The sequence below is a fragment of the Sphaerisporangium rufum genome (genome assembly GCF_016863395.1).
Lineage (GTDB): Bacteria > Actinomycetota > Actinomycetes > Streptosporangiales > Streptosporangiaceae > Sphaerisporangium > Sphaerisporangium rufum.
The window spans coordinates 55927-170673 of sequence record NZ_BOOU01000013.1 but is presented as its reverse complement, the minus strand read 5'-3'; the positions used below and the strand labels follow the sequence as shown (position 1 = coordinate 170673).

Here is a 114747-nt window from a genome sequence, read left to right as displayed (position 1 = left end):
GCCGGTCTCCCGGCCCGGTGAAGACCACCACCGAGCACAGCAGGGCCGGGCCGAAACCGGCGCCCTCCAGCGAGGAGTTGACCGCGTGCAGGTCGGTCACCAGCGCGCCGAGGTCGCCCGCGGGGCGGCGGGCCAGCAGCCAGGTGTAGCCGTAGGAGTCGTCGCTCCGCTCGACGGCGGCGTCGGCGAGCAGCGCCTCGATGTCGCCGCGCAGCCGGGCGAAGGCGCCGCCCTCCGGGGAGCGGAAGCAGACCGAGCCGAGGCCGGCCGGCGCGAACCCGGTGGCCGCCTCCAGGGTGACCGCGGCGGAGGGCAGGGCGAACAGGGCGTCCAGGTCGGGCCGCGCCGGCCTGCTGCGGCCGAGCAGCGCGTCCAGCCAGCGCATCCCGCTCAGCCCTCCCGGCCGAGCCGGCCGGCGATGGCGTCGAGCTGGGCCAGCCGGCGCTCGAGCGGCGGGTGGGTGGCGAACAGGGTGGCCAGGCCGGCCCCCCGCCCGCCGGCCAGGGCCGGGGCGAAGTAGAAGGCGTTGAACGGCCGGGCCTCGCGCAGGTCCCGGGTGGGGATGCGCGACATCTCCCCGGAGACCTTGACCAGGGCACTGGCCAGCGCCGAGGGCCGCTGGGTGAGCAGCGCGCCGGCCCGGTCGGCCGACAGCTCGCGGTACCGGGACAGGGCGCGGGTGAGCAGGAAGCTGACCGCGTACACCAGCACCGAGACCAGCATGATGATCAGCCCGATCGGCGGCCCGTTGTTGTTGCCCCGGTCACGGCCGAGTCCGGAGTACAGCGCGAACCGGGTCATCAGGCCGGCCACGACGCCGAGGAAGGAGGCGATCGTCATGACCGCGACGTCGCGGTGCGCGACGTGGGACAGCTCGTGCGCGAGGACGCCCTCGAGCTCGCGCGGATCGAGCCGCCGCAGCAGCCCGGTCGTCACGCACACCACGGCGTGCCGCTGGTCGCGGCCGGTGGCGAAGGCGTTCGGGACGTCGCTGTCGGCGATGGCGACCCGGGGCTTGGGGGCGTCCGCCATCGCGCACAGCCGGTCGATCAGGCCGTGCAGCTCGGGCGCCTCCTGCGGGGAGACCTCCCGGCCGTGCATCGCGAACAGCGCGATCCGGTCGGACAGGAAGTACTGCACCAGCAGGAGGCCGCCGGCGAGCACGAGCACCGTGATCGCCCGGGCGCCCAGGGCGATCAGCACGGCGACGAAGACGACGTACAGCAGGCCGAGCAGGAACAGGGTGACGACCATGCGCACGGTGAGCCCCCGGTCGGGTGCGTACCGTGTGCGCGTCATGGTGCCACGCTACCCCGGGATGAGACCCTGGTCGCCGAGCATCCCCCGCACCTCGTCGATCGAGGCGTCGGCGGGCGGCAGGATCAGCTCGGACGGCTCCAGCGCGTCGTCGGGCAGCGGCTTGCCGATCTGGCGCACCTTGTCCAGCAGCGCGTGCAGCTTGGTGCGGAAGTGCGGCTCGTCGCCCGCCTCGATGGCGGCCTCGAGCTCGCCGTCCAGCACGTTGAGCACGTCGATGTCGCCCTCGGCGATCTCGACCTGCCCCTCCCCCATGATGCGGACGATCACAGCCCCTCCCCCGGACGCGGGTACTGCTGGGTCTGGGGGGACTGCTGCGGCGCCTGCTGCGGCGCCTGCTGGGGGGCCTGCTGGGGGTGCGGTGCCTGCTGCTGGCCGGGGCGGCCGGCCTCGATGGCGTCCTGCGGCGCGGGGCCCTGCCCGAGCTCGGCCTTCATCCGGGCCAGCTCCAGCTCCACGTCCCGGCCGCCGCCCATCCGGTCGAGCTCGGCCTGGATGTCGTCGCCGCGCTGGCCGCTGAAGTCGTCCAGCGCGCCGCTGGCCAGCAGCTCGTCGATCGCGCCGGCGCGGGCCTGCATCTGCGCGGTCTTGTCCTCGGCCCGCTGGATCGCCAGGCCCACGTCGCCCATCTCCTCGGAGATGCCGGAGAAGGCCTCGTTGATCCGGGTCTGCGCCTCGGCCGCGGTGTAGGTGGCCTTGATCGTCTCCTTCTTGTGCCGGAAGGAGTCGACCTTGGTCTGCAGGCGCTGGCTGGCGAGCGTGAGCTTCTCCTCCTCGCCCTGCAGGTTGTTGTGCTGCACCTGCAGGTCGGCGATCTGGCCCTGCAGGCCGGAACGGCGGGACAGCGCCTCACGGGCCAGGTCCTCGCGGCCCACGCTCAGCGCCTTGCGGCCCTGGTCCTCCAGCTTGCTGCTCTGCTGCTGGAGCTGGTTGATCTGCAGTTCCACGCGCTTGCGCGAGGTCGCCACGTCGGCCACGCCCCGGCGGACCTTCTGCAGGAGCTCAAGCTGCCGCTGATAGGAGTAATCGAGGGTCTCGCGCGGATCCTCCATCTTGTCCAAGGCCTTGTTGGCCTTGGACTTGAAGATCATCGAAAGTCTCTTCATCACGCTCATGCGCGTCGGCCGTCCCCTTCTTAAGTAGTGCTCTGCCTATGCTCCCGCACGCCGCGACGCCCGCCGGCCATCGCGCGCGCCGCCTTCGCGTCTTCGCCTGCCACGATCCATTCGCGACCTCCCTGGCCGCCCCACCATCGCCCGCCCCCGATTATCGCGGCGGCGTCGCCTAAGTCCACCCTACGCATAACGTGCGAGGGCGTCATTAAGTTGCACCCCCGGTAGGCTGACGTCGTGTTCCGACGCCGCAACCAGGCCCCCGCCGAGGCCGCCGCCCCCGCCGCCGCCCCGGACAAGAGCGCGGGAAAGGGCCGCCCGACCCCCAAGCGCCGTGACGCCGAAGGGCGCCGCCGCCAACCCGTCACCGCACCCACCAACCGCAAGGACGCCTACCGCCAGGCGCGCGAGCGGCAGGTGGCCGAGCGCGCCCGCGCCCGCGAGGGCATGATGCGGGGCGAGGAGCGCTACCTCCCGGCCCGCGACCGCGGACCGGCCCGCCGGCTGGCCCGCGAGTGGGTCGACTCCCGCCGCACCCCGGGGCAGTTCTTCCTGCCCGTCTCGCTGCTCCTGCTGGTCGTGCTGTGGACGATCCCGGTGGTCGGCGGGCAGACCGGCATGCTCGTCTACTCCTACGCCGTCACCGTCATGTGGCCGCTGATGATCGTGCTCGTGGTCGGCAGCTCGGTGTGGGTGGCCCAGCGGGTCAAGAAGGAGGCCGCCCGCCGGCTGCCCGGCGAGAGCCTCAAGGGGGTCGGGTTCTACGCCGCCATGCGGTCCATGCAGATCCGCCGCCTGCGGTTCCCGCCGCCCACCGTGCTGCCCGGCGGCGACCCCGTCCCGCCCAAGAGGTGACCGGGGCGGGCGCGCCACCGCCCGCCGCGGCGCGGGCGGCCCGATCGGGGGCATCACCCGGCGGCGGCTAGGGTCGGGAGCATGGACTTCCGTCATCTCGGTCGTAGCGGTCTCATGGTCAGCGAGATCAGCTATGGCAACTGGATCACGCACGGCTCGCAGGTCGAGGAGGACGCCGCCCGCGAGTGCGTGAAGGCGGCCCTCGACGAGGGCATCACCACGTTCGACACCGCGGACGTCTACGCCGGCACCCGGGCCGAGGAGGTGCTCGGCCGGGCGCTGAAGGGCGTGCGCCGCGAGTCGCTGGAGATCTTCACCAAGGTCTACTGGCCCACCGGCCCCGGTCGCAATGACCGCGGGCTGTCGCGCAAGCACATCACCGAGAGCATCCACGGCTCGCTGCGCCGGCTGGGCACCGACTACGTCGACCTCTACCAGGCGCACCGCTTCGACCACGAGACCCCGCTCGAAGAGACGCTCAAGACGTTCGACGACCTGGTGCGCCAGGGCAAGGTGCTGTACGTCGGGGTGAGCGAGTGGACGGCGGGGCAGATCGCCGACGCGCTCAAGATCGCCGACCAGCTGGGCCTGGACCGCCTGGTGTCCAACCAGCCGCAGTACTCGATGCTGTGGCGGGTCATCGAGTCGGAGGTGGTCCCGCTCTGCGAGAAGGAAGGGCTGGGGCAGATCGTCTGGTCCCCCATCGCGCAGGGCGTGCTCACCGGCAAGTACCTGCCGGGGCAGCCGCCGCCGGCCGGGTCGCGGGCCACCGACCCGCAGGGCTCGGGCTTCATCCAGCGCATGCTGGAGGACGACGTGCTCACCCGGGTGCAGGAGCTGAAGCCGGTCGCCGCCGACCTCGGCCTGTCGATGGCGCAGCTCGCGGTGGCCTGGGTGCTGCAGAACCCGAACGTCTCCTCGGCCATCGTCGGCGCCACGCGTCCTGAGCAGGTACGCGACAACGTCAAGGCCGCGGGCGTCAAGCTGGACGCCGACGTGCTGTCCAGGATCGACGACGTGCTCGGCCCGGTGGTGCAGCGCGACCCGTCGCTCACGGTGAGCCCGCCTTCGCGCCCGTGACACCGGCGCGTTGACACCGGAACCGTGACACCGGAACCGCGACACCGCACCGTGACACCGGCGTCGTGACACCGGCGCGGGGCCGCCCGCCCGCGTACCGGCCGCCGCCCGGCGGCCGGGTCCACGGCGGCCCGGGCGTCCCCGCCCGCACCGGCCCGGTCACCGGGCGCCGCCCGGACGCGGTGGGCGCGGCGGGCGTCATTCCACCCGCAGCGACATCCCCGCGTACTCGGTGCGCTCGTCCTCCAGCAGGGCCACCTGCTCCACCCCGGCCCCGAGCAGCGTCCGCCAGTTCTCGCCGAGCCAGGACTCGGCGTCGGACTGGCTGGGAAAGACTTCGCGCGGCAACGACCCGCCGGTGACCTCACCGCCATTAGCGTTCTCGTAACGCCAGCGCCACGTCATGCCATACGCTCCTTTTCGCGGGGTTCTGCCCTATGTCCTCGACAGGCTGTGCAGACCCTACCTCCTGGAGTGTGCCGCAGATCTTGCCGTGGGGGCGCTGGGACAGGCCAGGAGCCCGGCCCGGCGGGCCGGACCACCCACATCGACGGTGCTCGACGGACGATCGACGACGGAGGCCTCCTCATGCCGCCCACCTCCGGCCGGCCGGCCATGGCCGCCGCGGCGACCCGCCGCCCGCGGGCCGGGCGCCGGTGAAGGTACTGCTCTCCGGCACGGCCGGCCCGTACGGCTGGCCCGAACCCGGCTGCGCCTGTGCCTCGTGCGGGCGGCTGCCGGCCGGACACCGGGCGCCGACCGCCGTGGTGCTGGACGACATGGTGCGGCTGGCCCCGCCGGCCGGCCTGCCCCTGTCCCCGCCCGCCGACCTGCCCCCGGGGTACCGGATGACGGTCACTCCGGACGGCCACGCCGTCGCCGGCCCGGACCGGGCCCGCGTCCTGCACGCCGTCCCGGCCGGCGGGCAGCACCACCACCCCTCGCCGAGCTGGGCCGAGGACTGTTACGACCTGGTGCTCATCGACCTGCTGGACCGGCCGCACCGCCTGGGCGACCTGCGCCGGCGCGGCCTGGTCACCGCGCGCACCCAGGTGGTGGCCATCCACCTGGACCATCGGGTGCCCTCGGAGGCCGAGCTCGCCCGGCGCCTGTCGTTCTGGGACGCGCGGTCCGTCGAGGACGGCACGATCCTGGACACCCGGCAGCCCGCGCCGCCCCGGGACCCCGCGCCGCGCCGGACGCTCATCCTGGGCGGCGCCCGCTCGGGGAAGTCGGCGGAGGCGGAGCTGCGGCTGCTGGCCGAACCGGACGTCACCTACGTCGCCACCGGGCCGGCCGGCCGGCGGGACGCGGAATGGCAGGCCCGGGTACGCGCCCACCAGCGCCGCCGCCCGCCGCACTGGGCGACGCTGGAGACCACCGAACTGGAGGCGCTGCTGCGCTCGGAGACCGGCACGCTGCTGGTCGACGGGGTGGGCGCCTGGCTGGCGGCGGTCTTCGACGGCTGCGGCGCCTGGGACGACCCGGCGCACGACCGGCCGCGCGGCCGCCGGCCCGGCCGGTTCGGCACCGCGCTGGACCAGGTCGCCGCCCGGTGCGACGACCTGGTCGAGGCGTGGCGGCGGACGCGGGCGCGAGTGGTGGCGGTCTCCGACGAGGTCGGTCTCAGCGTCGTCCCGGCGACGGCGAGCGGCCGGGTGTTCCGCGACGCGCTCGGCCGGCTGAACCAGCGCCTGGCCGCCGAGTCCGAAGAGGCCGCGCTGGTCGTCGCCGGCCGCCCCCTGCCGCTCCCCCTGTGACCCCGATGGACCCCGATGAACCGCCCGGTGACCCCCTGATGCCGCCGGCGGCCGGCCGCGGCGACGCCCGGCCCTCCAACGCCCGGCCCTCCAACGCCCGGCCCCCCGACGCCCGGCCCTCCGGCGGGCGGCCCTCCGCCGAGGGGGCCTTCGGCGAGCGGCCGAACCCCGGGGCGGCGGCCGCCGGGCCGGAGGACGGGACCGGCGGGAGCGGAGCGCCCGCCGGGCGATGGGCGCGCCTGGCCGGCGGGCTGCGGCTGGCGGCCGGGCTGCTGAGCGTGTGGCCGGCCGGGGCGCCGCACGCCGACCGGGCCACCGCGGGGCGGGCGATGCTGCTGGCGCCGCTGGTGGGGCTGCTGCTCGGCGGTGCCGCGGCGGCGGTCCAGTTCGCGGCCGGGCTGCTGCTGTCCCCGCCGCTCGCCGCGGCGCTGGCCATCGGGTCGCTCGCCCTGCTCACCCGGGCCCTGCACCTGGACGGGCTGGCCGACCTGGCCGACGGGCTGGGCAGCGGCCGGCCGGCGGCCGGCGCGCTGGAGATCATGAAGCGGTCGGACATCGGGCCGTTCGGCGTCGTCACGCTGGTGTTCACCCTGCTGATCCAGGTCGCCGCGGCGGCGGAGGCCGGACCGCCGGCGCTGGTGGCCGCGTGCGTGACCGGGCGGCTCGCGGTGACCTGGGCCTGCACGCCCGGCGTGCCCGCCGCCCGGCCCGGCGGCCTCGGAGCCCTGGTCACCGGCACCGTCCGGCCCGGCGCCGCCGGCGTCGCCACCGCGTCGGCGCTGGCCGGCGCGGTGCTGCTCGGCCTGGCGGCCGGCGGCCCGCTACGGTTCCCGCTGGCGGTGGCGGGCGGCCTGGCCGCGGCGTGGGCATTGCGCGGGCACGCCGTCCGCCGGCTCGGCGGGGTCACCGGCGATGTCCTCGGCGCCCTGGTGGAGGCCGCGACCGCAGCCGCCCTGCTCGTCTGCGCCGCCTGAGGCGCGCCCCGGCCGGGCGCACCTTGTGTCGGTCGCGCGTCAGGCGGCCGAGGCGGCGGGTACGCCGGCGCGGCACTCGCGGGAACGCCGCGCGAGGACCAGTGCCACCACGGCGAGCAGTGCCCAGCCGGGCAGGCCGGTGATGCCGGCGATCACCGGTGACGGGGGGTGAGCCGCGTCCCCGACCAGCAGCATCCACCCGCCGACGGCGTTGAGGGTGGCGTGCCCGGCCACCGCGGGCCACACGCTGCCCGACGCCAGGCGGGTCCAGCCCAGGAAGGCGCCGAACAGCACGCAGAAGCCGGTGAACATCAGCGCGGCCCACGGGCCGAGTTCGGGGTAGTTGTAGCCGCGCAGGGTCAGCGGCGCGTGCCAGGCACCCCAGATCAGGCCGGAGACGGCGATCGCCCGCACCGGGCCCAGGGGCAGCAGCCGGGGCAGCAGCCACCCCCGCCAGCCGTACTCCTCGCCGAGCGCCGGGATCGCGTTGACCAGCGGCGCGACCAGGCCGAGCGCCACCTGGACGGCGAGGATCACCCCCGGTTCGACCGGCGGCGCGCCACCGGTCGCCTGCGCCAGTTGCCGGCGCAGCAGGCCGAGGTTCGCCAGGTCCAGGCTGAGTAGCCCGGTGGCGGCGCTCACCGCGATGGCGAGCACGGTGAGCAGCGCGGTGCCGGCCCAGGCCAGCACCACCAGGCGCAGGCCCCGGCGCCCGCCGAGCGCCAGGCCGGTGTCGCGGGCCCACCGGCGGAACGGCACCTGCCGGTGGCAGACCCGCCATACGGCCAGGACGCCGGCGGCCGGGGTGAACATCATCGCCAGCGCGACCGGAGTGATGGGCGCCGGCCGGGACGGCAGCCACAGCGGCAGCGCGACCAGCCAGGACAGCCCGAAGGCAACGAGCAGGAAGACCGTGAGGTCACGGTGGCGAGAGATCATTCGGATATCTCCAGGAGAGAGGACTCGCCTCGCGGGCGGGCGCATCCGGGCAGGCCGGCCGCGCGGGCGCGGCGGCGGGCGGAGCGAGGGCGGAGCGGCGGGCGGGTAGCGGGTGGCGGGTCGGGCCGGGCCGGGTGGGGGACGGGGTCAGGGCGCCTGGACGCGCTCGGCCAGCAGGGCGTTGATGAGGGCCGCGCCGTGCCGGGCGTCGTCGACGGTGATGGCGAGCCGGCCGCCGGAGGCGTACCGCAGGACCAGGGTCTCGCCGCCGCGGATCATGATCGTGGACCGGCCGGGCAGCCCGCGCAGCCCCCAGCCGCCGGTCTGGTACGGCTGCCGGTCCTCCACCGTGGCGCCGCGCAGGTTGTCGAGCGGGATGGTGCGGGCCGGTGCCCGGAACGGCCCGAACGAGATCACGACGCGGTCGTCGCCCACCCGGACGCCCACCCGGTGGACGATCGCCCCCACCAGGCCGATGATGACGAGCGGCGGCAGGGCGGTGCCGAGCCCGGCGAACGGGAAGAGCCAGGCCAGCAGGCCGACGACCGCGGCGCCCGCCACCCCGGCCAGGGCGGCGGCGCCGGCCCAGGGGTTGACCGCCGAGGACACCCACACGGTGCGCCGACCGGCGGCCAGGCGCATGCTCGGCCCGGCCGGCGTCTCCCGCGGCGGCGGCACCGGCCCGTGCGCGGCGGCGGCCCAGCCGAGCGCGCCCGCCGCGACCACGGCCAGCAGGATGAACAGCACCGGCATCAGGGGCAGCTCGGCTGCGCGCCAGTCCGGCCGGTCCAGGTTGGCGGCCAGGGTGGCGGCGCGCACGGCGAGCACCAGCGTGACGGCGCCGGCCAGCAGCGCGGCGACCGGCCGGCGCCGGTCGGGGTGGTCGGCGGCGTCGCGGTGCAGCACGGCGTAGAGCAGGAACGCGACGATCAGGCCGAGCATCGCCAGGTCGAGGGCCATCGCGGTGCCGAAGGACCCTGTCCGGTCGGCCTGCCCGGACGGGCCCCAGTGCACCGCGAGCGGCTCGGGCAGCCGGGGCCGCAGCCACAGCGGAACGGCGACCAGCAGGGCGCCGGCGGTGACGGCGCCCGCTCCGCACACCGCGAGGAACCGGGAGCGGTAGCTCATGACAACTCCTTGATCATCTCGATCACGTCCTCCGGGCGGTAGCCGTACCGCCCGGCCTCCTCCAGCAGCTCCCGCGACCTGCGCAGCAGCACCTGGCGTCCGTCCGGTGGGCGCAGCACCGAGACGCCGCGCCCGCGGCGGAACTCCAGCACGCCCTCGTCGCGAAGGTCGCGTAAGGCACGCAGCACCGTGTTGGCGTTGACGCCGAGCGCCGCGGCCAGCTCGCGGGCGGACGGCAGCCGCTGGCCGGGGGTGGCGACTCCGGAGGCCACCGCCTGCCGGACCGCCGCGGCCACCTGCTCGTGCAGCGGCCGGGGGTCGTTGAGATCCAAGGTGAGCAACATGGTGCTATTTACATTAGCACCATCGATGGCCATTTGCGACATGGTGCTAGCGCGAGTAGCACCATGCTGCTGCGAAGCGCTGACCGATTCGTGGGACGAACCCTCGTTTATGCAGACGGGAGAACCCCGGCTAGCATCGGCCAACGTGACGACTGTGCGACTGAACGCCGCCGAAGCCGGCGCGGTTGAGACCGACGCCCTCGTGGCAGGCATCCACACCACTCCGGACGGCCCCCGGCCGGCCCCCGGCGCCGACGCGCTCGCGTCCGCGTTCAGCGGCGGCCTGGCCGCGACGCTGGAGGCGCTCGGGTTCGCCGGCGCGCCCGGCGAGGTGGTGAAGATCCCCACCTTCGGCGCGCTCCCGGCGCCCCTGGTCGTCGCGGTCGGCCTCGGCGACGCCCCGGAGCGGCCCGACGGCCACGACCTGGAGGTGCTGCGGCGCGCCGCCGGCGTCGCCGCCCGCGCGCTGCGCGGCACCGCCCGCGCCGCCTTCGCGCTGCCCGCCGCCACGTCCGCACAGGCCGAGGCGGTCGCCGTGGGCGCGCTGCTCGGCGCCTACGACTTCGCCCGGTACCGCACCGGAGGCGACTCCAGGTCCCCGCTCGCCGAGGCGGAGGTGCTCAGCGACGCGCCCGGCGCCGAGGAGGCCGTCGCCCGGGCCGCCACGCTGGCCGAGGCGGTGACGCTCGTCCGCGACCTGGTGAACACCCCGCCCTCCGACCTGCCGCCGGCCCGGTTCGCCGAGATCGCCGAGGAGGCCGGCACCAAGGCCGGCCTGTCGGTGGAGGTGCTCGACGAGGCCGCGCTGCGCGAGGGCGGCTACGGCGGCATCACCGGCGTCGGGCAGGGCTCGGCCAACCCGCCGCGGCTGGTGCGCCTCGCCTACTCCCACCCCGAGGCCGCCGCGACGATCGCCTTCGTCGGCAAGGGCATCACCTTCGACTCCGGCGGCCTGTCGCTGAAGCCGTCGGCGTCCATGGCATGGATGAAATCGGACATGGGCGGCGCCGGCGCGGTGTTCGGCGCCCTGCTCGCCATCGCCCGGCTCGGCGTCCGGGTGAACGCGGTCGGCTACCTGTGCCTGGCGGAGAACATGCCGAGCGGCACCGCGCAACGACCCTCCGACGTGCTCACCACCTACTCCGGCAAGACCGTCGAGGTGCTCGACACCGACGCCGAGGGCCGCCTGGTGCTGGTGGACGGCATCGCCCGGGCCGGCGAGGACGACCCGGACCTGATCGTCGACGTGGCCACCCTGACCGGCGGGCAGATCGTGGCGCTCGGCTGGCGCACCTGCGGCGTGATGGCCTCCGACGACGAGCTGCGCGAGGAGCTGGTCGAGGTCGCCGTCGGCCAGGGCGAGGCGGCGTGGGGCATGCCGCTGCCCGAGGACCTGCGCAAGGGCCTCGACTCCCCCATCGCCGACATCGCCAACATCAACCCCGAGCGCTCCGGCAGCATGCTCGCCGCCGGCATCTTCCTGCGCGAGTTCGTGCCCGAGGGCGTGCGCTGGGCGCACGTGGACATCGCGGGGCCCGCGTTCAACAAGGAAGGGCCGCACGGCTACATCCCCAAAGGCGGCACCGGCATGCTGACGCGCACCCTGGTCGCGCTGGCCGAGCGCTACCAGCCGGACCAGGAGGCATGATGGGCCGGGCCGGTCGCGCGGTGCGCGCCGCCCGGTGCGTCACACCCGAGCCGGACAAGTGAAAAGATGCAGTTGGGCAGGCCGGCCGCTCCGCTTGATCGCACGCGCCCCGGCCCGCAGGGCCCACCGACCCGACAAGGAGCTTTCCAGTGGCTGATGGCAGCGGCCCCTACGACATCGTCGTCCTGGGCGGCGGCAGCGGCGGCTACGCCTGCGCGCTACGGGCGGCCGAGCTCGGCCTTTCCGTCGCACTGATCGAGAAGGACCGGATCGGCGGCACGTGCCTGCACCGGGGGTGCATCCCGACCAAGGCGCTGCTGCACGCGGCGGAGGTCGCCGACGAGACCCGCGAGGCCGCGAGCGTGGGCGTGCGGGCCACCTTCGAGGGCGTGGACATGCCCGGCGTACACGCCTTCAAGGACAAGATCGTAAACCGGGCCTGGAAGGGCGTCCAGGGCCTGCTGAAGAGCCGCGGCGTCACGATCATCGAAGGTGAGGGCCGGCTGGCCGGCCCGGGCCGGGTCGTGGTCGGCGACCAGGCCGTCGAGGGGCGCAACGTCGTGCTCGCCACCGGTTCGGTGCCCCGGTCGCTGCCCGGCCTGGAGGTCGACGGCGACCGGGTGATCACCAGTGACCACGCCCTGCGGCTGGACCGGGTGCCGTCCTCGGTGGTCGTGCTCGGCGGCGGTGTCATCGGCGTCGAGTTCGCGTCGGTCTGGCGGTCGTTCGGCGCCGAGGTGACCATCGTGGAGGCGCTGCCGCACCTGCTCCCGCTGGAGGAGGAGTCCAGCTCCAAACTGCTGGAGCGCGCCTTCCGCCGCCGCGGCATCAAGTACGAGCTGGGCGTCCGCTTCGAGGGCGTCAAGACGACAGGCACCGGCGTGGTGGTCACGCTTCAGGGCGGCAAGACGCTCGAGGCCGAGCTGCTGCTGGTGGCGGTGGGCCGCGGCGCCGTCGTCTCGGGCATGGGCTTCGAGGAGGCCGGCGTCACCGTCGAGCGCGGCACCGTGGTCGTCGACGAGTTCTGCCGCACCACCGTCCCGGGCGTCTACGCCGTCGGCGACCTGATCCCCACCCTGCAGCTGGCGCACGCCGGCTTCGCCGAAGGCATCCTGGTCGCCGAGCACATCGGCGGCCTGGACCCGGCGCCGATCGACTACGCCGGGGTGCCCCGCATCACCTACTCCGACCCCGAGGTGGCCTCGGTCGGCATCACCTCGGCCACCGCGCGCGAGCGCGGCCTGGAGATCACCGAGCTGGTCTACGACCTCGGCGGCAACCCCAAGAGCCAGATCATCGGCACCCAGGGCGCCGTGAAGGTGATCGCCCAGAAGGACGGTCCGGTGCTCGGGGTGCACATGGTGGGCCGGCGGATGGGTGAGCTCGTCACCGAGGGGCAGCTCATCTACAACTGGGAGGCCCTGCCCGCCGAGGTGGCCCAGCTGATCCACGCGCACCCGACACAGTCCGAGGCCGTCGGCGAGGCGATGCTCGCCCTTGCCGGCAAGCCCCTGCACGTCCATAACTAAGCCCTCACAGGAAACGCGAGAGAAGACACCATGCCGGTTTCCGTAACCATGCCCCAGCTCGGCGAGAGCGTGACCGAGGGCACCGTCACCCGCTGGCTCAAGAAGGAAGGCGACCAGGTCCAGGCCGACGAGCCGTTGCTCGAGGTCTCCACCGACAAGGTCGACACCGAGATCCCCTCGCCGTCGGCGGGCGTGCTCACCAAGATCGTGGTGGCCGAGGACGAGACCGTCGAGGTGGGCGCCGAACTCGCCGTCATCGACGGGGACGGCTCGGCCGCGCCCGCGCAGGCCGAGCCCCAGGAGCAGGAGCAGGCCGAGGCGGAGCCCGAGCCGGAGCCCGAGCCCGAGCCCGAACCGGCCAAGGCGGCCGAGCCGCAGCAGCAGGCTCCGGCGTCCTCGATCCCGCAGCCGCCGCAGCCGCGACAGCAGCCGGCGCAGCAGCAGCCGCAGCAGCAGCAGGTTCCGCAGCAGCGCCCGCCGGCGCAGCAGCCCGAGCCGCAGCAGGCCGAGGCCGCGCCGGCCTCGCCGATCTCGCCCGCGGCGCCCGCCGGCGGCGAGAGCCCGTACGTCACGCCGCTGGTGCGCAAGCTCGCCACCGAGCACGGCGTCGACCTGTCCGCGCTGACCGGCACCGGCGTCGGCGGCCGCATCCGCAAGCAGGACGTGCTGGAGGCGGCCCGGGCCCAGCGCGAGCAGGCCGCCCAGGCCCAGGAGCGGCCGGCCCCGGCCGCGCAGCCCGAACCGCAGCCGGCCGCCGCCGCACCGGCCGCGGCCCCCGAGCCGGTGCAGGCCGACACCACGCTGCGCGGACGCACCGAGAAGATGTCGCGGATGCGGCAGACCATCGCCAAGCGCACGATGGAGTCGCTGCAGACCTCCGCGCAGCTCACCTCGGTGGTCGAGGTGGACGTCACGAAGATCGCCCGGCTGCGCGAGCGGGCCAAGGCCGAGTTCCAGCGGCGCGAGGGCGTCAAGCTCAGCTTCATGCCGTTCTTCGCGCTGGCCGCGGTCGAGGCGCTCAAGCAGCACCCGAAGCTCAACGCGGTGATCAACAGCGAGACCAACGAGGTCACCTACTTCGACCACGAGCACCTCGCCTTCGCGGTCGACGCCGAGCGCGGCCTGGCCTCGGCGGTCATCAAGGACGCCGGTGACCTGAACCTGGCCGGGCTGGCCCGCAAGATCGCCGACCTGGCCGAGCGCACCCGCACCAACAAGGTGAGCCCGGACGAGCTGTCCGGGGGCACGTTCACCCTGACCAACACCGGCAGCCGCGGCGCGCTGTTCGACACGCCGATCATCAACCAGCCGCAGGTCGCCATCCTCGGCACCGGTGCGGTCGTCAAGCGGCCGGTCGTGGTGGACACCCCCGAGGGCGAGGTCATCGCGGTCCGTTCCATGGTGTACCTGGCGCTGACCTACGACCACCGCCTGGTGGACGGGGCGGACGCCGCCCGGTTCCTCACCACGGTCAAGCGCCGGCTGGAGGAGGGCCGCTTCGAGGCCCAGCTCGGCCTGGCCTGAGCCACCACGCTGACGGGGCGCTCCGGCGGACACGCCGGGGCGCCCCGCCCGCTTCCCGGCCGGACGCCGCCGGCCCGGCGGCATAGGGTGACGGCATGACAGTCGTCGTCACCGGCTCGTCCGGGCTCATCGGGTCGGCTCTGGTCCGCGCGCTGCGCGAGGAGGGCACCCCCGTCGTCCGGCTGGTTCGCCGCCGCCCGGAGGCCGCGGACGAGGCCTTCTGGGATCCGGCCGGCGGGGTGGTGGACCCGGGCGTGCTGGACGGCGCCGAGGCGGTGGTGCACCTGGCCGGCGCGGGCATCGCCGACCGGCGCTGGACCGACGACTACCGCCGCGAGCTGGTGGACAGCCGGGTGTCGGGCACGCGCACCATCGCCACCGCGATCGCCGCCCTGGAGCGTCCGCCGCAGGTGCTGCTGTCGGGGTCGGCGATGGGCGTCTACGGCGACACCGGCGACCGCGAGGTCGACGAGTCCGCCGACGTCACGTCGCCGGGCGGCGCCGGCGACCGGCGGCCCGGCCAGTGGCTCGCCGGCCTGGTGCGCGCCTGGGAGGCGGAGACCGCGCCCGCCGAGCGGGCGGGCGTTCGGGTGGTGCACCTGCGCACCGGGCACGTGCTCACCGCCGCGGGCGGTTTCCTGGGAAAGATGCTGCCGGTGTTCCGGGCGGGCCTCGGCGCGCCGCTCGGCTCCGGCCGCCAGTACACCTCGTGGATCTCCCTGGACGACTGGCTCGGCGCGATCGCGCACCTGCGGCGGCGGCCCGAGGTGTCGGGCCCGGTGAACCTCACCGCCCCCGGGCCGGTCACCAACGCCGAGTTCACCAAGGCCCTGGGCCGCGCGCTGCACCGCCCGACGCTGCCGGTGCCGGTGCCGGCGTTCGCGCTGCGGGCCGCGCTCGGCGGGCTGGCCGACGAGGGCGTCCTGATCGGCCAGCGGGTGCTCCCGCGCCGCCTGCTGGACAGCGGATACCGGTTCCGGCATCCCGGGGTCGAGGAAGCACTGGCCGCCATACTCTAGGTGCCGTCCGGCGAACGGGGAGTAAGCCGCGGCTCGATCCGCCGGTCCATGAGCATGCCTCACCTCGACGACGCACAGGAGAGAGATCATGAACAGGCTCGGCCAGTCGCACATCCTGGCGATCGGCGGCGGTTCGTTCCGCCCCGGTGCCCGGCAGGGGACCATGGAGCCGTCCGGCCTGCTGCGATACGCGCTGGACCTGACCGGGCAGGACCGCCCGCGGCTCGGCCTGCTGGCCACCGCGCTCGGCGACGACCAGCCGTGGCTGCTGAAGATGTACGCCGCGTTCCAGGCCTTCGACGCCGAGGTGAGCCACCTGGCGCTGTTCCCGCAGCCGAACGTCCCCGACCCGCGCGAGTGGATCCTCTCCCAGGACGTCATCTACGTCAGCGGCGGCAGCGTGGCCAACCTGGCGGTGCTGTGGCGGCTGCACGGCCTGGCCGAGGCGTTCGAGCAGGCGTGGCGGGCCGGTGTGGTGCTCAGCGGGCAGAGCGCGGGCGCGCTGTGCTGGCACGTGGGCGGCAACACCGACTCCTTCGGGCCGGCGCTGCGCCCGTGGGCCGAGGGCCTCGCCCTGGTGCCCTACTCGTGCGGCGTCCACTACAACTCCGACCCGCAGCGCCGCACGCTGCTGCACGAGTCGGTCGCCTCCGGCGAGCTGCCCGACGGATACGCCGCCGACGAGGGGGTCGCGCTGCACTACGTGGGCGGCGAGTTCATCCAGGCGGTCTCGGTCGACCCCGGCGGGTTCGCCTACCGGATCGAGCGGGACGGCGACGCGGGCGTGAAGGAATTCCGCGTCGAACCTCGCCTGCTGACGGCGTGACCGGGCGTTAGGCTGATCCCCGTGAGCGAGCGCGCCGACCAGGCTGACCAGCAGACGACCACGGGCGGCCGGGCCGGCGGGCTGGCCCTCGTCCGGCTCGGCGTCGACGTCCCCTACGAGCAGGCGTGGGAGCTGCAGCACCAGGTGCACGCGCGGCGCGTCGCGGGCGCCCTGCCCGACACCTGCCTGCTGCTGGAGCACGCGCCGGTCTACACCGCCGGCCGGCGCACCCGCCCCGAGGAGCGGCCGGCGGACGGCACGCCGGTCATCGACGTCGACCGCGGCGGGAAGATCACTTGGCACGGTCCCGGGCAGCTGGTCGGCTACCCGATCGTCCGGCTGACCGAGACGATCGACGTGATCGCCTACCTCCGGCTGCTGGAGGAGGCCCTGATCCAGGTGTGCGCCGACTTCGGGGTGCCGGCCGGCCGGGTGGCCGGGCACAGCGGGGTGTGGGCGCGCGGCGACGCGGCCAGCGGCCTGCCGGACCGCATGCTCGGCGCGATCGGCATCCGGGTCGCCCGGGGCGTGACGATGCACGGGTACGCCCTCAACTGCGCCAACGACCCGAGCTGGTTCAACCGCATCGTCCCGTGCGGCATCCGCGACGCCGGCGTGACCTCGCTGTCGGCCGAGACCGGGCGGCGCATCACCGTCGACGAGGTGCTGCCGTTCGCCGAGAAGCGCCTGGCCGAGGCGCTCGGCGCGCAGCCGCTGGAGGTGCAGGAGGAGGACCTGCTCTCCGGCCGGCTGTGAGCCGCGCCACCACCGCCGGGCCGGTGTCCGGTCCGGCCGCGGCGGCGACGTAAGCTGGAACGCGTGACCGTTGCTCCTGAAGGCCGAAAGCTCCTCCGCCTGGAGGTGCGCAACAGCCAGACCCCCATCGAGCGCAAGCCTCCGTGGATCAAGACCCGGCTGCGGAACGGGCCGAACTTCACCGAGATCAAATCCCTGGTGAAGGACCAAGGCCTGCACACGGTCTGCCAGGAGGCCGGCTGTCCCAACATCTCCGAGTGCTGGGAGGACCGGGAGGCGACCTTCCTCATCGGCGGCGACCAGTGCACGCGGCGTTGTGACTTCTGCCAGATCGACACCGGCAGGCCGGCCGAGTACGACCGGGACGAGCCGCGCCGGGTGGCCGAGTCGGTGGTGCAGATGGGGCTGCGGTACGCCACCGTCACCGGCGTCGCCCGCGACGACCTGCCCGACGGCGGCGCCTGGCTGTACGCCGAGACCGCGCGGCGCATCCACCAGGAGGTGCCCGGCTGCGGGGTCGAGCTGCTGGTCCCCGACTTCAACGGGCGCCCCGACCAGCTGGCCGAGGTCTTCTCCAGCCGGCCGGAGGTGTTCGCGCACAACATCGAGACCGTGCCGCGCATCTTCAAGCGCATCCGCCCGGCGTTCCGGTACGACCGCTCGCTGCGGGTGATCTCGATGGCCCGCGAGGCCGGGCTGGTCACCAAGTCCAACCTCATCCTCGGAATGGGCGAGGAGCGCGAGGAGATCGTCCAGGCGATGCGCGACCTGCGCGAGGCGGGCTGCGACCTGCTCACCATCACCCAGTACCTGCGCCCGACGCCGCGCCACCACCCGGTGGACCGCTGGGTCAAGCCGGAGGAGTTCGGCGAGCTGCAGCGGGAGGCCGAGGAGATCGGTTTCGCCGGGGTCATGTCCGGGCCGCTGGTGCGCTCGTCCTACCGCGCCGGCCGGCTCTACCGGCAGGCCGTCGAGGCCCGGCAGACCACCTGACCGCGCCGGCCGGACCGGGTCACGGTCCGGTCCCCCATCAGGTCACGTTTTCCTCACTCGCGCTAGGGATTTGTATCCTTTAACCATGGCGAACAAGCCCGCAGACCCAGAGCGCCCGGGGCGCGTCAAGCAGCTCCGCATGATCGCTCAGATCATCCAGAAGGCCAACCCCAAGGGGATGCCGATCGTCGTCGCGTCGGCCGTGGCCACGCTGGCGGTGTTCGTCGTGCTCGGGCTGGTGACCGGCCTCGTCTGGCAGTTGATCATCCTCGGGGTGATGGTCTCCCTCACCGTCGGCATGGTCGTGTTCGGCCAGCTGGCGCAGCGCGCGCAGTACTCCCTGCTGGCCGGGCAGCCCGGCGCGGCGGCGGCCATCCTGCAGAGCATGCGCGGCAACTGGCAGGTGACCCCGCACGTGGCGGTCACCCGCGACCAGGACGTGGTGCACCGGGCGGTGGGCTACCCGGGCATCGTGCTGGTGTCGGAGGGCCCGGGCGCCCGGGTGCAGCGGATGCTGGTGGCGGAGAAGAAGCGCGTGCAGCGGGTGGCGATCGACGTACCGGTGTACGACGTGCAGTGCGGCGACGGCGAGGGACAGGTGCCGCTGGCCAAACTGCAGCGCCACCTGATGAAGCTGCCGCGCAATCTGAAGAAGACGGCGGTCTCGGAGGTCAACTACCGGCTCCGCGCCCTGCCGCAGACGCTGCCGATGCCGAAGGGCCCGATGCCGCGGGGGGCGCGCATGCCCCGCGGCAAGATCAGGTGATGGCCGGCGCCTCCGGTGTCGCCCGGCGGCGGGTCACCGCCGGCTCCTCGGCGCGGGCGAACCGCCGCTGGTGGGACGCCGCCGCCGACGACTACCAGGCCGAGCACGGCGACTTCCTGGGCGACGCGCGGTTCGTGTGGTGCCCGGAGGGCCTGGACGAGGCCGACGCCCGGCTGCTCGGCGAGGTGCGCGACCGGCGGGTGCTGGAGATCGGCTGCGGGGCCGGCCAGTGCGGCCGCTGGCTGGTCGCCCAGGGCGCCGAGGTGGCGGCGTTCGACCTGTCGTTGCGGCAGCTGCGGCACTCGCGGCGGATCGACGAGCACACCGCCCTGCGGCTGCCGGTGGTCCAGGCCGACGCCGGGCGCATCCCGTTCGCGGATCAGAGCTTCGACCTGGCCTGCTCGGCGTTCGGCGCGCTGCCTTTCGTCGCCGACGCGCGCGCCGTGCTGGCCGAGGTGCGCCGGGTGCTGCGGCCCGGCGGGCGGCTGGTGTTCTCGGTCAGCCACCCGGTGCGCTGGGCGTTCCCCGACGATCCGGGCCCGCGCGGGCTGACCGCCGACCGGTCCTACTTCGACCGGTCTCCCTACGTCGAGGTGGACCAGGACGGCGAGCCGGCGTACGTGGAACATCACCGCACGATGGGCGACTGGGTGGGCGCCATCGTCGCCGCCGGGCTAGCGGTGACCGGGCTGGCCGAGCCGGAGTGGCCGGCCGGGCACGACCGGGCGTGGGGCGGGTGGAGCCCGCTGCGCGGCCGCCACCTGCCCGGCACCGCCATCTTCTCCTGCGCGCGGGCCTGACCGGCCGGCTCAGCGGCGCAGCACGATGGTGCGGGCGGCGCGATCGTGCAGGCCCCGCTGGTCGCGGTCGTAGATCAGCGCCGGCACCGCCAGGCAGAGCAGCAGGGTACGGATCACCACCGAGACCAGCGGCGGGCGGCCGCCGGACACGCCGGCCACCCGGATGCCGAACACCATCATGCCCAGGGTGGAGCCGATGGTTCCGACGAGCACGATGTACTCGACGGCGAACACCCCCATGCCGACCCAGGAGGCGGTGCGGGGATCGGCGCCCAGCAGGCCGCGGGCGATGGCCCAGGTGCACAGCAGCCAGTCGACCAGCAGCGCGCCGATCCGGCGGCCGAACCGGCCCACCGAGCCGGGGCCGGTCTCGGGGAGGCCGAGCCGCTGCCCCGGATAGCCGAGATCGACACCGGCGGCGGCCCGGGGCCCGCCGAGCCACGTCTGCGTCCATCGGGGCTGCTTGCTCATAGCGGGTAACATATCGGGAGGTCCACTCGGCCCTCGACCGGGCTCACCCTCCCCCCATTAACATCCGTGAAACAAACGGGACATGGGGCAGAAACGGCACAGGCCTACGGTCAATCTGCAAATTCGTGCCCTTGGGAGGTTGGATGTTCAGCTCCGCCGACGACGTCCTGAAGTACATCAGGGACGAGGGAGTGCAGTTCGTCGATGTCAGGTTCACCGACCTGCCGGGCACGACGCACCACTTCACCTTCCCGGTGGAGAACTTCGGCGCCGGTGTCTTCTCCGACGGCCTGATGTTCGACGGCTCGTCGATCCGGGGGTTCCAGGCGATCCACGAGTCGGACATGCTGCTGTTGCCCGATCCGTCGACCGCCGTGCTGGACCCGTTCCGGCAGCACAAGACCCTCAACATCAACTTCTTCGTCCACGACCCGCTGACCGGCGAGGCGTACAGCCGCGACCCGCGCAACGTGGCCCGCAAGGCCGAGGAGTACCTCAAGGGCACCGGCATCGCCGACACGTGCTACTTCGGCCCGGAGGCCGAGTTCTACATCTTCGACGACGTGCGGTTCTCCAGCAGCGCCAGCGAGAGCTACTACCACATCGACTCGATCGAGGGCGCCTGGAACACCGGCAAGGCCCAGGACGGCGGCAACCTGGGCTACAAGCCGCGCTACAAGGGCGGCTACTTCCCGGTGCCGCCGATGGACCACTTCACCGACCTGCGGTCGGAGATGGTGCGCCGCCTGATCGAGGCCGGCATCGACACCGAGATGCAGCACCACGAGGTCGGCACCGCCGGCCAGGCCGAGATCGACTTCAAGTTCGGCACGCTGCTCAAGACCGCCGACAACCTGATGCTGTACAAGTACATCATCAAGAACACCGCGCTGGAGTACGGCCACACGGTCACCTTCATGCCCAAGCCGATCTTCGGTGACAACGGCTCGGGCATGCACTGCCACCAGTCGCTGTGGAAGGACGGCGAGCCGCTGTTCTACGACGAGGTCGGCTACGCCGGGCTGTCGGACATGGCGCGGCACTACATCGGCGGCCTGCTCAAGCACGCGCCGGCCCTGCTGGCGTTCACCAACCCGACGGTGAACTCCTACCACCGCCTGGTGCCGGGCTACGAGGCCCCGGTGAACCTGGTCTACTCCCAGCGCAACCGCTCGGCCTGCATCCGGATCCCGATCACCGGGTCCAACCCGAAGGCCAAGCGCATCGAGTTCCGGGTGCCCGACCCGTCCTGCAACCCGTACTTCGCGTTCGCCGCGCAGCTGATGGCCGGCCTGGACGGCATCCGCAACAAGATCGAGCCGCCGCAGCCGGTGGACAAGGACCTCTACGAGCTGCCGCCGGAGGAGGCCGGCCAGGTGCCGCAGGTGCCCGGCACGCTCGCCGAGGTGCTCACCGCCCTGGAGGCCGACCACGAGTTCCTGCTCGAGGGCGGCGTGTTCACCCCGGACCTGATCGAGACCTGGATCGCCTACAAGCGCACCCAGGAGATCGACCCGATCCGGCTGCGCCCGCACCCTCACGAGTTCGAGCTCTACTACGACGTGTGACCCCTGCCTGATCCGCCGCCCTCCGGGTGGTGGGCCCGGCGACGCACCCGTCCCACCAGAGAGGCCATCGGCCGGCGCCCCGGGCACCGCCGGTGGCCTTTCGCGTGCGCCTCTCCCCGGATGGCGCGCGAACAACCGTGCCGCGCGTGTCTGATCGAGCCGTGGATCGATCGAGAGCCGGGCACGAGAATCGACAACCGAGAGTAAAGAGTCACCTACTCTTGGTAATGTACTTGTCGTGCCCGGACTCACTCACGAGATGCCGATCCAGCTCATCCACAACCGTCCGATGACCGCGGTGGAGCTGTTACGCCAGGCGACCGACATCGAGCTCCCCTCGTTCAGCTCCGCGACCGTGGAAGCAGCGGACTGCACGCAGCCGATCCCGGTGGAGTATCGCGCCGACTCGACAGTGGTGCTCCGCGACGCGGCGGGTGACCCCCAGCTGGCACTGATCGTGGAAGTTCAGAACCGGCACGACGCACGCAAACGGTTCACCTGGCCCGTCTACCTCGCGGCGATTCGAGCCCGATGGGAGTGCCCGGCCGCACTCATGGTCATCTGCCCGGATCCGGCGCTCGCCCGCTGGTGCGAGCAGGCCATCCACCTCGGGCCGCGCGGGGTCGTGACCCCGCTGGCCGTGCATCCCGGCTCGATCCCGCTGATCACGGATCCGACTCGTGCACGCGCCTGCCCCGAACTGGCGGTGCTCTCGGCCACCGCGCACGCCGAGCACGCCGAGGCCGGCCCCGCCCTGGAGGCGTTGCTGGCCGGGCTGGACACCCTTGACGAGGATCGCGCCAAGCTATATTTGAATTACGTGTTCGCCGTGCTACCGACGGTAGCGCGCAAGCACCTGGAGGAGATCTTGACCGCGACAGGCCAGGAATACGAGAGCATCGCCCGGCACTACCTGTCCCACTGGGTGGAGCAGGGCCTCGAACAGGGCCTCGAACAGGGCCTCAAGCAGGGCCTCAAGCAGGGCCTCAAGCAGGGCTTGGAGCAGGGGCGTGCTCGGGGGGAGGCCGCGGCGATCCTGGCGGTGCTCGACACCCGCGGGCTGGAGATCTCCCCGGAGACGCGCGGGCGCATCGACGGCTGCACCGACCTGGCCCTGCTGGAGACCTGGATCCGTCGGGCGGTCACGGTCGAGTCGGCCGACGACATCTTCGACTGACCTCGTCCAGCGTAGAAGGCCACCGGCCGGCTCTCGGGCCCTCGGGTGGCCTTTCTACCGCTATCAGATGGTTTGGGCCCGTCGCCGTCAACCGGCGGCCAGGGCGGCGCCGAGCGGGGTGTGCTCGTAGCGGACGGACCGGCCGGCGCGGGTGCGGGTGACCAGGCCGGCCTCGCGCAGCACCGCCAGGTGGCCGCCTATGGTGCCCAGGCTCAGGCCGAGCCGGGCCGCGAGCTGCGTCGTCGTCGCGGGCACGTCCAGGGCGCGCAGCACGTCCGCGCGGCGCGGGCCGACCAGCCGGCTCAGCGCCCCGCCGCCCGGTGCGCGCGCCGCCGGGGCGAGCAGGTCCGCGATGCCCCGGGCGGGATAGACCAGGGCGTAGGGCCACGGCGGCTCGACGTAGTTGATCAGCGTGCCGAACACCGTCGGCATCAGCAGCAGGCCCTGGCCGGCCGGCCGGTGCCGCTCCCACTCGGTGCGCGAGCCGGTGCGCACCTCGATGGTCCCGGCCTGCCCCTCGGAGCGCCAGCGCACCCGCGGATCGAGATCGGACAGCGCGGCCGCCCAGCCGTACATCGCCAGGTGCCCGGCGCGGCGGACCAGGTCACGCTCCAGCACCGCCCGCAGCCGGGGCCAGTCCGGCTCGACCAGCTCCCGCCAGCTCGCCTCGATCGCGTCGGCGAGGCGGTTCACCACGTCCGGCGCGTCGAGAATGCGCCGCACCTGGCGCGGCGGTGTCCGCAGCCCCGCCAGATTGCGGGCCAGCTCCAGTCGCGCCCGCCGCAGCGGCGTGGCGCGCACCGCGGCCAGTTCGGCGGCGAAGTCACCGCCGGCGCCCGCCGGCGGCGGATGGATGAAGTCGGCGTTGTAGGCGCCGCGGCGGAAGAGCGCGGTCAGCGCGTCGACCGCGGGCGCCTGCCGGCGCAACCGCTGGTACCGGGGGGTGATGCGCTCGGCCCACGGCCGGAGCGGGCCGGCGGCCTGCACGCCGGCCGCGACGCGCAGCGCCTGCATCGCCTCGCCCAGCGGCGAGATCGCGTAGCGGGTGCGCGCCACGTCGACCGGTCCCACCTCGATGGCCAGCACGTTTCGCCTCCACCCGAAAGCATAGTCAGCGTGGCCGGGCCGCCGTGATGCTGTCGGCCATGACCCCTGCGCCCGTCGCGGCACGCCCGGCCACCTACCGCGAGGTGTTCGCCGTCGGCCAGTTCCGCGTGCTGTTCGGCGGCTACACGCTCTTCCTGGCCGGTGAGACGGTGCGGATGCTCGCCCTGTCGGTGACCGTCTACGCGGTGACCGGGTCGCCGCTGATGTCGGCGCTCGCCTACGCGGCGGGCTTCCTGCCCTATGCCCTGGGCGGCACGTTGCTGCTGGCCTTCGCCGACCGCTGGCCGCCGCGCGCAGTCATGATCGGCTACGAGATGCTGCGCGCCGTGGTGAGCGCCGTGCTGGCCGCCGGCCTGCTGCCGGTACCGGCCATGCTGGTGCTGGTGTTCGTCACGGGGCTGCCCAGCGCCGTCGCGGCCGCGTCGCGCACCGCCCTACTGCCCGACCTGCTGGACGGCGACCGCTACGTGCTCGGCCGGGCGGTGTTCTCCATGGCGGCCGGCGGCACGCAGGTGCTCGGCTTCGCCGCCGGCGGCGTACTGATCGCCGCGGTCGGCGCGCCGGGCGCGCTGTGGATCACCGCCGCGACCTGCCTCGGCTCGGCGGCCCTGCTGCGGCTGCGCCTTTCCCCCTACCCGCCCCGCCGCACCGGGGGTTCGGCCGGCGTCACCGAGACCTGGCGGGTCAACCGGGCGCTGCTGCGCCGGCCCGCGATCCGGGCGTTGCTGGTGGCGCACTGGCCGGCACCGGCGCTGATGGTCGGCGCCGAGGGCGTGCTGGTCCCCTACGCCGCGCGGGCCGGCGCGCCGGACGCGGCCGGTCCGCTGTTCGCCGCGGTCGCCGCCGGGATGTTCGCCGGCAACCTGATCGTCGGCCGGCTGGTGAGCCCGGCGGGCCGGGAGCGGCTGGCCGGCCCGCTCGCGCTCGCGCTCGGACTGCCGTTGCTGTGGTTCGTGCTGCGTCCCGCGCCGGGATACGCGGCCGTCCTGATGGCGGTGTCCGGTTTCGGGGTCGCCTACCAGCTCGGGCTGGCTCGCAGATTCCTCGCCGCGGTGCCGGAGACCTGGCGCGGCCAGGCGTTCGGCCTGCTGGTGACCGGGACGATGACGTTGCAGGGCCTGACCGCCGCGGCCGGGGGCGCGCTGGGCGAGATCCTGGCCCCGGAACTGGTGATCACGCTGGCGGGCGCGGCCTCGGCCACCGCCGTCCTGATGTCCTGGCGGACGCTGTCGCCCGCCCGGCCACGCCGGGCGCGGCGCGACCTCGGGTCATGAGATCACGCCGGCGGGCCCGTCCGATGGCGGGACGTCGCCGATCCGGTGCCCCTGCGCGGACGCCCGTCCCGGTGAGCGCCACCCCGCCTCAGCGGGGGCGGCGGGGACGGTTGACGGGATGCGGGTGCCGCTCGGGGTCGACGACCGGGCCGGGGCTGGTGGGCCGGCCGACGATCTCCGAGGAGAGCTTGCTCACCACGTTGATGAGCTCGTGCAGGAGGCTGCGCTTGGCGGCCATGGTGTCCTCCAGGTAGGGGTAGGGGGCCGGTGGGCGACCCGCCGGGGACCGGCCGGCCGGCCACTGCGAATCCGGCCATGACCTCAACATCACGATATATCGTGTTGATGAGTTCGTCCACCGCAGCGGCCGTCGAGCCCCCCTTTACCCGTTATAAGGTCGAATCGCACCACCGATCGCGGAAGCGCCGGCCCGCCGCGGGTGTTCGGGTCTATTCGGGCGGCCCGCCGGAGCCGCCCGGGCGAGGTCAGGAGATCACATGTTCGGTCGCAAGCCGATCGAGGAGAGGCTCGCCGAGCGGCGGGCGCAGCTTCCGCCGCTGAAGGAGGGACAGCACTTCGAGCACGGACCGGCGAAGTTCATCTTCGTGTTCCTGATCGCTTTCGTCGTGCTGGCGCACTTCATCGGGCTGTTCATCCTGATGGCGCTCAACCTGCACTGAACTCCGCCAGGCCCCGCTGCCGCGCGGCCGGGCGGTGGCGGTCAGTAGGGCAGGCGGTAGCGCTCGAAGCGCGGCGCCACGTACGGCGCCTTGAACTTGGGGAAGGCGACGGTCCGGACGTCTCCGTCGGAGGTGTAGCGCTCCTCGGGGTGGGCCTTCAGCCAGTCCAGCCAGGCGGTGGAGCAGAACCGCGCGCAGTCCCCGACCTTGTCCATGGCCCGGATGCGCGGGATGCCGAGCGGGTCGAAGTCCTTGCTGAACGGGGACGGCGCGGGCGTGTACCCGGCGAGGAACACGCCGGAGAAGTCGTAGCGCCCATCGCCGGTGCCGCCGCGCAGCGCCCAGGACTTGGTGCTGGGCTGGTTGCCGTAGGGCAGCGCGATGGTGGCCGGCGTCTCCTTGATCAGGGAGCGGACCAGCTTCTGGTCGCCGGCGATCTGCTGGGACACCTGATCCTGGGACTTGCCGCGCAGGTTGTGGTGGTCCAGGGTGTGGTTGCCGATGTCGAACCCGTTGTCGCGCAGCCAGCCGAGCACCTGTGCCTGCGCCTCGGCACCGAAGGTGCCGAACATGTCCTTGATGACGAAGAACGTGGCGACCGGCCGGAACCCGGGATGGCGGCGGGCGACGTCCTGCAGGATGCCGACCGCGGTGTCGGGCTTGGGAACGCCCGACCCGTCCAGGGTGAGCTGGGAGGGCGAGGAGTCGTCGAAGGTGAGGACCACCGGGTGCCGCCCGGCCGGGATCGCGATCCGGCCGGTGGTGTACTCCTTGGCGGTGATCGGGACGTAGCCGTCCCTGGCCAGCCGCTCCAGTTCGGTGCGGAACTGCTGCGGGGTGCGGTCGTCCGGCCCGGCCGGCTTCGCCATCACCCGGTGGTACATGATCACCGGGATCTGGCCGAGCTCGTTGGCCTTGACCCGTGCGGCGCGCGCCGCGGCGGCCGCGTGCTGTTGCCGCGCGTCGCCGGCGTGCTGCTTGGCGGGCTGCGCGACGATCTTCTTCTCGTCCTGCCCGCAACCGGCGGCGCCGATCACGCACAGCGACAGTGCTCCGGCGACCGCCCCGAGGCGGCGTACCCCAGACATCCCCATGGTCCCCCCAACCAACCCGAGGAATGAGATACGTTCCTCCTACCCGGCTGACCTGGGGGTTCTCTCCCGCCTTGGGGAACGGATACCAAAGAGCCGCACCTTAATTCGCATTTCTCGGCATCTCCGATCAACTCGCCATATATGGCGAGTTGTCAGTATCTAGGCGCCGGGGCGGCTCACTTGGCCTCGCCGGCCCGCGACCGGATGCCGGTGAGCCGGCGCAACACGTCCCACCAGAACGGCCCGCCGAACAGCAGCGCGAAGAACGTGACCAGGAAGCCCGGCCAGTGGCCCGGGGTGACCAGCCGGTGCAGCCACTCCCCGCCGTTCCACGACCACCGCGGGCGGCCGTCGTCCGGGATGCGCACCGACACCGGCGCGTTGCCGACGATCGTGACGAAGGCCGGCGCCGACAGCACCTCGGTGAGGCAGCCGTAGGGGTCGGCGGGGTGCTCGGGGCACTTGTCCCGCAGGCTCGCCAGCGCCCCCGCTCCCCCGTCGGTGCTCGCGGTGATCTGCGCCCGCAGCGCGTTGTCGGTCAGGATGGCCCGGCCGTACTCCAGCGAGTCCATGCTGAACAGCAGGGTCAGCGCCAGCCCGATCGCGGCGATGACCCAGCGGACGTACCGGCGGTAGAGCAGGGTGAGGCGCTGCATCTCGCCGTCGAACCACTCCTCCACGCCCTTGCGGAAGGTCGCGAGGTCACCGCGCGCGGTCTCCCACACGCCCTTCAGCGGCCCGTACAGCGGGCTGTGGTCCTGCTCCAGCCGGCCGAGCAGCGCCGGCACCCCGCCCTCGCCGGTGACGATCTCCATCACCGCGACGCCGAACCGGGCGGGCGGGATCGCCGCGATGCTCGTCCGGCCGTCGGTGCGGTGGTCGATCTCGCGCAGCCGCTCGTACAGCCGGTCCGACCAGCTGCCCGCCGTGCTCGCCACCGGCGCGGGCAGCGGGCTGAACGCCGGCCGGGCGTCCCGGCCGAACGGCAGCCGGGCGAAGACCTCCGACAGCGAGCTCGGGATGCGGGACCGCTTGCCGTCCGGGCCGTCGAAGGTGTCCCGCAGGTAGGACCACAGGAACTTGCTGCGGATGCCGAGCAGCCGCACCAGCCCTTCGTTGATCCCGCTGACCAGCAGCGAGAAGAGCAGGAACGCGAGGACCAGCCCGATGGCGAGGTCAAGGTAAACAGAAGTCAAAAGAGATCACCCGAGATGTACATACACCCCGGCACGAACACCCCGCAACGCGTTCACCCACCTCGGAATGACGATGATTCCCCGGATATGGGGGGAATCCGCCGGCGGCCGCGGTCAGGCGCCGTAGAACACCCGCTCGGCCACCGCGCGCGCCCGGCGGGTGGCCCGCAGGTAGTCCTCCAGGAAGTCCTCCGAGCCGTCCGGGGGGTAGCCGAGCGCTCGGGCGATCATGCCGCGCTCGCGCAGGTCGGCCGGGATGCTGTCGCCGGCCCGGCCGCGGACCAGCATGATCGCGTCCCGGATCTGCGAGGCGAACCGCCACGCCTCGGCCAGCACCTCCTCGTCGGCGGCCGGGAGCAGGCCGGCGCCGACCGCGGCGCGCAGGGCCGCCAGGGTCCGGGTGGTGCGCAGTTCGGGCACCTCGCCGGCGTGCCGGAGCTGGATGAGCTGGGCCGGCCACTCCACGTCGGACAGCCCGCCCCGGCCGAGCTTGGTGTGCAGCAGTGGGTCGGCGCCGCGCGGCAGCCGTTCGGCCTCCATCCGCGCCTTCAGCCGGCGGATCTCGCGCACGGCGGCCTCGTCGATGCCGCCCGGCGGGTAGCGCAGCGGCTCGATCATCTCGACGAACTCGGCGCCGAGCCCGGCGTCGCCAGCGGAGAACCGGGCGCGCAGCAGCGCCTGCGACTCCCAGGGCGACGACCACCGCCGGTAGTAGGCGGCGTAGGAGGACAGCGTGCGCACCAGCGGGCCCTGGCGGCCCTCGGGACGCAGGTCGGGGTCGACCAGCAGCGGCGGGTCGGTCGCGGGCAGCGCCAGCAGCCGGCGCAGCTCGTTGGCCACCGCGTGCGCCGCGTCGGCCGCCTCCCGGTCGGCGGCCCCCGGCAGCGGCGCGTGTACGAACATGACGTCGGCGTCGCTGCCGTAGGAGCACTCGTAGCCGCCGAGCCGGCCCATCGCGATGACCGCGAACCTGGTGGGCAGCTCGCCGCGGCGCTCGCAGGAGATCTTGTGGATCGCCGCGTCCAGCGCGGCCTGGACGGTGACGTCGTTGAGCTCCGACAGCGCCTGGCCGACGTCCTCGATGTCCAGCCGGCCGACCAGCCCGGCGACCGCGGTGCGGAACAGCTCGCGGCGGCGCAGGCCGCGGACGGACGCGACCGCCTTCTCGGCGTCCTGGGCGTGCCGGCGCACCGAGGCGTCGGCCTCGGCGGCCAGGGTGGCCTTGGCGCGGGGGACCAGCTCGGCGTCCGCGCCGAGCATCGCCACCGCCTCCGGCGCGTTCAGCAGCAGGCCGGTGGCGTAGCGGCTGGTGCCGAGGATGCGGGCCATCCGCTCGGCGGCGGCGGTCTCGTCGCGCAGCAGGCGCAGGTACCAGGGGCTGGTGCCGAGCTTGTCGCTGACCTGGCGGAAGCCGAGCAGCCCGGCGTCGGGGTCGGGGGCGTCGGCGAACCAGCCGAGCATCACCGGCAGCAGCGTGCGCTGGATCGCCGCCCGGCGGGAGACGCCGCTGGTGAGCGCGGCGATGTGCCGCAGCGCGCCGGCCGGGTCGGCGTACCCGAGCGCGGACAGCCGGGCGGAGGCGGCCGCGGTGGACAGCCGGGCCTCCTCTCCGGGCAGCCGGGCGACGGCCTGCAGCAGCGGGCGGTAGAACAGCTTCTCGTGCAGCCGCCGGGCCTCCATGGCGTGCCGGCGCCACCGGGTGGTGAACTCGCCGACCGGATCGGCGGTCATGCCGAAGGCCCGGCCGAGGCGCCGCAGCTCGGTGACCTCGTCGGGGACCACGTGGGTGCGGCGCAGCCGGTGCAACTGGAGCAGGTGCTCGACCTGGCGCAGGAAGGTGTACGCCTCGGCCAGCGCCTTGGCGTCGTCCCGGCCGACGTAGCCGCCCCGCGACAGCGCGGCCAGCGCCGGCAGGGTGGCCCGGCGGCGCAGCAGCCCGTCGGCCCGCCCGTGCACCAGCTGGAGCAGCTGGACGGCGAACTCGATGTCGCGCAGGCCGCCGGGGCCGAGCTTGATCTGCCGGTCGGCCTGGTCGGCCCGCACGTTGGCCTCCACCTTGCGCCGCATCGCCTGCACGTCCTCGACGAAGTTCTCCCGGGCGGCGGCCTGCCACACCATCTCGTCGACCGCCGAGACGTACTCGCCGCCGAGGGTGAGGTCGCCGGCGATCGGGCGGGCCTTGAGCAGCGCCTGGAACTCCCAGGTCTTGGCCCAGCGCCGGTAGTAGGTGACATGGCTGGCCAGCGTGCGCACCAGCGGGCCGGCCTTGCCCTCCGGGCGCAGCGCGGCGTCCACCTCCCACAGCGCCCCTTCGGGGGTACTGGCCGAGCAGGCGCGCATCATGCCCTGGGCCAGCCGGGTCGCCGCGCGCAGCGCCTTGGTCTCGTCCACGCCCTCGCGCGGCTCGGCGACGAAGACGACGTCCACGTCGCTGATGTAGTTGAGCTCCCGGGCACCGCACTTGCCCATGCCGATCACGGCCAGCCGGGCGTCGGCGGCCTCGGGGACGTCGCGCCGGGCGATGGCGAGCCCGGCCTCCAGCGCGGCGGCGGCCAGGTCGGACAGCTCGGAGGTGACCTCGGGCAGGCCGGTGACCCCGGTGACGTCGCGGGCGGCCAGGTGCAGCAGCCGCGCCCGATAGGCCGCGCGCAGCCCGTCCATGGCCGCCGCGGCGTCCGGGCCGGCGACGGGCTCGGCGTCGGCGGGGTCGGCGCCGACGGCGGCGATCAGGCCGGCGCGCAGCTCGTCGCCGGTGGGGCGCCGGACGGCCTGCTCGCCGGACAGCGCCCGCCAGTCGTCGGGATGGCGGAACAGGTGCTCGCCGAGCGCGGCGGACAGGCCGAGCACGCCGAGCAGCCGGGCCCGCAGCCCCTCCTCGGCGCGCATCGCGCCGAGGACGCTCGGGTCCTGCTCGGTGAGCCGGGCCAGCGAGAGCAGCGCCAGGTCGGGCTCGGCCGCGCCGACCAGCGCGCCGAGCAGGTCCAGGTCGCCCACCGCCTCGGGGCCGAGGTCGTCCAGGAGCCGCTCGGCCCGGGCTCCGTCGGCGAAGCCGGCCCGGGCCAGCCGCCCGGCCGTGGTCTGCATGCGGGACTCGGCACTCACCCGCTCAACGTAGCCGTTCCCTCACCGGTTCGTCGTTAGCGGTTTCGCACCGTGATCGGCCGGTCACCGAGAAATAGTGGGGAATCCGGGAAACGCCGGCGCGACGTCGTTCCGCCGGCGGCGCCGGTCGGCCCGTGGCGGGTAGCCACCATGTCACGACTTATCGCCAAAGCGGGAACTGTACCTCCCGCCAATCGTTGACTAGATGTACGGTTATTTCCGGTTCGGGGGAACCGGTAAATAGGGGGACATTGCAGGCTCATGGGGGAATTCGTCCGGACAGCGCTCACCTTTCCCGCCGTCATCTTCGGCTTCCTGCTGGTCGTCGTGGTCGGGTACTGGGTGCTCGTACTGGTCAGCGGCGCGGGCCTGGACGGGCTCGGCGCCGACGGCGACCCGGGGCTCGGCGCCGGGCTGCTCGGCGGGCTCGGCCTCGGCGGCATGCCGGTGACGGTGAGCGTCTCGCTGCTGGTGGCGTTCTCCTGGTTCATCGGGCTGGCCGGCACCGCGCTGGTGGACGGCCCGGCGGCGCGGGTGGCCGTGCTGGCCGCCGCCCCGGCGGGCGCCTGGCTCGCCGTCCGCGCGCTGGCGGCGCCGCTGCGCCGGATGGGCGCCGCGGCGCCGGCGCCGTCCCGGGCCGACTTCGTCGGCCGCACCTGCGTGATCCGCACCGGCCGGGTCGGCGCCGACTTCGGCCAGGCCGAGGTGCGGGCGTCCGACGGCTCCTCCGCCGTCATCCAGGTCAGGCAGCTGCAGTGGCCGGGTCACCCGCCGCGGGACGAGCCCGGCGGGCTCCCCGCCCGCGGCGGTCACGGGCCCGTGCCGTCCACCGCACCTGACCGCATCCGCGACGGGCGCCACGCACCGGCGGCCGGCGGCCATCATGAAGAACCGCTCCGCGCGGGCGACCTCGCCCTGATCTTCGAGTACGACGCGGAACGCGAGTTCTTCTGGGTCACGCCGTGCCCCGCGGGCCTCGGCCCCGGCGCCCCCACCACGTAAGGGGACCTCTCTCCGTTGGACGTCATCTCCACGGGCTTCGGCGTGCTGCTCGCCGTCGTCCTGATCATCGCGCTGGCCGTACTGCTGGTGGTCACCCGGCTCTTCCGCAAGGTGGAGCAGGGCAAGGCCCTGATCATCTCCAAGGTCCGGGCGGTGGACGTCACCTTCACCGGTGCCGTCGTGCTGCCCGTCCTGCACAAGGCCGAGATCATGGACATCTCGGTGAAGACCATCGAGATCGAGCGGACCGGCCACGAAGGCCTCATCTGCCAGGACAACATCCGGGCCGACATCCGCATCACGTTCTTCGTCCGGGTCAACAAGACCGCCGAGGACGTGGTGAAGGTGGCCCAGGCCATCGGCACCGCGCGGGCCAGCGACGAGACCACCTTGCAGGCGCTGTTCAACGCGAAGTTCTCCGAGGCGCTGAAGACGGTCGGCAAGCAGCTCGACTTCGTCGACCTCTACACCCAGCGCGACGAGTTCCGCGACCAGATCATCCGGGTCATCGGCACCGACCTCAACGGCTACAGCCTGGAGGACGCCGCCATCGACTTCCTGGAGCAGACGCCGATGTCCCAGCTGGACCCGGCCAACATCCTGGACGCGCAGGGCATCCGCAAGATCACCGAGCTGACCGCGATCGAGCACGTGCGCACCAACGAGTTCCAGCGGCACGAGGAGAAGGAGATCACCCGGCAGGACGTCGACGCGCGCGAGGCGATCCTGGAGCTGGAGCGGCGGCGGGCGGACGCCGAGATCAAGCAGAAGCGGGAGATCGAGACGATGCGGGCCCGCGAGGAGGCGGAGATCAGCCGGGTGCGGGCCGAGGAGCGGCTGCGCGCGCAGGCGGCGCAGGTGCGCACCGACGAGCAGCTCGGCATCCAGGAGGAGAACAAGGCCCGCGAGATCGCGGTCGCCGAGAAGAACCGCGAGCGGGTCATCGCGATCGAGAGCGAGCGCATCGAGAAGGACCGCCTGCTGGAGGTGATCGCCCGCGAGCGGGAGACCGAGCTGCGGACGATCGCCAAGGACAAGGAGGTGGAGACCGAGCGGCGCGCCATGGCCGAGGTCGTGCGCGAGCGGGTCGCGGTGGAGAAGACCGTCGCCGAGCAGGAGGAGAGCATCAAGCGGCTCCGCGCGGTGGAGGAGGCCGAGCGGATGCGCCAGGCCCTGGTCATCCAGGCCGAGGCCGAGGCGCAGGAGGGCCTGGTCAAGGACATCAAGGCCGCCGAGGCGGCCGAGGCGGCCGCCGCGCACAAGGCCCGCGAGGAGCTGGTGCTCGCCGAGGCGCGCCGCAAGGCCGCCGAGTTCGACGCCGAGGCCAAGACCCGGCTGGCCGAGGGCGTGCGCGCCGAGGCCGCCGCCACCGGGCTGGCCGCCGCGCAGGTGCGCGAGCGGGAGGCCGACGCCATCGAGAAGGTCGGCCGCGCCGAGGCCGTCGTGGAGCGGGAGAAGGCCCTGGTGGCCGCCGCCGCGGTCGGCGAGCGGCTGAAGTCCGAGGCCGAGGGCCTGAAGGAGAAGGCCGCCGCGATGGCCGCGCTGGACGACGCCACCCGCGCCCACGAGGAGTACCGCCTGCGGCTAGAGGCGGAGAAGGAACTGCGGATGGCCGGGCTGGACGCCCAGCGCGCGGTCGCCGCGGCGCAGGCCGAAGTGGTGGCGGCCGGCCTCGCCAAGGCCGACATCGACATCGTCGGCGGCGACGGGGCGTTCTTCGACCGGCTGGTCGGCGCGATCTCGCTCGGCAAGAGCGTGGACGGCTTCATGGAGCACTCGCAGGTCGCCTCGCGGCTGGCCGGGCCGTGGCTGGACGGCACGGCGAGCCTGCCGGAGGACCTGGTCCGGGTGCTCGGCCCGGTCGGCACCGCCGATCTGCAGAACCTGACCGTCTCGGCCCTGCTGCTGAAGCTGATCGGCTCCGGCGGCCCGCAGACGGCCGGGCTGAGCGCGCTGCTGGAGGAGGCCCGCCGGCTCGGCGTGGCCGAGGCCCCGCTGGGCGGGCCGGCCGCGGGCAACGGCACGGCCCTGACCACCGGCGGCGCCGCCGGGGCGGGACGCTGAGCCGCCGATGACCTCAGCCGACCTCACCGGCGCGGCGGGGGCCGGACCGGCCCCCGCCGCCGCCACCACACCGTCCACCGCGGGCACCGCGCCCGCTCCGGCCGGCACCGCACCGTCGACCGCGGGCGCCGCGAACGGCGCCGCCGGCGGCGGCGCGCCCGACACCGGGACCGCGTCCCCACAGACGTCCCCACAGACGTCCCCACAGACGTCCCCACAGGCGTCCCCGCCGCCCGGGACCGCGTCCCCGGCCGGGCTCCGGGAGCCCGGGACCGGCGCCGGGCCGGACGCGGGCCTTCCCGCGGGCAGCTACGACGTGCTGCGGGCCCGGCTGGCCGGCCAGGCCGCCGAGCTCGCCGCCCGCGCCGAGGCGCTCAACGCCGAGCGGATCGCGGTCTTCGGCGGCACCGAGCTGCGCCTGCTCGGCACCGACCGGATCCGCACCGCCAACAACTGCGTCCCGCGCGACATCGTCCAGGCCGGCGGGCTGATGCTCTTCGGCTACAACGTGTTCGTCGGCATGCGGCCGCAGACCACCGTCGAGGACGTCTTCGCGCTGCACCGCTTCACCCGCGACGGCGAGGCGTTCCGCTTCGAGGACGCCGCGCCGGACACCGTCCCCGGCCTGCTGGCCGACGAGGCGTTCCGCCGGGACTTCGCGGACATGTACCGCTACTACCGGGAGGCGCGGCTGCTCCAGCTGCGCCGGCTGGACGGCCGGCTGCTCGCGGTGTTCCAGACCGGCCCGCGCACCGAGGACGTCCGGGTGCTGCGCTGGACCGTCGCCGCCGACGGCACGGTCGCCTACACCGACGACCGCGGCGAGCGGGACCACGTCTTCCCGCCGTCGCACGACTTCGAATGGGTGGAGACCACCCGCGACGACCACGTGCCCGGCCGGCACCCGCACATCTCGATCGGCGGCGAGGTGTTCGTCGAGACCGTCGGCGGCGACCTCACCATCAAGGTGGAGGACAACACCGAGACCGGCGAGGGCGTCTACCGGGAGCCGGTGGACGAGCCGCTGCAGAGCCTGGGCGACGCCGACGTGCACCATGCCCGGGTCGGCCCGCTGATCCTGCTGCGGGTGCGGCCGTACAAGGAGACCGCCTGGCGGCACCTGGTGTTCAACACCCGCACCCGGGAGGTCGCCCGGCTGGACGGCATCGGGCAGGCGTGCCGCCGGCTGCCGGAGGACCAGGGCGTCATCTTCCCCGGCGGCTACCACCTGGCCACCGGCCTGACCAAGACGTTCGACACCGACGTGGCCGGGCTGGAGTACGAGCGCGTCATCCGCTCGCCCAACGGCGAGGACGCGCTGTACGTCTTCCACGCGCGCGCCGAGGGCCGCACGCTGCTGCTGCCGTACAACGTGATCCGCCGCGAGGTGGCCACCCCGATCACCTGCCACGGGTACTCGCTGTTCGACGACGGCACCCTGGTGGTGTTCCGGGAGACCTCCGCCGAGCCGGCCCGGGTGCACCCGATGCAGGTGTGGCGGACGCCGTTCGTCTCCGACGCGCACGCCGCCCGGCAGCCGGCCGGCGCCGGGCCGCTGGCCCGGGTGGGGAACGCCGACCTGGTCCGCGGCATCTCCGACGCGCTGTCCATCGCCCGGCTGGTCGAGGAGACCGTCCCGGCGGCGGCGGTGTTCGAGGCGCTGGTCGCCGCCTGCGACCGGATGGCCGACCACTACCACTGGCTCGGCGAGCCGGACCTCGGCGGGCTGGACGCCCCGCTGGCCGGGGTGCGCGCGGCGGCCGAGCAGGTGCTGGACGAGTTCGAGCGGGTCCAGGAGCTGACCGCGCGGGCCGCCGCCGCGGTCGAGGAGGCGGCCGGGCGGATCGCCTCGATGGTCCGCCGCCTGCACGGCGAGGCCCCCGGTACCGCCGCCGAGTGGGTGGCCCGGCTGGCCGGGCTGCGGCAGGCCCAGGGCGGGCTGGTCACGCTGCGGGAGACGCGCTTCGCCGACCTGGCCCGGGTGGACGAGCTGGCCACGACGCTGGAGGCGGAGATCGCCGGCGCGGCCGGCCGGGCCGTGGAGTTCCTGAGCCGGCCCGACGCCTTCGCCGGCCACCACGCCGAGGCCGAGGAGCTGGCCGGCCGTGCCCAGGCCATCGCCACCGCGGCCGACGCCGAGCCGGTCACCGCGCAGATCGCCGAGCTGGCCGGGTCGCTGGAGATCGTCGCCGAGCTGGTCGGCGGGCTGGAGAGCGGCGAGGCGACCGCCCGTACCGGCATCCTGGCCCGGATCGGCGAGGTGCTGGCCGCGGCGAACCGGGCCCGGGCCCTGCTGGCCGCCCGGCGCGGCGAGCTGCTCGCCGTAGAGGGCCGCGCCCGGTTCGCGGCCGAGTTCTCGCTGTTCGAGCAGAGCGTCGGCGCCGCGCTGGCGCTGGCCGACACCCCCGAGCGGTGCGAGGAGCAGCTCGGCCGGCTGCTGCTGCGGCTGGAGGACCTGGAGTCCCGGTTCGGCGGGCTGGACGACTTCCTGGACCGGCTCACCGCCCGCCGGGAGGAGGTGTACGAGGCGTTCTCCGCGCGCCGGCAGGCGCTGCTGGACGAGCGGTCCCGCCGGGCCGGCCGGCTCGCCGAGTCCGCCGCGCGCATCATCGCCGGAGTGCGGCGGCGCTCGGCCGCACTCGGCTCGCTGGACGAGGTCAACGCCTACTTCGCCGCCGACCCGATGGTGGCCAGGCTGCGCGGCGTCGCCGACGAGCTGCGCGAGCTCGGCGACCAGGTGCGCGCCGAGGAGCTCGCCGGGCAGCTCAAGGAGGCCCGGCAGGCCGCCGGGCGGGCGCTGCGCGACCGGCTCGACCTGTACGGGGAGGGCGGCGACACCGTCCGGCTGGGCGGGCATCGGTTCGCGGTCAGCACCGCGCCGTTCGATCTCACCCTCGTCCCGCACCAGGACGGCCTGGCCTTCACGGTCACCGGCACCGACTACCGCGCCCCGGTGCGCGACCCCGACCTCGCCGCGACCCGGGACCTGTGGACGCAGACCGTGGTCTCGGAGAGCCCGGAGGTCTACCGGGCCGAGCACCTGGCCGCGTCCATCCTGGCGGCCGCCGAAGAGGGCGGCGAGGACGGCGCCGAAGGCGGCGGCAGGCCGTCGATGGCGGAGCTGCGGGCCGCGGCCGCCGAGGGCCGGCTGGCGGACCTGGTCCGCCAGGTGGCCGAGAGCCGCTACGACGAGGGGTACGAGCGCGGGGTGCACGACCACGACGCCGCGGCCGTGCTGGCCGCGCTGCTGCCGGCGGCGGCCGCCGCCGGCCCGCTGCGCCACCCGCCGGCCGACCGGGCCGCCGCCCAGCTGTTCTGGGCGTTCGGCGCCGGCGAACCGGCCCGCGCCGCCTGGTCGGTGCGCGCCGCCTCGCTGTCCCGCGCCGCCCGCCGCTCTGGCGGCGACGTCCACCCCGCCTCCGCCGAACCGGCCGCCGGTTCCACCGGCCCGGCGGACCCCGTGCCGGGCGAGATCGCGGGGCCGCGCCGGGCGGACCCCGGCCCGGGCGAGATCACGGGGTCGCGCCCGGCGGACCCCGGCCTGGACGAGATCACGGGGCCGCGCCCGGCGGACCCCGACCGGGGCGCGATGACCGGGGCACGGGCGGTGGGGCGCGGACCTGCCGGGTTCGAGGATGTGGCCGCGGCCGCGACGCGGCGGCTGCGCGACGAGCTGGCCGCCGCGATCGGCGGCTTCCTGGCCGGGATCGAACCGGCCGCCGCCGGCGCCGACCCCGCCCTGGCCGCCGCCTACCTGGTCGACGAGCTGTCGGCCGGGCCGCCGTCCTTCGTCACCGGGCCCGGCGCCCGGGCCCTGCTGGACGCCTTCGAGCGGGCGCTCGGCGGGCCGGGGTCGGCGGCGGCCAAGGCGCTGGCGGACGACCTGCGGGCGCTCGGCGACGACCTGGCCGCCCGCCACCAGCTGGCCACCGCCTGGATCGCCTCGCACGTCCGCCCGCCGGCCCCCGGCACGCCGCAGGACGTCCCCTTCGACGCCGCCGACCTGCCCGAGGCGGCCGCCGTCCTGCTGTGCGGGCCGGACGTGCCCCGGCACGACTCCCCCGCCCGGCTGGACGCCACGGTGGCGGGCCTGCTCGGCACCCATCCGCGGATCACCGGCGGCCGGCTGCCGCTGCGCCTGGACGAGTTCCTGGCCCGCACCCGGCGCTTCCGCGCCGAGCGGGTGCCGGCGTTCCGCGCCTACCAGCGGCACCGGGACCGGCTGGTGACGGCCGAGCGGCGGCGGCTGCGCCTTTCGGAGTACCGGCCGAAGGTGATGAGCGCGTTCGTGCGCAACCGGCTGGTCGACGAGGTGTACCTGCCGCTGGTCGGCGCGAACCTGGCCAAGCAGCTGGGCACGGCCGGCGAGGACCGGCGGACCGACCAGATGGGGCTGCTGATGCTGCTGTCCCCGCCCGGGTACGGCAAGACGACGCTGATGGAGTACGTCGCGAGCCGGCTCGGCCTGGTGTTCGTCCGGATCGACGGCCCGGCGCTCGGGCACGGCGTCACCTCGCTGGACCCGGCCGAAGCCCCGGACGCCACCGCCCGGCGCGAGGTGGAGAAGATCTCGTTCGCGCTGGAGATGGGGAACAACGTCCTGCTCTACCTGGACGACATCCAGCACACCTCGCCGGAGCTGCTGCAGCGGTTCATCCCGCTGTGCGACGCCCAGCGGCGCATCGAGGGCGTCTGGGACGGCGAGACCCGCGCCTACGACCTGCGCGGCAAGCGGTTCGCGGTGTGCATGGCCGGCAACCCGTTCACCGAGTCCGGCAAGCGGTTCCGGGTGCCGGACATGCTCGCCAACCGGGCCGACGTGTGGAACCTCGGTGACGTGCTGGCCGGCCGGGAGGAGCTGTTCGCGCTCAGCTACCTGGAGAACGCGCTCACCTCCAACCCGGTGCTCGCGCCGCTGTCCGGCCGGGACCCCCGCGACGTGGAGCTGCTGGCCCGGATGGCCGGCGGCGACGCCGCGGTGACCCCCGACCGGCTGTCGCACCCGTATCCGGCGGCCGAGCTGTCGCAGGTGCTGGCGGTGCTGCGCGGCCTGCTCGGCGTGCGCGAGGTGCTGCTGGCGGTGAACCGGGCCTACATCGCCTCGGCCACCCAGGCGGACGCCTCGCGTACCGAACCGCCGTTCCTGCTGCAGGGCTCCTACCGCAACATGAACAAGCTGGCCGAGCGGGTCGTGCCCGCGATGAACGACGCCGAGCTGGCCGCGCTGGTGGACGACCACTACCTGGGCGAGGCCCAGGCCCTGGCCGGCGGCGGCGAGGCGGCGCTGCTCAAGCTGGCCGAGCTGCGCGGCACGCTGTCGGGCGGCCGGGCGGACCGCTGGGCCGAGGTCAAGGCCGGCTACCTGCGCGAACGCACCCTGGGCGGCGCCGGCGACGACCCGGTCACCCGGGCGGTGGCCGCCATCACCCACCTGGCCGACCAGGTCGCCGCCATCCAGAAGACCCTCACCACCCGCCCCGCCCCACCGGACCGGCCGGGCTGACCGGACCGGCCGGCCCGGCCGGACGGATGGCGCACCGTCCCGGCGGCCGGGGCCGCCGGGCCCCCGGTGGCCGGGCATCCACGTCCGGCGGGTCCCCGGCCGGCGCGGCACCAGGCCGGACGTCGGCGGTGCCGGGCGACGTGGTGCGGCCCGTCAGCCGGCGCGGGCGAGCTCCCGCAGGCTCGTCACCGTGGCCGGTTCGACCCGCAGCCCCTGCTCGCGGCCGGCGCGCTGGGCCTGAGCCCAGCGCAGGCCGGGCGGCCGGCCGCCGGCCCGGTCGAGCACCCCGGCGAGTTCCCCCAGGTCGGGGACCGGTGCCGCCGGGTCGAGGGCACGCGGGTCGACGGCGAAGATGACCATCGCGCAGCCGGCCAGGCCGCCGGGCACCGCCGGCCCGCCGGCCATCATCGCCAGAGCCTGCACCGCGACCGCCAGCCCGAACCCCCGGTGGCCGGCCCAGGGGAGCATCGCGCCGCCGTCGAGAACGGCGGCGGCGTCGGTGGTCGGCTCGCCGGTGCGGTCCAGCCCGCACCCGGCGGGGATGGGCTCGCCGGCCGCCGCCCGCCGGGCCAGCTCGCTGTAGGTCAGGGACGTGACCCCGGTGTCGAAGACCAGCGGGACCGGATGTCCGGGCACGAAGACGGCGAACGGGTTGGTCCCCAGCACCCGCCGGCCCCCTGGCCCGGGCGCGACGACGGCCGGCGCGGCCGAACTGGTGATGATCCCGGCGAGTCCCTGCCGCGCGAGGCGGTCCCCGTACACCCGCAGGCTTCCGGTGAGGAACACGTCGCGCACCGCGGCCACCGCGACGCCGCCGGCGCGGGCCGATTCCGCCGCCGCCGCCACGGCCCGGTCGGCGGCCAGGTAGCCGATCCCGCCGTGCCCGTCGACCAGGACGCAGCCGCCGCGCGCCGGCACCACCTCGCTCGGGTCGCCGGGCGGCGCCCCCGCGGCGATGATCTCGGCGATCCAGGAGATCCGGCGCAGCCCGAGCGCGGTGATGCCCGCCGCCTCGGCGGCCAGCAGATGGTCGGTGATCGCCGACGCCTCGGGCTCGGAGTAGCCGAGGGAGGTCAGCGCGCCCACCGCCAGCCGGTGCGCCTGCTCCCAGGCCAGCCGGCCCGTCACGGCGTGGGCACCCCGTCGAGCACCGGGACCGGCCGCCGGCCCAGCGGCCGGCGGGCCAGGTACCGGCCGCCGGTGAGATCGTCGGCCAGGACGCCGTCGTCGAGCAGGACCCGCCCGCCCTTGATGGTGTGGCGCACCCGGCCCGGCACCTCGCGTCCCTCGTACAGGCAGTAGTCGCTCGCCCCGGCGTGGTCGGCCGCGGTGCACGCCGTGCGCCCGTCCGGGTCGAGGATCACCAGGTCGGCGTCCTTGCCCTCCTCGATGCGGCCCTTGGCCGGCAGGTCGAACAGATCGGCGGGGTTCTCCGCCAGCACCGCGACCATGCGGCGCAGGCTCAGCCGCCCGCCGGCCACGCCCTCGCCGTACATGAGCGGCAGCAGGTGCTCGATGCCCTCCGCGCCGAAGGGGGCCTGCAGGATGTTGGCGCCCTCCGCCTTGCTCGCCAGGGTGCGGCCGGCGTGGTCGGTGCCGACCACCTGGATCATGCCGTCCGCGACGGCGGCCCACAGCCGCTCGTTGTCGCCGGTCTCGCGCAGCGGCGGGGCGATCTTGCTGAGCGCGCCGCGGCGCAGCACCTCGTCGTTGGTGAGCACCAGGTAGTGCGGGCAGGTCTCGATCCAGACCGGCACCCGGGCGGTGCGCCGGGCCAGGCCGACGACCTCGATGCCGTCCCCGGCGGCCAGGTGCGGGATGTAGAGCGGGCAGCCGACCGCCTCGGCCAGCGAGATCACCCGCAGCACCGCCTCGGTCTCGAACAGGTGCGTGTGGCACTGCAGGAACGTCTCGTTCGGCAGGTCGGGGGTGTCCCACAGCCGGGACTCCAGGAAGTCGATGCCGTGGCCGTTCTCGGCGTGCACCGCGGCGATGCCGCCGGCCTTGCCGACCACCTCCAGCCCGGCGATGAGGCTGCGGTCGTCGACCATCATGCCCCGGCGCGGGTAGGCGGTGAAGAACTTGAACGAGGTGATGCCGCGCCGGATCAGCTCCGGCACCTCGACGGCGGGGTCGTCGTGGCTGTCGAAGGCGACGTGCAGCGCGAAGTCGCCGGCCGGCCGGCCGTCCCACTCGGCGATGTAGGCGTCGGCCACCTCGGCCGGGCCGGTCTTGGGGAAGCCCCAGGAGGGGAAGGCGGCGATGAAGGCGATGGTGGTGGTCACGCCGCCGGCGATCCCGGCGCGGGCCGTGCTCGCCAGGTCGTCGGCGTAGACCGGGTGCGTGTGCGCGTCGATGATGCCCGGCAGGACGTGGCATCCCGCCGCGTCGATCACCCGGGTCGCGCGCAGGTCGTCCACCGGGCCGACGCGCACGATGCGGCCCTGGTGGATCGCGACGTCGGCGCGGACCTCGCGGGTGGCGGAGACGACGGTGCCGCCCTGGACGATCAGATCGACGGTGGTCATGGGCGGGCCCCCCAGATCGCGGTGACGGTGTCGACGGTGAGGATGTCGTGGCGGCCGCGCAGCAGCTCGATCGCCGCGTCGTGCAGCCGCGGCGAGGTGGAGGCGCACGCGTCGCCGACGACGACGCTGTAGTAGTCGAGGAACGCGGCGTGCCGGACGGTGGACTCCACGCAGCCGTTGGTCACGATCCCGGCGGTGGCGACCGACCGCACGCCGTTGGAGCGCAGCACCAGGTCGAGGTCGGTGCCGACGAACCCGTCCGAGCGGTGCTTGCGGATCACCACGTCGCCATCGCCCGGGGCGAGCTCGGGGACGATCTCGTGGCCCCAGGTGCCGTCCAGGGTGTACTGGCCGGCCAGTTCCGGCCGGGAGTAGTGCTTGAAGTACGTCCAGGCGGGCGAGTCGCTGCGCCCGCCGGGCAGCGTGGTGTTCTGGGTGTACACCACCAGCACCCCGGCGTCCCGGGCCGCGCGGACCAGCCGGGCCACCGGTTCGATCGCGGCGCGCACCAGGCGCGCGTCCTCGCCGCGCCGGGCGTAGGCGCCCTCGTCGCTGAGCAGGTCGTTCTGCATGTCGATGACGAGCAGCGCCGTGTGCGCGGGCGCCAGCACCTCCTCCGGGGTCTCGAACACCGACATGCCGTTGATCCGGCGCATCAGCGACCCTCCCCCGGGCCGTCCAGCACCCGGGCGGCCCGGGCGCTGACCTGGCCGTCGATCGCCAGCCACTCGTCCAGGTCGACCGCGGCCTGCCGCTCCTGCCAGCCGGCCATCTCCGCCACCAGGTCCAGGGTGTCGCCCCGCTCGTGCAGCGTCTCCAGCGCCCGCCGGGCCGCCGCCATGGTCATCCGCAGCACCGTGTTGGCGTAGAGGATGACCTTGTACCCCATCTCGGCGAGCTCGGCGGCCGGCAGCACCGGCGTCTTGCCGCCCTCGACCATGTTGATGACCATGGGCTTCTTCACCTCGGCGGCGATGGCCTCGATCTCCTCCCGGCTGGTCGGCGCCTCCACGAAGATCATGTCCGCGCCGGCCTCGGCGAACCGCTGCGCCCGGTCGATCGCGGCGGCCAGGCCGTCGGTGGCCAGGGCGTCGGTGCGGGCGATCACCACCAGGTCCGGGTCCCGGCGGGCCTCGGTGGCCGCGACGATCCGCTCGACCATCTCGTCCAGCGCGGTGACCGCCTTGTCGTTGAAGTGCCCGCACCGCTTGGGGTTGATCTGGTCCTCGATCTGCACCGCGGCCACCCCCGCCCGTTCGAACTCCCGCACCGTGCGGGTCACGTTGAGGGCGTTGCCGTAGCCGGTGTCGATGTCGGCGATGACCGGCACCGAGACCGCGTCGGTGATGCGGGCGGTGACGCCGAGCAACTCGGTCATGCCCATCAGCCCCACGTCGGGCAGGCCGAGCCAGGTGTTGCTGATCCCCGCCCCGGTCGCGTAGACGGCGGAGAAGCCCGCGCGCTCGGCGATGCGGGCGAAGAGCGGGCTCACCGCGCCAGGGCAGATGACCGGCCCCTCCAGCGCGAGCAGGTCCCTCAGCCTTCGTCCCGGGCTTGCTGTCACGTCGTGCTCCTCCCGTGGGCGTCGCCGCCCGTCACGTCGGTCACCGCGGGGCCGCGCGCGGCCGGGGGCTCGGCCCCGGGCGCCGGCATCGCGGCGGTGAACAGGCCTTGCACGCCCGGGTCCGGGGACCCGGGCGCCGTGGCCGCCATCCAGCCGATCAGTTCGTCACCGGTGCCCAGGCGCCGGATCTTGTCGCGCACCGCGCCGGGATACTCCGCGCCGGCCGGCCCGGCGGGGTCCTCGACGCGCTCGCGGACGGTGGTCCCGTCCCGCAGGGCGATGTGCACCGCGGCGGGCATCCGCGCCGGCCACTCGCGGTCCATCTCCGGGTCGTGCCGCACGGTGATCCGGCCGGCCAGCGCGAGGACCGCGGAGTCCACCCGGGCCCGGTCGATGACCCCGTTGAGCTCGCCGTGCACGACGAGGGTGGCCAGCACGACCGGGATCGAGAAGCGGGCCGCCAGCGGGGTGCGGGTGTGCACCCCGCCGACCAGCAGGCCGGCGGCCGGCACCCGGACCACGATGTGGCCGACCTCGGCCGCGGTGAACGGCGACCGCGCCCGCGCGCCGGCCAGCGCGTCCAGGGCGCTGTGGGTGTACGCGCAGGCCGACCAGAGCTTGAGATAGCCCTGGGTGACGGCCCAGCCGCCGCCGCGGCGCAGCCGTGGCGGGCCGCCGTCGCCGCGCACGATCCCGTAGGCGACGTCCAGCGAGCCGGCGGGCGCGGTGAACCCGGCCCGGGCGAGATAGGCCGCCCGCACCCCGGTCTGGGCGCCCTGCCCGGCGAACAGGTGCCGCACGGTGTGCCCGCCGGTGCAGGCCGACCAGTCGCCGGCCGGCGCCAGGTTGGCCGCGATCAGCACCGCCTGCGCGACCCGGGCCGCGTCCAGCCGCAGGACGCGGGCCGCGGCCAGCGCGGCGGCGGGCGCGCCCAGCGCGCCGTGCGCGTGAACCTCCGGCCGCAGGGTGACCGCCCGGCCGAGGTCGGCCTGGAGCTGGTATCCCAGCGCGACGGCATGCAGCACCTCCGACGCCGGCGCCCCTTCGGCCTCGGCCACCGCGACGGCGGCCGGCACCACGTGCGCCCCCGGATGCCCGGCGCCGCGCAGCCCCTCGTCCAGCTCGTGGTAGACCGCCGCCGTCGCGTTGACGCCCGCGGCGATCTCCGGCGCCGCCGGCCGGCCGGGGACCACCGTGGACGACGGCCCGGGCGCGGCGGCGTCGAGCATGCCCGCGATGTCGGGATTCCCGGCGGCGAGCCGGGCCACCGCGACGGTGTCGGCGACGACGGCCGCGGTCCGGGCCCGTACCCGCTCGGGCGGCGTGGTGGCGGCGAGCAGCCCGGCGACGTACTCCTCCGCCGCGGTGGCCGCCCCCGGCCGGTCGGTCGCCGTCATGGCCGGAGCACCAGCTTTCCGGCGACGGTCCGGTCGGCGAGCGCCTGGTGGGCCCGCGCCGCCTGGTCCAGCGGCAGGCTCTGCTGGATCGGGACGGTGATGCGGCCGCGGGCGGCGGCCTCGATGACCCGGTCCACGTCCTCCAGCAGCCAGCCCCGGGAGGCGACCACCGAGGTGTACGACCGGAACACCTGGATCAGGTCGACATCGACCCGCTCCCCGCCGTGCGCGCCGTAGAGCACGTACCGGCCGCCGGGGCGCAGGCAGTCCAGGCCGGTGGCCAGGAACGGCCCGCCGCCGGCGTCGACCACCAGATCGGCGCCGTCACCGGTCAGGTCACCGACCCAGGCCGGCAGGTCGTCCCCCGGTGCGGCGGTGTGCGCGGCGCCGAGGCCGGCGGCGAGTGCGCGCCGCTCCGGGCTGCCGGCCACCGCGAGCACCTGGGCGCCGGCCAGCGCGGCCAGCCGGACGGCCGCCGAGCCCACCCCGCCGCCGGCGCCGGTCACCAGCACGGTCTGCCCGGCCCGGAGATCCCCGCGCCGGAACAGCGCGTGCCAGGCGGTGCCGAAGCCCAGTTGCAGGCAGGCGCCCACCTCGAAGGGAACGGTGTCGGGCAGGTGGAACAGGCCGGTGACCGGGGCGGCGACGATCTCGGCGTAGGTGCCGGGCACGTCGATGCCGGGCCGGGCGGGCCGGTGGCAGACGTTGATGAGCCCCCGCCGGCAGGCGGGGCATCGCCCGCAGGGCGGGTAGGCGCTGACGATGACCCGGGCGCCGAGCCAGCCCGGGTCGGCGTCCGGCCCGGTCTCGACGACCGTGCCCGCGCCTTCGCGGCCGAGCTGGTGCTCGGCGTTGATCGTGAAACCCGAGGTGCCGGCCCGCTCGTCCAGGTCGAGATGGTTGACGCCGGCCGCCGCGACGCGGACCAGGACGCCGCCGGGCGGGCAGGCCGGTGCCGGTACATCCCGCACCTCCAGCACCTCGGGCGGGCCGAAGTCGGCGAACCGGACGGCCTTCACGAAGCGGCCCCGGCGGGTCCGGCCGGGGCGTCGTCCAGGTACGCCTGCCGGACCTGGTCGAGGATCCCCGGGTCGCCCGAGTGCCCGCTGAAGATCAGCCGCCCGGTGCTCATGATGATCACCCGGCCGGAGAGTCCCAGCACCCGGGTGTTCTGCTCGACCACCAGCGCCGCCACCCCGAGCTCGGAGATGCGTTCCACCGCGGCGAGCACCTCGTCGACGACCACCGGGGCCAGCCCCTGTGACGCCTCGTCGAGCAGCAGCACCTTCGGGTCGAGCATCAGGCCGCGGGCGATCAGCAGCATCTGGCGTTCGCCACCCGACAGCGTCCCGGCCGCCTGCCGGTACCGCTCGCGCAGCCGCGGGAACAGGTCCATCGCCTGGTCGTGCAGTTCGGCGCGGCGGTGCCGGGCGATCCAGCCGCCGCCGCTGAACAGGTTGTCGCGCACCGACATGGTCGGGAAGACGCGCCGTCCCTCGCACACGTGGGCCAGGCCGCCGCGCACGATGGCGTGGGCCGGCCGGCCCAGCAGCGGCTCGCCCGCGAAGGTCACCGTGCCGCGGGCCGCCGGGACGATCCCGGACAGCACGTTGAGCAGGGTGGTCTTGCCGGCGCCGTTCCGGCCGAGCATGATCACCCGCTCGCCCGGGCCGAGGCTCAGGCCGACCCCGTCCAGCGCGGTGGCCTGGCCGTAGCGGACGCCGAGATCGGTCGCCTCAAGCAATGGCTTGGCCAAGGTATGCCTCCACAACGGTCGGATCGGACAGGACCTCCGCGGGTTCTCCCGAGGCGAGCACCCGGCCCCGGTCGAGCACGATGATGCGGTGGCTGAGCCGGCTGACCACCCAGACCAGGTGTTCCACCAGCAGGATCGCCATCCCGTCGGCGACCAGCGACTCGATCAGCGGGATCAGCTCTTCGATCTCCTGCTCGGCCAGGCCCGCCATCACCTCGTCCAGCAGGACGACCCGGGCCCCGGTGGCCAGCACCCGGGCCACCTCCAGCCGGCGGCGCTCCGACAGCGACAGCTCCCGCACCAGGTGGTCCAGCCGGTGGTCGAGCCCGCTGCCGGCCGCCGCGGCCGCCACCCGCTCGGCCATCTGCTGGCGCGGGGCCGCGGCGGCGAGGTTCTCCCGGACGGTCATGGTGGCGAAGCCGCGGGGGTGCTGGAAGGTGCGGGCCAGCCCGGCGCGGACGAACCGGTAGGCCCGCCGGCCGGCCATCTCCTTGCCTTCGAGCCGGACCGATCCCTCGTCCGGGCGGAGGATGCCGGACAGGCAGTTGACCAGCGTGCTCTTGCCCGCGCCGTTCGGGCCGATCAGTCCGACGATCTCGCCGGGGCTCAGTTCGAAGCTCACGTCGCCGACCGCCGGGACGGCGCCGAACGACTTGGTCAGACCGGTGACGGTCAGGATGGCGGCCATGTCACTCCCGCTTTCCGGCGTCGCGCCGTACCAGGCCGAAGAGCCGGCGGCCGATGCCGACCAGACCCTTGGGCGCCACCATGATGAAGACGAAGACGACGGTCGAGTAGAACAGCACCGAATAGACGCCGTCGCCGTCGGAGATGGTCATGCCGACCTCGCGCAGCAGCACGAAGACGGCGGCGCCGAGCACCGGGCCGAACAGGCTGCCCATGCCGCCGATGATCGCGGTGAAGATGGCGTTCACCGACTGGGTCAGGCCGAACGCGCTTTCGGGGTCGATGAACAGCAGGGATTGGGCGTAGATGGCGCCGATCAGACCGGCCATCGCGGCGCTCAGGCACAGCGCCCCCAGGCGCACCCCGCGGATGTTCACCCCGGAGGCGTCGGCGGCGACCGGGTCGTCGCGGACCGACCGGAACAGCAGGCCGAGCCGGGAGCGCAGCAGCGCCCAGGTCAGCAGCAGGTATCCGGCGACGATGACCAGCGTGATCTCGTACAGCGGCACCTGGGTGTCGAACTGCATCATGCCGGCGTCACCGAGGTGCAGCGGCAGGGACAGCCCGGCCGCGCCGCCGGTCAGGCCGACCAGCTGGTTGGCCGCGACCCCGAGCATCAGCGCCGTGCCGAACGTGATGAGCCCGAAGAACAGCCCCGAGACGCGCAGCGCGATCAGGCCGACCAGCAGCCCGACCACCGCGGCGCCGATCGCGGCCAGCCCCAGCCCCAGCCAGGGCGACAGCCCGGTGTGGTAGCTGAAGATGGCCATCACGTAGGCGCCGGCGCCGAAGAAGGCGGCGTGGCCGAACGCGTACTGGCCGGTGTAGCCGGCGAGCAGGTGCCAGGACAGGCCGTACCCGGCGTAGATCGCGATCTGCATGAGGATGCCGACGCTGTAGTCGTCGGGGAACGCCCACAGCGGAAGGGAGGCGCAGATGAGCAGGACCAGCACCGCGCCGGCCGCTTTCGCCGGCGTTCGTCGCGACCGCGCGGCCGGGGACGGCGGCGTCACCGGCGCCGTGCCCGCGTCGCGGGAGATGTCAGTCGACACGGGCCAACCTCCCGAAGAGCCCGGCCGGCTTCACGACCAGAATGAACAGGAACAGCAGGAAGACGTAGGCGTTCTGCAGGGCCGGCGACTGGTAGGTGGCGGTGACCTGCTGGACCACGGCCAGGATGAGGCCGCCCAGGAACGCTCCAGGCAGCGAGCCGGCCCCGCCGACCAGCACGGCGGCGAACGCCAGGACCAGCAGGTTGGCCCCCACCGACGGGGTCACCGGGTAGAAGGTGATCAGCGTGGCGCCGGCCGCGCCGGCCAGCAGCGCGCCGAGCGAGAAGGCCACCAGGTAGGCGCGCCGGGTGTTGATCCCCTGCAGCCGGGCCGCCACCGCGTCGTCCACCGAGGCGCGGATGTCACGCCCGATGCCGGAGCGGGTGAGCAGCAGCCACAGGCCGCCGGCCAGCAGCAGGCTGATGCCCAGCCCGATCACCTTCCAGACCCCCAGGTGGACGCCGCCCAGCTGGAAGATCTCGGTGATGGTGTCCAGGCTCCGCGCGTCCTGGCCGAACAGGCCCTGGGTCCCGGCGGTGATGATCGCCGAGAGGGTGATGGTGGCGATCAGCTGGATCTCGTGCGGCTCCTCCTTGAGCCGGTTGAAGACGGTGGTGAAGAACACCGCGCCCACCAGCCCGAAGAGCACCATCGCCACCGGGATGACCGCGAACGGGTTCCAGCCGTACTGGGAGACGGCGAAGAAGCCGAGGAACATCGCGAGCATCACGAAGTCACCGTGGGTGAAGTTGATGATCCGTAGCGTCCCGAACTGCAGGGCGAACCCGACGCTGAAGATGCCGTAGACGCCGCCGATGAGCAGGCCGTTGAGCAGCGTCTCGAGGAGCAGGTTCATCGCACCTCCTTTCCGTTGTGTCCGGCCTGGCCGGGGGCTGCGCGGGACCGGCGGGCCGGCCGGCCCGGCCGGCGCCGTCTCCCAGGGGTGATCACGTGATCAGAGCTTCGGCTTGGCCTTGGCGTCCTTCTCCGGCCAGACCGTGACCGGCTTGCCGCCCTGGTACTGGATCATCAGCGGGTAGGCGGACTCGTTGAGCCCGGTGGCGTTGAAGCGCACCGCGCCCCCCGGGTACAGCTCGGCCGGCCCGTCGGAGATGTTCAGCGTGCGCAGCGCGTCGGCGACCTTCTTGGCGTCGGCCGAGCCGGCCTTGTCGATGGCCTTGGCGATCAGCCAGGCCCCGACGTACGCCGTGCCCGACTCGGCCGGCATGAACGTCCCGGAGTGCTGGGCGTTGTAGCGCTTGGCCACGTCCGCGGCCCTCGGCGTGATGTCGCCGTTGAACGGGACGGTCGCCAGCACGCCGTCGACGCCCGCGCCGAGCGAGTCGACGAACGCCTGGGTGGTCACCCCGGCCCCGCCGAGGCCGACCACCGGGACGTCGATGCCGCGCGCCCGGATCGCCTTGACGATCTGGATCTCCGCCAGGTCAGGGCCGTTGAGCAGCAGGATCTCCGGCTTGGCCGCCGCGATCCGGTTGACCAGCGCGTTGGTGTCGGTGATGTTGGCCGGGTACTGCACCTTCAGCACGACGTCGAAGTTCGCCTTCGGCGCCGCCTCCACCGCCGCCGCGTACTGCTGCTGGCCGGAGGCGTCGTCGGAGGCGAGGATCGCCGCGCTCGGCGGCTTCTTCCCGGCCGCCTCGTACATCCCGACCAGGTAGTCGAAGACCGAGGTGGAGAACGCCTTCGCGGTGGGGGTGGTCTTGAAGGTGTTCTTGTAGCCGCGGGTGACCAGCTCGTCGGAGAACGACTGGGTGACGTCGGCGACGCCCGCCCGCTCGGCCACCGTCGACACGGTGAGCGTGTAGCTGCTGAGGTAGGCGCCGAGCAGGCCGGCCACCTTGTCGCGCTGCAGCAGCTGGCGGGCGGCCGAGGCGGCGGTCTGCGGGTCGTTGCCCGCGTCGGCCACCTTCGCCACCAGCTTGCGGCCGCCGAGGACCCCGCCGGCCGCGTTGATGTCGTTGATCGCCAGCTGGGCGCCGCGCAGGGAGTTCTCCCCCTGGGTCTTCCACACCCCGGACGTGGGATAGACGAGGGCGATCGGAATGTCGGAGTCGCCGCTCGCGTCGGCGGAGTCGCTCCGGCCGCCGCACGCCGCGGTCAGGGCGACGGCGGCGGTCGTGGCGACCGCGAGCATCGCTTTCATTGCCGTTCGGGGGACGCGCATGAGGGGTCCTTTCGCTGCCCGGCCTTCAGCGGGCCGGTTGTTCATCGCAGCGGTCGGCCGCCGGCGGGGGACCGCCGTCAGTCCGGTTCGCTGAGCTCGAAGAGTTGTCGGACGTGGGCCAGACCGGTACGCAGATGCGCGCGCATCGCGCGGTCGGCGGCATCGGGATCGCGGGTCTCCAGGGCCTGGAGGATCGCCCGATGCTCGTCGTACGCCTGGTGGGCGCGCTCGGTCCGGAACCCCGAACGCGACCGGGCCACGTGCAGCAGCTGGTGCACCTCGCGGCAGCGTGCCTGTAACTGCCGGTTGCCGGCGATGGCCACGATGCGGTCGTGGAAGTCGAGGTCGCGGGGGTAGTGCGCCTCGTCGCTGGAGTGCAGCACCTCACCGGTGGCGTCGAGGAACCGGCGAAGTTCGGCGAGGTCCTCCGGGGTGGCCCGCTCGGCGGCCAGCCGGGCCGCCATGACCTCGATCGCCTCGCGCAGCTCGTACAGCTCGACGGTCTCGGTGGCGCCGAACTCCGGGATGAAGGTGCCGCGGTGCGGGATGCGGTGCACGAGCCCTTCGCTGGTGAGCTGCTGGAGCGCCTCCCGCAGCGGTCCCCGGCTGACGCCCAGGGCCTCGGCCAGCTCGGCCTCGTTGACGCGGTCGCCCGGGCGGAAGTGCCCGCTGAGGATCAGGTCGCGGACCGCGCGAAGCGTCCGTTGCGTGAACGAATCCGGTCGATCGAGGGGACGAGGGACCGGAATGTCCGTTGATGCCATCCGAAACCTCCGTTTGGGGGATGAATGCCGACAGTAAACAGCGAGGTGTCAACTGTCAACAGTTTGCAAACCCTTATTTCAGCAGGTCAGCGTGCCGGCTCCTGGCGATCACCCCGAGACGGCGACGGATGACCGAAAATCGAGCCCGTTCTGTCGGTGGTGGCTGGCACGATCGGCGCCATGAACCAACCCAAGATCGTCTCGGCCGAGGAGTGGCAGCGCGAGCGCGACGCGCTGCTGGCCGCCGAGAAGGAGGCGACCCGGACTCTCGACGCGCTGGCCGCCCGGCGCCGCCGGCTGCCGATGACCGAGGTGACCGGCGCCTACACGTTCGACACCCCCGACGGCCCGCGCGGCCTGCTCGACCTGTTCGAGGGGCGCCGCCAGCTGGTGACCTACCAGTTCATGGACCGCGGGCCGGACGCCTACTGTTCCGGCTGCACCAGCTTCGTCGACAACGTCCCGGTGACCGCGCTCCCGGAGCTCGCCGCGACGGACATCAGCTGGACGATCGTGTCCAACATGCCGCTGGCCCAGATCGAGGCCTACAAGGCACGGCGCGGGTGGACCCTGCCGTTCGTGTCGTCGCACGGCACCTCGTTCGCCGACGACTGCGGGGCCTTCGGCGGCTTCATGCTGTCGGTGTTCCTCCGCGACGGCGACCGGGTCTACCGCACCTACTCCACCACCAACCGCGGGGTGGACCGCATCCTCTTCCTGCGCGACATCCAGGACCTGACCCCTTACGGCCGCCAGGAGGACTGGGAGGACTCCCCGCCCGGCTGGCCCCAGCATCCCACCTACGGCTGATGCCGCTCCGCTCCGGCCGCGGTCCCGCCTTGTCGGACCGCGGCCGGAGCGGCGCACGCCCTCCCGCCCCCTCCGACAGCTCGCGGGAGGGACGCTCATGTGCGCCCTGTCCGGCCCGGCGGACGCTGATCCGTCCGGTCGTCGCCGACCGGTGGCGGGCTCCTCCCCGAGCCCTGACAGATCAGCATCGTGCGGTCCGCCGGCCGCGGCCGGACCGGACAGGACGCGGTCATCGGGACCGCGACCCGCGATGATCGGCCGGTCGGTCCCACGTACGGTTCACCGCGAAGCCACCACTCGGATGACCTCCACGGGTCGTGGTGCGCGAACCGGGTGGCCGGCACGCCGCCCGTCGGGGAGCTCCATATGGATGGACGGGACCGGCCATCCGGCTCGCGCTTCACCCAGTGAGCCGGATGGCCGGTCCGGCTGACAGGGCGGATGACGTTAGGAGACAGGTTTCCGCTGGTAGAAGACCTGTGAGAAAAGTTCGGACCGGTCCGGTCCGAACCGGCATCTGAGGAGCCGACCGGTCAGGCTTCATCCCCGGCGCAGCAGCGGCACCCGCGAGCGGCGGTAAAGCATTTGCTACACTAGAGCGCGTGAAGGAGTGGGAGATCCGCGTCACAAATGATCTGCTCGCCTGGATCAAGGCCTTGGACGAGCGCTCACAGGCGCAGGTGGTCGACGCGATCGACCGCCTGGCAGATGCTGGTCCAGCCCTGGGCCGTCCACTTGTGGACAGAATCGAAGGGTCACGATTGCACAATTTGAAGGAGCTACGTCCCGGATCGGCAGGCCGATCCGAGATTCGCATCCTTTTTGCGTTCGATCCGTGGCGATCAGCGATTTTGCTCTTAGGTGGCGATAAATCAGGAGATTGGTCGGGCTGGTACAGAAAGGCAATACCTCACGCCGAGGATCTGTACGAGGCCTACCTCAAAGAACGCCAGGCCGAGGAGGAACAGTGATGACATCCTTTCCGAAGTGGCGTGATGTCCGAGCCGACATCGTGGCCGCAGCGGGCGGCGAGGAGGGGATCGCCGAAGCCAAGAAGCGCAATCAGGCATACATCGACGGTCACCGACTCGCCGATCGCCGCAAAGCGCTAGGACTATCACAATCCGAGGTGGCCGATCGAATGGGCGTGACTAAAAGCCGCATATCGCAGATCGAGCGTGGAGAGGTTTCCACTGTCGAGGCCATCGCGCGCTATGTTCAGGCTCTTGGTGGCCACATCCAGATCTCGGCCGTATTCGGCGATGATCTATACATCCTTCGCGGTACCGATACTCATGCCGCGTGATGATTCGAACGGCCGATAGAAGGAAAGCAGCAGCAGTCAAGCTTGCCTCGTAATCGTTCACAGGCCATCACCTGGCCCGGCCATAGGACTTGCCCATCGGAAGGGCACTCACCATCTGCCGGTTCAAGCCGGGTCCGGGACCGCGTGCCACGAGCGCGTGGCGGCCCCGGCATCAGTTAGCCGCCTACCGTGACGGTCCTCAGCGCGCCGTGCCCACGACTTGGTCGATGCACCGCGACCGCCCCGCCGCATCGGCGTGCGCCGAGGCGGTTCCTACCCCTTGTCCTATTCCATAGAATTCGTAACGCCGCCTGATTCGCTTGCTGATCAGTCAGCCGAGGGATTCCATGAAAAGCGTGGGGCGGAGCGCGGGCCGGCTTCGTTCAGTCCAGTCGGACTTCGCTCCAGACGATTTTTCCGCCTTCGGCCGGCCAGCGGGTGCCCCAGGTCAGGGAGAGTACGTCGACTATGTGAAGTCCGCGGCCGTTCTCCGCGTCGTTCCGGGCGTGCGTCACGAGAGGACGGCCTGGGCTGCCGTCCCATACTTCGATGGTGATCCGAGTGGCCTGCCGGGACAGGCGCAGGGCGAGGTGGGCCGGGTCGGAAAGGTCGGCGGTGGAGGCGCGCGCGGCGTTGGCGACCAGCTCGGAGACGACGAGCAGGACGTCGTCGGCCTTGCCGTCCAGACCCCACTCCCCCAGCTGCTGCCGCGCGTATCGCCGGGCGAGCGCCGCCGCGGTCGACGAAGCGGGCAATTTCCACCATATTCCCGCGATAACGACTCCCACCGCATTCTCCTTCGCCTGTCTTTTCCGTTGGCTCCCGCCAAGGGAATCAAGCGTCGTAGAATTTCGAGTAAGGCATCGACCGCACTCGCATTTGTGAGCGCGGCAGGAAATCCGTGAACGGCTGTGAGGGATCGTGAACGGTAACACCATGACGCCACTGGAATTCTTCGCCCGGGAGCTCCGGCAGGCCCGGGAGGCGGCGGGCATGAGCCAGGCGCAACTCGCCACGGCGATGGCGGGCTATTCGCCGTCGTTCGTCGCCATGGTCGAGACCGCCCGGCGGACGCCCAGGCCCGACTTCGCGCGCAGGTGCGACGACCTGCTCACCACCGGCGGCCTGCTCACCCGGCTGACCGAAGACCTGGTCTGCCGCACCATGCCCCCGGAGTGGGTCGGCCGCTGGCTGACGATCGAGGCCCAGGCGACCAGTCTCCTGTCTTACGAGCCGCTGCTCGTTCCTGGCTTGCTGCAGACAGACGAGTACGCCCGCGAGGTGATCGCGGCGTCGGGAAGAGATCTCGACGAGGATGAGCAGGTCCAAGCCCGGCGGGAGCGACGCCGGGTGCTGGACCGGCCGGATCCGCCGATGCTGGTCGCGGTGCTGGACGAAGGGTTGCTACATCGCCCGGTCGGCGGGCCGGAGGTGATGCGTGAGCAGATCGGCCACCTGCTGGCACTTACCCGGCGGCCACGGATCGTCATCCAGATTGTGCCGGCCGCCGTCGGTACCTACGCTGGAATGGCCGGGCCATTCGTCGTCGCCACCATCGGCAACCGTGAGGTCGCGTACGTGGACGGCGCGCTCTGCGGATCCGTCGTCGAGCGCGCGGAGGACGTCGCCACCATGCGGCGGCTCTGGGAGGCGGTGCGGGCCGAGGCGTTGCCAGGTAAGCAGTCGATCGAGCTGATGACCGAGGTGACCGAGACATGGACCTGACCAACGCACACTGGCGGACCTCCTCCTACAGCAGCGGTAACGGCGGTGACTGCGTGCAGGTCGCCACGCTGCCCGATGCCATCGCCGTCCGCGACAGCAAGCGCCCCACCGGCGGCCACCTGCGCATTTCCCGAACCGAATGGCACGACTTCCTCATCACCATCAAGGAGCAGGCATGGACCTGACCCAGGCGCACTGGCGTACTTCCAGTTACACCAGCGGCAATGGCGGCAACTGCGTAGAAGTCGCCGAATTCCCCGACAGCATCGCCGTGCGGGACAGCAAGCGCCGCACCGGCGGCCACCTGCGCGTTTCCCGTGCCGAATGGCGCGACTTCCTCGCCACCATCAAGGAGCGCTGACCCCCGCTCCAGCGGGGCGCCCTACTCGTGGTGGTCCGATCGAGGCCGCATAGTGGACATGTCGTCGTGCCGGGCGAGTGGCCCGGCACGACGCGGTCCCGACGGCTCCTGCCTCTTTCTGGCGGCAGGGAACGGGGTGGGCCGGTGGCGCGGTGCGATTTGTGGGTACCTGAGTGACACCAGTGGCGCATTGGTGACATTCTGGACTATTAACGGGACACACCGTAAACGGCTTGAAGAGGGGTAAGGGCTCCCATTTTCGGGTCGACAGGTCCGACGCCGGTGGATGCGATCGGATGCGATCTTTCTCCGCGGCCACCGAGGGCGAGGGTGGCGCCGGAGCCGGGCGCCGGGCGGGAACGGGCTGGTCAGCGGGGTTTGCTGGGGTGGACGCCGGGCGGGCGGGTCGCCGGAAAGGCGCCGGGAATCCCGACAAATAGCTTATTATCGGACAGCTGAATCTCTACCGGGCGCCGCCATTGATGGCTAGAGTTACCTGCGACAGAATCCCCGTATTTTCCGCACGAGGAGAAGATGGCGTCTCCCCCAGCCGAGCCGCGTGAGCCTGCCTCCGCAGCGGCGGCACCCTCGCCTCTCCCGGGCGGAGCCGACCTGTCCGGTGCGGTGGACCGCCTCCGGGAACGGATCGACGAGCTGGCCGGGCAGGTCGGCGCCGTCGCCGCGGCGGCCGGGCGCGAGCACGAGCGGGCCGCGCACCGCGAGCAGGTGATCGACCGGCTGCACGCCGAGTCCCAGACGCTGCGGCGCGGCCTGCTGGAGGAGGCGCTGACCCCGGTGCGGGCCGCCCTGTACCGCCTGCACGACACGGTCGCCCGCGAGGCGGCGCGCTGGTCGTCGCCGGAGCCGCCGGAGGCGGGCCTGGCCGGTCCGCTGCTGGCCGCGATCGCCGACGAGGTGGCCGAGGTGCTCGGCCGCACCGGCGCCGAGCGGCTCGCGGTGGCGGCGGGCGACGCCTACGACGCGGCCCGGCACCGGCCGGCCGGCACTGAGCAGGTGGCGCCGGAGTCCGATGGCACCGTGGTCCGGGTGGTCGCCGAAGGCTTCGCCTCCGGCGAGCGGACGCTGCGCAAGGCATCGGTGATCGTCGGCCGCGCTGCCGCCGCCGGCGGCCCTCGTTCTCCCGTGCCGTCCGGCCGGAAGGACGGTCCGGCGCCCCCGCGGCCGGCGAGCGGCGACACCGGCGGCGCCAGGACCACCGCTCCGGCGGACAGGGCGAGCGCGGCGGCGAAGCCGGCCGGCGGCCCGCCGGAGAAGAACGCCACCACGACCACTCCGCCATCCGGCGGCCCGGCGGTGAAGGCGCGGACCGCGAAGGCCCCCGGCGGTGGCCGGGATGGGAAGTCGGAGGCCGCCGGCGACAAGCCGGATAAGAACGCGGGCGCCGCCGGCAAGGAACCAGACGAGAAAGCGGACGCCGCCGGCGGCAAGCCGGACGCCGTAGTCGACGGTCCGGCCGAGAAGGCCGGCGCGGCGGGCGGCAAGCCGGACGCGAAGGCGAGTGGTGGCGGTGACGCGCCGGCGGCGGCAGGCGGGACGCCCGGCAAGGGGCGGGCGGTGGCCGAGCGGAAGGCGTCCCGGGCGGCGCCGGACGTCGGGCGGCAGGACGTTGGGGGGCGGGCCGCGCCTGCGGAGGCGGGCGGCGGCGGGGTCGGCGACAAGGACGAGGAGAGCGATTAACCGATGGCTGTTTACGGGATCGACCTGGGCACCACGTACTCCTGCATCGCCAGTGTCGACGAAGTCGGGCGGCCGACGGTGCTGCGCAACCTGGAGGGCGCCGACACCACGCCGTCGGTGGTGTTCTTCGAGTCGCCGGACAACGTGGTGGTGGGCGCCACCGCCAAGGACAGCGCGGTGCTGGAGCCGGACCTGGTGGTCAGCCGGATCAAGCGCGACATGGGGCACGACGTGCCCCGGGTCCGGCACGACCGGCCGTACACGCCGGAGGAAATCTCGGCGTTCATCCTGCGCAAGCTGGCCGAGGACGCGCGCACCGCGACCGGCGACCCGGTGGAGGACGTGGTCATCACCGTCCCGGCGTACTTCGGCGCGGCCGAGCGGGACGCGACCCGCAAGGCCGGGCACATCGCCGGGCTGAACGTCATCGACGTGGTGTCCGAGCCGATCGCCGCGGCGATCACCTACGGGGTGCTGAACCCGGGGCAGGACCACACGATCCTGGTGTACGACCTGGGCGGCGGCACCTTCGACACCACGGTGATCCGGCTGAGCGCCGGCGACATCGAGGTGGTGTGCACCGACGGCGACCACGAGCTCGGCGGCGCCGACTGGGACGACCGGCTGGTGGAGCACCTGGCCGAGCGGTTCCAGGCCGAGCACCCGGACGCGGGCGACCCGCTGCTGGACAAGCAGACCGAGCAGCAGCTGCGCCGGGACGCCGAGGAGCTGAAGAAGACGCTGTCCACCCGCACCCAGCACGTCGTGCGGGTGATGCACGAGGGCCGGGTGGCCACCGTGGAGCTGACCCGCGACGCGCTGGCCGACCTGACCCGCGACCTGCTGGACCGCACGGTGGAGATCACCCGGCGCACGATGGACACCGCCGCGGGCAAGGGGGTGGAGGCCTACGACCACCTGGTGCTGGTGGGCGGTTCCACCAAGATGCCCGCGGTGGCCGAGGCGCTGCAGAAGGAGTTCGAGCTGGTCCCCCGGTTGCAGGACCCGGACCTGGCGGTCGCCAAGGGCGCGGCGCTGTACGCGTTCGAGGAGACCTACCGGCGGCTGCTGACGGCGGGCGAGGAGGAGCAGGCGGAGGACCTGGCGGACCGGGCGGGCATCTCGGCCGACCAGAAGCGGCACATCGCCGGCCGGACGATCCGCACGGTGGCCTCCCGCGGGTTCGGCATCGTGGTCACCGACAAGGAGACCCGGCGGCGCTCGGTGGAGCACCTGGTGCACGCCAACGACGCGCTGCCCGCCGCGGTGACCCAGGACTTCTACACCATCGACTCCGGGCAGACCGGGGTGAGCATCGAGGTGATGGAGCAGGCCGGCGCGGTGGAGTCGGAGGAGCAGGAGGACAACGCCGTGATCGCCGAGGGGGTGCTGAAGATCCCGGCGGGCAAGCCGGCCGGCTGGCCGATCGAGGTGACCTTCGCGCTGGACGCCTCCGGGCTGCTGCAGGTCACCTCGCGCGAGCGGGAGACCGGCGAGGAGCTGGAGCTGCGGGTGCAGATCGGCGGCATGTCGGAGGAGGAGGTGGCCGAGTCCCGGGCCGCCCTGTCCCGCGTCCAGGTCAGCTAGCCGGGCGGCCGGATGCCCTTCGACGAGCGGCTGTACACCCGGGAGGTGCTGGAGCCCGCGCGGGAGGCGGGCGGCGTCCCGCCGGAGGACCTGCGGGCGCGCTACCAGCTCCGCGAGGGCATGGACGCGGCCGAGGTGACCGAGACGGTCCGGCAGGTGCGCCGCTGCTGGCGGCGCGCCCGCGGCATGCTGCGCTACAAGCGGCTGGCCGACCGGCTGGAGGCGGACCACGCCCGGTTCGCACCGATCTTCACCGCGGCGGCGGAGGGCGACCTGCGCCCGCTGCTGGCCGCACTCGGCGAGTCGGAGGACCGGGCGGCCCGCCGGCTGGACGAGGCGCTCGGCCGGCTGGACGACGCCGCCGGGGCGCTGCGGCTGCTGTCCCCGGCGCTGCTGGCGACGATCGCCCGCTCGTGCGGCATCGGCCAGGACGAGGCGCTGTCCCTGGCCGCCGAGCGGTCGATCGAGGTGCGCGAGCCGGACGCGCTGCCGGAGGCCTCGCCCTACCCGGGGTTCGGCAAGGTCCGGGAGGCGCTGGACACCCTCGGCCTGCCGCACCTGGGCCGGTTCCTGTTCGGGGACCGCTGCGCCGGGATGCGGGTGCTGGACGGCTTCACGGTGCCGGGCGCCGCGCCGGTGCCCGAGGCGCTGGCGGCGGCCGAGCAGCGCTGGGCGGCCCGGGCGCGCGGGCCGTGGACCATCAGCGCCGACACCGTGCTGGCCGCGCTGCACGCCGCCGACCCGGCGGCGATGATCAGGTACGACGTGGTGTCGCGGCTGCGCGAGCGGCTGCGCGAGCATCCCCGGGAGGGGAGCCTGCTGCGGCACGCGACGACCGAGCTGGACCTGGCGCCGGGTGACGCGCGCCGGCTGGTGTTCGCGGTGCGCGCCGAGGGCGGCGCCGGCGGCGGGGCGGCGGCCCGGCTGCGCGAGCTGATCGACACCGGCCAGGTGCACGCCGCCGCGGACTTCGCCGCCGCGCTGGACCCGGGGGCGCTGGCCGGCGAGGCGGCGGCGCTGGCCACCGAGGTGCGCGGCCGGCTGGCCCGGGCGACCCGGCTGCGCGACCGGGCCCGGGCCGCCCTTGACCCCGACGACGCGTGGCTGGCGCTGCGCGACGCGCTGCAGCGGGTGCCCGACCTGCCGGGCGCCCGGGAGCTGATGGCCCGGCTGGCCCCGTACCCGGCGCGCTCGCCGCGGGCGGAGGCACAGGACGGCGAGGTGGCGGTGTCCTGGCAGCCGTCGCCGTCGCGGGCCGGCCGCATCGTGTACGAGGTGTACCGCAACGGCACGCCGCTGGTGACGACCGAGCGGCCGTCGGCGCGCGACGAGCGGCCGCCGGTGAACGTGCCGCTGGTGTACTCGGTGGTGGCCCGGCGGGAGGAGGCCGTGGCGATGCCGGCGGCGGCCACCGCGGTGGTGGTCCGGCCGGAACCCGCCGACGTCGCGCTGGTGGCCGGGGACGGCGTGGTGTCGGGCCGGTGGACGGCGCCGGCCGAGGCGTCCCGGGTGGTGGTGACCCGGGACGGGGTGCCGCTGCCCACCGACGGGGCCGGGTTCCGCGACACCGGGGTGGTGAACGGGGCCACCCACGTCTACGTGGTGGCCGCGGCGTACCCGGTGCCGGACGGCGAGGTGCTCACCCCGGGGGTGCGGCGCAGCGTCACCCCGCGCGGGCGGCCGGCCCCGGTGCCGTCGCTCACCCTGACCCCGGACGCGTCAGCGCCGGGCACCTTCCTGGCCCGCTACGACCAGCCGCCGGCCGGCACGGTGGAGATCGTGGCGCTGGACGGGCCGCCCGGCTGGCCGCCGGGCACCACCCTGTCGGTGGGCGAGCTGCGCGCCGCCACCCGGCCGATCCCCGCGGTGCCCACCCGGGACGGGCAGGCGGTGCGCCCCCGGTCCGGGGAGAGCGTGCTGCTGGCGGTGACGGTGGCCGGCGAGCTGGCCACCGTGGGCGCGCACGTGCAGCACGTGAACCTGCCGCCGCCGGGCGGCCTGACCGCCCAGCGCCGCGGGGCCACGGTGTACCTGGGGTTCACCTGGCCGCCGGACGTGCCGGAGGTCGAGGTGCGGTGGAACGGGCAGCACATGATCGTCAGCGCGGCGGCCTACCGGGCGCAGGGCGGGGTGCGGCTGGACGTCCCCGAGGGCGCGCCGGTGGCCATCGAGGTGGCGCCGGCCTCGATGATCCGCGGCACCCGGGTACGCGGCCCGGCCGCGGCGCTGCGGCTGCCCGGGCACGTCCCGGTGCGCTACGACCTGGTCCGGCAGGGGCCGGCCTGGCGGCGCTCGGTGGTCGTCGAGGTGACCGCGGACCGCCCGGTGCGGCTGCGCCGGCTGGCGCTGGTGCTCAAGCCGGGGCACGTGCAGCCGACCTCCCCCGGCGACGGCGTGCTGCTCGACGCGTGGACCGACCTGGAGGTGCCCGCCCGGCTGACCGTGCCGGCGCCGCGCCAGGAGCGGCCTTACTGGCTGCGCTGCTTCGCCGAGGGGCCCGAGGACGGCGTCGCCGGGCCCGGCGGCGAGGTGGCCCTGATCGACCCGCCGGTGCGGCGGCTGAAGGTGGACTGAAATCCCGTGCTCATCACCTGCCCGTTCTGCTTCGCCCGGCTGGACCGCGGCCGGATCGCGTTCCGCTGCGCGGGCCGCCCGGGGCGCGGCGGCTGCGAGGCCGAGCTGGACGAGACCCTGGCCCGCTACCTGGGCTCGCCGGCCGCCGCCTCGCTGCCGCCGGTGTTCTCGGTGCGCCGGCCGGGCCGCCGCGCCGACTGCCCGTACTGCGGGCACTCCACCGGCTGGCGGGCCTGCCCGGAGTGCCACAACCGGCTGCCCGCCGAGTACTGCGCCAACCCCGGCAAGATCGTCGCGCTGGTGGGGGCGAAGGGCGCCGGCAAGAGCACCTACATCGCGGTGCTGCTGCACGAGCTGACCAACCGGGTGGGGGCGGAGCTGGACGCCTCGCTGGTGGCCTGCGACGACCGGACGATCGCCCGGTACAAGCGGGACTTCGCCCGCCCGCTGTACGGGGAACACCGGCTGCTGGCCACCACCCAGCCGGCCGCCGCCGAGCCGCGCGACCCGCTGGTGTACCTGCTGACCCGCACCGTGCCGGGCCGGCTGCGCAGCCGGACGGTGTCGCTGACCCTGGTGCTGTTCGACACCGCGGGCGAGGACCTGCGCAGCCGCGAGTCGACCGAGACCCACCTGCGCTACCTGAACGCGGCGGACGCCATCATCTTCCTGCTGGACCCGCTGGAGCTGCCCGGCGCGAAGCCGGCGCTGAGCGGCCCGGCCCGGGCGCGCGGCGGGGTGAACGCCGCCGACCCCGACAGCGACCCGATCAACGTCATCAGCCGGGTCACCGAGCTGCTGCGCGACCGGTCCGGCTCGGGGCGGCTGAAGGTGCCGGTCGCGGTGGCGATCAGCAAGATCGACGCGCTGCGCGAGGGCATGGACGCCCGCTCGGCGCTGCACCGCGCCCGCACCCCGTCCGGCACGCTGGACCTGGACGACCGGGAGGCGGTGCACGAGCAGGTGCGGGCGCTGCTGGAGGAGTGGCAGGCGGCGATGGTGGACCGCTACCTGCGCCAGCACTTCACCGACTTCGGGCTGTTCGGCCTGTCGGCGCTGGGCGAGATCCCGGCCGCGGACGAGGTCAGCCCTGGTGGTATCCGCCCGTACCGGGTGGAAGATCCGCTGCTGTGGCTGCTGTACCGGTTCGGCATGATCCGCGGGGTGCGCGGGTGACCGGGCGGAGGATGGCGTAGTGGCCTGGCAGCTGCACTACACCTCGGCGGCCGGCGGGCCGGACGGGCGGGCCGGGTTCCAGGTGGTCGCCGCCTCCCCCGGCCTGCCGCCCGGCCTGGCCGGGCAGGTCGCCGCCCGGCTGGCCTACCGGCCGCCGCCCGGCGCGCCGCTGGCGCCGACCGGCGAGCAGCTCGCGGACTTCCCGGTGGCGCTGGCCTACGAGGTGCTGGACGGCCGGTGGTGCCTGCTCACCCGGTGCGTGTACCTGGGTCGCGACTATTCGGGCCGGTACGGCAACTTCCTCGGCCACGCGGTGGTCGCCGAGGCGGACGAGCTGACCGGCCTGCGGCCGGTGGAGATGTGGCGCTCCCCGCTGTGGGCGGCCGAGCCGGCGCCGCCGGGCACCGAGCTGGCCGAGCTGGACGACCTGCCGCCCGGCGACGGCACCGACCCCGAGTCGCTGGCCGGCTGGCTGGCGGCCGGCGGCGAGCCGGCCTACCGGCGGCTGGCGCTGCTGCTGGACGCGGTCGGCGGCGTGCTGGCCCGCGGGCACGGGCGGGTGGTGCTGGTGTCGGCGGAGGTCGAGGAGATCGTCCGGTGGCTGGCGGTGGTCTCGTTCTCGCTGCCCTGGCCGGCGGCGGCGCGGCTGGCGTTCGCCACCTACAGCGGAGATCCGGCGGCGGCGGCGCAGCCGCTGGTGGGCACCACCCCGGACTGCTGGCTGCCGGCCGGCACCGACGACGAGGTGGTGCGGCTCGCCGAGCCGCACCCGCCCGGCCCGCCGCCCGGCCGGTTCGCCCGCACCACGGCCGACTGCTGGCGCCAGCTGGACCTGGCCGGCCTGGACGCGCTCGGCGAGCTGGCCGCGCTGCCCGCCCCGGACGGCGGCCGTGCCGCCCCCGGCCCGGACACCTGGGCGGCGCTGCTGGCCTTCTGCCGGGGCGACCCGAGCGTGACCGCCGCGGAGGAGGCGGCCGTCGCGCGGGCGCTGCGCGCCGACCTGCCCGGCGAGGTGTGGGACGACCTGGCCGCCGCGGCCGGCCGGATGGGGTACGAGCTGGCGTCCGCCGCCCGCGCGGTGGCGCCGCCGGGCGCCGACGATGCCTACGCCGCCCGGTGCGCGGTGCTGGCCCTGCGCGACACCGGCCTGCCCGCGCCCGCGCCGGCCCGGTCGGCCGAGGTCCGCGCCCGGCTCGGCGCCGAGGCCGATCGGGCGCTGGCCGCCGCCGGCGACCTCGGCGAGCTGGCCGCGGTGCTGCGCACCGCCCGGGCGGTGCACGCCCCGGTGGACGCCGGGCTGCTGGCGTCGGCGACCCGGGCGCTGGTCCGGGCCGGCCGCGGCGACCTCGGCCGGCTGCTGGACACCGTGCCCGACGAGGCACGCGCGGCGGTGCTGGCCGGGGCGGTGCCCGGCCTGGAGGAGGCGCCCGACCACGTCCGCGACGGCCTGCCGGCGGCCGCGGTGCGCCGGCTGGCCGGCGCGGACCTGTCGGCGGCGCCGCGCACCGCGCTGTCGCTGGTCCTGGCCCAGGTGCGGCACGGCCTGCTCGGCCGCCCCGCCGCCACCGCCCGCCTGCTGGACCTGGCCGCCGCCACCGCCACGAAGGGCCCGGCGGCCGGGCCCGGGATCACCGCCGGGAACCGGCCTTTGTGGCCGGGCCGGACACCGGACACCACCGGGGGCACACCCGGCGAGCTCGCGGGCGTCCCCGGCCCGGGCCCGGCACCGGACACCACCGGGAAGTCACCCGGCGAGCCCACCGGCCGGCGGGAGCGCGCGAACCGCGACGTCCGCGCTGACCAGGATGAGGTAATGGGCGCCGACGTCACGGGCGTCCCAGGACCGGGCGCGACACCAGACCCGGCCGGGGACTCCCCCGGCACGACGTCCGGCGCCCCAGGGCCGGACGGGATACCTGATCCCGCCGGGGACGCACCCGGCGCGGCCGGTGGCCGGGAGCCGGGCGAGACGCTGGACGCGGCGCTGGAGGAGGTGTGGCGAGAGCCGCCGGCGCCGGCGGAGTGCGCCGAGCTGGTCGAGCTGCTGGGCGCGGCACTGGACGTCTCCCCCCGGCTGCGCGACCTGCCGGCCCGCGCGTTCCGCGCGGCCGGCGTCGCCGACCCCGGCTGCGTGCGGCTGGCGAAGCGGGTCGCCGCCCTGGTGCCGGGCTACCCGGCCCGGGACGCCGAGGCGGTCCTGCTGGCGGCCGCCCTGCCGGCGGCGGCGAGCGCCGCCGAGGCGGCGGAGCTGCTGGCCCGGCTGTACGCGCTGGAGCGCGAGGCCGACGAGGAGGTGTCGCGGGAGGCCGCCACGCTCGCCGCCCGCACCCTGGCCGGCGAGGCACCGGCCCGGCGGGCCGACGTGGCCGGCGCGCTGCCCGATGCCGGCCGTGCCCGGCTGGCCGGCGACTGGCTGGCCGCCGCGGGCACCCGCGAGGAGGCCGGCGCGCTGCTGGAGGTGGCGCTGCTGCTGCACCTGGCGGGCGTCCCGCTGCCGGCCGAGCTGGCCGGCTGGGCCAGGTCCCGGCTGTCCGGGCCGTTCGGCCGGCCGCCGGCCTGGGCGCGCCGGGACGAGCGGCTGGCCGCCGCCGCCCGCGAGCTGGCCCGGGGCGAGGGTGCCGTGCACCCGGAGGCCCGCTGATGCCGTTCGTCTTCGTGGTCGGCCTGGTGGTGTGGGGCGGCTGCATGTACTTCGGGTTCCGCTACGGGTTCCCGGTGCTGTGCGCGGCCACGCTGGTCGCCGCCACCCTGGCCGGGGCCGTGCACTGGTTCACCCGGGCCGCCCGGGTGCTGCTGCCGGCCGGCGCGGCCGGCGCCTCCCCCACCGTGCCCGCCGCCGCCGGGCCGGGCCGCGACCCGGTGTACCGCCACTACGCGTTCGCGCAGGCCCCGCTGGACTGGTGGCGGACGGTCCGGCTCGCGGTGCCGTCCGCGCTGGCCGCCGCCCGGTCGATCCTGGCCAGGGTGACGCGGTGGCTGATGGGCAACCTGCAGGGGCTGTTCCTGCTGCCGCTGTGGCTGGCCGTCGTCACCGGGATGGCGCTGGCCGTCGTCCCGGTCGGGCTGGTCGCCGCCGCGTTCACGCTGGCCTGGGCGCTGGTCACCGCGACCGGGATGCTGGCCTGGCTGGCCTGCGCCGGGTTGCTGCGCGGCGTGGAGGAGGCCGTCATGCTGGTGCGGCGCATCCTGCAGACCTGCCCGCACCCGCAGTGCTACGCGCGCATCGCGCTGCCGGAGTACGCCTGCCCCACCTGTGACCTGCGGCACCGCCATCTGGCCCCGAACCTCGACGGGGCGTTCCGGCACGTGTGCCGGTGCGGCACCCGGCTGCCCACCGCGATCGTGCTCGGCCGCTTCCGGCTGCGCGCCTACTGCCCGGAGTGCGGCCGGGTGCTGCCGCACCGGATCGGCCGCGCCCGGATCGAGCCGCTGCCCTTTGTCGGCGGCCCGGACGCGGGCAAGACGACGTTCATGGTGCTGGCCATCAACGCGCTGCACGGCGTGGTGCGAGCGGCGCGCGGGCGGGCCGGGTTCGTCGTGGAGGGGGACGAGATCGCCTTCGCCCGGCTGCGCCGGGAGCTGCGGCACGGCCGGGTGGCCAAGACCACGACCCCGGCGCCGTCCGCCACGATGATCGACGTCACCATGCCGGGCGCCCGGGACGGTGACCGCATCATCTACCTGTTCGACCCGGCCGGGGAGAGCTACACCGGCGCCTCGCGGGTCGAGGAGATGAGCTACCTGGCGCACGGCGAGGCGATGCTCATCGTGGTGGACCCCTTCGCGCTGCCGCTGGTGCGGCGGGCCCTCACCCCGGCCGAGCGGGACGACCTGGCGGCCGCCGGGGTGGTGTTCTCGCCGGAGGACCCGGCCGACACCTTCCAGCGGGTCCGCAACGAGCTGGCCGCCCGCTCCGACGGCGGCCGGCAGCAGCGGGTGGCCGTGGTGGTCACCAAGGCCGATCTGCTGCTGCGGACCAGCGTGGGCAGCGGGGCCGGCGAGCTGCCGGGCTGGTTCGACGGCGTGGGGCTGGGCAACATGGCCCGCGACCTGGCCAAGACGGCGGCCGAGGTACGCTACCTGGCCTCCGGGCTGCCGCCCGACGACCCGGCCATCGGCCGGCTGCTCGCCTGGCTCACCGGCCTGCCGGTGCCCGAGCCGGCCGCGCCGGGCACCGGCGCCGCGCCGGCCCTGCCGGAGGCCGGCGTTGACCGCGACGGCCGGCAGGACGACCGGCAGGACGACCGGCAGGGCGAGGACGGCGAGAGCGGGCTGACCACCACCGACCTGCGCGGCCCGTGGGCGCCCCGCCGCCGGCCGGCGACGCTGGCACCGGTGAGCTACCGGCTGTTCCGGTGGGCGGTGTTCGCCGCCTCCACCGTGATCGGAGTGGCCGCGCTGGCGCTGCTCGGCGTCCGCGCGGCCCTGCTGCTGCGCGGCCTGCCCTGGTGACCGGACCCCGCGGTGACCGGACCTGTGATCCCTGGGCCCGTCACGATCGGACCCGTGGTGTCCCGGACCCCGCGGTGACCAGCTCCAGTGATGACCGGACCTCGTCATGACCGGACCTCGTCATGATCGGACCCCGTGGCGACCGGACTCCGTCGTGAGCCGCCACCGTCATGAGCCGCCCCGTCGTGAGTCGCCCGCGTGGGGAGCGGACCCCGTGGTGATCGGGCTCAGGCCGGGATGATCCAGGTGGCCTTGGCCGCGGCGACCAGCGTGCCGTCCACCTCGTACACCGCGCTGGTGCCGAAGAGCTTGCGCCGCTCGCGACCGGTCGCCCGGGCCACGACGGAGTAGGTGCCGCCCGGGTAGACCCGGCGGAACAGCCGGGCGGTCATCCGGCCGAGCAGCCCTGGACCGCCCGCGTCCACGTTCGCCCACCCGGACGGGCAGTCCAGCGCCGCCCAGACGAGCGCGTCCGGCACGGTGCCGTCCGGCTCGGTGATGGTCATCGGGACGCGCCATCCCGCGGCGATCAGGCCGGTGCCGGGCACCGGGCCGGGGAAGATCCGCAGGCCGTCGCCCGGGCCGCGCAGCCCGCAGACGAAGCAGCCGGGTACCGGGTGATGGCCGGTGAGCCCCGCGAAGCCGGCCTCGGCCCGCGCCGCGTCCGGGAACGGCACGAACGGCGGCGGGGTGAGGTCCTCGGCCACCGGGATGGCCTCGGCCAGCACCTGGCCGTCGAGCGAGAGCGTGCCGGAGTTGGCCACGTGCCCCACCGCGAGCTCGGTGTCCAGCGGCACCGGGCGGTGCAGCGTCACCTCCACCGGGTGGTCCCGGTCGAGCGTGCCGGGCAGGGTGGCCGCGAGCGTGCCGGCCACCCAGCCGCCGTTGGCCGTGCCCTCCGGGCCACGGAACCGGGCCGGTACGGTGAGCGCGGTCTGCAGGCAGCCGGCGGACGTTCCCATGCTGAAAGACCTCCATCCTGCTCCCCGGTCCGGGGAGCCGAAAAGTGGAAAAGCACTAGATACCACAGATCCGCCGATGTACACCGGCGGACCCCACGATGCCGGTGCCGCCGGGCTTCCGGACGGACCGGCGAGACGGTGCCCGGCCCGCGAGGGCCGGCGGCGGGCGCGATGACCGCTTGCCCAACGGCCGGGCGGAGTGATCCACGCCATCGACCGGCGGACGGCCGATACCGGACTCCCCGACGACCCGGCAGAGCGGCTCCAGGTACCGGACCGGCGGACGGCCGATACCGGACTCCCCGACGACCCGGCGGAGCGGCCCGCAGCACCGGGCGGCGGGGCGGGGCGGGGCGGGCGGATCTCGGGGTGGCGGGGCGGGTGACACCCGATGCTAGCGGCGGCCCGGCGGCGGATGATGCCTGCGTCGGGCCTTCCGGCTCGTCCCTCCCCGACAGGAAGGCATGCCCCCATGCGACCTCCGCGCCGGTTACGCCGGCCTGCGCCCTGGCGCCCGGCCCTGATCGGCCTGCTGGCCTCCCTACTCGTCACGGTCCTCGGCGTCCTGCCCGCGAGCGCCGGCACCCCGGTCCCCCGGCCGACCACCCCGCCCATCAAGCCCACGCTGGTGCCGGTCCCGCCGACCGGGTTCCCGGTGCCGCCGACGCTGCCGCCCGACCCCACCCCGACGCCCACGCCACCCCCGACCACCCCGACGACGGTGGTGGGGTTCGGTGACAGCTACACCAGCGGCGAGGGCGCGAGCAGCGGCAGCACCTACGTCCCCAACGCCGACGGCAGCGAGGACACCCGGCACCGGTCCGGCTACGCGCCGCTGCACGTGGCCTGGGTCGCCCTGGAGGCGAACCGCTACCCGGCGCTGAGCTACACCATCCAGCCCCAGCAGATGAAGAGCACCTGGGGCCCGGACCGGCTGATCTTCAATGCCTCCTCGGGCGCGGAGACCAAGCACCTCACCGACCCGCAGTACGAGGACGAGAAGCACCCGAACGTGCACGAGGTGCGCAATCCCGCCCAGCTCGCCGGGGTGCCCACCGGCGACGTGGACATCGCGTACTTCGGGCTCGGCGGCAACGACGCCGGCTTCGGCCCGCTGCTGGCCACCGCGCTCAAGGCGTACGCCAAGGGCGTGGCCAAGGGGAACCCGGTGCACGGGTGGGGGATGCAGCTGGTCGCGGTGAAGGCCGAGGTGGAGCGGCACCTGCAGCAGATGGGGCAGGTCTCGGCGAACGTCGAGCAGGGCCTGGTCAAGGCGAAGGAGGCGGCCGGCGACAAGGCCGAACTGGTCGTGGCGCTCTACCCGCTGGCCGTCAAGCCGTCCGGGAACAAGGACATCGGCGGCTTCACCGGGGCGGCCCTGGACGCGCTGTATCCGTTCGCCGCCGGGGCGAACCAGGCGATCCGGGACGCGGTGTCGCGCTACCGGGCCCGTTTCCCGGGAGTGAAGGTGCACGTGTTCGACCCCAACTCCGACGGGCCGGGCGGCACCAGCGTGGTCGCCGGCCACGAACTCGGCCAGCCCGACTCCTACTTCAACGCGCTGAAGTTCCGCGGCGCCATCGCCGCCCAGGGCAAGCTGTTCCTGGCGCTGCAGGAGAGCTTCCACCCCAACGAGCCGGGCGACTTCGCCATCGGCAAGGCCCTGGCGTACTGGATGGCCCGCGAGTTCCCCAACCTGTACCCGAAGGGACCCGACTTCTCGGTGATCAACGCGGCTCCGATGGCCGCCGCCGACGATCCCACCGCCGCCGACCAGTACGCGGCGTGGATCAACGCGCATCCCGAGCAGGCCTGTGACGGCACGCCCGACGACAGCATCTGCCACTTCATCTCCGAGGAGGGCGACCTGCTGTTCCCCACCGACGTGATGACCGATCCCATCCCGCTGCGGCCCATCCCGGGCGCCACCGTCGTCAGCGGCCCGGGCGGGGGCACCCCGGGCAGCGGCGGCACGTCCACCTGGATCAGCGCCACCTACAGCAGCGCCCCCTCGGGGGTCCCGTCCACCGGGGTGACGAACACCTCGACCGGGGATCCGTGCGAGATCAAGGCGGCGGATCCGCTGATGAAGAGCATCACGGTCACGACGTCGACGGTCAGCGGCGGCGGCCTGCAGCAGCCCATCAACGTGGTCTATGTGGGACTCACCAGGATCGTGCCGTCCGATCCGTGCGCCAAGAAGGAGAAGGTCGACCCCACCGAGCTCCAGCAGATGATGGACGACTGGCTGGCCGGCGGCGACTCCGGCGACTCCGGCGACTGACCGCGCCACCGGGCGGTACCGGGCCGGAGCCGCGGTGGCGGACGCCCTCCGGCGCGGCTCCGGTCCGGCCCCGCCCCGCGTTCGTCTCCCGGCGGTCGGCAGATCGCCCGGGTGGCGCTGCAGGACGCGGTCATGGGCCGGCCGGCCGCCCACCGATCCGCGCCGGCCGGGTGCCCGAGGGGGGCACCCGGCCGGCGTGCCGTCAACCGCCCGGGACCGGGATGTCGCCCTGGCCGGCCAGCCGCCGGGCGAGCGCCACCCGGGAGCGGACGTCCAACTTGCTAAAGATGCTGGCCACGTGGGTCTCCACCGTCTTGCGGCTGAGCCGCAGGCGCTCGGCCACCTCGCGGTTGGTCAGCCCCTGGCCGACCAGGGCGGCCACCTCGCGTTCCCGGGCGGTCAGCGCCGGCGAGCCGGCGGCCGTGCCCGCCGGCTGCCGGGGCCCGCGCGCGGCCAGCCGCCGCTCCGCCCGGACCAGCCGGCCGGCCAGCCAGTCGGCGCCCGACTCGCGGTAGGCGGCCTTGGCCTGGGCGATCGCGTCGCGGCACGCCGGAAGGTCGCCCGTCCGGTCGTGCACGGTGGCCAGCAGCTGGTGGGCCAGGCCGCGCTCGACGACGGCGCCGCACTCGGCGAAGTGCCCGGCGGCGGTCCGGGCGGCCGCCGCGGCCCCGGCCAGGTCGTCGCTCCCGCACAGCGCGCGGGCGCGGGCGTCGTGGGCGGTGCCCAGATCGTAGGCGGTGCCGCCGGCTGCCGCGGCCACCGCCGCCGCGGCCCGGCCGAGCGCCGTCCCGGTGTCGCCGCCGGCGCCGGCCCGGATCGACTCCACCGCGAGCCGCTCGACCTCGGTATCCCGGGACAGCGGGTCCGGCAGCGGCGGCACCTCCCCCGGCCCGGCGCCGCCCGCGGCGAGCCGTACCCGGGCCACCGACACGTTCGCCATCGCCCGCCACCAGGCCGAGCCGGGGCCGGACGCGGCGACCTGGCCGGCCAGCGCCACGGCCGGCCGCGCGCCGTGCCGCCACAGCACGGGCAGCAGCATGACGCCGCGGGCCATCGCGAGGGTCTCGCTGCTCTTGATGTACTCCGACGCCGCCACGGCGTGCTCGGCGGCCTCGATGGCCTCGGCCAGCCGGCCGGCGCGGGCCAGGCACCGCGCCTGGCCGATCAGCAGGTAGGGCATCGCGTAGCTGCGGCCGGACATCGTCGCCAGGTCGATGCCCCGCTGCAGGTGGCGCGCGGCCTCGGCCACCCGGCCCAGGCAGGTCTCGCTCCAGGCGAGCGGCGCGACCAGCTCGACGTGCCGGACCAGCGCGGCGTCCGGCGCGCCGTCCATCAGCCAGCCGGCGCGCGTGGCGTGCGCGCGCGCCGCGGCCACGTCACCGTCCTGCAGGCAGGCCAGCGCCAGCAGCGCCTGCGCCGCGCAGCCGAGCGCCGCGTCGCCGGTGCGCGCGGTCACCTCGGCGGCCTCCAGCGCGTACCGGCGCACCTCGGCCGGGTCGGCGCGCAGCGTCGCCACTGCGGCGAGCTCCACCAGCAGCTGGCTGCGCACCTTGAGGTCCAGCCCGGCCCGGCCGGCCTGCGCGCTGAGCAGCGCCCGGGCCTCGTCCAGCCGGCCGAGCAGCCGGGAGATCACCGAGGAGAAGGCGACCGCGGCCGAGGACACGTCGAGCGGCAGGTCGATGACCTGGTGCAGGATGCGCCGGCTCTCGGTCAGCGAACCCATCACGCCGGTGCCGCGGGACAGGCCGGTGAGCAGGTGCGCGCGGTAGGGCATCAGGTCGTCCCGGTCGGGCAGCACCCGCAGGGCCTCGCGGAGCAGGCGCACCGCGGTGGCCGGCGCCGAGTCCAGGGACGCGACGCCGGCCTCGCCCAGCGTCCGGGCGGCCCGCTCGTCCCCCGGCTCGGCGTACCGCTCGGTGTGGTGGGCGAGCAGGGCCAGCGATCCGCCGTTGCGGCGCAGGTGGCCGGCGATACGGGCGTGCGCCGCGACGCGCCAGCCGGCCCCGCACGTGTCGTAGGCGGCGGCGCGCAGCAGCGGATGGCGGAAGGCGAACCGGGTGCCGGCCAGCGCGCCGAGGCCGTACCGGCACAGCTCGTCCACCGCCGCGGCGGCCGCGGCGGGCTCCAGCTCGGCGACCTGCGAGATCACCACGGGTGAGGCCAGCTCGCCCGCGACCGCCGCCGCGTGCGCGGCCCGCCGGCCGGCCGGGGTGAGGCGGTCCAGCTCGCGGCGCAGCACCGCCAGCAGCGTCCGCTCCAGGGCGGGCGCGGCACCGGGGCGGCCCTCGGCCAGCTCGGCCAGCGTGGGGTCGTCGGCGTCCCGCAGCGCCCGCAGGAACAGCGGGTTCCCGCCGCTGGCCCGGTACATCAGCCGGCGGCGGGCCGGGCCGGTCTCCGGCGGCATCAGCAGGTCGGCCGCGTCCTCGTCCAGCGGCGCCAGGCCGAGCCGGACGACGTGCGCGTCCGCCCGGGCGGCGTCGGCCACCACCGGCGGGATCATGGCCGAGCGGCAGGCGATCGCCATCAGGAAGCCGGCGGCCGGCGGCCGGCGCAGCAGGAACTCGGTCAGCTCGAGCGACGGGTCGTCCGCCCAGTGCAGGTCGTCGAGCACGAGCACCGCGCCCCGGCCGGCCGCCAGGTGGGCGAGCAGCGCCCGGATGCCGCGGTAGGTGTGGTAACGGTCCAGCCGCCCGCGCTCGGTGTCGCCCGCCTGGCCGGCCCGGCCCGCCGACAGCAGGGTGTCCAGCGCCGCCTCCGCCAGCCCGCCGGGCCCGGTGCCCGCCGCCGCGCCGCCGGACGGGCCGTACTCGTCCGACAGCCGGGTGAAGGCGTCCACGTACATCCCGAACGGGACCAGGCGCTCGAACTCGGTGGCGCCCCCGGCCAGCACGGCGTGCCCGGCGGCGCGTGCCCGCTCGACGAGATATCCGAGCAGCCGGGTCTTGCCCACTCCCGGCTCGCCGTCGATCAGGACCAGGCCGCGGCCGCCCGCCGCCGCGCCGGCGACGGCCGCCTCGATCCGCGCCAGCTCGCCGGCCCGCCCGACCGGCTCCGGCCCCGCCACCGGGACCCGGCCGGCCCCGGCCGGCCCGCCATCGATCATCGCGTCCTCCGGTCGGTCCGGCGGTCACCGCGGGATCCGCCGGACGATCAACGGTGCGAGACGATGCTCATACAGATCCCGGCCGATGTCCACGGACGGTCACCGGCCGGGCGGGGCCGCTAGCGGCGGCGCCGCCAGTCGGCCCGGGTGAGCTGGTACTCCACCTCGCCGTGCTCGGATCCGTCGATCGCCTCCGGCCAATCCTCGGTGAAAGACCGTACGAACGACAGACCCGCCTTCTCCATCACCCGCCTCGACCGGACGTTCACCGCCATCGTGTTGGCGGTGACCAGGGTGACGCCGAGGGCGGTGAACCCCTTGTCGATCAGGGCGCGCGCGCCCTCGGTGGCCAGCCCCCGGCCCCAGGCGGCCCGGCCCAGCCGGTAGCCGAGCTCGACCACGGCCGGATCGTGCTCGTCCACCGGCCGGAACTCGAACCAGCCCAGGAAGGCCCCGGTGGAGCGTTCGTCGGCGGCCCAGAAACCGCGGGTGCCGATGCAGGCGTACTCGCGGCACAGCCGGGGCAGGGTCACCGTCTCGATCTCCTCGCGGCTCGCCGGCCGGCCGCCGTTGATGAACCGCATGACCTCGGGGTCGCCGTGCAGGGCGAGCAGCCCGCCGGCGTCGGCCGCGGTGACCGGTCGTAGCACCAGCCGTTCGGTGCGCAGGAAAGCGTCCATCCCGCGATGTTCGCCCCCGCCGCCCCGGCTCCGCCACCCGATTACCGGAGGGACACCTGGAGCCGCGGATCGGGCATCTCCGGCCGGCGGTGCGCCGCCGGCCGGAGAGACCGGCGGGGTCAGAGCACCGGCAGGTAGCGGCCGAGCTCGAACTCGGTGACCTGGCGGCGGTACTCGTGCCACTCGGCGCGCTTGTTGCGCAGGAAGTAGTCGAAGACGTGCTCGCCCAGGGTCTCGGCGACCAGCTCGCTGCGCTCCATGATGCTGATCGCCTCGTCGAGGCTCTGCGGCAGCGGCTCGATGCCGAGCGCGCGCCGCTCGGCGCTGGTGAGGGCCCACACGTCGTCCTCGGCGCCGGGCGGCATCTCGTAGCCGCCTTCGATGCCCTTGAGGCCGGCGGCCAGGATCACCGCGTAGGCGAGGTAGGGGTTGGCCGCCGAGTCCAGCGAGCGGAACTCCACCCGGGTGGAGTTGCCCTTGTGCGGCTTGTACATGGGCACCCGGACCAGCGCCGACCGGTTGTTGTGCCCCCAGCTGATGTAGCTCGGCGCCTCGCCGCCCAGCCCGGCGATCGCCTCGCTGCCGCCCCACAGGCGCTTGTAGGAGTTGACCCACTGGTTGGTCACCGCGCTGATCTCGGCGGCGTGCCGGAGCAGCCCGCCGATGAACGAGCGGCCGATCTTGGACAGCTGGTACTCGGCTCCCGGCTCGTAGAAGGCGTTGCGGTCCCCCTCGAACAGCGACATGTGGGTGTGCATGCCCGAGCCGGGGTAGTCGGTGAAGGGCTTGGGCATGAACGACGCCCAGATGCCCTGCTCCAGCGCGACCTCCTTCATGACCAGGCGGAAGGTCATGATGTTGTCGGCGGTGGTGAGGGCGTCGGCGTAGCGCAGGTCGATCTCCTGCTGGCCGGGGCCGCCCTCGTGGTGGCTGAACTCCACCGAGATGCCCATCGCCTCCAGCATCATGATCGCGTTACGCCGGAAGTCGTGGCCCGAGCTGTGCGGGGTGTGGTCGAAGTAGCCGCCGGAGTCGTTCGGCACCGGCCGGCTGCCGGCCTCGGGACGCTCCTTGAGCAGGTAGAACTCGATCTCGGGGTGGGTGTAGAAGGTGAAGCCCATGTCGGCGGCCTTGGCCAGCGTCCGCTTCAGCACCCAGCGCGGGTCGGCGTGGGACGGGGAACCGTCCGGCATGAGGATGTCGCAGAACATCCGCGCCGCGCCCGGGGTCTCGCTGCGCCAGGGCAGGATCTGGAAGGTCGACGGGTCCGGCTTGGCCAGCATGTCCGACTCGTGGACCCGGGCGAACCCTTCGATGGAGGAGCCGTCGAACCCGATGCCCTCGGCGAAGGCGCCTTCGAGCTCGGCCGGGGCGATCGCCACCGATTTCAGGAACCCGAGCACGTCGGTGAACCAGAGCCGGATGAACCGGATGTCGCGCTCTTCGAGCGTGCGGAGCACGAACTCCTGCTGGCGGTCCAAGGCATCCCCTTCTGCCGGACGGTGACGGACACCATCGTCGTCGCGCTGAGCCATTCTCTGAGTCGGCGGAAGACATGTCTGGTCATCTACCAGTCTGCCCGCTTGGTGTTTCGCACACGTTACGCGGGTGCCCGCCGGGCCGTCGACGCGCCGGGCGACGACCCCGGACCCGCCGCTCCCGGCGGCGGATCGCCCGGCGGGCAGGGCGATGAACGGCGGCCTGGCGACGGCGCGCCCGACGGCCACGATTCGGTCATGTGTCCCGCCCTGTCGTCGCCCGCTGTGACACCATGGTCGCGTTCCGCGTTCGTCAAGGGCACGCCCTGCGGAGGTAAGCCATGAACGGCGATCGGCACCGCCCGGTGGTCCCCGGGTCCCCGCCCCCACCGGCCGCCCCGGCCGGGCTCCCGGCCCCGCCGGCGGCCCGGGCGGCCCGCACGACCCCGGCGCCGCCGACGTCCCTGGCCGGCCCGGCCGCGGTCCATGCGGCTCCGGCGGTCCCGGCCGGCCCGCCGGGTCGGGACGCCGCCGCGCCGAACGCGTGGCGGCGGGCCGTCCGGCGGGTCGGGCCGCCGCGCGGGCGGGCCTGGCCGGTGCCGCGCGGGGTCCGGCGGGCGGCGCTGGCCCGCGCCGGGTGGGCGGGCGGCCTGGCGGCGGCGCTGGCCCTGGTGACGCTGGGTGCCCAGGCCGGGCGGGACGCCGCCTGCGCGGCCGGCGGGGTCGCCGGGGCCCTCGGCTCCGGCGGCGGCCACTTCGGCGCGTCGCGCGAGCGCTGCTCCGCCGGCGGCCCGCCCGGCGACGCACCGACCGCCACGGTCTCCCCGCGCGAGTTCGCCGGGGCGGCGGCCTGCGGCGCCTACCTCGACGTCACCGGGCCGGGCGGCACGGTCCGGGTCCAGGTCGTCGGCGAGTGCCCGGCGTGCGCCCCGGGGGTCATCGACCTGAGCGGTCCGGCGTTCGCGCGGATCGCCGTCCCCGGCGTCGCCGTGGTGCCGGTGCGCTACCACCCGGTGCGCAACCCCGCGCTCCCCCGCCCGCTGGCCGTGCGGGTCGCGCGGGGGTCCTCGGCGCGGTGGCTGTCGGTCCAGGCGATCGACCACGGCAACGCGCTCGCCCGGGTGGAGTTGCGGCGCGGAGCGCGCTGGGAGCCGCTGGCCCGCGCCGGCGACCATTGGGTGGCCGGGCACGGCGGCGGCGCCGGGCCTTTCACGCTGCGGGTCACCGACGTGTACGGGCAGCGGGTCACCGCGAGCGGCATCCTGCTGGCCGTGGAGATCGTGCAGCGCACCGGCCGGCGGCTGTATCCGGCCGCACCGGCACCGCCGGCCGGCTGGGGACGGGTGCCGGTCCGGCGGCCGTGGTCCGGCGGCGCGGCGCCCGGCCCGCCGCCGGAGTGGCTCCCGCCAGCGGCCCGGCCCGACGCCCCGGCCGGCGGCGCGCCGGCCACCCGCCGCCCGGCCGGCGGGCCGGGCCGCGCGTCGTGGGCCGGCGGCGCCGGGGCCGGTGGGCGAGGCCGCCGGGTCACCGGCCCGGCCGCCGCGGACAAGGACACGCCCCGTCGTCCGGGGCCGGGCGCCGGGCGGCCCTCCGGAACCGGGAATGGCCCGTCCGGGCGGACGCCACCCCCCGCACGCACCGGTCCCCGTCCGCCGCGCCCGGCCGGCACCGGTCCCGGACCCGACCGGTCCGGGATCCACGTCCCGCCGGCCGCGGCGGGGCCGGGCCGGGCCGCCCGCCCGGTGCAGGCCCCCGGCCACCATGGCGGCCGGCCCGGGGGGCCCGGCCGGAACCCGTTCTGGTCCCGCGGCCGCGCGCCCGGCGGCCCGAACGCGGGCACCCGCCGGCCCGGCGCCACCCGGCCGGGGGAAGAGGGCGCCGCCGGGCCAGGGCCGGCGCCGTCCGGGCCGGCGGGCCGGACGGGCGAGCGCACCGACCACGCCGACCGGCGGCCCGCCGCCCCGGGCCGGGGCGGCGGGTCCTCCGGCGCCCCGAGCGGCGGACCGGCGGCGGATGGCCGGCCCGGGCCGGGCCGCGCACCCCGGCCCGGCGCAGGGCCGGGCACCGGTCCGGGGGCGGCACCTGAGGCCGGACCGGGCATGGGCGGTCCAGGATCCGGCCGGCCGGGACCGGATGCCGGGCCGGGCGCGGGCCGTCCGGCGGGCACCGGCGCCGCCGGGGCGCACGGAGGCACGGCATCCGGCGGCGACCGCTCGTCCGGTACAGGCCGCGGATCCGGCCTGGGCGGTACGGATGGGCCGGGCGGGTCCGGCACAGGTGAGGTGCCGGGCGGTGGAACGGATCGGTCCGGTGGCGGCGCCGGGGACGGCGACCGGCCCGGGGCGATCGACGGGGTGGCCGGCAGCGCGGTCACCGGCACGGCGGAACCGCCGCCCGGCGGGCCCCGCCCGTTCATCGCCCTGCCGTCCAGCCCGCCCTTCTTCTGCTGACCCGGCTTCCGCCGGCCCCCGTTCCCTCGCGCCTCGCCACACCGGGCGGCGCCGTCCCCGCCGCGCCGGGCGTCGTTTCGGGCTGAACTAAATGACTGGCGCCGGCGTCCGCGCCTCTCCGAGGATGGGCGGCGTGACCTCGCTCGCCGCCCGGAGGCGGTCCTTCCTGCACGCGAAGATCGGGGGGCTGCCCCGGCCGTTCTGGGTGCTGTTCAGCGGCACCTTCGTGAACCGGCTCGGCACGATGGTCGAACCCTTCATCGGCGTCTACCTGACCCAGGCCCGGGGCATGTCGCTGGCGGCCGCGGGCGTGGTGCTCGCGGTGTTCGGGATGGGCTCGCTGGTGTCGCAGCTGGTCGCCGGCTGGCTGGCCGACCGCATCGGGCGCCGGGCCACGCTGGCCGGCGCGATGGTGGCGACGGCGGCCGGCATGCTCGCCCTCGGGTACAGCACCTCGCTGCCCGCGATCGTCGCGGTGATGGCACTGCTCGGGCTGGTGCTGGACGCCTACCGCCCGGCGTCCCAGGCGCTGGTGGCCGATCTCATCCCGGCACATGACCGGCCGCGGGCCTTCGGCCTGCTGTTCTGGGCCATCAACCTCGGCTTCGCCGTCGCCATGGTCGCGGGCGGCTGGCTCGCCCAGGACGGGTTCCTGTGGCTGTTCTGGATCGACGCGCTCACCTCGCTCATCTTCGGTCTGCTGGTCTGGCGTGCGGTCCCCGAGACCCGGCCGGCGGCCGGGCAGCGGCCGGGCGGCTTCCGTGACGTGCTCGGAGACCGGCTGATGCTCGCCTTCGTGGTGATCAGCCTGCTCTACACGTTCGTCTACCTGCAGGCCTTCACCACCCTGCCGCTGGCCATCACCGGTCAGGGGCTGCCCACCTCCGCCTATGGGCTGGCGCTCGCGGTGAACGGCGTGCTCATCGTGGTGGTGCAGCCGCTGGTGAGCGACCGGCTGGCCCGGTACGACCCTGGGCGGACGCTCGCCGCCGGCATGGCCGTCGTCGGGGTGGGTTTCGGGCTGATGGCCCTGGCCACGACCACCACGGTGTACGCGGCGACGGTGGCGGTGTGGACGCTCGGCGAGGTGATGACGGCGGGCATGGCCGGGGCGGTGGTCGCCGCCCTCGCCCCGGCGCACCTGCGGGGACGGTACAACGGCGTGTACGGTTTCGCCTGGTCGGTGGGCGGCCTGCTCGCCCCGCTGATCGGCACCCGGCTGCTGGCCGCCGGCCAGGTGACGCTGTGGACCGTGGTCGGCGCCGCCGGCGTGCTCGGCGCCCTCGGCCAGCTCGCCATCTCCCCGGCCATCCGCCACCGCTCCGCCGCCCGGCCGTCCGCCGCGGGCTCCGAGGGCTGACCACGGCACCTGGAGGATTCCGCACCAGGCCAGGGTGAACAGAGCCTGGTGGGCTACGGGTGGAACGGCCGCGCCGGGTACCGGTTCCGTTGGTGCTTCGCCTGACCGGGGAGCGCGGTGGCCGGCGGGCGCCGCCCCCCTCGTCCCAGGACGGTGCCCGGCGCCACATCCTGCAGGTGCTCGTCGCCCGCGGCGGCACGCTCACCGCCGGCGAGCTCAGCTCCAGGTTCTCCCACTCGTGGCCTACGACCTCGCGCCACCTCGGCGTCCTCCTCGACGCGGGCATCGTGTCCGTGGCGACCGTCGGGAGGCGGCGCCACTACCAGGTCGAGCGGCAGCGGCTGGGCGGCGTGCTGGCCCTTTGGTTGCGCGCCATCGGCTTCGAGTTGCGTCCGGCCGGCGACGGCGGCTGATCGGGGCTCCGCCGCACGCGGCCGCCGGAGGCCATCGAGGATGACCACTCCAGGGCTGGAACCGTCCCCTGCCCGCCGGGCACGTCGGAGATGGCGGCGCAAGGGCGGGCCACGGCAGGTTCGGCTCGTCACCGGGACAGGGAAGCGGCACCGGGCGGCGAGCAGACGGCCGGGCGATCGGCGGTCACGCTGGAGGCCCTGGCCACGGCCATACCCCACGGGGGTGCTCGATCATGTCCTTACGCCTTCCCTGGTCCTCCCGGTTCGACGCGAGCATCCGGCGCGACCCCCGCCGTCACCGGGTCCCGGGCATCCCGGTGGTACTGGACGGCGAGGCGGTGGAGCCGGCCGCGGTGCTGGAACTGCAGGACCGGCCGCTGCACACGGTGCTCGACCCGGCCGCACTGGCCGGGGAGAGCCTGCGGGTGTTCACCGGGATCGACCGCGCCCGGGCCTACGCACTGGACCTCGCCTCGGCCGACGAGGCGGTGCAGTCGGAGGGCCCGCCCCGGCCGCCGGGCTCGCCGATCCGCGGCGGTTCCGGCTGCCGGGTCGCCGGCGGCGGCACCAACCCGCTTCCGGCCGACGCCGGGGTCGTGGAGTTCTACGAGCACATCGACCTGGGCGGCTGCGGCTGGCGGGTGCCCGACTCCCAGACCGGCGTGGCCGACCTGACCAAGGTGGTGGCCTGCGGGTTCCTGTGGTGGGGATGGAAGAGCGCGGACCAGCGGATCTCCTCGCTGGACGTCACCACCTCCTACTCGTCGATCACGCTGCAGGTGACGCCGTTCCCCGAGGACGGCACCCTGTGGGTTCCGCACCGGGCCAGGGTGAACAGCCTGGTGGACTACGGCTGGAACGACCGCGCGCGGTACTGGTTCCGCTGGTGCTTCGCCTGACCGGGCCGCGCGGAGGCCGGCGGGTGCCGCTCACCTCGCCCGGTGCCGGCGCGGGTGCGCACGTAAGGTGGGGGCGTGCCACAACTGCGTATCGCCCTCGCCCAGACGAACCCCGCCGTCGGTGATCTGTCCGCCAACGCCGACCGGCTCGTGGAGTGGACGCACCGGGCCGCCGAGCGCGGCGCGCACCTGGTGCTGTTCACCGAGATGTTCCTGACCGGGTATCCCGTCGAGGACCTGGTGCTGCGCACCTCCTTCGTGGACGCCTCGGTCACCGCGCTGCCCGCGACGGCCGGGCGGCTGGCCGCCGAGGGGCTCGGCGAGATCCCGGTGGTGGTGGGTTACGTCGACCGCTCGGGCGCGGCGCCGCGGGCCGGCCAGCCGAAGGGGGCGCCGCTGGACGCGGTCGCGCTGCTGCACCGGGGCACGGTGGTCACCCGCAGCGCCAAGCACCATCTGCCCAACTACGGGGTCTTCGACGAGTACCGCTACTTCGTGCGCGGTGACCGGCTGCCCATCGTCCGCCTGCACGGCGTGGACGTGGCGATCGCGGTCTGCGAGGACCTGTGGCAGGACGGCGGTCCGGTCTCGGCGGCCGGCGCGGCCGGGGCCGGCCTGCTGGTGGTGCCCAACGCCTCGCCGTACGAGCGGGAGAAGGACGACGTCCGGCTGCGGCTGTGCGTCGACCGGGCCCGGGAGGCGGGTTGCGCGCTGGCCTACGCCAACCAGGTGGGCGGCCAGGACGAGCTGATCTTCGACGGTGATTCGCTGGTGGTGGACGCCGCGGGGAACCTGGTGGCGCGGGCCCGGCAGTTCGAGGAGGAACTGCTGGTCGCCGACCTGGAGCTGCCGGCCGCCGACCCGGCGGCCGGGCCGGGGTCGTTCCCGGTGGACGCCGGGGACGGCACCACGATCACGGTGGAGCGGCTGGTGCTGTCCGCCGAGCCGCTGCCGCCCTACCCGCCGGAGCCGCCGGTGGTGGCGCCGCGCCTGGCGGATCTGGAGGAGGTCTACTCGGCGCTGGTGCTCGGGGTGCGCGACTACGTCGCGAAGAACGGCTTCCGCTCGGTGGTGCTGGGCCTGTCCGGCGGCATCGACTCCGCCCTCACCGCGACGATCGCCGCCGACGCCGTCGGGCCGGACCGGGTGCACGTGGTGCTCATGCCGTCCCGCTACTCCTCCGAGCACTCGGTCTCCGACGCGCTCGAGCTGGTCGAGCGCCAAGGGCTTCAGGCGCGGACGGTGCCCATCGCCGGCATGGTGGACGCGTTCGAGAAGGAGGTCGAGCTGCACGGGCTGGCCGCGGAGAACCTGCAGGCGCGGGTACGGGGCATGCTGCTGATGGCGCTGTCGAACGAGCACGGCCACCTGGTGCTCACCACCGGCAACAAGAGCGAGCTGGCCACCGGCTACTCGACCCTGTACGGCGACTCGGCGGGCGGCTTCGCCCCGATCAAGGACGTGCTGAAGACGACGGTGTGGGAGCTGTCCCGCTGGCGCAACTCCCAGGCCGGCCGGGGCGGCGAGCTGTTGCATCCGTTCCTGGTGCCGCCCATCCCGGAGAACTCCATCATCAAGGAGCCGAGCGCCGAGCTGCGCCCCGGCCAGCGGGACACCGACTCGCTGCCGCCCTACGAGGTGCTCGACCGGTTGCTGTCGGACTACGTCGAGCGGGACATGGGCAACGCCGAGCTGGTGGCCGCCGGGCACGACGCCGAGCTGGTCGCCCGGGTGATCCGGCTGGTGGACGTCGCCGAGTACAAGCGCCGGCAGTACCCGCCGGGCCCGAAGATCACCCCGAAGAACTTCGGCCGGGACCGCCGGCTGCCGATCACCAACCGCTGGCGGGAGGCCGCCGGCACCTGATCGCCGTACGGAGCCCAGCGGCCGGCGCGGCCTCACCCGGGGCGAGCGCGGCGTCGCAGGACCAGCCACCGGCCGGCCAGGCCGGTGGCGAACATGAGCGCCCCGGCGAGCACCGACGGCCAGGGCAGGGTGGCGACCAGGGTCAGGCAGCCGGCGCCGCCGAGCAGGCTGAGCCCGCGCGACCACCGGCCGGCCACCGGCAGGGTGAACGCCGCGGCGTTGGCGATGGCGTAGTAGACCAGCACGCCGAAGGAAGAGAAGCCGATCGCGCCGCGCAGGTCGACGGTGGCCACCAGCACGCTCACCACGACGGCCAGGGCGATCTCCGCGCGGTGCGGCACCCGGTACCGGGGATGGACGGCCGCGAGCCGGCCGGGCAGGTCGCGGTGGCGGGCCATGGCCAGCGTGGTGCGGCCGATCCCGGCGATCAGCGCGAGCAGCGCCCCGAGCGCCGCCAGCGCGGCGCCGGTCCGCACCACCGGGACCAGCGCGCCGGCTCCGGCGGCCTCCACCGCGGCGGCCAGCGGCGCGGTGGAGGCCGCCAGCCGCGCCGGCCCGGCGGCCAGCAGCGCCGCGACCCCGACCACCAGGTAGACGGCCACCGCCACGAACAGCGAGATCCGGATGGCCCGCGGGATGGTGCGGCGCGGATCGCGGACCTCCTCCCCCATGGTGGCGACGCGGGCGTAACCGGCGAAGGCGAAGAAGAGCAGGCCGGCCGCCTGGAGGATGCCGTAGACGCCGCCGGCGCCCGCCGGTCGCCCGGCGAGGTTCGCCGGGCCGGCGTGTCCCCCCGCCGCGATGCCGGCGACCGCAATGGCCAGGGCGGTGAGGCTGCTCGCGACCAGCACGCCGGTGAGCAGGGCCGTCCGGGTCACGCCGCGGTAGTTGAGCGCGGCCAGGCCGAGCACGGCGGCGACCGCCACCGCGCGCTGCGCCCACCAGGGGCCGGGTACCGCGTAGGAGGCGAAGGTGAGTGCCATGGCCGCGCACGAGGCGGTCTTGCCGATCACGAACCCCCAGCCGGCGGTGAAGCCCCACCAGGGGCCGAGGCGCTCGCGGCCGTAGATGTAGGTGCCGCCGGAGGTGGGGTACACCGCCGCCAGCCGGGCGGAGGCGACCGCGTTGCAGTACGCGATCAGCGCGGCGATCAGCAGCCCGATCAGCAGGCCGGTGCCGGCGGCGCGCGCGGCGGGGGCGAACGCGGCGAAGACGCCCGCCCCGATCATCGACCCCAGGCCGATGACCACCGCGTGCCCGGTGCCCAGCCGGCGGGCGAGATCGCCCCCGGGGACCGGCCCGCCCGTCCCGGCGGGGTCCGCGGGTGCCATCACCTGCCTCCTCGACCGTTGATCCATCAAATGTGCTTGATATATCGTGCTGGGCATGGCGTCATCCGGTCAAGTGGTCCCGCCGTTCCTGCGGCTGGCCGCCCATCCGTTGCGCTGGCGGTTGCTGACCGAGCTGGCCGCCGGCGATCTGCGGGTCCGCGAGCTGATCGAGCTGGTCCAGGCACCGCAGAACCTGGTCTCCTACCATCTGCGGCTGCTGCGCGACGGCGGCCTGGTCACCGCCACGCGCAGCAGTTCCGACCGGCGGGACAGCTACTACCGGCTGGACCTGGACCGCTGCGCGCTGGCCCTGGCCGCGACCGGGGCCGCCGTGCACCCGGCGCTGCGTCCGGCCGCGCCGCCCGCCTCGCCACCCGGCGGGGCGGGCCGCTCCCGCCCCGCCCCGCCCCGGGCGGGGCGCTCCCGCCCCGCGGTGCTGTTCGCGTGTTCGGGCAACAGCGCCCGCTCGCCCATCGCCGAAGCGCTGCTGCGCCACCACGCCGGCGGCCGGGTGACCGTGACCAGCGCCGGCAGCCGTCCCGGACCGCACCTGCATCCCCGGGCGGTCGGGGTGCTGCGCGAGGAGTACGGCATCGACGTCAGCGGCCGGCGGCCGCGCCATCTGGACGCGGTGCGCGGCCGCCGGTTCGACTATGTGATCACCCTGTGCGACCGGGTCCGCGAGGTCTGCCCCGACTTCGGGGCGCAGGCTCGGCGTGTCCACTGGAGCACCCCCGATCCGGCCGCGGCGGCCGCCGGCGAGTCGGCCGATGCCGTGTTCGGCCGGGTGGCCGCCGACCTCGACCGCCGGGTCCGCCATCTCCTGCCCGTCCTCGACCAGATCCCGGAGTACCGACCATGAGCGCATCCGACCGCCACGCCTCCGTCCGCTACGTCGTCGACGACGTCCATGCGTCCGTCGCCTTCTACACCGCCCACCTGGGCTTCACCCTCTACGGCGGCGCCGCCCCCGCGTTCGCCGACGTGGTGCGCGGGCCGCTGCGGCTGCTGCTGTCCGGCCCGGCCAGCTCCGGCGCCCGCGCCACCCCGGCCGACGCCGCCGGCCCGGGCCGCAACCGCATCCATCTGGAAGTGGCCGACCTGGACGCCGAGATCGCCCGGCTGCGGGCGGCGGGGCTGTCGTTCCGCGGCGCGGTGGTCTCCGGGCCCGGCGGGCGCCAGGTCCTGCTCCCCGACCCGTCGGGCAACCTGGTCGAGCTGTTCGAACCCGCCGCACGACCCCCGGCGCCCGCGTCCTGACCCTTCCCCATCCGGCACCCATCCGGGCCGGCTGCCGCCCTTCGCCGGCCCGCCGGCCCGGCGGCCGGGGTGCCCGGCCGCAGGCTCGGCGGGCCGGGGCCGGCCGGTGCGCGCCGTGGCGGCGTGCCGGTGCCCGTACCGGCCATCGAGGCCGCAGGCCGTCCGGCGATGGCGCCCGCGCCCCCGCGCCCCCTCGCCCCCTCGCCCCCTCGCCCCCTCGCTCCCTCGCTCCCTCCGGTGACGGCCGCCGGCGCTTGCCTCGCGGGTACCCTAGGGGGGTATAGTTGTCCGTGTGCACCCCCGGAAGGGTGCGGTGCCCTCGCGCAATACGATAGGGGGGTACAGTGTTCCTCCCCTGGGCGCCCCCCGGGCGGCCCGTCGCGGACCAGTCGATGAGATCCGGAGAAGGAGTGATCGTCATGACCACCACCACCTACACCGTCCAGGGCATGACCTGCGGCCACTGCGTGAGCTCGGTCAAGGAGGAGGTCGGCGCGGTCGAGGGTGTGACCGGGGTCGAGGTCGACCTGCCCACCGGCCGGGTGACCGTCACGTCGGAGGGTTCGGTGCCGGACGAGAGCGTCGCCGCAGCCGTCCGGGAGGCGGGGTACGAAGTGGTGCCCGCATGATCGGCACTCCGGCGCGGCTGGCCTGGTACGCCGCCGGGGTCGCGGTGGTGTTCGCCGGGGCGTTCGGCGCGGGCGGCGCGGTCGCCCCGGCGGCCCGTCCCGCCGCCGCCCCCGCGGCGCCGGCCGGCCACGACGCGCATGCGGGCGGGACGCCGGACCGCGCGCCGCAGGGCCCGCCCGCCGGGCTGCAGATCTCCGAGCGGGGTTACACGCTGGTGCCCGCGGTGACCGGGCTTCCGCCGGGCGACCCGGTCCCGTTCCGGTTCACCGTGCTCGGCCCGGACGGCCGCCCGGTCACCCGGTACGATGTGGAGCACGACAAGAAGATGCACCTCATCGTGGCCTCGCGCGACCTCGGCGACTTCCGGCACCTGCATCCGGAGCTGGGCGCGGACGGCACCTGGTCGGTGCCGCTGGCGCTGCCCCGGCCGGGCGCCTACCGGGTGTTCGCCGACTTCGCCCCGCAGGGCGGCGCCGGTCTGACGCTCGGTGCCGACCTGACCGCGCCGGGCGAGTCCGCCGCCCGCCCGCTGCCGGCCCTGTCCCGGACCGCCACGGTGGACGCCTACACCGTCACGCTGGAGGGCGAGCTGGTGCCCGGCCGGTCCAGCAGGCTGACCCTGCGGGTGGCCAGGGACGGCCGCCCGGTCACCGACCTGCAGCCCTACCTCGGCGCCTTTGGCCACCTGGTGGCGCTGCGGGCCGGCGACCTGGCCTACCTGCACGTCCACCCGGAGGGCGAACCCGGTGACGGCCGCACCCCGGCCGGGCCGGAGATCACCTTCGCCGCCGAGGTGCCGAGCGCCGGGGAGTACCGGCTGTTCCTGGACTTCCGGCACGCGGGCACCGTGCGCACCGCGGCCTTCACCGCGCGGGCCGGCCAGGCACCGCCACGGCCGGCCACGCCGGAGGCCACTTCGAAGGCCACGCCGGAGGCCGGCCCGCCGGCCGACGACCACGGAGACCCCGGCCATGGGCACTGACCGGCACACCGGCACCGCGGACCCGACCGCGGAACGCGAAGGAGGGACCATGACCGCCAGGCCGGCCGCCGCGACACCGCTCACCGGTGACCGCGCGGCGGCGCCCGCCCGCACGATCGAGCTGACGATCGGCGGCATGACCTGCGCCTCCTGCGCCAACCGGATCGAGCGCAAGCTGAACAAGCTGGCCGGGGTGACCGCCACGGTCAACTACGCCACCGAGAAGGCCAAGGTCGGCTTCCCGGCGGAGCTGACCCCGCAGGATCTGGTGGCCGAGGTGGAGAAGGCCGGCTACCGCGCCACGGTGCCGGCGCCGCCCGCGGCCGCCGGCCAGGCCACCGACGCCGACGCCGACGAGCCGGACGGCGAGGCGCGCGCGCTGCGGGCCCGGCTGGTCACCGCGGTGGTGCTGGCCGTCCCGGTGGTCGCCATGGCGATGATCCCGGCGCTGCAGTTCCGGTACTGGCAGTGGCTCTCGCTGACGCTGGCCGCCCCGGTGGTGGCCTACGCCGGCTGGCCGTTCCACCGGGCCGCGTGGGCCAATCTGCGGCACGGCACGGCCACCATGGACACGCTGGTGTCGCTCGGCACGCTGGCCGCGTTCGGCTGGTCGGTGTGGGCGCTGTTCTTCGGCACCGCCGGCACCCCCGGCATGGTCCACCCGTTCACCTTCGCCATCGGGCGAACCGACGGGTCCGGCGCCATCTACCTGGAGGCCGCGGCCGGGGTGACGGCGTTCATCCTGGCCGGCCGCTACTTCGAGACCCGGGCCAAGCGCCGGGCGGGCGCCGCGCTGCGCGCCCTGCTGGAACTGGGCGCCAAGGACGTCGCGGTGCTGCGGGACGGCACCGAGGTACGGCTGCCGAGCGACCGCCTTCAGGTGGGCGACCGCTTCGTGGTGCGCCCGGGCGAGAAGATCGCCACCGACGGGGTGGTGGAGGAGGGTGCCTCGGCGGTCGACGCCTCCATGCTCACCGGCGAGTCCGTCCCGGTGGAGGTCCGCCCCGGCGACGCGGTCACCGGCGCCACGGTCAACGCGGGCGGCCGGCTGGTCGTCCGGGCCACCCGGATCGGCGCCGACACCCGGCTGGCGCGGATGGCCGCGCTGGTCGAGGAGGCGCAGACCGGCAAGGCGCGGGTGCAGCGGCTGGCCGACCGGGTGTCCGGCGTGTTCGTGCCGGTCGTGATCGCGCTGGCCGCCGGCACGCTCGGTTTCTGGCTGGGCACCGGCGCGGGCGCGGGCGCGGCGTTCACCGCCGCGGTCGCGGTGCTGATCATCGCCTGCCCGTGCGCGCTCGGCCTGGCCACCCCGACCGCGCTGCTGGTCGGCACCGGGCGCGGCGCGCAGCTCGGCATCCTGATCAAGGGGCCCGAGGTGCTGGAGTCCACCCGGACGGTCGACACGGTGGTGCTGGACAAGACCGGCACCGTCACCGAGGGCCGGATGACCCTGGTGGCGGTGCACCCGGCGGCGGGCGCGGACGAGGCCGAGGTGCTGCGGCTGGCCGGGGCGCTGGAGCACGCCTCCGAGCACCCGATCGCCCGGGCGGTCGCCCGGGCCGCGGCCGAGCGGACCGGCGCGCCGCCGGCGGCCGAGGAGTTCGCCGCGCTGGCCGGGCACGGGGTGCGCGGCACCGTCGAGGGTCACCAGGTGCTGGTGGGCCGGCCCGCGCTGCTGGCCGAGGCCGGGCAGCCGCTGCCGGACGAGCTGACCGGCGCCGCCGCGGCGGCCGAGGCGGCCGGCCGGACCGCGGTCGCGGTCGGCTGGGACGGCGCGGCCCGCGCGGTGCTGGTGGTCGCCGACACCGTCAAGCCGACCTCGGCCGCGGCGATCGCCGAGCTGCGGGCGCTCGGGCTCACCCCGGTGCTGCTCACCGGCGACAACGATGCGGTGGCCCGCGCGGTGGCCGCCGAGGTCGGCATCGACGAGGTGACCGCCGGGGTGCTGCCCGCCGGCAAGGTGGACGTGGTCAAGCGCCTGCAGGAGCGGGGCCGAGTGGTCGCCATGGTGGGCGACGGGGTGAACGACGCCGCGGCGCTGGCCCAGGCCGACCTGGGCCTGGCCATGGGGACCGGCACCGACGCGGCGATCGAGGCGTCGGATCTGACGCTGGTCCGCGGCGACCTGCGGGTGGCGGCCGACGCGATCCGGCTGTCGCGCCGCACCCTGGCCACGATCAAGGGGAACCTGTTCTGGGCGTTCGCCTACAACGTCGCCGCGCTGCCGCTCGCGGCGGCCGGGCTGCTGAACCCGATGATCGCCGGTGCCGCGATGGCGTTCTCGTCGGTCTTCGTGGTCGGCAACAGCCTGCGGCTGCGCCGCTTCTCCTGACGCCCGGCCCGTCGCCCGGTCATCCGCCGGGCGCCGGGGCGGGCGCGCGCAGCCCGCTCAGCGCCTGGTCGGCGATGCGCTCGGCGAGGTCGGCGGGCAGCTCGGCGTCGTCGTCCCGCCACTTGGTGAAGAAGAGCATGGCACCGGACAGCGCGGCCAGCGCCACCTCGAGGTCCAGGTCGGCGCGCAGCTCGCCGGACTCGACGCCGCGCCGGAGCACCGCGCGCAGCGCGTCCCGCCGGGGTTTGATCGCGATCTCGCGGAACCGCTCGATCAGGTGCGGGTAGCGCTCGGAGTCGCTCAGCGCGAGGTTCATGATGCAGCGGATGCGCGGGCTGTGGCTCTCCTGCTGCGTCGCGGCGAGGTAGCGGACGATGTCCTCGCGGGCCGACTCGCCGGTCATCTCGGGAATCGGCGCCTTCAGGGTGGCCAGCGCGTCGACCACCAGCTCCTCCTTGCCGGACCAGCGGCGGTAGATCGTCGTCTTGCCGACGCCGGCCCGGGCGGCGATCGCCTCGATCGAGAGCTCGGCGATGCCGGTGCCCTCGGCGAGCAGGTCGACCGTCGCGTCGATGATCGCCTTCTCGGCCTTCTCGCTGCGGGGGCGGCCCGGCGCGCGGGCCGTCCCCGTCTGCTCAGTCACCATGGTGATCTCACACTACTGCCGGCTCCTTGGCCTCCGGTCGAGCCTCGGTCGAATCCTTGGCCTCCTTGCCGGGCAGCCAGCGGAAGACCACCGCGGCGCCGGCCAGCGCGACGATCGCGCCGAGGATCGCGGTCACGTGCATGCCGTCCATGAACGCCTGCTTGGCCGGCTCGACCAGCGCGGCTCCCTGCGGGCCGAGCTGCTGGGCGACGCCCATGGTGGCCGCGATCGACTCGCCGGCGGCGTGCCGGACGTCCTCCGGCAGCGCCGACAGCGTGCCCGCCATGCCGTCGCGGTAGGTGGCCGACAGCACCGAGCCGAGGATGGCCACGCCGAGCGCGCCGCCGACCTGGCGGACGGTGTTGGTCATCGCCGATCCGACGCCGGCCTTCTCGCGGGGCAGCGAGGACATCACCGCCTCGGTGGCCGGCGGGTTGATGTTGGCCATGGCCGCGCCCTGCACGAAGCCGATCACCTCGAACACCCAGATCGGGGTGTCGACCTGGATCCGTGTGTAGCTGAGCAGCACGCCGGCGATGACGAGCAGGCTGGCGGTGGCGACGGCCTTGCCGCCGAAGCGGCGGACCATCTGGGCGCTCAGCGGCGAGAAGATCAGCTGGGCCGCCGCGAACGGCAGCACCAGGGCTCCGGCCTGCAGCGGGCTGTACCCCTTGACGATCTGCAGGTAGAAGGCCATGAAGAACATCACGCCCATCAGGGCGAAGAAGACCAGGCCGACGCTGGCCACCGCGGTGGAGAAGCGCGGGATGGCGAAGTAGCGCACGTCGAACGCCGGCTCGGCGGTGCGGCGCTCGTGCCACACGAACAGGGCGAGCACCGCGACGCCGGCCAGCGTGGGCGCCCAGACCTGCGGGTCGGTGACCGTGCCGAGCTCGCCGCCCTTGATGATGCCGTAGACCACGCCGACCAGGCCGGCGATCGACAGCAGGACGCCCACCGGGTCGAGTCCGGAGCGGCCGGGGGCCCGCGACTCGGGCACCAGCACCGCGATCAGCACCAGGCCGATCAGCACGACCGGGACGTTGATGAGGAAGACCGAGCCCCACCAGAAGTGCTCCAGCAGCAGGCCGCCGGTGATCGGACCTATGGCGATGGCCAGCCCGACGCCGCCGGCCCAGATGCCGATCGCCTTCGCGCGCTCCCGAGGCGGGAAGACGTTGGAGATGACGGCCAGCGTGGCCGGCATCACGGCGGCGCCGCCCAGGCCCATCGCGGCGCGGGCGGCGATCAGCTGGCCGGGGTCCTGGGCGTAGGCGCTGGCCAGCGAGGCCAGCCCGAACAGCGCCATGCCGATCAGCAGCAGGCGCCGGCGGCCGTACCGGTCGGCCAGGACGCCGAAGGTGAACAGCAGGCCGGCGAAGACCAGCGTGTAGGAGTTGATCGCCCACTCCAGCTCGCTCTGCGTGGTGCCGAGCCCGGCCACCGGGTCGGAGATGACCTTAAGCGCCACGTTGAGGATGGTGTTGTCGAGAACGATCGCCAGCAGACTGAACACCATCACGCCGAGGATGGGCCAGCGGCGCGGGTGGCCTGTCTGGTCGTGCACGTTGCCCCCTGGGGGTAGAGCTATTTCGATACGGGTAAGTTTCGCAACGACACCGTAGCGCTACGCCATTCGATACGCAACCGTCTCGTTTCTTTATTGCCCCCTGTTCACCCCCGTGACCACCCCCCGTCACCGCCGCGGCCCCGCCCCAGGGGTGTCACCGCCCCGGCGTGCCGTGCGATGATGCCAGCGTCCGGGGACGCCACAGGGGCGCCTCGAGACCTGGAGGTACCAATGTCCGCCACGTCAACCGTGTCCGGCTCACCGACCGCGCTCTACGGCGGCCAGGCCGGACGGCGGGTCACCGTCCGCGACATCGCGGCCGCCAAGCAGCGCGGCGAGCGGTGGCCGATGGTCACCGCCTACGACGCCATGACGGCCCGGCTCTTCGACCAGGCCGGCATCCCGGTCATGCTCGTCGGCGACTCCGCGGCCATGGTCGTCTACGGCTACGACTCCACCCTGCCGGTCACCGTCGACGACCTCGTCACCCTCACCGCGGCGGTGGTCCGCGGCTCCTCGCGCGCCATGGTGGTGGCCGACCTGCCGTTCGCGTCCTACCAGGCCTCCCCGGAGCAGGCCCTCGCCTCGGCGGCCCGGTTCATGAAGGAGGCCGGCGCCCACGCGGTCAAGCTGGAAGGCGGCCGCCGGGTGCTCCCCCAGATCGAGACCCTCGTCTCGGCCGGCGTCCCGGTGATGGGCCACCTCGGGCTCACCCCGCAGTCGGTGAACGTCTTCGGCGGTTACCGGGTGCAGGGCCGCGGCCAGTCCGGTGACGAGCTGATGGCCGACGCCAAGGCCCTGGAGCACGTCGGCGCCTTCGCCGTGGTGCTCGAGTGCGTGCCGGCCGACCTGGCGGCGCGGGTCACCGCGGCGCTGTCCGTTCCCACCATCGGCATCGGCGCCGGGCCGGCCTGCGACGCGCAGGTGCTGGTCTGGCAGGACCTGATGGGCCTCACCCCGCACCCGGCGAAGTTCGTGAAGAAGTACGCCGACCTGGCCGGCGAGATGGACCACGCGGTCCGCGCGTTCGCCGACGACGTCGTCTCCGGCGCCTTCCCCGGCCCCGAGCACAGCTACCGCTGACCCGCCCGCGGCCGTACCCCGCCCCGGGGTGCGGCCGCCCCGATCCCCCGGCCGGTCAGCCCGTCCGGCCGAGGGCCTGGGCGAAGTCGGCCCACAGGTCCTCGGGATGCTCGATGCCCGCCGCCACCCGGACGGTGCCCTCGCCGATCCCGGCCCGGGCCAGCTCCGCGGCGGTCAGCGAGCGGTGCGAGGTGGTGGCCGGGTGCAGGACGAGCGTCTCCACCCCGCCGAGCGAGGGCGCCAGCCGGGCCAGCCGCACCGCGGCCATGAACGCGTCGCCGGCCGCGCGCCCGCCGGCCAGGTCGAACGAGAACACCCCGCCGAAGCCGGCCGGCAGCAGCCGCGCCGCCAGCGCGTGCGAGGGGTGGCCGGGCAGCCCGGGCCAGTGCACCGCGGCGACCGCCGGGTGTCCGGCCAGCCGGGTGGCCAGCAGCGCGGCGTTCTCGCAGTGCCGGGCCATGCGCAGCGGCAGCGTCGGCAGCCCGCGCAACGTGAGCCAGGCGGCGAACGGGTCGAGCGTCGCGCCGAGCTCGATCGCGAAGTCCCACACCTTGCGGTGCAGGCCCGGCTCGGCGAACACCGCGACACCGCCCAGCACGTCGCTGTGCCCGCCCAGGTACTTGGTCACCGAGTGCACCACCACGTCGGCGCCGTGCTCCAGCGGGCGGCACAGCACCGGCGAGGCGAAGGTGTTGTCCACCACGCAGGTCAGCCCGGCCTCCCGGCCGGCGGCGCACATGCCCGGCAGGTCGGCGACCTGGGTCATCGGGTTGGCGATGGTCTCCAGGTACAGCAGCCGGGTCCGCGGGCGGACGGCGGCGCGCACCGCGTCCGGGTCGTCCTGGGGCACGTAGGTGACCTCGATGCCGAACCGGCCGGCCAGCTCGGCGATCGCCGCGGCGGTGCCGCCGTACAGCACGTCCTGGGCGATGAGATGGTCGCCGGGAGACAGCAGGGCCAGCAGCACCGCGTTGATCGCCCCCATGCCGGAGCCCGCGGCCAGCGCGGCGGCGCCGCCCTCCAGGCCTGCCACCGCCTCCTCCAGCGCGCGCACGGTCGGGTTGGTGAGCCGGCCGTAGACGAAGGCGCCGTCCGGGCGCGTCATGCCGTCGGCGAAGACGGCCGGGTCGTCGAAGGCGAAGCCGGAGGTCTGGTAGATGGGCGTGCTGAGCGGCGTGCTGCCGTCCACCGCCGGGCGCGGCAGGTGGACGGCGCGGGTCTCCGGGCGCAGCGCGGGCTCGGCGGGGTGCGCGACCGGGCGCACGGCCGGGTGAACGGCGTCCGGGGACGCCGGCCCGGCGGGCCGCTCAGACATCGGTGATCCGCAGACCCGCGTGCGCCTTGTACCTGCGGTTGATGGAGATCAGGTTCGCGGTGAACGCCTCGACCTGCCGGGCGTTGCGCAGCCGCCCGCCGTAGACGCCGCGCACGCCGGGGATCCGGGACGCCAGTTCCTGCACGGTGTCGGTGGCCGCGCGGTCGTCGCCGAGCACCAGCACGTCGAGGTCCAGCTCGGCCACCGCCGGGTCCAGCAGCGACACCGCCGAGACGTGGTGGAACGCGGCCACCACCCGGCTGCCGGTCAGCACCGCCGCGGCCTGCTGCGCCGCGCTGCCCTCGGGCACCTCCAGCGCGAACGCGCCCTGCTTGTCGAACCCGAGCGGGTTGACGCAGTCCACGACGATCTTGCCGGCCAGCTCGGCCCGCAGCGATTCCAGGATCGCCCGGTGGCCGTCCCAGGGCACCGCGACGATCACCACGTCCGCTCCGGCGGCCACCTCGGCGTTGGCCGCGCCGCGCACCGGCAGGTCCTCGCCGAGCGTGGCGGCGGCCTGCGCGGCGCGCGCGGCGTCCCGGGACCCGATCAGCACCCGGTGGCCGGCCAGCGCGAACCGGCGGGCCAGCCCTTTGCCCTGATCACCGGTGCCGCCGAGAATGCCGATGGTCAGGCCGGCGATCTCCGGTCGCTCGTCGCTCATGGTCTGGTCCGTCCCCTCGTTCCCACCCGGTTCCCCAGATCATGCCAGGTGTTTCTTACCGGGACGGCGGCGGGGGCGCTGAGGCACGATGGACGCCATGGACGCTGCATCGGTGGCCTTCCTGCGCGAGGTGCTCGCCACCACCGGGTGGGTGGAACGCACCCGCGAGCTCGGGCGGTGCCTGCGCTCCACCCGCTCTCCCGGCGGCCTTCTCCTGGTCGGCACGCCGCGGGAGGAGCCCTGGCATCTGGCCGCGCACCTGGACGACGAGGCCCGGCTGTCCGGGCTGGCCCAGCTCGCCCCCACCCTGGTGCGCTGGTCGCCGCCGCCCGGGGCGCCGCCGCATCTGGCGGTGGGGCTCGACCGCGTCGAGGCCGCCCGGCGCGGCGAGACGCTGTTCGTGGTCGCCGAGCGGCCGGCGCCGGCCCCGCTGCTGGAGCGGGTGCACGACGCGCGGCGCACCGGGGCGACGATCGTCGCGCTGGACGGCGGCGACCCCGAGCTGGCCGGCCTGGCGCACGACGCGCTGACGGTGCCGCCGCGCGACGGCCTGCTCACCTTCGACGCGGCCCAGCATCTGGTCAGCGCGGCGGCGGGCGAGCCTGCGCGGTCGGCGACCCGGTTGCTGGACCGGCTCGCCCGGCTCGCCGACCGCATCACCGGTCCCCGGGTGACCGACTGATCGAGGCGGGCGGCCCGGCTTACGGTCGGACGCAGAAGCGATCTCTGGGAGACCATAACTCCCTCACGGTGTGAGATCGTTCCCCTCGGTGATGAAGCCATCCCATCCGGATGCCAGGCCTGCCGGGCCGGCCCGCCACCCGGTCCGCGCCGCGGCCGTAACGTGAGGCGCGGGGCCGGGCACGCGCGACGGCGCGGAGCGTGCGACCGGTCCCGGCGGCCGCGGCGTGCGGCCGTGCCCCGGCCCGGGCCGGGGCGCCCGCGAGGTGCCGGCGACGAGGACGGCCCGCCCGCGGTGGAGCGCGCTCGATACGGACTGATCGCACATCGAATTGGGGTGAGTTCACATGTGCTTCACGGTCGCAGGTACCGATCCGGCCGGTGGCGGGACCACGCGGTCCCGGCAGCCGGCCCAGGGGGCGCGGTGACGTCCGAACCGGTGTCCGTCCTGGTGGACATCGTCGGCATGGTGGGCGCCGGCGCGCTGCTGTTCGCCTACGTGCTGCTGTCCATGTCGAAGATCTCGGGGGACGGCCTCGTCTACCAGCTCATCAACCTGGGGGGCGCCGTCGCCCTGATGGTGAACTCCGCCTACCACTTCGCGTGGCCGTCGGCGTTGCTCAACCTGATCTGGAGCACCGTCGGCGCCTTCGCGCTGTGGCGGCTGGCCACCGCCCGGCCCTGGAAGCGACGGGTGCCGGACGGGTGAGCCACCCGGGAGCCGGGCCGGGCGGGGCGCCCCGCCCGGTCCGGGACGCCGGCCGGGCGGATCCGCCGGGGCACGCCCGGCCGGCGTCCGCGCCCGCCCGCCCGCCGGCGGATCAGTCGCCGTCCCAGTCCTTGTCACCCTCCTGCCAGGCCTTGTTGCGCGCCTGCGCCGTCCGCAGGGCGTCACCGGCCTCCTGTCTGGTGGGATAGGGCCCCATCCGGTCCTTGTTGGGACACCCTTCGTCCCCTTCGACCGCCATGTGCTTCAGGCAGAACCACCACCGGTCACCGCTCATTCACCCTCCTGGCCGCCGGGGCGCGCGCACCGCGAAACGCCCGTCACGCTCGTTCTCCGCCAGATCCTGCCCGGTCGCGGCCGAACTAGACTTGGGCGCATGACCACACTGCTCCGGCCGGGACGGGTGTCCCCCATGCGCAAGGTCCCCGCCCACATCGAGCGTCCGGAGTACGTCGGCCGCAAGGAGCCCCGCCGCGGCGGCTCCGACGTGCAGACGCCCGAGACGATCGAGCGCATGCGGGTGGCCGGGCGGCTGGCGGCCCAGGCGCTGGAGGAGGTCGGCCGGCACGTCGCGCCCGGCGTGACGACCGACGAGCTCGACCGGATCGGCCACGAGTTCCTCTGCGACCACGGCGCCTACCCCTCCACCCTCGGCTACCGGGGTTATCCCAAGTCCCTGTGCACCTCGATCAACGAGGTGATCTGCCACGGCATCCCGGACGACACCGTGCTGCGCGACGGCGACATCGTCAACGTGGACATCACCGCCTACATCGGCGGGGTGCACGGCGACACCGACGCCACCTTCCTGGTGGGCGAGGTGGACGAGGAGTCGCGGCTGCTGGTGGAACGTACCCGCGAGGCCACCATGCGGGCGATCCGCGCGGTGGCGCCGGGCCGCCGGCTCAACGTCGTCGGGCGGGTCATCTCCGCCTACGCCAAGCGGTTCGGGTACGGCGTGGTGCGCGACTTCACCGGACACGGCATCTCGACCTCGTTCCACTCCGGGCTGATCGTGCCGCACTACGACGACCCGTCGCTGGCGGTGGAGCTGGTGCCGGGCATGACCTTCACCATCGAGCCGATGCTCACGCTCGGCACCGTCGAGTACGACCTGTGGCCGGACGGCTGGACCGCGGTCACCCGGGACGGCCGGCGCACCGCCCAGTTCGAGCACACCATCGTGGTGACCGACGGCGGCAGCGAGATCCTCACCCTGCCCTGAGGCGGCGTCCGGCCGTACCCTCGAGTACGGCGCCGCGCGGTGGTCACGGTCGGCCGCTCGCCGGCAGGCGCTCACGAGCAGGCGCTCACGGTCAGGAGCTCACGAACAGGCGGCCGCCGTCACGCGGTCGCGGTCAGGTGATCGCGGTCAGGTGGCCGGGTCGGGTGGCGGCGGTCACAGGTAGGCGAACCACCAGACCACGAGCACCACGCCGGCCAGGGCGGGCAGCGCGGCCGCCCAGCGGAAGCGGCCCTTCAGCAGCACCACCAGGCTCAGCACGGTCGAGAGCGCGGCCAGCGTGCCGTACCAGGCCGCGCCGGCGCCGGCCGGGCGGGCCGCGTCACCCGCGGCCACCCGGTAGACGGTGACCGCCGCCAGCAGCGTGAAGGCGACGCCGGCCAGCCCGGCCACCGTGGTCAGCGCGACCACCGAGGGCAGCGGCCGGGTGCCGCGGCGGCGGCTCAGGGCCACCGTGCCGGACACCAGCTGGGCGGCGGAGGTGAGGAAGAACAGCGCGGGCGGCACCAGGTGCCACCAGGCGAGGGCCGGGGCGGCCAGCGCGGCGGCGCCGGGCACGGCGAACGCCCGGACGGCCGGGACCGCCGCGGCCGGCACGGTGCCCGCGGCGGCCAGCACCAGCGGGACGGTCAGCATCAGGACCGGCGCGAGGCGCAGCATCGTCCCGGTGGCGGGCCACCGGCGCATCGGACGGGGGGCGCGGGGGTGCACCGAGGTCACAGGGCGGCTCCCTCGGGCGCGGGACGCACCGGGATCACTGGACTGGCTCCCTCCACCGGGCCCGCGGGCGGGCGCCCCGGCCGCGTGGCCGTTCGGATCGCGACGTGCTCATTACATGCTCGGTGGACTGCCTGCCCCCGCGAGGCCACCGCTAACCTCGCCGGCCGGGCGGATCGCCGGCCGGCCTCCGCCGGTCAGCGGGCGGCGGACGCGGCGTGCGCGGGAGGGAGCTGGTCGGTGAAGCCCGGGACGGGCCGGGCCGGGTCGTCGCCGACCGCCACGATGCGGTTGGCGCCGTCCACGTGCACCACCCGCGGCCGGTAGCCGGCCAGCTCCGCCGGGGAGTACTGGCCGTAGGCGATGAGGATGACCAGGTCCCCCGGGTGCACCAGGTGGGCGGCGGCGCCGTTGATGCCGATCACGCCGCTGCCGCGCTCGCCGGCGATGATGTAGGTCTCCAGCCGGGCTCCGTTGGTGACGTCGACGATCGCGACCTGCTCGCCCTCCAGCAGGCCGGCGGCGTCCAGCAGGTCCTCGTCGACGGTGACCGACCCCACGTAGTGCAGGTCGGCGTGGGTGACCGTGGCGCGGTGGATCTTGGCGTGGAACATGGTGCGGAGCATGCGGGACCTTCGTTCGCGTAGGGGCGGCGGACGGTGCCGGGGCCGGCGGCGGGTGCCGCCCGGGGGGACGCGCGGCCTTGCCGACCGGCCGCTCGTCCGGGGGAACAGCACGGATTTTAGGCGACCGCGGCCGTGTCCGGACCGGTGGGGTGACCGCTCGGGGGCGGGAACGTGGTCGTGGCGGCTCGGATGCGCGGGGGCGGGCCGCCGGGGTGGGGTGCGGTCCTCCGCAGGATCGGGGGTGCGGCCGGCCGGCCGGAGGTTACGGTCGACCACATGTCCACTTAATGCCCATATTGCATAGTCTCACCGGCATGGACACCACGACCGTCGATGGCGTCGCCGGATGGGCGATCCGTCTCATGGAAACCCTGGGCGCTCCCGGAGCAGGCCTGGCGATCGCCCTGGAGAACCTGTTCCCCCCGCTGCCCAGCGAGGTGATCCTCCCGCTGGCGGGCTTCACCGCGAGCCGGGGGGACATGAGCCTGCTGCAGGCGCTGGTGTGGACCACGCTGGGCTCGCTGATCGGCGCGCTGGCGCTCTACGCGGTGGGGGCGGTCCTCGGCCGCCGCCGCACCCTGGCGATCGCCGGGCGGCTACCGCTGATCAAGACCTCCGACATCGAGAAGGCCGAGGCCTGGTTCGCCCGGCACGGCCGCAAGACGGTGTTCTTCGGGCGCATGATCCCGATCTTCCGCAGCCTGATCTCCGTGCCGGCCGGGGTGGAGCGCATGCCGGTGGTGACCTTCGCGCTCCTGACCACGCTCGGCAGCCTGATCTGGAACACCGTCTTCGTGCTGGCCGGCTACCAGCTCGGCGAGAACTGGTCACTGGTGGAACGTTACGCCGGGCTGCTGTCCAACGCCGTCATCGTCGCGGTGGTCCTCGCCGTCGTCGTGTTCGTGGTGGTCCGGGTGCGCGAGCGCCGCCAGACCCGGGACGGCCGGCACCGCCAGACTCGGGAAGCTCCGCGCCACCAGGCCCGTGAAGGGGAACATCGCTGACCGTCGCGTGCCGCCGATCTTCTAAGCTCGTGCTGCGGACCCCCACCGTGATCGGCAAGAGGAGAGCACGTGGACGACTTCATTCCGGCGACCACCGCCGAGCATCTGCTCTGGTTGCTCGCCGAGCACGGCGTCGAGCACCTCTTCCTCAACCCGGGCACCGACTCGGCGCCGCTGCAGGAGGCGATCGCCACCCTCGGCAAGGCCGGGGTGGCCGTCCCGCGGGTGATCCTGTGCTCGTTCGAATCGGTGGCGCTGGCCGCCGCGCACGGCTACTGGCAGGTGACCCGCCGCCCGCAGGCCGTCTTCGTGCACGTCGACGTGGGCACCCAGAACCTGGGCGCGATGATGCACAACGCGCTGCGCGACCGGGCCGGCGTCGTGGTCATCGCCGGCCGCACGCCGTACGCGGAGGAGCCGGGCGCGCCCGGCGGGCGCTCCAACCCCATCCAGTGGCACCAGGACGTCCCCGACCAGGCCGGCGTGATCCGCGGGTACGCCAAGTGGGTGATGGAGGTCACCCGGCCGGCCATGCTGGCCCGCGCCGTCGGCCGCGCGGTGCAGCTCGCCGCGGGCGGCCTGCCCGGCCCGGCGTACCTGATGATCTCCCGGGACGTGCTGATGGACCCGCCCGCCACCGAACCGGGCCGCCGTGACCGCTACGCCCTGCCCTCCCCGCCGGCCGCCGATCCCGGCACCGTGCGCCGGGTCGCCGAGGCGCTGGCGGCGGCCGAGCGCCCGCTGCTGGTCACCGCCAAGACCGGGCGGCGGGCGGCCGGCTTCCACGCGGTGACCCGGCTGGCCGACGCCGGGGTCCGGGTGCTGGACCTGGCCGAGAGCGGCTGCGTGAACATCTCGACCGCCCACCCGCTGAACGTGCTCACCGCCGAGGAGGGCAGGCGCGCCGTCGAGCAGGCGGACCTGCTGCTGGTGGTGGACGCCGACGTGCCGTGGATCCCCCGCTTCACCAGCCCCGCCCCCGGCGCGACGATCGTGCATGTCGATCCCGACCCGCTGAAGACCGACACGCCGCTGTGGACCTTCCCGGTGGACGTGGCGGTGACCGCGGACGGCGCCACCGCCCTCGCCCAGATCGCCGACGAGCTGGAGCGGACCGGGCACGTGCCGGCGGTCCGGCCGGCACCGGCCGTGCCCGGGCCGGCGGCCCCGCCGCCGACGCCGCCGGTGGCGGGCCCGATGAGCGCGGCCGAGGTGGTCGCCGCCCTGGAGGAGGTGCTCCGCCCGGAGGACCTGGTCGTGGAGGAGGCGGTCACCGCTTCGGTGGCCCTGCACGAAGGGCTGAGCCGGACTCTGCATGGCACGATGTTCGGCGCCGGCGCGCCAGGGCTCGGCTGGGGGCTGGCCGGGGCGGTGGGCGTGAGCCTCGCCTCGCCGGGCCGCCGGGTGGTGAGCGTGGTCGGCGATGGCAGCTTCATGTTCGGGGTGCCGACCGCGGCGCTGTGCCTGGCCGCCGAGGCGGGCGCGCCCATCATGGCGGTGGTGCTGAACAACGACGGTTATCGCGCCAGCCGGTTGCCGGTCTTCGAGCTCTTCCCGCACGGGCTCTCGGTGGCGCAGGGCGACGCGGCGGGCACCCGGTTCGCCGCGCCGCCGGACTTCGCCGCGGTGGCGCGGGCCTGCCACGCGCACGGCGAGACGGTCCGCGACCGGGCCGGCCTGGCCGCCGCGCTGCGGCGCGGCCTGGCCGCCGTCGAGTCCGGCCGCTCGGCGGTGGTGGACGTGCACATCGCGCGCGACTGACTGCGTAAAGCGTCGAAGGTCAAGCGGCCGGCCGGGAGGTCACCCGGCGCGGCCCGGCACCGCGCGGGCGGCGGTGGACAGCGCGTGGAAGGCCTGCTCCCGGCGCCTCAGCAGGCGAGCCGGGTGCCGGGGCAGGCCGGCCATCCGGTTCGGCAGCTCGGCGGCGGATCCGGCGCCGGCGATGTCGGGCAGCGGGATCACCGACACCTGCTCGGCGCGCGCGACGACCCGGCTGCCGGCCGCGCCCGGCAGCGGGCGCACCTCGAACACCATGGCGCCGGCCCGGCAGGCGACCTCCACCCGGCACCGGCCCGCCCCGTGGGTGACCGGCACCGGGCCGCCCCGGGTCCGCTCCCGCTCGGTCAGCGCGGCCTCGGCGACGATGTCGGCGGCCAGGCCCGGCGGCAGCGGGAACTCCGCGCTGATCGGGCGGACCGCGGCGCTTCCCTGCCGGTCCCGCCGGGCGCAGAACGCGCCGCCGCCCAGCACCGCCAGCAGGATGGCGATGGTCAGATGTTCCATGGCCGGCTCCTCGCCCGTACCGGTGCCGCGTTCCGCCAGGCCACCGGTACCGACAAATCCCTCCCCTTTGACATAAGGAAGATATCCGGCGCGATCCCCGGACACGCTCATTACATGGGAGGGTTTTCCCCCGCGTCCGATCAGTACTAAGTACTGAAATATTCCGAACCGTTCCAGAGGGACCGCGACCGGATCCCGGTCGCCGGCGGCACCTCGGCCCGGGCCGGGGTGCCGCCGGCGAGCGGCCGGGCGCCGTCGCGGGCGCCCCTGGTCCGGGCCCCGCGACCGGCCGGACGCCACCGCCGCGCCCGCCACGACACCCGCGGCACCGGCCCGGCGGGCACCGCACGATCAGTCGACGAATTGCTCCAGCCGCGCGGCGATTCCCGACCGCTGTTCCACGCCGAGCTTGCGCAGAATCCTGGAGACGTGCCCTTTGATGGTCGACTCGGTGACGAATACCTGCGCGGCGATCTCCTTGTTCGTCATACCGCCGCGGGCGATGAGAAAGGCGATCTCCCGTTCCTTGGACGACAGCGAATTGAGCAGGCTCTCGGCCTGCGCGGACGGCCGGGCGATGATGTCCATGGTCTCGGTCTGGCCCCGCTCGCAGCGGCGGCGCAGCGCGCGGACCATGGCGAGCAGCTCGCGCTCGCCGGCGGGCACCGCCTCCTCCACCTCGCTGATCCGCGCGTGCAGGTCGGCCAGGATGGCCGAGACGTCCTGCACGACGTCGGCCACGGACGGCCAGGCTCCGTCCGGACCGTCGCCCGGCACCTCCAGCCGCCGGCGGCCCACGTCGTCCTCCCGTTCCCGGGCCAGCACGACCGCCACCGAGCGTGCCGTCCATTCGAAGGCGCGCACGTGCTCGGCGGTGTAGCAGCGGGGGCGGTAGGCCTGCACCGATGCCAGCCCGATCACCGCCGGCTCGCCGTCCCGCCGCTCGAAGATGGGCACGGTGATCGCGTCGGCCGAGGCGCGCTCCTCGTCACCGAAGGCCACCCCCTGGTTGAGCAGCAACCCGCCGTCCTCGGCGTACCGGTACGGGCGGCGGTGCCGCAGGATCCAGGCCGCCTGGCCCTTGGGGCCGTACCCGAAGACCTCCGGCTGGACGTACGCCTTGCCCGCCGAACTACAGTCGAAGGTGTAGGGGTAGACGATCTTGCGACCGTCCCGGTAGAAGCCCACATAGAACGCGTCGACATCGCAGATCGTGCTCATGGCGAAACGCCAGTAGTCGAACAACCCGAAATGATCGCCCATCCGGGCGCGGATCCCGCGGTCCGCCTGGCTCAGAGCCCTGGCGACATCCGGGGAGAACCCGTCGTGCGAACGAGGCGCTGACACCCGTCCTCCTGTGACCGACCTCGGTGGAGCCCGTCCCGCCATCCGGCCCGGCCGGGCGGAATGGCGTACTTCTCGTCATCATTTCCCGTGATCTGCCGCGCGCAAGAGATCATTCCGAGTCCCGATGGCCACCGCAAGCCGCTGCGCCCTCACGACGTCGGGCGATGCATTCTCGTTATGTTCACCCGCCGCTCTCCCGCGGGTCGTATTCCACGGCCTGGCGCGGTCCCGCCGCGGGCCACCGCCCGGCCCGGTGCGAGGCAGAGTGAGCGGCACAATGACCGGCACAATGACCGGCACCGTGACCGGCACCGTGACCGGCACCGTGACCGGCACCGTGACCGCCGGTCCGGCCGGCGGCGGCGCCGCACCGGCCGGACCGGAAAACGCGGGCCGGCGGATCAACAATCACCTGCCCCGGATACGGCGGCATCCATTACCTTTTTGTGACCGCCGGGCCGCACCCCGGGAATCAGCACTGGCAGGGAAAAGGTGTGGTGGCCGCGGCGCGCTGCGATTTCCCCGCAGGACGGGCGAGGAGCTCAAATGCCGCATATGACGAAAATAAACCCCGAAGGCTCGGCGACTGCCCGGTTCGCGTACGAACTCCAGCGCCACCGCATCCTGGCCGGTCTCACCCAGGCGGAACTCGGCCGCAGAATCGGCTTCTCCGGCAGCCTGGTGGGCGCGGTGGAGAACATGAAGCGCATCCCGAGCGAGGATTTCACCCGCCGCTGCGACGGCGTGCTCGCGTTGGACGGCGCCCTGCTCGCCCTGCACGCCGACGCCTGGCCGCCGCCGCCACCGGTGCCGGACCATTTCCGCGACTGGACCATGGAGGAGCGGCGGGCGACCGCGCTGCGGATGTGGGATCCGCTGCTCGTCCCCGGCATCTTCCAGACCGAACCGTACGCGCGGCACGTCTTCGAGCGCGCCCCGGGCATCACCCCCGACCAGGTGGAGGAGCGGGTCGTCGGCCGGATGCGCCGCAAGGAGGTGCTGACCCGGGAGAACGCGCCCGCCGTCCTCAGCCTGATCGACGAGGGCGTGCTGCGCCGGCCGATCGGCGGCTGCGCGGTGATGCGCGGGCAGCTCGAGTATCTACTCGAGATGGCCAGGCACCCAAAAGTGGTGATTCAGATCGTTCCGTTCGATTCGGCGGCCATCCCGGGATTACTTGCGGCATTTGTTATAGCGGAGCAGCGCGGCACGCCTTATACGGTATATGTGGATTCGGTGCCCGACGGGCGCACGATGAGCGAGCGAAGTGTGATCGCCTCGCTCACGGCTCGCTACGACGCGATCCGGGCCGAGGCGCACTCCCGGTCCATGTCGCTGAGAGTAATCCAGGAAGCAGCAGACAAATGGACTTAAGAACGGCGCAGTGGCACAAATCCAGTTTCAGCGGGGACAACGGGGGTCACTGCGTCGAGGTGGCGGGCAATCTCGCCGGCATGGTCGCGGTCCGCGACTCCAAGGACCCGGGCGGGCCCACCCTGGTCATCCCTTCCGACAAATGGTTTAAATTTCTTAAATCCCTCAAACCAGACGGCCGGCGCGCCGGGCAGCCGGAGCCGCGACCGGCCCGGCGCTGACCGGCCGCCGCCGGGCGAGGGCCGGCGGCGTTCCACCTGATCACCGCCGCCCAAGCCCGGTCCCCGGCGGCCGCCCCGGCCGGACGAGAGGGCAACGCCAGATCGCCCGGGCGCCGCTCCAGCGGCCTATGGCCTTCCGATATGGGAAATAACGCCTTTTCTTCAGTGACCGAAAGCAAGGGGCCGCGCACCGCACGCTCCATCACTTTATGCTGGAGATCGACTCCCGCATTATCCCGACAATATGCACAAAGCACGACAATTGCTCGGATGGTGCGGCCCGTGCATCCGGAGGGCCCTGTGACAGCACCCCCGTACCGTCCCGAGATGGGGAACGGTCCGGCCCCCACCGCCGGTGATCCCAGGGCGACCGGGCACGATCCGGATGATCACTACCGCCGGCGGTACGAGGGAGTCCGCGAGTTCCTGCGGGTCTTCGACCAGATGCGGATCCGGCCCACCCGCCGCGAGGGTGATCTGCCGGTGCCGGTGCTCTGGCTGACCGGATCCGACCAGGCGACCACCACCGCGGCCGACGCCCTGGAGGCCCGCTGCGACGGCACGCCCTTCGCCCGGATCGGGCCGGTCCCCGACCCGGGCGACGCGCCCTTCGCCCCGCTGGTGGCGGAGTTACGGCACGTCGCCGGCGAGCTGGCCGCCACCGCCCCGACCGGCGAGCCGCGGCTGCGGTTCCCGCTGTTCCAGCAGACGGTGTGGATGCTGGACCTGCAGCTCACCGAGACCGAGCGGGAGCAGCTGCACGACGCCGCCAAGCGGGCGATCCGCCGGCGCCGCCGGCAGGTGACCGGGGGCACCGGGCAGGACCGGCGGACCTTCTGGGCGAACGTCCGCGCCTACGCCGAGGGCCCGCTGCCCGCGTGGGCGGCCGCCACCGCGCTGCTGAGCGCCGGCTGGGCCGACCAGCTCACCGCGCTGTTCGGGGTGACCGCGATCGCCTCCGGCCTGGTCATCGGCTCGGTGCACGTGCTGCTGCTGTCCCGCAGCTGGGCCGGGCGGGGGCGCTACCGGTGGTTCTGCCGCCAGCCCTATCTCATGCCGGGGCAGCCTCGCAACCGGCCCCGCGACATCGCCGCGTTCACCGTGCGGGTGCTGCAGGCCCGCCGGCGCGCCGCCGCCCCGCGTCCGGCGCCCGGGGCACCGCACGAGCCGGCCACCGACCCCGCCGGCGTGCACCGCGAGAACACCGACCGTAAGGACGCCGACCGCAATAGCACCGACCGCAAGGCCGCCGAGGCGGCCCAGGCCGTCGCGGGCATCGAGCATCTGCTGGTGCACGCCTTCCTGGAGGACCTGCGGCAGGGGTATGAGCGCCGCTGGTGGAAGGTCTGGCGCCGGGTGGCCTGGGCGCGCACCTCCTACCCGGTGCTGCTGGTCGACGGCCGGGACGGCCGGCTCGCGGCCCTGATCGAGGAGGTCCGCGCCGCGGTCCGCCGGGCCGACCCGCTGATGGTCGTCGTCGCCGGCCGGCAGGACCGCCCGCCGCTGCCCCCGGGGGTGCCCGCCGGGCGGGGCGCGCTGACCGGCCGGCCGGAGGCGAGCGAGGAGCTGTGGGCGCGCTGGGTCGCCGAGCTGGGCCGGGATCGGGCGCTCGGCTCGTGCCGCGTGCTGCGCGTCGAACTCGACGACGCCGACGTGTCGATCCTGGAGAAGATCACCGTGCCGGTCCGGGGCCGGCGGCGCCCGCTGCTGGCGCATCCCTCGCTGCCCTGGGCCGTGGTGGCCACACTGGTCTGCCTGTCCCTGGTCCGGGTGCTCGCCGACGAGACCGGTCGCTGCGCCCCCGGCATCCGCCGGATGGAGTCCGGCGAGTGCGTCGGCATCAGCGACGGCGGGTTCGCCTTCGCGCCCCAGATGTCCCGGGTCCTGGCCGAGATCCAGCGGCAGAACCGGCGCATCCTGGACGGCGGCCACCCCTACGTCACGGTGGTCTACCTTGGGAAGCTGACCAGGCCGGCCGGCGCCGCCGACAACGACGCGATGACCGACATCCACGGGGAGCTGGCCGGACTGGCCGTCGAGCAGCGCCGGCTGCTCGGCATCGCCGACGGCAGCCAGTTGCAGATGCGCGTGCTGGTCGCCAACGCCGGCAACGACTTCCAGTACGCGCCGGAGGTCGCCGAGGACGTGCTGGCCATGATCGCCACGGACCCGACGGTGATCGGCGTGGTCGGGCTCGGCGAGAGCAAGGAGAAGGTCCGGCAGGCGATCCGCGTGCTGGCCCGCCGGGCGGTACCGGTGATCACCACCACCTCGACCTACGACGATCTCGGCCGGCACGAGAACCGCGCCGTCATCCGCTCGTTCTTCCCGCTGGCGCCGCCCAACAGCGAGCTGGCCGCGACCGCGGCGCGCTGGGCGAAGGAGGGCCGGCCAGACCGCGGGATCCGGCCGGCCCGGAACGCGATGGTCTTCACCGACACCCGGCCGGGCGATCTGCTGGGCCGGGATCTCGGTGCCCGGTTCGTCAAGGCGTTCAACGCCGGCGCCGGCCCCGGCGTCACCGCCGACTTCGTCGAGTTCAGCGGAGGCGCCGCGCTGGGCGAGAAGGTGACCGAGGTGTGCGGCCGGCGGGTGCGACCCGATCTCGTCTACTACACCGGCCGCAGCCCGCAGTTCGGCGCCTTCGTCGCCGCGCTCGGCAAATCGCAGTGCGACCACGTGACGATCATGGCCAACGACGATGTCACGCAGTACGTCAACGACCACGCCACCGAGCTCGGCCGCAACGCCCGGGTCCGGGTGACCTACGTGGCGCTGTCGTCCCCCGCGGCCTGGCACGACGTCCCCGCGCAGCATCGCACCGACTTCTACGGGCAGCTCGACGATCTTCTCGGCTCCCTCGACATGCGCCGGCTGCCGGCGGTCGAGCTGCCGTCCCGCGACTACGCGGTGCAGGCGCAGGACGCGGCCGACGCGCTGATGCGGGCGGCCCAGGCGGCGTTCGCCGACCAGGGAGCCCGGTCCGCCGATCCCGGCCGGCCGGGCATGGTGGACCGCGGCGGCGTGCTGCTGGCGCTGGCGAACCTGCCGGCCAGCAACGGCGACAGCGGGCTGGTCAAGCTGCACGGCGCCACCGACGGGCTGCACGCCCTGGACCGGCCGATCATGCTGGTCACCGTGGACGAGCGCGGCGAGCCGGTCGTCGTGCGCCAGTGCGGCCGGCTGTACGCCGACCAGGCCACCGGCTCCACGTGCTGATCCGGCCGGCCCGGTGGCGCCGGGCCGGCACCCGGCCACGGCCGGGACCTCAGATGGTGCCGCTGATCGTGGTGCCCTCGCCGACCACGCTGTTGATCGTCAGGGTGCCGCCCACCTCGCGGAAGCGGCGCTTCATCATGTCCAGCCCGCGGCCGGTACGGCCCGGCCGGAAGCCGGCGCCGTTGTCACTGATCGTCAGGCGCAGGCCGGAGCGGCCGACGGTCAGCGCGATCGACACGGCCTGCGCGCGGCTGTGGCGCTCGACGTTGCCGAGCGCCTCCACCAGCACGGCGTAGACCGCCTCGGCGACGGCGGCGGGCACGACGTCGGGCACCGCGCCGGGCGCGACATCGGGCACCGCGCCGGACGCGGCGGTGTGCACGTCACCGGCGGGGGCGCCGGGCATGGCCCAGACCTCGACGGTGACACCCGTCCGTTCCGACCACTCGGTCAGGTACTCCTCGACCGCCCGGGTCAGGCCCTGGTTACCGCGCATGCGCAACTCTTCATGCAATCTTTCCAACCCTCCTCAGCCGCACCGCGCCCGCCGCGGCGACGACCGCGGGTGACGCCACCGGCGAGTGCTGTCGAGCGGTTGGAAATCGTGGCGGCCTCCGCCCGGCCGCCACCGGCGGCGGGCGAGGAGCCCGGGGGTGTCCAGGCATGAACTCCCTGCTGTAACGCTACCCGCCGCCGGAGACCGTCGCGCTCAGCGACGGGCGGTCACGTGGGGTCGGACCGGTCGAGCCGCGCCAGGTAGTCGTTGTAGGCGTCCAGCTCGGCGTCCCCGGTGCCGCCGGTCTTCGCCGCGCGTGCGTCGGCCCGCCGGTCCGCGCGCCGGGCCGCCCGGTCGTCGTCCCGGTACCACTGGACGGCCAGCGCGATCAGCACGATCAGCGTGGGGATCTCACCGAACGCCCAGGCGATCCCGCCGCCGGTGCGCTGGTCGGCGAGCGGCGGATCACCCCAGGTGCGGCCGAGCCGCTCGTACCAGTCCGGCGCGATCACCGTGCCCATGTTCATCAGCGCGACGCCGAAGAAGGCGTGGAAGGGCATGGTCACGAACAGCAGCAGCAGCCGGGCCACGTGCGGCAGCCGGGTGGGCGCCGGGTCGACCCCGACGATCACCCAGAAGAACAGGCACCCGCTCAGCAGGAAGTGCAGCGTCATCGCGATGTGGCCGAGATGCTCCTCCATCGCGGCGCCGAAGATCGGGGTGAAGTACAGGGCGTAGGTGGAGACGACGAACAGGATCGTCACCACCGCCGGATGGGTGATGACCTTGGCCGCCCGGCTGTGCAGGACCGCGGTGAGCCATTCGCGCGGCCCGCGGTCGCCGCGCCGGGCGGCCGGCTTCAGCGCCCGCAGCGCCAGGGTGACCGGCGCGCCGAGCACCAGGAAGATCGGCACCAGCATAGACAGCACCATGTGCTCGGCCATGTGCACGCTGAACAGCACCGGCGCGTAGCGGGCCACGCCGCTCTGGGTGGCCAGCACCAGCAGCAGGACGCCGATCCCCCAGCTGACCGTGCGGCCCACCGGCCAGCGGTCGCCGCGGCGGGCCAGCCGCAGCACGCCGGCCCCGTAACACAGCGCCAGCACCGCGGCCACGGTCGCGAAGAACAGGTCGAACCACCACAGCGAGGCCAGGTTCGCGAGCGTCAGCGGCGGCGGCATGACGTAGCCGAGCAGCTCGAACACCGGATCCACCGGCAGGTCCAGCGGAGGCGGCGGCGTGCGGGACAGCGCGACGGCCAGGCCGAACGTCAGCATCATGATCAGACCCTCGACACCGGCCAGCCGGGCGAACGCGCCGGGACGCCCGGCCGCCAGCTCGGGCAGCGTCGTCTTGCGGTGCCAGTTGCCGACGAGGCCGAGCCCGGCGAACGCGGCGACCTTGGCCAGCAGGATCAGGCCGTAGTCGGTGGCGAACAGGTCGCCCACCGTGGTGAGCCGGGCGAGCGCGCTGAACAGGCCGGACAGCCCCACCCCGGCGAAGCACCACAGCGCCATGCGGGAGAACCGCCGCGCGGCCAGGTCAAGGCTCGGCGCGCCGCGCATGGCGTGCACGCTCAGCAGCAGCAGGCCGCCGACCCACGGCGCCAGCACCAGCAGGTGGAGCGCGACGCTGGTCGTGGCCAGCCCGTGGTTGGGCGCCGAGGACGAGTGGCCGGTGAGGGCGGGCGGCAGCAGGGTCACCAGGGCGAGCACCAGGAGACCGCCGGCCGCCCCGGCGGTGATAGCGCCGTGGGCGAACAGCGCGATGGCCGTGCCGAACAGCACGACCAGGGTGAGGGCGATGCCCTGCTGCACCTGGCTGGCGTAGCTGGTCAGCTCGTCGCCGTCGAGCACCTCGAAGACGGGGGCCCCGAGCGTCTCCGACAGGCTGAAGATCATGGTCGCCGCGGCGGCGACCGCCCACACCAGGCCGGCCCAGGAGGCGGCCCGGACGTAGCCGCGCGCCGGCCCCCCGAGCAGGCCCTTGTCGCTGGGCAGCAGGACGGCCGCCAGCAGCAGGCCGACGGCGACCACGCCGGCCACGTCCATCGCCATCTTCGATATCGGCAGGCCCCAGCGGGTCAGGGTGCCCTCGTCGGGCAGCCCGGGGATCACCCGGGGGGTGGCGGCCCCGCCGACCAGCATGGCGACGGCCAGGCCGACCAGGGCGGCGCATGCCCCGGCGATCGCCAGGCGCGCCGTGCGGCTCACGGCTGCTTCCGCAGGCTGATCACCATGCCGATGCCGACACCGGCCAGGCCGAGCACGACGATCCACACCCAGCCCGGCACGCCGGATCCGCCTTCCTGCGCCGCGTCCTGCTCCGCCCCGGCCGCCGGCGTCGCCACCGGGGTGTCGGGCGCGGGCGTGGCGGGCACCGCGGGCGCGACCGGGGTCGCCTCGATCGCCGAGGGCGTGGTGGCCGACGGCTCCGGCTCGGCCGCCCGCACGGTGAAGGGGATCTCGCCCACGACCGGGTGCCCGTCCGCGGAGACCACCCGCCAGGCGATCGTGTACTTGCCCGCCGGCAGCGTGCCGGCGACCCGCTGGGTCACCACCGCGCCGTCGACCTCCGGCCTGCCGTCCTGGTGTGCCTTGCCGTCCGCGTCGTTCAGCACGACAGATGGAAGTTTCACGCTCTCGGTGAAGGTGAGCCTGATCTCGTCGATCGACTCGACCGTGGCGCCCTTCTTGGGATCACTGCTCTTCAGCGAGGTGTGCGCGAGCGCCGGAGACGCCACGGCGGTGCCGAGTACGATGGCCGCGAGGAAGGCCAGCATGACGGCGAGCGGGGAAGTCTTCATAACCCCCTAAGGCTACTCACGACCGGCGCCGGCCCCCACTGCGCGTCGTCCTTCCTCCGGGACGGCGGACGATCTCGCGCCACCACCGCCCGCGCCGGTGCGGGCCAGGTGGCGGATGGCGGCGGGACGAAGCTCTCCCGCCGCCGCTCAGAGCCCCGCGCAGGCGAGCGCCCGCTGGTAGGCCGCCACTCCTGCCTCAACGTCCACCCGTTCCATCGCGGTGGCGACGTTCATCCATCCGCCGGCGGCCGTGGCGCTGCGCACGGGCACCTTCTCCAGAAGCTCTTCGGCCAGTGCCAGCTCCTTGCGGGCCTCCTGCCCCCGGCCTTGAGCCATCAGGGCGTTGGCGAGCATCAGCCGCGTCTCCACCCGGACGGCGCCGGTGCGGTCGTCCAGAGCGTCGGTCGCCTCTCGCGCGAGTTCGGCGGCCGTCGCGGCGTTGCCCAGTAGATACTCCGCCTGCGCCAGGTAATAGGTGACCCAGGCGAAGTCGACAGTGCTCGCCGAGGTCTCCGAAAGCTGCCGGCGCGCCCGCCGTAGCATGTCGCGGGCCTCGGCGGGGTCATGCGGAAGGCGCAGCGCCGCCGCCTGGATCCGCAGCCGGGCGAGATTGCGCGGCTCGCCGTACTCGGACTGGACGGCGAGTGCCCGGTCGATCAGTTGCAGCGACTCCTCGACGTGCCCCGTGCACTGGGCGACGACAGCGGCGTTCCAGCAGGCCGCGACGTTCGCCCGCGGCGAGCCGAGGCTCTCCGCGGCGGCGAGCAACTCGGCCGAGAACTGCCGGGCGCGCAGGAGGTCTCCACGCACGAAGTACGCTCCGAGGAGGGTGGCCCCCAGCTCCACCAGGCCGTCGGTCCAGACCGGCCGCTCAGGGCCGGCCAGCACGTCCTCGGCCACTTCGACCGCGTGGAACAGCTGTCCACGGTCGCGGTAGCACCGGCAGAGGGCGAGCACGATCGCGACCCGCCGCTCCGGGGTGGGCGGGGGGTCGGCGACCCGCAGCCGGGACAGCGTCTCGATCGCCTCGTCCAGCTCCCCGCAGGCCTCGGTGGCCAGTGCGTAGCCGTACTCGGCCTGCTGACGCAGAGTGACGAGCCCGGCGATGTTGTCGTTCGCCAGCAATTCGGCGTACCGCCGCCGGGCCTCCGCCACCTCGCCGTTCTCCAGGGCGAGAGCGGCGTAGCGCAGGCTGAAATCCAGTTCCTCCATCTGGTCGGCGGTCACCCCGTTGACCAGATAGGTCAGCGAGCAGTCCAGCTTCGTGGCCAGCAATTCCAGGACCGCTGCCGTAGGAGTGCGTTTGCCGCTCTCGATGAGTGATACATAACTATCCGACAACTCCGGATGCGCCAGCTGAGCTTGTGATAGACCTCGCTGACGGCGGATGGTCTTTATCCGCTGACCTATAAGATCTTGACTGGTCACTGACACCCCTCTAAAGATGTAAGCCCCACCAATGGATACGACGGGAGTAAGCCATGCGACGCGTCCGCCTCGCCTCGACCTTGCTGGCCATCGCGGTGAGCGCCGCCCTCGGAGGGACGGCGAGTACTGTCACCGGTACGACGGCCGCTCCTGCGGCGGAGGCCGCCATCGTCACCAATGTTCTCTGCTGCTGACGGCGATCTCATCCTGCACGCAGCGCGAGGTATAGATCGACTCTGTCCGCCATCGACCCCAGCCTCTTCCCGGTCAACTCCTCTATTCGGCTGATGCGGTAACGCACGGTGTTCACATGCACGTGCAGACGTTCGGCACACAGGTTCCAGGATCCCGAGCAATCGAGGAACGTTCCGAGGGTACGGACCAGCTCGGACCGGTGGCGCCGGTCGTACTCGACGAGCGGATTCAAGATCCGCTCGGTGAACGACCGGCGCACCGTATCGGGAACGGTGGCCAGCAGCAGGTCGTGCGTGTAGATCTCATCGCTGGTCACCACTCCTCCCCCGCGCGCCTCGGCGAGCCGCCGGGCGTGCCCCGCCTCCTCGGCCCCGCCGCGGATGCCGCCCGATCCGGTCGCCGCGCCGCTCACCCCGACCGACAACCGGAGTCCCGGAAGGGCGGTCTGCAGGCCCGGCACGCGATCTCCAAGCAGGTCAAGTAGCGCCCGCACGCTACGTTGCACTTGCGGTTGTGCTTGCATTTGCACGGTACTCCGCACGGCGGGTCGGGACCAGGGGTCAATACGATTTCGATGCCGTTTCGCCACTTCCGCCGCGTGATCGTCTTCCGGGGACCCCGCCGGGGGGCGAAGCGGCACCAGCGCCAGGGCGACGTCCGGACTCACCGCGGCGACCACCCTCCGGTCGAGCACCTCCTCCAGCACCTGCCCGCCGAGCGCCGCCGACCCGGCCACGCCCGCGCCCGGGTCATCCGCCGTCGCGGCGAGCACCACGTACGGCTCGTCGGGGCCGACACCGCAGGTACGCAGCCGGGCTGCCAGCTCGGCGGGATCCGCCATGCCGGAACCGGCCAGCTCCACCAGCTCCGCCGCCAGCCGGCGCTCCACCCGGCGGCCCTCCTCCAGCCGGGCGCGTTCCATCGCCGCGCAGGCCGCGGCCTCGAATCCGGCGTCCGCCCGGTCCAGCACATCCGCGCCGAGGGCCAGGGCCCAGCCCGCGGCCCGATGCGACCGGTCCACCGCGAACAGGGTGTAGGCCCGCTCCTCGGTGGCCACCAGGTGCGGCAGCCGGGGCGCCGCCAGCCACTCCCCGGCCAGCCGGCGGGCCGTCGCGGCGGGCAGCCGGCCCGCAACCACCGTGCCGGACGCGGAGATGACCGCGGCGGGCACGCCCAGCTCCCCGGAGGTCAGCTCGACCAGCGCGGGCAGCCCGCCGCCCTCGGCCACGGCGGCCACGATGCGCCGCTGCCGGCCGAGCGCGCCGCGCAGCCCGGCCGCGCCCGCCGAGGCCAGCCGGGTCTCCACCAGCCCGGCCAGCGCGCGGAAGGAGACCTCGGTCGGCACGTCGATCAGCGGCAGGTCGTACTCGCGGCAGGCGTCCGCCAGATCGTCCGGGACGTGACCGAGCAGCGCCCGTCCGGCGCCGAGCGCCGCGACCCGCGCACCGGCCAGCGCCGCGACGAAGCGCGCCGAGTCGCCGGGGGTCCGCCGCCAGGTGAGCCCGGTGAGCACCAGCTCGCCGCCGGTCAGGTAGCGGCCCGGGTCGGGCAGGTCGGTGATGTGCACGCCGGTGAAGGACCGGTCCAGATGGGCGGCGTCCGACAGCAGCCTGACCGGGAGCCCGCCGATGGCGAGCAGGTCTCGTATCCGCACCGTCCCAGGCTAACCCCGGCCGTTTGGACGAATCTACAAGCACGCGGCCCGGCCGGTCCCGGCGTTTCGCGGGCGCGGCCATAGGCGGCGCCCGGACCGGCTGATGTACTGCCGGTGTGACGCGCACCGCCGGCGACCGGAGCCGGAGCCAGGGACAGGACGGGCTGGGGGTCGGCGCGAGCCTGCCG

Annotated in this window: 100 protein-coding genes (2 of these 100 cut by a window edge); 54 read left to right on the top strand and 46 right to left on the bottom strand. The window is 74.5% G+C overall.

Annotated elements, in window-relative coordinates; genetic code table 11:
• The 4 genes in view from pspAB to Sru01_RS05060 are tightly spaced (at most 9 nt apart) and all read right to left on the bottom strand, a layout consistent with a single transcriptional unit that may run on beyond the window.
• Nucleotides 1-385: the 5' portion of a PspA-associated protein PspAB gene (gene pspAB / locus Sru01_RS05075; RefSeq protein ID WP_203982663.1), read on the bottom strand. 176 nt of this gene lie to the left of the window's left edge; the window shows 385 of its 561 coding nt (coding positions 1-385); it begins with the start codon at nt 383-385; the stop codon falls past the left edge of the window.
• 5 nt (nt 386-390) lie between these two features.
• Nucleotides 391-1299 (bottom strand): zinc metalloprotease HtpX, encoded by a 909-nt coding sequence (htpX, locus tag Sru01_RS05070; RefSeq protein ID WP_203982662.1) that lies wholly within the window; start codon nt 1297-1299, stop codon nt 391-393.
• A 9-nt stretch (nt 1300-1308) separates the two neighbouring features.
• Nucleotides 1309-1587, bottom strand: coding sequence for a PspA-associated protein PspAA (gene pspAA, locus Sru01_RS05065; protein WP_203982661.1), 279 nt, complete (start codon nt 1585-1587; stop codon nt 1309-1311).
• A complete protein-coding gene (locus tag Sru01_RS05060) occupies nt 1584-2432 on the bottom strand; it encodes a PspA/IM30 family protein (protein ID WP_203982660.1) in 849 nt (282 codons plus the stop codon). Before Sru01_RS05060 ends, pspAA begins: the two co-directional genes overlap by 4 nt.
• 234 nt (nt 2433-2666) lie before the next feature.
• On the opposite strand from Sru01_RS05060, the gene Sru01_RS05055 reads away from it, so the two are divergent.
• Both Sru01_RS05055 and Sru01_RS05050 read left to right on the top strand, forming a co-directional pair.
• Nucleotides 2667-3284: a DUF3043 domain-containing protein gene (locus Sru01_RS05055; RefSeq protein WP_203982659.1), complete on the top strand. Its 618-nt coding sequence runs from the start codon at nt 2667-2669 to the stop codon at nt 3282-3284.
• Nucleotides 3285-3365: 81 nt separating this feature from the next.
• Complete coding sequence (locus Sru01_RS05050) at nt 3366-4364, top strand: aldo/keto reductase family protein (protein ID WP_203982658.1); 999 nt, start codon at nt 3366-3368, stop codon at nt 4362-4364.
• A gap of 198 nt (nt 4365-4562) precedes the next feature.
• Here Sru01_RS05050 and Sru01_RS05045 read toward each other — a convergent pair whose 3' ends face one another.
• On the bottom strand, nt 4563-4769 hold the full coding sequence (locus Sru01_RS05045) for a hypothetical protein (RefSeq protein WP_203982657.1): 207 nt from the start codon (nt 4767-4769) through the stop codon (nt 4563-4565).
• A gap of 251 nt (nt 4770-5020) precedes the next feature.
• Between Sru01_RS05045 and Sru01_RS05040 the strand changes: the two genes are divergently transcribed.
• Nucleotides 5021-6124, top strand: coding sequence for a bifunctional adenosylcobinamide kinase/adenosylcobinamide-phosphate guanylyltransferase (locus tag Sru01_RS05040; RefSeq protein ID WP_239136926.1), 1104 nt, complete (start codon nt 5021-5023; stop codon nt 6122-6124).
• A gap of 5 nt (nt 6125-6129) precedes the next feature.
• Nucleotides 6130-7098, top strand: a complete 969-nt coding sequence (locus tag Sru01_RS05035; RefSeq protein ID WP_307811960.1) for an adenosylcobinamide-GDP ribazoletransferase — start codon at nt 6130-6132, stop codon at nt 7096-7098.
• Nucleotides 7099-7137: 39 nt separating this feature from the next.
• Here the strand turns inward: Sru01_RS05035 and Sru01_RS05030 are convergent, their stop codons facing one another.
• The 3 genes from Sru01_RS05030 to Sru01_RS05020 all read right to left on the bottom strand — a co-directional run bounded on the left by Sru01_RS05030 (nt 7138) and on the right by Sru01_RS05020 (nt 9542).
• On the bottom strand, nt 7138-8037 hold the full coding sequence (locus tag Sru01_RS05030) for a CPBP family intramembrane glutamic endopeptidase (protein ID WP_203982655.1): 900 nt from the start codon (nt 8035-8037) through the stop codon (nt 7138-7140).
• Nucleotides 8038-8184: 147 nt separating this feature from the next.
• Nucleotides 8185-9165: a DUF1648 domain-containing protein gene (locus Sru01_RS05025; protein ID WP_203982654.1), complete on the bottom strand. Its 981-nt coding sequence runs from the start codon at nt 9163-9165 to the stop codon at nt 8185-8187.
• Nucleotides 9162-9542, bottom strand: coding sequence for a GntR family transcriptional regulator (locus tag Sru01_RS05020; RefSeq protein WP_275412137.1), 381 nt, complete (start codon nt 9540-9542; stop codon nt 9162-9164). Before Sru01_RS05020 ends, Sru01_RS05025 begins: the two co-directional genes overlap by 4 nt.
• A 76-nt stretch (nt 9543-9618) precedes the next feature.
• Between Sru01_RS05020 and Sru01_RS05015 the strand changes: the two genes are divergently transcribed.
• The 9 genes from Sru01_RS05015 (at nt 9619) to Sru01_RS04975 (ending at nt 19370) form a co-directional block, all read left to right on the top strand.
• Nucleotides 9619-11157 (top strand): leucyl aminopeptidase, encoded by a 1539-nt coding sequence (locus Sru01_RS05015; RefSeq protein ID WP_203982653.1) that lies wholly within the window; start codon nt 9619-9621, stop codon nt 11155-11157.
• A 149-nt stretch (nt 11158-11306) separates the two neighbouring features.
• Entirely contained in the window at nt 11307-12686 is a 1380-nt protein-coding gene (gene lpdA, locus Sru01_RS05010; RefSeq protein WP_203982652.1) for a dihydrolipoyl dehydrogenase, read from the top strand.
• Between the two features lie 30 nt (nt 12687-12716).
• Nucleotides 12717-14210 (top strand): 2-oxoglutarate dehydrogenase, E2 component, dihydrolipoamide succinyltransferase, encoded by a 1494-nt coding sequence (gene sucB / locus Sru01_RS05005; RefSeq protein WP_203982651.1) that lies wholly within the window; start codon nt 12717-12719, stop codon nt 14208-14210.
• 95 nt (nt 14211-14305) lie between these two features.
• Nucleotides 14306-15229, top strand: a complete 924-nt coding sequence (locus Sru01_RS05000) for a TIGR01777 family oxidoreductase (protein ID WP_203982650.1) — start codon at nt 14306-14308, stop codon at nt 15227-15229.
• A gap of 88 nt (nt 15230-15317) precedes the next feature.
• Nucleotides 15318-16055 carry a Type 1 glutamine amidotransferase-like domain-containing protein gene (locus Sru01_RS04995; RefSeq protein WP_203982649.1) on the top strand — a complete coding sequence of 246 codons (738 nt, stop codon included), beginning with the start codon at nt 15318-15320 and terminating at the stop codon, nt 16053-16055.
• A gap of 21 nt (nt 16056-16076) precedes the next feature.
• Nucleotides 16077-16811 (top strand): lipoyl(octanoyl) transferase LipB, encoded by a 735-nt coding sequence (lipB, locus tag Sru01_RS04990; protein WP_373869484.1) that lies wholly within the window; start codon nt 16077-16079, stop codon nt 16809-16811.
• Between the two features lie 63 nt (nt 16812-16874).
• On the top strand, nt 16875-17804 hold the full coding sequence (gene lipA / locus Sru01_RS04985) for a lipoyl synthase (protein ID WP_203982648.1): 930 nt from the start codon (nt 16875-16877) through the stop codon (nt 17802-17804).
• A 139-nt stretch (nt 17805-17943) separates the two neighbouring features.
• A complete protein-coding gene (locus Sru01_RS04980; protein ID WP_239136922.1) occupies nt 17944-18570 on the top strand; it encodes a DUF4191 domain-containing protein in 627 nt (208 codons plus the stop codon).
• Nucleotides 18570-19370, top strand: a complete 801-nt coding sequence (locus Sru01_RS04975; RefSeq protein WP_203982646.1) for a class I SAM-dependent methyltransferase — start codon at nt 18570-18572, stop codon at nt 19368-19370. The genes Sru01_RS04980 and Sru01_RS04975 overlap by 1 nt, the downstream gene beginning before the upstream one ends.
• Before the next feature lie 9 nt (nt 19371-19379).
• On the opposite strand, the gene Sru01_RS04970 is transcribed toward Sru01_RS04975, so the two are convergent.
• Nucleotides 19380-19841, bottom strand: a complete 462-nt coding sequence (locus Sru01_RS04970; protein ID WP_203982645.1) for an RDD family protein — start codon at nt 19839-19841, stop codon at nt 19380-19382.
• Between the two features lie 143 nt (nt 19842-19984).
• On the opposite strand from Sru01_RS04970, the gene glnA reads away from it, so the two are divergent.
• Both glnA and Sru01_RS04960 read left to right on the top strand, forming a co-directional pair.
• Nucleotides 19985-21409 carry a type I glutamate--ammonia ligase gene (gene glnA, locus Sru01_RS04965; RefSeq protein ID WP_203982644.1) on the top strand — a complete coding sequence of 475 codons (1425 nt, stop codon included), beginning with the start codon at nt 19985-19987 and terminating at the stop codon, nt 21407-21409.
• Between the two features lie 238 nt (nt 21410-21647).
• Nucleotides 21648-22586 (top strand): RpnC/YadD family protein, encoded by a 939-nt coding sequence (locus tag Sru01_RS04960; protein ID WP_203982643.1) that lies wholly within the window; start codon nt 21648-21650, stop codon nt 22584-22586.
• A gap of 87 nt (nt 22587-22673) precedes the next feature.
• Here the strand turns inward: Sru01_RS04960 and Sru01_RS04955 are convergent, their stop codons facing one another.
• Nucleotides 22674-23672 (bottom strand): ArsR/SmtB family transcription factor, encoded by a 999-nt coding sequence (locus Sru01_RS04955; protein ID WP_239136920.1) that lies wholly within the window; start codon nt 23670-23672, stop codon nt 22674-22676.
• Nucleotides 23673-23731: 59 nt separating this feature from the next.
• Between Sru01_RS04955 and Sru01_RS04950 the strand changes: the two genes are divergently transcribed.
• Nucleotides 23732-24967 carry an MFS transporter gene (locus tag Sru01_RS04950; RefSeq protein WP_203982642.1) on the top strand — a complete coding sequence of 412 codons (1236 nt, stop codon included), beginning with the start codon at nt 23732-23734 and terminating at the stop codon, nt 24965-24967.
• Nucleotides 24968-25055: 88 nt separating this feature from the next.
• Here Sru01_RS04950 and Sru01_RS04945 read toward each other — a convergent pair whose 3' ends face one another.
• On the bottom strand, nt 25056-25295 hold the full coding sequence (locus Sru01_RS04945) for a hypothetical protein (RefSeq protein WP_203982641.1): 240 nt from the start codon (nt 25293-25295) through the stop codon (nt 25056-25058).
• Nucleotides 25296-25464: 169 nt separating this feature from the next.
• Between Sru01_RS04945 and Sru01_RS04940 the strand changes: the two genes are divergently transcribed.
• Nucleotides 25465-25647, top strand: coding sequence for a hypothetical protein (locus tag Sru01_RS04940; protein ID WP_203982640.1), 183 nt, complete (start codon nt 25465-25467; stop codon nt 25645-25647).
• Nucleotides 25648-25688: 41 nt separating this feature from the next.
• Here the strand turns inward: Sru01_RS04940 and Sru01_RS04935 are convergent, their stop codons facing one another.
• The 3 genes from Sru01_RS04935 to Sru01_RS04925 form a co-directional block, all read right to left on the bottom strand.
• Nucleotides 25689-26735 carry a polysaccharide deacetylase family protein gene (locus tag Sru01_RS04935; protein ID WP_239136918.1) on the bottom strand — a complete coding sequence of 349 codons (1047 nt, stop codon included), beginning with the start codon at nt 26733-26735 and terminating at the stop codon, nt 25689-25691.
• Nucleotides 26736-26917: 182 nt separating this feature from the next.
• A complete protein-coding gene (locus Sru01_RS04930) occupies nt 26918-27937 on the bottom strand; it encodes a hypothetical protein (protein ID WP_203982638.1) in 1020 nt (339 codons plus the stop codon).
• Between the two features lie 114 nt (nt 27938-28051).
• The gene (locus tag Sru01_RS04925) at nt 28052-31021 is read right to left on the bottom strand and encodes a bifunctional [glutamine synthetase] adenylyltransferase/[glutamine synthetase]-adenylyl-L-tyrosine phosphorylase (RefSeq protein WP_203982756.1); all 2970 of its coding nucleotides are present in this window, start codon (nt 31019-31021) and stop codon (nt 28052-28054) included.
• A 279-nt stretch (nt 31022-31300) separates the two neighbouring features.
• Between Sru01_RS04925 and Sru01_RS04920 the strand changes: the two genes are divergently transcribed.
• From Sru01_RS04920 to Sru01_RS04910, 3 genes are read left to right on the top strand one after another with little or no spacing between them, the layout of a single operon-like run.
• A complete protein-coding gene (locus tag Sru01_RS04920; protein ID WP_203982637.1) occupies nt 31301-32041 on the top strand; it encodes a hypothetical protein in 741 nt (246 codons plus the stop codon).
• Nucleotides 32042-32056: 15 nt separating this feature from the next.
• Nucleotides 32057-34105: a flotillin family protein gene (locus Sru01_RS04915; RefSeq protein WP_203982636.1), complete on the top strand. Its 2049-nt coding sequence runs from the start codon at nt 32057-32059 to the stop codon at nt 34103-34105.
• 7 nt (nt 34106-34112) lie between these two features.
• Nucleotides 34113-39608 carry a DNA repair ATPase gene (locus Sru01_RS04910; protein ID WP_203982635.1) on the top strand — a complete coding sequence of 1832 codons (5496 nt, stop codon included), beginning with the start codon at nt 34113-34115 and terminating at the stop codon, nt 39606-39608.
• A gap of 153 nt (nt 39609-39761) precedes the next feature.
• Here the strand turns inward: Sru01_RS04910 and Sru01_RS04905 are convergent, their stop codons facing one another.
• The 12 genes from Sru01_RS04905 to Sru01_RS04850 form a co-directional block, all read right to left on the bottom strand.
• Nucleotides 39762-40736, bottom strand: a complete 975-nt coding sequence (locus tag Sru01_RS04905; RefSeq protein WP_203982634.1) for an Ldh family oxidoreductase — start codon at nt 40734-40736, stop codon at nt 39762-39764.
• Nucleotides 40733-42136, bottom strand: a complete 1404-nt coding sequence (locus Sru01_RS04900; RefSeq protein ID WP_203982633.1) for a dihydroorotase — start codon at nt 42134-42136, stop codon at nt 40733-40735. Before Sru01_RS04900 ends, Sru01_RS04905 begins: the two co-directional genes overlap by 4 nt.
• A complete protein-coding gene (locus Sru01_RS04895; RefSeq protein ID WP_203982632.1) occupies nt 42133-42792 on the bottom strand; it encodes a cysteine hydrolase family protein in 660 nt (219 codons plus the stop codon). Before Sru01_RS04895 ends, Sru01_RS04900 begins: the two co-directional genes overlap by 4 nt.
• Nucleotides 42792-43700, bottom strand: a complete 909-nt coding sequence (locus Sru01_RS04890; protein ID WP_203982631.1) for an isocitrate lyase/PEP mutase family protein — start codon at nt 43698-43700, stop codon at nt 42792-42794. The genes Sru01_RS04895 and Sru01_RS04890 overlap by 1 nt, the downstream gene beginning before the upstream one ends.
• Nucleotides 43697-45097: an MmgE/PrpD family protein gene (locus tag Sru01_RS04885; protein WP_203982630.1), complete on the bottom strand. Its 1401-nt coding sequence runs from the start codon at nt 45095-45097 to the stop codon at nt 43697-43699. Before Sru01_RS04885 ends, Sru01_RS04890 begins: the two co-directional genes overlap by 4 nt.
• Nucleotides 45094-46116: a zinc-binding dehydrogenase gene (locus Sru01_RS04880; RefSeq protein WP_203982629.1), complete on the bottom strand. Its 1023-nt coding sequence runs from the start codon at nt 46114-46116 to the stop codon at nt 45094-45096. The genes Sru01_RS04885 and Sru01_RS04880 overlap by 4 nt, the downstream gene beginning before the upstream one ends.
• Complete coding sequence (locus tag Sru01_RS04875) at nt 46113-46853, bottom strand: ABC transporter ATP-binding protein (RefSeq protein WP_203982628.1); 741 nt, start codon at nt 46851-46853, stop codon at nt 46113-46115. Before Sru01_RS04875 ends, Sru01_RS04880 begins: the two co-directional genes overlap by 4 nt.
• A complete protein-coding gene (locus Sru01_RS04870) occupies nt 46834-47541 on the bottom strand; it encodes an ABC transporter ATP-binding protein (protein WP_203982755.1) in 708 nt (235 codons plus the stop codon). The genes Sru01_RS04875 and Sru01_RS04870 overlap by 20 nt, the downstream gene beginning before the upstream one ends.
• A gap of 1 nt (nt 47542) precedes the next feature.
• The gene (locus tag Sru01_RS04865; protein ID WP_203982627.1) at nt 47543-48592 is read right to left on the bottom strand and encodes a branched-chain amino acid ABC transporter permease; all 1050 of its coding nucleotides are present in this window, start codon (nt 48590-48592) and stop codon (nt 47543-47545) included.
• On the bottom strand, nt 48582-49448 hold the full coding sequence (locus Sru01_RS04860; protein ID WP_203982626.1) for a branched-chain amino acid ABC transporter permease: 867 nt from the start codon (nt 49446-49448) through the stop codon (nt 48582-48584). Before Sru01_RS04860 ends, Sru01_RS04865 begins: the two co-directional genes overlap by 11 nt.
• Before the next feature lie 99 nt (nt 49449-49547).
• Nucleotides 49548-50777: an ABC transporter substrate-binding protein gene (locus Sru01_RS04855; RefSeq protein ID WP_203982625.1), complete on the bottom strand. Its 1230-nt coding sequence runs from the start codon at nt 50775-50777 to the stop codon at nt 49548-49550.
• 77 nt (nt 50778-50854) lie between these two features.
• A complete protein-coding gene (locus tag Sru01_RS04850; protein WP_203982624.1) occupies nt 50855-51541 on the bottom strand; it encodes a GntR family transcriptional regulator in 687 nt (228 codons plus the stop codon).
• 180 nt (nt 51542-51721) lie between these two features.
• Between Sru01_RS04850 and Sru01_RS04845 the strand changes: the two genes are divergently transcribed.
• The 3 genes from Sru01_RS04845 (at nt 51722) to Sru01_RS04835 (ending at nt 53657) form a co-directional block, all read left to right on the top strand.
• Complete coding sequence (locus Sru01_RS04845) at nt 51722-52351, top strand: DUF899 domain-containing protein (RefSeq protein WP_203982623.1); 630 nt, start codon at nt 51722-51724, stop codon at nt 52349-52351.
• A 602-nt stretch (nt 52352-52953) separates the two neighbouring features.
• Nucleotides 52954-53322 (top strand): type II toxin-antitoxin system RelE/ParE family toxin, encoded by a 369-nt coding sequence (locus Sru01_RS04840; RefSeq protein WP_203982622.1) that lies wholly within the window; start codon nt 52954-52956, stop codon nt 53320-53322.
• Complete coding sequence (locus tag Sru01_RS04835) at nt 53322-53657, top strand: helix-turn-helix domain-containing protein (protein WP_203982621.1); 336 nt, start codon at nt 53322-53324, stop codon at nt 53655-53657. Before Sru01_RS04840 ends, Sru01_RS04835 begins: the two co-directional genes overlap by 1 nt.
• A 383-nt stretch (nt 53658-54040) precedes the next feature.
• On the opposite strand, the gene Sru01_RS04830 is transcribed toward Sru01_RS04835, so the two are convergent.
• Complete coding sequence (locus Sru01_RS04830) at nt 54041-54445, bottom strand: ATP-binding protein (protein WP_203982620.1); 405 nt, start codon at nt 54443-54445, stop codon at nt 54041-54043.
• Between the two features lie 148 nt (nt 54446-54593).
• On the opposite strand from Sru01_RS04830, the gene Sru01_RS04825 reads away from it, so the two are divergent.
• The 9 genes from Sru01_RS04825 to Sru01_RS04785 all read left to right on the top strand — a co-directional run bounded on the left by Sru01_RS04825 (nt 54594) and on the right by Sru01_RS04785 (nt 67230).
• Nucleotides 54594-55382, top strand: a complete 789-nt coding sequence (locus Sru01_RS04825; protein ID WP_203982619.1) for a helix-turn-helix domain-containing protein — start codon at nt 54594-54596, stop codon at nt 55380-55382.
• On the top strand, nt 55373-55567 hold the full coding sequence (locus Sru01_RS04820) for a DUF397 domain-containing protein (RefSeq protein WP_203982618.1): 195 nt from the start codon (nt 55373-55375) through the stop codon (nt 55565-55567). The genes Sru01_RS04825 and Sru01_RS04820 overlap by 10 nt, the downstream gene beginning before the upstream one ends.
• Entirely contained in the window at nt 55558-55743 is a 186-nt protein-coding gene (locus Sru01_RS04815) for a DUF397 domain-containing protein (protein ID WP_203982617.1), read from the top strand. The genes Sru01_RS04820 and Sru01_RS04815 overlap by 10 nt, the downstream gene beginning before the upstream one ends.
• A 624-nt stretch (nt 55744-56367) precedes the next feature.
• Nucleotides 56368-57441 (top strand): nucleotide exchange factor GrpE, encoded by a 1074-nt coding sequence (locus Sru01_RS04810; RefSeq protein ID WP_239136916.1) that lies wholly within the window; start codon nt 56368-56370, stop codon nt 57439-57441.
• Between the two features lie 3 nt (nt 57442-57444).
• On the top strand, nt 57445-59028 hold the full coding sequence (locus tag Sru01_RS04805) for an Hsp70 family protein (RefSeq protein ID WP_203982615.1): 1584 nt from the start codon (nt 57445-57447) through the stop codon (nt 59026-59028).
• Between the two features lie 12 nt (nt 59029-59040).
• Nucleotides 59041-61602: a fibronectin type III domain-containing protein gene (locus Sru01_RS04800; RefSeq protein ID WP_203982614.1), complete on the top strand. Its 2562-nt coding sequence runs from the start codon at nt 59041-59043 to the stop codon at nt 61600-61602.
• Nucleotides 61603-61608: 6 nt separating this feature from the next.
• The gene (locus Sru01_RS04795; RefSeq protein WP_203982613.1) at nt 61609-62778 is read left to right on the top strand and encodes a TRAFAC clade GTPase domain-containing protein; all 1170 of its coding nucleotides are present in this window, start codon (nt 61609-61611) and stop codon (nt 62776-62778) included.
• A gap of 19 nt (nt 62779-62797) precedes the next feature.
• Nucleotides 62798-65419 carry a GAP1-N2 domain-containing protein gene (locus Sru01_RS04790; RefSeq protein ID WP_203982612.1) on the top strand — a complete coding sequence of 874 codons (2622 nt, stop codon included), beginning with the start codon at nt 62798-62800 and terminating at the stop codon, nt 65417-65419.
• Nucleotides 65419-67230: a TRAFAC clade GTPase domain-containing protein gene (locus Sru01_RS04785; protein ID WP_203982611.1), complete on the top strand. Its 1812-nt coding sequence runs from the start codon at nt 65419-65421 to the stop codon at nt 67228-67230. Before Sru01_RS04790 ends, Sru01_RS04785 begins: the two co-directional genes overlap by 1 nt.
• 227 nt (nt 67231-67457) lie before the next feature.
• Here Sru01_RS04785 and Sru01_RS04780 read toward each other — a convergent pair whose 3' ends face one another.
• Entirely contained in the window at nt 67458-68192 is a 735-nt protein-coding gene (locus tag Sru01_RS04780; RefSeq protein WP_203982610.1) for a hotdog fold domain-containing protein, read from the bottom strand.
• A 472-nt stretch (nt 68193-68664) separates the two neighbouring features.
• Between Sru01_RS04780 and Sru01_RS04775 the strand changes: the two genes are divergently transcribed.
• Nucleotides 68665-70476 (top strand): SGNH/GDSL hydrolase family protein, encoded by a 1812-nt coding sequence (locus tag Sru01_RS04775; RefSeq protein WP_203982609.1) that lies wholly within the window; start codon nt 68665-68667, stop codon nt 70474-70476.
• A 202-nt stretch (nt 70477-70678) separates the two neighbouring features.
• Here Sru01_RS04775 and Sru01_RS04770 read toward each other — a convergent pair whose 3' ends face one another.
• The 3 genes from Sru01_RS04770 to glnA2 form a co-directional block, all read right to left on the bottom strand.
• On the bottom strand, nt 70679-73579 hold the full coding sequence (locus tag Sru01_RS04770; RefSeq protein WP_203982608.1) for an ATP-binding protein: 2901 nt from the start codon (nt 73577-73579) through the stop codon (nt 70679-70681).
• Nucleotides 73580-73698: 119 nt separating this feature from the next.
• Entirely contained in the window at nt 73699-74259 is a 561-nt protein-coding gene (locus Sru01_RS04765; RefSeq protein WP_203982607.1) for a GNAT family N-acetyltransferase, read from the bottom strand.
• Nucleotides 74260-74378: 119 nt separating this feature from the next.
• Nucleotides 74379-75740 (bottom strand): gamma-glutamylpolyamine synthetase GlnA2, encoded by a 1362-nt coding sequence (gene glnA2 / locus Sru01_RS04760; protein WP_203982606.1) that lies wholly within the window; start codon nt 75738-75740, stop codon nt 74379-74381.
• Nucleotides 75741-76078: 338 nt separating this feature from the next.
• Here glnA2 and Sru01_RS04755 point away from each other — a divergent pair, with 338 nt between their 5' ends.
• The 5 genes from Sru01_RS04755 to Sru01_RS04735 all read left to right on the top strand — a co-directional run bounded on the left by Sru01_RS04755 (nt 76079) and on the right by Sru01_RS04735 (nt 82725).
• Complete coding sequence (locus Sru01_RS04755; RefSeq protein WP_203982605.1) at nt 76079-78187, top strand: expansin EXLX1 family cellulose-binding protein; 2109 nt, start codon at nt 76079-76081, stop codon at nt 78185-78187.
• 124 nt (nt 78188-78311) lie between these two features.
• Nucleotides 78312-79547, top strand: a complete 1236-nt coding sequence (locus tag Sru01_RS04750; RefSeq protein WP_203982604.1) for an MDR family MFS transporter — start codon at nt 78312-78314, stop codon at nt 79545-79547.
• 92 nt (nt 79548-79639) lie between these two features.
• Nucleotides 79640-79960 carry an ArsR/SmtB family transcription factor gene (locus tag Sru01_RS04745; protein ID WP_203982603.1) on the top strand — a complete coding sequence of 107 codons (321 nt, stop codon included), beginning with the start codon at nt 79640-79642 and terminating at the stop codon, nt 79958-79960.
• A gap of 233 nt (nt 79961-80193) precedes the next feature.
• Nucleotides 80194-80859, top strand: coding sequence for a hypothetical protein (locus Sru01_RS04740; protein WP_203982602.1), 666 nt, complete (start codon nt 80194-80196; stop codon nt 80857-80859).
• A 75-nt stretch (nt 80860-80934) separates the two neighbouring features.
• Entirely contained in the window at nt 80935-82725 is a 1791-nt protein-coding gene (locus Sru01_RS04735) for an NAD+ synthase (RefSeq protein ID WP_203982601.1), read from the top strand.
• Nucleotides 82726-82757: 32 nt separating this feature from the next.
• Here Sru01_RS04735 and Sru01_RS04730 read toward each other — a convergent pair whose 3' ends face one another.
• Nucleotides 82758-84056: an APC family permease gene (locus tag Sru01_RS04730; RefSeq protein ID WP_203982600.1), complete on the bottom strand. Its 1299-nt coding sequence runs from the start codon at nt 84054-84056 to the stop codon at nt 82758-82760.
• A 55-nt stretch (nt 84057-84111) separates the two neighbouring features.
• Between Sru01_RS04730 and Sru01_RS04725 the strand changes: the two genes are divergently transcribed.
• The 5 genes from Sru01_RS04725 (at nt 84112) to Sru01_RS04705 (ending at nt 89260) form a co-directional block, all read left to right on the top strand.
• Nucleotides 84112-84918 carry an arsenate reductase/protein-tyrosine-phosphatase family protein gene (locus Sru01_RS04725; RefSeq protein ID WP_203982599.1) on the top strand — a complete coding sequence of 269 codons (807 nt, stop codon included), beginning with the start codon at nt 84112-84114 and terminating at the stop codon, nt 84916-84918.
• The gene (locus Sru01_RS04720) at nt 84915-85316 is read left to right on the top strand and encodes a VOC family protein (protein ID WP_203982598.1); all 402 of its coding nucleotides are present in this window, start codon (nt 84915-84917) and stop codon (nt 85314-85316) included. The genes Sru01_RS04725 and Sru01_RS04720 overlap by 4 nt, the downstream gene beginning before the upstream one ends.
• Before the next feature lie 419 nt (nt 85317-85735).
• The gene (locus Sru01_RS04715) at nt 85736-85945 is read left to right on the top strand and encodes a heavy-metal-associated domain-containing protein (RefSeq protein WP_203982597.1); all 210 of its coding nucleotides are present in this window, start codon (nt 85736-85738) and stop codon (nt 85943-85945) included.
• Nucleotides 85942-86928 (top strand): DUF8832 domain-containing protein, encoded by a 987-nt coding sequence (locus Sru01_RS04710; RefSeq protein WP_373869482.1) that lies wholly within the window; start codon nt 85942-85944, stop codon nt 86926-86928. Before Sru01_RS04715 ends, Sru01_RS04710 begins: the two co-directional genes overlap by 4 nt.
• Before the next feature lie 49 nt (nt 86929-86977).
• Nucleotides 86978-89260 carry a heavy metal translocating P-type ATPase gene (locus Sru01_RS04705; RefSeq protein ID WP_203982596.1) on the top strand — a complete coding sequence of 761 codons (2283 nt, stop codon included), beginning with the start codon at nt 86978-86980 and terminating at the stop codon, nt 89258-89260.
• 19 nt (nt 89261-89279) lie between these two features.
• On the opposite strand, the gene Sru01_RS04700 is transcribed toward Sru01_RS04705, so the two are convergent.
• Nucleotides 89280-89906 carry a TetR/AcrR family transcriptional regulator gene (locus Sru01_RS04700; RefSeq protein WP_203982595.1) on the bottom strand — a complete coding sequence of 209 codons (627 nt, stop codon included), beginning with the start codon at nt 89904-89906 and terminating at the stop codon, nt 89280-89282.
• Nucleotides 89907-89913: 7 nt separating this feature from the next.
• The gene (locus Sru01_RS04695; protein WP_307811959.1) at nt 89914-91473 is read right to left on the bottom strand and encodes an MFS transporter; all 1560 of its coding nucleotides are present in this window, start codon (nt 91471-91473) and stop codon (nt 89914-89916) included.
• 234 nt (nt 91474-91707) lie between these two features.
• Between Sru01_RS04695 and panB the strand changes: the two genes are divergently transcribed.
• Nucleotides 91708-92559, top strand: coding sequence for a 3-methyl-2-oxobutanoate hydroxymethyltransferase (gene panB, locus Sru01_RS04690; protein WP_203982594.1), 852 nt, complete (start codon nt 91708-91710; stop codon nt 92557-92559).
• 55 nt (nt 92560-92614) lie between these two features.
• Here the strand turns inward: panB and Sru01_RS04685 are convergent, their stop codons facing one another.
• Nucleotides 92615-93874: a trans-sulfuration enzyme family protein gene (locus tag Sru01_RS04685; RefSeq protein ID WP_203982593.1), complete on the bottom strand. Its 1260-nt coding sequence runs from the start codon at nt 93872-93874 to the stop codon at nt 92615-92617.
• Complete coding sequence (npdG, locus tag Sru01_RS04680) at nt 93867-94538, bottom strand: NADPH-dependent F420 reductase (RefSeq protein WP_203982592.1); 672 nt, start codon at nt 94536-94538, stop codon at nt 93867-93869. The genes Sru01_RS04685 and npdG overlap by 8 nt, the downstream gene beginning before the upstream one ends.
• A gap of 97 nt (nt 94539-94635) precedes the next feature.
• On the opposite strand from npdG, the gene Sru01_RS04675 reads away from it, so the two are divergent.
• Nucleotides 94636-95220 carry a hypothetical protein gene (locus tag Sru01_RS04675; RefSeq protein ID WP_203982591.1) on the top strand — a complete coding sequence of 195 codons (585 nt, stop codon included), beginning with the start codon at nt 94636-94638 and terminating at the stop codon, nt 95218-95220.
• A gap of 423 nt (nt 95221-95643) precedes the next feature.
• On the top strand, nt 95644-95928 hold the full coding sequence (locus Sru01_RS04670; protein ID WP_239136911.1) for a CBU_0592 family membrane protein: 285 nt from the start codon (nt 95644-95646) through the stop codon (nt 95926-95928).
• Between the two features lie 112 nt (nt 95929-96040).
• Here the strand turns inward: Sru01_RS04670 and Sru01_RS04665 are convergent, their stop codons facing one another.
• The gene (locus Sru01_RS04665; protein WP_203982590.1) at nt 96041-96223 is read right to left on the bottom strand and encodes a hypothetical protein; all 183 of its coding nucleotides are present in this window, start codon (nt 96221-96223) and stop codon (nt 96041-96043) included.
• 99 nt (nt 96224-96322) lie between these two features.
• Between Sru01_RS04665 and map the strand changes: the two genes are divergently transcribed.
• Nucleotides 96323-97171: a type I methionyl aminopeptidase gene (map, locus tag Sru01_RS04660; RefSeq protein WP_203982589.1), complete on the top strand. Its 849-nt coding sequence runs from the start codon at nt 96323-96325 to the stop codon at nt 97169-97171.
• 174 nt (nt 97172-97345) lie between these two features.
• On the opposite strand, the gene Sru01_RS04655 is transcribed toward map, so the two are convergent.
• Together Sru01_RS04655 and panD are read right to left on the bottom strand one after the other, a co-directional pair.
• Nucleotides 97346-97909 carry a hypothetical protein gene (locus Sru01_RS04655; RefSeq protein ID WP_203982588.1) on the bottom strand — a complete coding sequence of 188 codons (564 nt, stop codon included), beginning with the start codon at nt 97907-97909 and terminating at the stop codon, nt 97346-97348.
• A 194-nt stretch (nt 97910-98103) separates the two neighbouring features.
• Nucleotides 98104-98532, bottom strand: a complete 429-nt coding sequence (gene panD / locus Sru01_RS04650) for an aspartate 1-decarboxylase (RefSeq protein ID WP_203982587.1) — start codon at nt 98530-98532, stop codon at nt 98104-98106.
• A gap of 314 nt (nt 98533-98846) precedes the next feature.
• Here panD and Sru01_RS04645 point away from each other — a divergent pair, with 314 nt between their 5' ends.
• Entirely contained in the window at nt 98847-99536 is a 690-nt protein-coding gene (locus Sru01_RS04645) for a DedA family protein (RefSeq protein WP_203982586.1), read from the top strand.
• A gap of 69 nt (nt 99537-99605) precedes the next feature.
• A complete protein-coding gene (locus tag Sru01_RS04640) occupies nt 99606-101297 on the top strand; it encodes a thiamine pyrophosphate-requiring protein (protein ID WP_203982585.1) in 1692 nt (563 codons plus the stop codon).
• 39 nt (nt 101298-101336) lie between these two features.
• Here the strand turns inward: Sru01_RS04640 and Sru01_RS04635 are convergent, their stop codons facing one another.
• Both Sru01_RS04635 and Sru01_RS04630 read right to left on the bottom strand, forming a co-directional pair.
• Nucleotides 101337-101819, bottom strand: coding sequence for a hypothetical protein (locus Sru01_RS04635; RefSeq protein WP_203982584.1), 483 nt, complete (start codon nt 101817-101819; stop codon nt 101337-101339).
• Nucleotides 101820-102170: 351 nt separating this feature from the next.
• Nucleotides 102171-103166, bottom strand: a complete 996-nt coding sequence (locus Sru01_RS04630) for a LuxR C-terminal-related transcriptional regulator (RefSeq protein ID WP_203982583.1) — start codon at nt 103164-103166, stop codon at nt 102171-102173.
• 289 nt (nt 103167-103455) lie between these two features.
• Here Sru01_RS04630 and Sru01_RS04625 point away from each other — a divergent pair, with 289 nt between their 5' ends.
• The 4 genes from Sru01_RS04625 (at nt 103456) to Sru01_RS04610 (ending at nt 107980) form a co-directional block, all read left to right on the top strand.
• Nucleotides 103456-103725 (top strand): hypothetical protein, encoded by a 270-nt coding sequence (locus Sru01_RS04625; RefSeq protein WP_203982582.1) that lies wholly within the window; start codon nt 103456-103458, stop codon nt 103723-103725.
• Nucleotides 103722-104540: a helix-turn-helix domain-containing protein gene (locus Sru01_RS04620; RefSeq protein WP_203982581.1), complete on the top strand. Its 819-nt coding sequence runs from the start codon at nt 103722-103724 to the stop codon at nt 104538-104540. The genes Sru01_RS04625 and Sru01_RS04620 overlap by 4 nt, the downstream gene beginning before the upstream one ends.
• On the top strand, nt 104531-104761 hold the full coding sequence (locus tag Sru01_RS04615) for a DUF397 domain-containing protein (protein WP_203982580.1): 231 nt from the start codon (nt 104531-104533) through the stop codon (nt 104759-104761). Before Sru01_RS04620 ends, Sru01_RS04615 begins: the two co-directional genes overlap by 10 nt.
• 327 nt (nt 104762-105088) lie before the next feature.
• Nucleotides 105089-107980, top strand: coding sequence for a type 1 periplasmic-binding domain-containing protein (locus Sru01_RS04610; protein ID WP_203982579.1), 2892 nt, complete (start codon nt 105089-105091; stop codon nt 107978-107980).
• A 49-nt stretch (nt 107981-108029) separates the two neighbouring features.
• Here Sru01_RS04610 and Sru01_RS04605 read toward each other — a convergent pair whose 3' ends face one another.
• The 5 genes from Sru01_RS04605 to Sru01_RS35325 form a co-directional block, all read right to left on the bottom strand.
• Entirely contained in the window at nt 108030-108476 is a 447-nt protein-coding gene (locus Sru01_RS04605) for a sensor histidine kinase (protein WP_203982578.1), read from the bottom strand.
• Nucleotides 108477-108703: 227 nt separating this feature from the next.
• Entirely contained in the window at nt 108704-110689 is a 1986-nt protein-coding gene (locus Sru01_RS04600) for a bifunctional copper resistance protein CopD/cytochrome c oxidase assembly protein (RefSeq protein ID WP_239136910.1), read from the bottom strand.
• Nucleotides 110686-111282, bottom strand: a complete 597-nt coding sequence (locus tag Sru01_RS04595) for a copper resistance CopC family protein (RefSeq protein ID WP_203982577.1) — start codon at nt 111280-111282, stop codon at nt 110686-110688. The genes Sru01_RS04600 and Sru01_RS04595 overlap by 4 nt, the downstream gene beginning before the upstream one ends.
• 147 nt (nt 111283-111429) lie before the next feature.
• Nucleotides 111430-112710, bottom strand: a complete 1281-nt coding sequence (locus tag Sru01_RS04590; protein WP_203982576.1) for a helix-turn-helix domain-containing protein — start codon at nt 112708-112710, stop codon at nt 111430-111432.
• 202 nt (nt 112711-112912) lie between these two features.
• Nucleotides 112913-114559 (bottom strand): PucR family transcriptional regulator, encoded by a 1647-nt coding sequence (locus tag Sru01_RS35325; RefSeq protein ID WP_239136908.1) that lies wholly within the window; start codon nt 114557-114559, stop codon nt 112913-112915.
• Nucleotides 114560-114675: 116 nt separating this feature from the next.
• On the opposite strand from Sru01_RS35325, the gene Sru01_RS04575 reads away from it, so the two are divergent.
• Nucleotides 114676-114747 carry the beginning of a molybdopterin cofactor-binding domain-containing protein gene (locus tag Sru01_RS04575; protein WP_203982575.1) on the top strand. It continues 2196 nt past the right edge of the window, so only the first 72 of its 2268 coding nucleotides appear in the window; its start codon is at nt 114676-114678; its stop codon lies off the right edge, out of view.

Coding starts and splice junctions, on each gene's coding strand:
- htpX (WP_203982662.1), bottom strand. CDS start 1,299: ATGACGCGCACACGGTACGCACCCGACCGGGGGCTCACCGTGCGCATG.
- Sru01_RS05060 (WP_203982660.1), bottom strand. CDS start 2,432: ATGAGCGTGATGAAGAGACTTTCGATGATCTTCAAGTCCAAGGCCAAC.
- Sru01_RS05050 (WP_203982658.1), top strand. CDS start 3,366: ATGGACTTCCGTCATCTCGGTCGTAGCGGTCTCATGGTCAGCGAGATC.
- Sru01_RS05045 (WP_203982657.1), bottom strand. CDS start 4,769: ATGACGTGGCGCTGGCGTTACGAGAACGCTAATGGCGGTGAGGTCACC.
- Sru01_RS05035 (WP_307811960.1), top strand. CDS start 6,130: ATGGACCCCGATGAACCGCCCGGTGACCCCCTGATGCCGCCGGCGGCC.
- Sru01_RS05030 (WP_203982655.1), bottom strand. CDS start 8,037: ATGATCTCTCGCCACCGTGACCTCACGGTCTTCCTGCTCGTTGCCTTC.
- Sru01_RS05025 (WP_203982654.1), bottom strand. CDS start 9,165: ATGAGCTACCGCTCCCGGTTCCTCGCGGTGTGCGGAGCGGGCGCCGTC.
- Sru01_RS05020 (WP_275412137.1), bottom strand. CDS start 9,542: ATGGCCATCGATGGTGCTAATGTAAATAGCACCATGTTGCTCACCTTG.
- Sru01_RS05015 (WP_203982653.1), top strand. CDS start 9,619: ATGCAGACGGGAGAACCCCGGCTAGCATCGGCCAACGTGACGACTGTG.
- sucB (WP_203982651.1), top strand. CDS start 12,717: ATGCCGGTTTCCGTAACCATGCCCCAGCTCGGCGAGAGCGTGACCGAG.
- Sru01_RS05000 (WP_203982650.1), top strand. CDS start 14,306: ATGACAGTCGTCGTCACCGGCTCGTCCGGGCTCATCGGGTCGGCTCTG.
- Sru01_RS04995 (WP_203982649.1), top strand. CDS start 15,318: ATGAACAGGCTCGGCCAGTCGCACATCCTGGCGATCGGCGGCGGTTCG.
- Sru01_RS04980 (WP_239136922.1), top strand. CDS start 17,944: ATGATCGCTCAGATCATCCAGAAGGCCAACCCCAAGGGGATGCCGATC.
- Sru01_RS04975 (WP_203982646.1), top strand. CDS start 18,570: ATGGCCGGCGCCTCCGGTGTCGCCCGGCGGCGGGTCACCGCCGGCTCC.
- Sru01_RS04970 (WP_203982645.1), bottom strand. CDS start 19,841: ATGAGCAAGCAGCCCCGATGGACGCAGACGTGGCTCGGCGGGCCCCGG.
- glnA (WP_203982644.1), top strand. CDS start 19,985: ATGTTCAGCTCCGCCGACGACGTCCTGAAGTACATCAGGGACGAGGGA.
- Sru01_RS04950 (WP_203982642.1), top strand. CDS start 23,732: ATGACCCCTGCGCCCGTCGCGGCACGCCCGGCCACCTACCGCGAGGTG.
- Sru01_RS04945 (WP_203982641.1), bottom strand. CDS start 25,295: ATGTTGAGGTCATGGCCGGATTCGCAGTGGCCGGCCGGCCGGTCCCCG.
- Sru01_RS04940 (WP_203982640.1), top strand. CDS start 25,465: ATGTTCGGTCGCAAGCCGATCGAGGAGAGGCTCGCCGAGCGGCGGGCG.
- Sru01_RS04935 (WP_239136918.1), bottom strand. CDS start 26,735: ATGTCTGGGGTACGCCGCCTCGGGGCGGTCGCCGGAGCACTGTCGCTG.
- Sru01_RS04925 (WP_203982756.1), bottom strand. CDS start 31,021: ATGCAGACCACGGCCGGGCGGCTGGCCCGGGCCGGCTTCGCCGACGGA.
- Sru01_RS04920 (WP_203982637.1), top strand. CDS start 31,301: ATGGGGGAATTCGTCCGGACAGCGCTCACCTTTCCCGCCGTCATCTTC.
- Sru01_RS04910 (WP_203982635.1), top strand. CDS start 34,113: ATGACCTCAGCCGACCTCACCGGCGCGGCGGGGGCCGGACCGGCCCCC.
- Sru01_RS04900 (WP_203982633.1), bottom strand. CDS start 42,136: ATGACCACCGTCGATCTGATCGTCCAGGGCGGCACCGTCGTCTCCGCC.
- Sru01_RS04895 (WP_203982632.1), bottom strand. CDS start 42,792: ATGCGCCGGATCAACGGCATGTCGGTGTTCGAGACCCCGGAGGAGGTG.
- Sru01_RS04885 (WP_203982630.1), bottom strand. CDS start 45,097: ATGACGGCGACCGACCGGCCGGGGGCGGCCACCGCGGCGGAGGAGTAC.
- Sru01_RS04870 (WP_203982755.1), bottom strand. CDS start 47,541: ATGGCCGCCATCCTGACCGTCACCGGTCTGACCAAGTCGTTCGGCGCC.
- Sru01_RS04860 (WP_203982626.1), bottom strand. CDS start 49,448: ATGAACCTGCTCCTCGAGACGCTGCTCAACGGCCTGCTCATCGGCGGC.
- Sru01_RS04855 (WP_203982625.1), bottom strand. CDS start 50,777: ATGCGCGTCCCCCGAACGGCAATGAAAGCGATGCTCGCGGTCGCCACG.
- Sru01_RS04850 (WP_203982624.1), bottom strand. CDS start 51,541: ATGGCATCAACGGACATTCCGGTCCCTCGTCCCCTCGATCGACCGGAT.
- Sru01_RS04845 (WP_203982623.1), top strand. CDS start 51,722: ATGAACCAACCCAAGATCGTCTCGGCCGAGGAGTGGCAGCGCGAGCGC.
- Sru01_RS04835 (WP_203982621.1), top strand. CDS start 53,322: ATGACATCCTTTCCGAAGTGGCGTGATGTCCGAGCCGACATCGTGGCC.
- Sru01_RS04825 (WP_203982619.1), top strand. CDS start 54,594: ATGACGCCACTGGAATTCTTCGCCCGGGAGCTCCGGCAGGCCCGGGAG.
- Sru01_RS04820 (WP_203982618.1), top strand. CDS start 55,373: ATGGACCTGACCAACGCACACTGGCGGACCTCCTCCTACAGCAGCGGT.
- Sru01_RS04815 (WP_203982617.1), top strand. CDS start 55,558: ATGGACCTGACCCAGGCGCACTGGCGTACTTCCAGTTACACCAGCGGC.
- Sru01_RS04805 (WP_203982615.1), top strand. CDS start 57,445: ATGGCTGTTTACGGGATCGACCTGGGCACCACGTACTCCTGCATCGCC.
- Sru01_RS04800 (WP_203982614.1), top strand. CDS start 59,041: ATGCCCTTCGACGAGCGGCTGTACACCCGGGAGGTGCTGGAGCCCGCG.
- Sru01_RS04785 (WP_203982611.1), top strand. CDS start 65,419: ATGCCGTTCGTCTTCGTGGTCGGCCTGGTGGTGTGGGGCGGCTGCATG.
- Sru01_RS04780 (WP_203982610.1), bottom strand. CDS start 68,192: ATGGGAACGTCCGCCGGCTGCCTGCAGACCGCGCTCACCGTACCGGCC.
- Sru01_RS04775 (WP_203982609.1), top strand. CDS start 68,665: ATGCGACCTCCGCGCCGGTTACGCCGGCCTGCGCCCTGGCGCCCGGCC.
- Sru01_RS04770 (WP_203982608.1), bottom strand. CDS start 73,579: ATGATCGATGGCGGGCCGGCCGGGGCCGGCCGGGTCCCGGTGGCGGGG.
- Sru01_RS04765 (WP_203982607.1), bottom strand. CDS start 74,259: ATGGACGCTTTCCTGCGCACCGAACGGCTGGTGCTACGACCGGTCACC.
- Sru01_RS04755 (WP_203982605.1), top strand. CDS start 76,079: ATGAACGGCGATCGGCACCGCCCGGTGGTCCCCGGGTCCCCGCCCCCA.
- Sru01_RS04750 (WP_203982604.1), top strand. CDS start 78,312: ATGGGCGGCGTGACCTCGCTCGCCGCCCGGAGGCGGTCCTTCCTGCAC.
- Sru01_RS04740 (WP_203982602.1), top strand. CDS start 80,194: ATGTCCTTACGCCTTCCCTGGTCCTCCCGGTTCGACGCGAGCATCCGG.
- Sru01_RS04730 (WP_203982600.1), bottom strand. CDS start 84,056: ATGGCACCCGCGGACCCCGCCGGGACGGGCGGGCCGGTCCCCGGGGGC.
- Sru01_RS04725 (WP_203982599.1), top strand. CDS start 84,112: ATGGCGTCATCCGGTCAAGTGGTCCCGCCGTTCCTGCGGCTGGCCGCC.
- Sru01_RS04720 (WP_203982598.1), top strand. CDS start 84,915: ATGAGCGCATCCGACCGCCACGCCTCCGTCCGCTACGTCGTCGACGAC.
- Sru01_RS04715 (WP_203982597.1), top strand. CDS start 85,736: ATGACCACCACCACCTACACCGTCCAGGGCATGACCTGCGGCCACTGC.
- Sru01_RS04710 (WP_373869482.1), top strand. CDS start 85,942: ATGATCGGCACTCCGGCGCGGCTGGCCTGGTACGCCGCCGGGGTCGCG.
- Sru01_RS04705 (WP_203982596.1), top strand. CDS start 86,978: ATGACCGCCAGGCCGGCCGCCGCGACACCGCTCACCGGTGACCGCGCG.
- Sru01_RS04700 (WP_203982595.1), bottom strand. CDS start 89,906: ATGGTGACTGAGCAGACGGGGACGGCCCGCGCGCCGGGCCGCCCCCGC.
- panB (WP_203982594.1), top strand. CDS start 91,708: ATGTCCGCCACGTCAACCGTGTCCGGCTCACCGACCGCGCTCTACGGC.
- Sru01_RS04685 (WP_203982593.1), bottom strand. CDS start 93,874: ATGTCTGAGCGGCCCGCCGGGCCGGCGTCCCCGGACGCCGTTCACCCG.
- npdG (WP_203982592.1), bottom strand. CDS start 94,538: ATGAGCGACGAGCGACCGGAGATCGCCGGCCTGACCATCGGCATTCTC.
- Sru01_RS04675 (WP_203982591.1), top strand. CDS start 94,636: ATGGACGCTGCATCGGTGGCCTTCCTGCGCGAGGTGCTCGCCACCACC.
- Sru01_RS04665 (WP_203982590.1), bottom strand. CDS start 96,223: ATGAGCGGTGACCGGTGGTGGTTCTGCCTGAAGCACATGGCGGTCGAA.
- map (WP_203982589.1), top strand. CDS start 96,323: ATGACCACACTGCTCCGGCCGGGACGGGTGTCCCCCATGCGCAAGGTC.
- panD (WP_203982587.1), bottom strand. CDS start 98,532: ATGCTCCGCACCATGTTCCACGCCAAGATCCACCGCGCCACGGTCACC.
- Sru01_RS04645 (WP_203982586.1), top strand. CDS start 98,847: ATGGACACCACGACCGTCGATGGCGTCGCCGGATGGGCGATCCGTCTC.
- Sru01_RS04635 (WP_203982584.1), bottom strand. CDS start 101,819: ATGGAACATCTGACCATCGCCATCCTGCTGGCGGTGCTGGGCGGCGGC.
- Sru01_RS04625 (WP_203982582.1), top strand. CDS start 103,456: ATGACCGGCACCGTGACCGGCACCGTGACCGGCACCGTGACCGGCACC.
- Sru01_RS04620 (WP_203982581.1), top strand. CDS start 103,722: ATGACGAAAATAAACCCCGAAGGCTCGGCGACTGCCCGGTTCGCGTAC.
- Sru01_RS04615 (WP_203982580.1), top strand. CDS start 104,531: ATGGACTTAAGAACGGCGCAGTGGCACAAATCCAGTTTCAGCGGGGAC.
- Sru01_RS04610 (WP_203982579.1), top strand. CDS start 105,089: ATGGGGAACGGTCCGGCCCCCACCGCCGGTGATCCCAGGGCGACCGGG.
- Sru01_RS04605 (WP_203982578.1), bottom strand. CDS start 108,476: ATGCGCGGTAACCAGGGCCTGACCCGGGCGGTCGAGGAGTACCTGACC.
- Sru01_RS04595 (WP_203982577.1), bottom strand. CDS start 111,282: ATGAAGACTTCCCCGCTCGCCGTCATGCTGGCCTTCCTCGCGGCCATC.